73 protein-coding genes (2 of these 73 running past the window's edge) are annotated in these 115343 nt (G+C 54.6%); 37 read left to right on the top strand and 36 right to left on the bottom strand.

What is annotated here, in order from left to right:
- From SH573x_RS03335 to SH573x_RS03320, 4 genes are all read right to left on the bottom strand, one after another.
- Positions 1-7260 carry the 5' portion of a putative Ig domain-containing protein gene (locus SH573x_RS03335; RefSeq protein WP_479352911.1) on the bottom strand. It extends 7242 nt beyond the left edge of the window, so only the first 7260 of its 14502 coding nucleotides appear in the window; its start codon is at positions 7258-7260; the stop codon falls past the left edge of the window.
- A 492-nt stretch (positions 7261-7752) separates the two neighbouring features.
- Positions 7753-8787 carry a transposase gene (locus SH573x_RS03330; RefSeq protein WP_479352910.1) on the bottom strand — a complete coding sequence of 345 codons (1035 nt, stop codon included), beginning with the start codon at positions 8785-8787 and terminating at the stop codon, positions 7753-7755.
- Between the two features lie 390 nt (positions 8788-9177).
- Positions 9178-10422, bottom strand: coding sequence for an MFS transporter (locus SH573x_RS03325; RefSeq protein WP_479352909.1), 1245 nt, complete (start codon positions 10420-10422; stop codon positions 9178-9180).
- A gap of 105 nt (positions 10423-10527) precedes the next feature.
- Positions 10528-11694 carry a mandelate racemase/muconate lactonizing enzyme family protein gene (locus SH573x_RS03320; RefSeq protein WP_479352908.1) on the bottom strand — a complete coding sequence of 389 codons (1167 nt, stop codon included), beginning with the start codon at positions 11692-11694 and terminating at the stop codon, positions 10528-10530.
- A gap of 166 nt (positions 11695-11860) precedes the next feature.
- Here SH573x_RS03320 and SH573x_RS03315 point away from each other — a divergent pair, with 166 nt between their 5' ends.
- The 5 genes from SH573x_RS03315 to SH573x_RS03295 all read left to right on the top strand — a co-directional run bounded on the left by SH573x_RS03315 (position 11861) and on the right by SH573x_RS03295 (position 19316).
- Positions 11861-15034 carry a PSD1 and planctomycete cytochrome C domain-containing protein gene (locus SH573x_RS03315; RefSeq protein ID WP_479352907.1) on the top strand — a complete coding sequence of 1058 codons (3174 nt, stop codon included), beginning with the start codon at positions 11861-11863 and terminating at the stop codon, positions 15032-15034.
- 13 nt (positions 15035-15047) lie between these two features.
- On the top strand, positions 15048-16433 hold the full coding sequence (locus SH573x_RS03310) for a DUF1501 domain-containing protein (protein WP_479352906.1): 1386 nt from the start codon (positions 15048-15050) through the stop codon (positions 16431-16433).
- Positions 16434-17085: 652 nt separating this feature from the next.
- Positions 17086-18132 (top strand): DUF1559 family PulG-like putative transporter, encoded by a 1047-nt coding sequence (locus SH573x_RS03305; protein WP_479352905.1) that lies wholly within the window; start codon positions 17086-17088, stop codon positions 18130-18132.
- A gap of 133 nt (positions 18133-18265) precedes the next feature.
- The gene (locus SH573x_RS03300) at positions 18266-18718 is read left to right on the top strand and encodes a DUF6795 domain-containing protein (protein ID WP_479352904.1); all 453 of its coding nucleotides are present in this window, start codon (positions 18266-18268) and stop codon (positions 18716-18718) included.
- A gap of 7 nt (positions 18719-18725) precedes the next feature.
- Positions 18726-19316, top strand: a complete 591-nt coding sequence (locus SH573x_RS03295) for an ankyrin repeat domain-containing protein (protein ID WP_479352902.1) — start codon at positions 18726-18728, stop codon at positions 19314-19316.
- Between the two features lie 31 nt (positions 19317-19347).
- On the opposite strand, the gene SH573x_RS03290 is transcribed toward SH573x_RS03295, so the two are convergent.
- Positions 19348-20226, bottom strand: coding sequence for an Fpg/Nei family DNA glycosylase (locus SH573x_RS03290; RefSeq protein ID WP_479352900.1), 879 nt, complete (start codon positions 20224-20226; stop codon positions 19348-19350).
- An 86-nt stretch (positions 20227-20312) separates the two neighbouring features.
- Here SH573x_RS03290 and SH573x_RS03285 point away from each other — a divergent pair, with 86 nt between their 5' ends.
- Both SH573x_RS03285 and SH573x_RS03280 read left to right on the top strand, forming a co-directional pair.
- Complete coding sequence (locus tag SH573x_RS03285; protein WP_479352899.1) at positions 20313-20594, top strand: hypothetical protein; 282 nt, start codon at positions 20313-20315, stop codon at positions 20592-20594.
- A 104-nt stretch (positions 20595-20698) separates the two neighbouring features.
- On the top strand, positions 20699-21232 hold the full coding sequence (locus SH573x_RS03280; RefSeq protein WP_479352897.1) for a hypothetical protein: 534 nt from the start codon (positions 20699-20701) through the stop codon (positions 21230-21232).
- A gap of 17 nt (positions 21233-21249) precedes the next feature.
- Here SH573x_RS03280 and SH573x_RS03275 read toward each other — a convergent pair whose 3' ends face one another.
- Positions 21250-25884, bottom strand: coding sequence for a protein kinase domain-containing protein (locus tag SH573x_RS03275; protein WP_479352895.1), 4635 nt, complete (start codon positions 25882-25884; stop codon positions 21250-21252).
- A gap of 464 nt (positions 25885-26348) precedes the next feature.
- Here SH573x_RS03275 and SH573x_RS03270 point away from each other — a divergent pair, with 464 nt between their 5' ends.
- The 6 genes from SH573x_RS03270 (at position 26349) to SH573x_RS03245 (ending at position 35873) form a co-directional block, all read left to right on the top strand.
- On the top strand, positions 26349-27632 hold the full coding sequence (locus SH573x_RS03270) for a PHP domain-containing protein (protein ID WP_479352894.1): 1284 nt from the start codon (positions 26349-26351) through the stop codon (positions 27630-27632).
- 80 nt (positions 27633-27712) lie between these two features.
- Positions 27713-30031 carry a PSD1 and planctomycete cytochrome C domain-containing protein gene (locus tag SH573x_RS03265; protein WP_479352892.1) on the top strand — a complete coding sequence of 773 codons (2319 nt, stop codon included), beginning with the start codon at positions 27713-27715 and terminating at the stop codon, positions 30029-30031.
- 23 nt (positions 30032-30054) lie between these two features.
- Positions 30055-31491, top strand: a complete 1437-nt coding sequence (locus tag SH573x_RS03260) for a DUF1501 domain-containing protein (protein WP_479352891.1) — start codon at positions 30055-30057, stop codon at positions 31489-31491.
- A 16-nt stretch (positions 31492-31507) separates the two neighbouring features.
- Positions 31508-32110: an RNA polymerase sigma factor gene (locus tag SH573x_RS03255; RefSeq protein ID WP_479352890.1), complete on the top strand. Its 603-nt coding sequence runs from the start codon at positions 31508-31510 to the stop codon at positions 32108-32110.
- 177 nt (positions 32111-32287) lie between these two features.
- Positions 32288-34135, top strand: coding sequence for a protein kinase domain-containing protein (locus SH573x_RS03250; RefSeq protein WP_479352888.1), 1848 nt, complete (start codon positions 32288-32290; stop codon positions 34133-34135).
- Between the two features lie 88 nt (positions 34136-34223).
- Entirely contained in the window at positions 34224-35873 is a 1650-nt protein-coding gene (locus tag SH573x_RS03245) for a hypothetical protein (protein ID WP_479352887.1), read from the top strand.
- A gap of 970 nt (positions 35874-36843) precedes the next feature.
- Here the strand turns inward: SH573x_RS03245 and SH573x_RS03240 are convergent.
- Together SH573x_RS03240 and SH573x_RS03235 are read right to left on the bottom strand one after the other, a co-directional pair.
- Positions 36844-39315: a hypothetical protein gene (locus tag SH573x_RS03240; RefSeq protein WP_479352885.1), complete on the bottom strand. Its 2472-nt coding sequence runs from the start codon at positions 39313-39315 to the stop codon at positions 36844-36846.
- A 149-nt stretch (positions 39316-39464) separates the two neighbouring features.
- A complete protein-coding gene (locus SH573x_RS03235) occupies positions 39465-40106 on the bottom strand; it encodes a 3-keto-disaccharide hydrolase (RefSeq protein WP_479352884.1) in 642 nt (213 codons plus the stop codon).
- 492 nt (positions 40107-40598) lie between these two features.
- On the opposite strand from SH573x_RS03235, the gene SH573x_RS03230 reads away from it, so the two are divergent.
- From SH573x_RS03230 to SH573x_RS03220, 3 genes are all read left to right on the top strand, one after another.
- Positions 40599-41747, top strand: coding sequence for a right-handed parallel beta-helix repeat-containing protein (locus SH573x_RS03230; RefSeq protein WP_479352882.1), 1149 nt, complete (start codon positions 40599-40601; stop codon positions 41745-41747).
- A 279-nt stretch (positions 41748-42026) separates the two neighbouring features.
- On the top strand, positions 42027-42584 hold the full coding sequence (locus SH573x_RS03225) for an RNA polymerase sigma factor (protein WP_479352880.1): 558 nt from the start codon (positions 42027-42029) through the stop codon (positions 42582-42584).
- 2 nt (positions 42585-42586) lie between these two features.
- Positions 42587-44929 (top strand): serine/threonine protein kinase, encoded by a 2343-nt coding sequence (locus tag SH573x_RS03220; protein ID WP_479352878.1) that lies wholly within the window; start codon positions 42587-42589, stop codon positions 44927-44929.
- A 33-nt stretch (positions 44930-44962) separates the two neighbouring features.
- Here SH573x_RS03220 and SH573x_RS03215 read toward each other — a convergent pair whose 3' ends face one another.
- The 7 genes from SH573x_RS03215 to hisF form a co-directional block, all read right to left on the bottom strand.
- Positions 44963-45586, bottom strand: coding sequence for a hypothetical protein (locus SH573x_RS03215; protein WP_479352877.1), 624 nt, complete (start codon positions 45584-45586; stop codon positions 44963-44965).
- Positions 45587-45661: 75 nt separating this feature from the next.
- The gene (locus tag SH573x_RS03210) at positions 45662-48130 is read right to left on the bottom strand and encodes a hypothetical protein (RefSeq protein ID WP_479352875.1); all 2469 of its coding nucleotides are present in this window, start codon (positions 48128-48130) and stop codon (positions 45662-45664) included.
- A 140-nt stretch (positions 48131-48270) separates the two neighbouring features.
- A complete protein-coding gene (gene folK, locus SH573x_RS03205) occupies positions 48271-49218 on the bottom strand; it encodes a 2-amino-4-hydroxy-6-hydroxymethyldihydropteridine diphosphokinase (RefSeq protein WP_479352874.1) in 948 nt (315 codons plus the stop codon).
- A gap of 25 nt (positions 49219-49243) precedes the next feature.
- Complete coding sequence (locus tag SH573x_RS03200; protein ID WP_479352873.1) at positions 49244-49951, bottom strand: hypothetical protein; 708 nt, start codon at positions 49949-49951, stop codon at positions 49244-49246.
- Positions 49952-50033: 82 nt separating this feature from the next.
- Positions 50034-51380, bottom strand: a complete 1347-nt coding sequence (locus SH573x_RS03195; protein WP_479352871.1) for an ATPase, T2SS/T4P/T4SS family — start codon at positions 51378-51380, stop codon at positions 50034-50036.
- 79 nt (positions 51381-51459) lie between these two features.
- On the bottom strand, positions 51460-52638 hold the full coding sequence (locus SH573x_RS03190) for a type IV pilus twitching motility protein PilT (protein ID WP_479352870.1): 1179 nt from the start codon (positions 52636-52638) through the stop codon (positions 51460-51462).
- Between the two features lie 175 nt (positions 52639-52813).
- Entirely contained in the window at positions 52814-53608 is a 795-nt protein-coding gene (gene hisF, locus SH573x_RS03185) for an imidazole glycerol phosphate synthase subunit HisF (protein WP_479352869.1), read from the bottom strand.
- Positions 53609-53889: 281 nt separating this feature from the next.
- Between hisF and SH573x_RS03180 the strand changes: the two genes are divergently transcribed.
- The 3 genes from SH573x_RS03180 to SH573x_RS03170 all read left to right on the top strand — a co-directional run bounded on the left by SH573x_RS03180 (position 53890) and on the right by SH573x_RS03170 (position 57723).
- Positions 53890-55005 (top strand): mandelate racemase/muconate lactonizing enzyme family protein, encoded by a 1116-nt coding sequence (locus SH573x_RS03180; protein WP_479352868.1) that lies wholly within the window; start codon positions 53890-53892, stop codon positions 55003-55005.
- A gap of 95 nt (positions 55006-55100) precedes the next feature.
- Positions 55101-56387, top strand: a complete 1287-nt coding sequence (locus SH573x_RS03175; RefSeq protein WP_479352867.1) for an MFS transporter — start codon at positions 55101-55103, stop codon at positions 56385-56387.
- Positions 56388-56520: 133 nt separating this feature from the next.
- On the top strand, positions 56521-57723 hold the full coding sequence (locus SH573x_RS03170) for a class I SAM-dependent rRNA methyltransferase (RefSeq protein ID WP_479352866.1): 1203 nt from the start codon (positions 56521-56523) through the stop codon (positions 57721-57723).
- Positions 57724-58036: 313 nt separating this feature from the next.
- Here the strand turns inward: SH573x_RS03170 and SH573x_RS03165 are convergent, their stop codons facing one another.
- From SH573x_RS03165 to SH573x_RS03155, 3 genes are all read right to left on the bottom strand, one after another.
- Positions 58037-59059: a hypothetical protein gene (locus tag SH573x_RS03165; RefSeq protein WP_479352865.1), complete on the bottom strand. Its 1023-nt coding sequence runs from the start codon at positions 59057-59059 to the stop codon at positions 58037-58039.
- Between the two features lie 303 nt (positions 59060-59362).
- Complete coding sequence (gene glnD / locus SH573x_RS03160; protein WP_479352864.1) at positions 59363-62002, bottom strand: [protein-PII] uridylyltransferase; 2640 nt, start codon at positions 62000-62002, stop codon at positions 59363-59365.
- Between the two features lie 64 nt (positions 62003-62066).
- Positions 62067-62405 (bottom strand): P-II family nitrogen regulator, encoded by a 339-nt coding sequence (locus SH573x_RS03155; protein ID WP_479352863.1) that lies wholly within the window; start codon positions 62403-62405, stop codon positions 62067-62069.
- A gap of 592 nt (positions 62406-62997) precedes the next feature.
- Here SH573x_RS03155 and SH573x_RS03150 point away from each other — a divergent pair.
- Entirely contained in the window at positions 62998-64047 is a 1050-nt protein-coding gene (locus tag SH573x_RS03150; RefSeq protein WP_479352862.1) for a hypothetical protein, read from the top strand.
- Between the two features lie 314 nt (positions 64048-64361).
- Positions 64362-65759, top strand: a complete 1398-nt coding sequence (locus SH573x_RS03145) for a phospholipase D-like domain-containing protein (protein WP_479352861.1) — start codon at positions 64362-64364, stop codon at positions 65757-65759.
- A 38-nt stretch (positions 65760-65797) separates the two neighbouring features.
- Here SH573x_RS03145 and SH573x_RS03140 read toward each other — a convergent pair whose 3' ends face one another.
- The 4 genes from SH573x_RS03140 to SH573x_RS03125 all read right to left on the bottom strand — a co-directional run bounded on the left by SH573x_RS03140 (position 65798) and on the right by SH573x_RS03125 (position 69486).
- Complete coding sequence (locus SH573x_RS03140; protein WP_479352860.1) at positions 65798-66301, bottom strand: hypothetical protein; 504 nt, start codon at positions 66299-66301, stop codon at positions 65798-65800.
- 9 nt (positions 66302-66310) lie between these two features.
- On the bottom strand, positions 66311-67231 hold the full coding sequence (locus SH573x_RS03135; RefSeq protein ID WP_479352859.1) for a DUF481 domain-containing protein: 921 nt from the start codon (positions 67229-67231) through the stop codon (positions 66311-66313).
- Positions 67232-67380: 149 nt separating this feature from the next.
- The gene (locus tag SH573x_RS03130; RefSeq protein ID WP_479352858.1) at positions 67381-68196 is read right to left on the bottom strand and encodes a cohesin domain-containing protein; all 816 of its coding nucleotides are present in this window, start codon (positions 68194-68196) and stop codon (positions 67381-67383) included.
- A gap of 171 nt (positions 68197-68367) precedes the next feature.
- A complete protein-coding gene (locus SH573x_RS03125; RefSeq protein WP_479352857.1) occupies positions 68368-69486 on the bottom strand; it encodes an SdrD B-like domain-containing protein in 1119 nt (372 codons plus the stop codon).
- A 457-nt stretch (positions 69487-69943) separates the two neighbouring features.
- Here SH573x_RS03125 and SH573x_RS03120 point away from each other — a divergent pair, with 457 nt between their 5' ends.
- Positions 69944-78349: a beta strand repeat-containing protein gene (locus tag SH573x_RS03120; protein WP_479352856.1), complete on the top strand. Its 8406-nt coding sequence runs from the start codon at positions 69944-69946 to the stop codon at positions 78347-78349.
- Between the two features lie 42 nt (positions 78350-78391).
- Here SH573x_RS03120 and SH573x_RS03115 read toward each other — a convergent pair whose 3' ends face one another.
- The 5 genes from SH573x_RS03115 to rpmE all read right to left on the bottom strand — a co-directional run bounded on the left by SH573x_RS03115 (position 78392) and on the right by rpmE (position 84248).
- Entirely contained in the window at positions 78392-79492 is a 1101-nt protein-coding gene (locus SH573x_RS03115) for a BBP7 family outer membrane beta-barrel protein (RefSeq protein WP_479352855.1), read from the bottom strand.
- 371 nt (positions 79493-79863) lie between these two features.
- Entirely contained in the window at positions 79864-81507 is a 1644-nt protein-coding gene (locus SH573x_RS03110; RefSeq protein ID WP_479356638.1) for a glycine--tRNA ligase, read from the bottom strand.
- 154 nt (positions 81508-81661) lie between these two features.
- On the bottom strand, positions 81662-82681 hold the full coding sequence (locus tag SH573x_RS03105; protein WP_479352854.1) for a N5-glutamine methyltransferase family protein: 1020 nt from the start codon (positions 82679-82681) through the stop codon (positions 81662-81664).
- Complete coding sequence (gene prfA, locus SH573x_RS03100) at positions 82678-83757, bottom strand: peptide chain release factor 1 (protein ID WP_479352853.1); 1080 nt, start codon at positions 83755-83757, stop codon at positions 82678-82680. The genes SH573x_RS03105 and prfA overlap by 4 nt, the downstream gene beginning before the upstream one ends.
- A 251-nt stretch (positions 83758-84008) precedes the next feature.
- Positions 84009-84248 (bottom strand): 50S ribosomal protein L31, encoded by a 240-nt coding sequence (rpmE, locus tag SH573x_RS03095; protein ID WP_479352852.1) that lies wholly within the window; start codon positions 84246-84248, stop codon positions 84009-84011.
- A 1074-nt stretch (positions 84249-85322) separates the two neighbouring features.
- Between rpmE and flgM the strand changes: the two genes are divergently transcribed.
- A complete protein-coding gene (gene flgM / locus SH573x_RS03090) occupies positions 85323-85628 on the top strand; it encodes a flagellar biosynthesis anti-sigma factor FlgM (RefSeq protein ID WP_479352851.1) in 306 nt (101 codons plus the stop codon).
- Positions 85629-85817: 189 nt separating this feature from the next.
- Positions 85818-86327, top strand: coding sequence for a Fur family transcriptional regulator (locus SH573x_RS03085; RefSeq protein WP_479352850.1), 510 nt, complete (start codon positions 85818-85820; stop codon positions 86325-86327).
- Between the two features lie 86 nt (positions 86328-86413).
- On the opposite strand, the gene SH573x_RS03080 is transcribed toward SH573x_RS03085, so the two are convergent.
- Positions 86414-87328 carry a hypothetical protein gene (locus SH573x_RS03080; protein WP_479352849.1) on the bottom strand — a complete coding sequence of 305 codons (915 nt, stop codon included), beginning with the start codon at positions 87326-87328 and terminating at the stop codon, positions 86414-86416.
- Positions 87329-87628: 300 nt separating this feature from the next.
- Between SH573x_RS03080 and SH573x_RS03075 the strand changes: the two genes are divergently transcribed.
- The 5 genes from SH573x_RS03075 to SH573x_RS03055 all read left to right on the top strand — a co-directional run bounded on the left by SH573x_RS03075 (position 87629) and on the right by SH573x_RS03055 (position 93053).
- Positions 87629-88147, top strand: coding sequence for a hypothetical protein (locus SH573x_RS03075; RefSeq protein WP_479352848.1), 519 nt, complete (start codon positions 87629-87631; stop codon positions 88145-88147).
- Between the two features lie 453 nt (positions 88148-88600).
- Complete coding sequence (locus tag SH573x_RS03070; RefSeq protein WP_479352847.1) at positions 88601-90166, top strand: secretin GspD/PilQ domain-containing protein; 1566 nt, start codon at positions 88601-88603, stop codon at positions 90164-90166.
- Between the two features lie 65 nt (positions 90167-90231).
- The gene (locus tag SH573x_RS03065) at positions 90232-91845 is read left to right on the top strand and encodes a fimbrial biogenesis chaperone (RefSeq protein ID WP_479352846.1); all 1614 of its coding nucleotides are present in this window, start codon (positions 90232-90234) and stop codon (positions 91843-91845) included.
- Positions 91846-91875: 30 nt separating this feature from the next.
- A complete protein-coding gene (locus tag SH573x_RS03060) occupies positions 91876-92691 on the top strand; it encodes a class I SAM-dependent methyltransferase (RefSeq protein WP_479352845.1) in 816 nt (271 codons plus the stop codon).
- Entirely contained in the window at positions 92688-93053 is a 366-nt protein-coding gene (locus SH573x_RS03055) for a hypothetical protein (protein ID WP_479352844.1), read from the top strand. The genes SH573x_RS03060 and SH573x_RS03055 overlap by 4 nt, the downstream gene beginning before the upstream one ends.
- Before the next feature lie 157 nt (positions 93054-93210).
- Here SH573x_RS03055 and SH573x_RS03050 read toward each other — a convergent pair whose 3' ends face one another.
- From SH573x_RS03050 to SH573x_RS03025, 6 genes are all read right to left on the bottom strand, one after another.
- Positions 93211-93867 (bottom strand): hypothetical protein, encoded by a 657-nt coding sequence (locus SH573x_RS03050; RefSeq protein ID WP_479352843.1) that lies wholly within the window; start codon positions 93865-93867, stop codon positions 93211-93213.
- 761 nt (positions 93868-94628) lie between these two features.
- Positions 94629-97871 (bottom strand): family 78 glycoside hydrolase catalytic domain, encoded by a 3243-nt coding sequence (locus SH573x_RS03045; protein ID WP_479352842.1) that lies wholly within the window; start codon positions 97869-97871, stop codon positions 94629-94631.
- 48 nt (positions 97872-97919) lie between these two features.
- Positions 97920-98756, bottom strand: a complete 837-nt coding sequence (locus SH573x_RS03040; RefSeq protein ID WP_479352841.1) for a sugar phosphate isomerase/epimerase family protein — start codon at positions 98754-98756, stop codon at positions 97920-97922.
- On the bottom strand, positions 98753-99562 hold the full coding sequence (locus SH573x_RS03035) for an SDR family NAD(P)-dependent oxidoreductase (RefSeq protein ID WP_479352840.1): 810 nt from the start codon (positions 99560-99562) through the stop codon (positions 98753-98755). Before SH573x_RS03035 ends, SH573x_RS03040 begins: the two co-directional genes overlap by 4 nt.
- Positions 99559-100623 carry an NAD(P)-dependent oxidoreductase gene (locus SH573x_RS03030; protein WP_479352839.1) on the bottom strand — a complete coding sequence of 355 codons (1065 nt, stop codon included), beginning with the start codon at positions 100621-100623 and terminating at the stop codon, positions 99559-99561. The genes SH573x_RS03035 and SH573x_RS03030 overlap by 4 nt, the downstream gene beginning before the upstream one ends.
- Complete coding sequence (locus SH573x_RS03025; RefSeq protein ID WP_479352838.1) at positions 100614-102269, bottom strand: aldolase/citrate lyase family protein; 1656 nt, start codon at positions 102267-102269, stop codon at positions 100614-100616. The genes SH573x_RS03030 and SH573x_RS03025 overlap by 10 nt, the downstream gene beginning before the upstream one ends.
- 105 nt (positions 102270-102374) lie before the next feature.
- On the opposite strand from SH573x_RS03025, the gene SH573x_RS03020 reads away from it, so the two are divergent.
- The 8 genes from SH573x_RS03020 to SH573x_RS02985 all read left to right on the top strand — a co-directional run bounded on the left by SH573x_RS03020 (position 102375) and on the right by SH573x_RS02985 (position 111374).
- Complete coding sequence (locus SH573x_RS03020; protein WP_479352837.1) at positions 102375-103064, top strand: FadR/GntR family transcriptional regulator; 690 nt, start codon at positions 102375-102377, stop codon at positions 103062-103064.
- A 127-nt stretch (positions 103065-103191) separates the two neighbouring features.
- Positions 103192-105306 carry a metallophosphoesterase family protein gene (locus SH573x_RS03015; protein WP_479352836.1) on the top strand — a complete coding sequence of 705 codons (2115 nt, stop codon included), beginning with the start codon at positions 103192-103194 and terminating at the stop codon, positions 105304-105306.
- 452 nt (positions 105307-105758) lie between these two features.
- The gene (locus SH573x_RS03010; protein ID WP_479352835.1) at positions 105759-106628 is read left to right on the top strand and encodes an STAS domain-containing protein; all 870 of its coding nucleotides are present in this window, start codon (positions 105759-105761) and stop codon (positions 106626-106628) included.
- Complete coding sequence (locus SH573x_RS03005) at positions 106625-107059, top strand: STAS domain-containing protein (protein ID WP_479352834.1); 435 nt, start codon at positions 106625-106627, stop codon at positions 107057-107059. The genes SH573x_RS03010 and SH573x_RS03005 overlap by 4 nt, the downstream gene beginning before the upstream one ends.
- Entirely contained in the window at positions 107043-107453 is a 411-nt protein-coding gene (locus SH573x_RS03000) for an anti-sigma regulatory factor (RefSeq protein WP_479352833.1), read from the top strand. Before SH573x_RS03005 ends, SH573x_RS03000 begins: the two co-directional genes overlap by 17 nt.
- Positions 107454-107456: 3 nt before the next feature.
- Positions 107457-108452: a SpoIIE family protein phosphatase gene (locus SH573x_RS02995; protein ID WP_479352832.1), complete on the top strand. Its 996-nt coding sequence runs from the start codon at positions 107457-107459 to the stop codon at positions 108450-108452.
- A 73-nt stretch (positions 108453-108525) separates the two neighbouring features.
- A complete protein-coding gene (locus SH573x_RS02990) occupies positions 108526-109470 on the top strand; it encodes a sensor histidine kinase (RefSeq protein ID WP_479352831.1) in 945 nt (314 codons plus the stop codon).
- Complete coding sequence (locus SH573x_RS02985) at positions 109467-111374, top strand: hybrid sensor histidine kinase/response regulator (RefSeq protein ID WP_479352830.1); 1908 nt, start codon at positions 109467-109469, stop codon at positions 111372-111374. The genes SH573x_RS02990 and SH573x_RS02985 overlap by 4 nt, the downstream gene beginning before the upstream one ends.
- An 86-nt stretch (positions 111375-111460) precedes the next feature.
- Here SH573x_RS02985 and SH573x_RS02980 read toward each other — a convergent pair whose 3' ends face one another.
- Both SH573x_RS02980 and SH573x_RS02975 read right to left on the bottom strand, forming a co-directional pair.
- Positions 111461-112837, bottom strand: a complete 1377-nt coding sequence (locus SH573x_RS02980) for a DUF1501 domain-containing protein (protein WP_479352829.1) — start codon at positions 112835-112837, stop codon at positions 111461-111463.
- 6 nt (positions 112838-112843) lie between these two features.
- Positions 112844-115343 carry the 3' portion of a PSD1 and planctomycete cytochrome C domain-containing protein gene (locus tag SH573x_RS02975; RefSeq protein WP_479352828.1) on the bottom strand. It continues 449 nt past the right edge of the window, so only the last 2500 of its 2949 coding nucleotides appear in the window; its start codon lies beyond the right edge, outside the window — the gene reads right to left on this strand; the stop codon is at positions 112844-112846.

Below are 115343 nucleotides of genomic sequence, written 5' to 3'. Positions count from 1 at the left end.
CAGGTCAAATGGCTGATGGCTTTCAAGTTGTCCGACGAGAGTAATAGAGCGTGAGGCTTGAGTGCCCAGGCTATTGGTCGCTCGCAAAGAGAAGCTCTGCTGACCATCGACGATTTCAACTGCTGCAAAGAAGTAGCCAGCAGCGTCGATCGAGTTCACTCGCAAACCATTGATGGTTAGCTCTGCGATCGTGGCCCCGGTCGGTCCAGGCAAGACGCGTCCGTTGATGATGTGCTTGCCCAGTGGCAAGGTTGAACCGCTAGTCGGGGCGATGATATTGATCGACGGTGCGGATGCTTGCCAGGTTGCAGTTGCTGTCTGAGTTAAGTTACCGATACTGGCAGTGATCGTATACGAGCCCGTCGTAGCGCGAGAAACCGTCAGGCTGGTTCGGCCGCTCGCGTCGGTGGTACTCGAACTTCGCGAAATCACGGATCCACCAGATTCAGAGACGGCGAAATCGACTCGTACTCCGCCCAGAGGTTGACCCGTTGAATCGCTGGCCGTAGCCGTTAGGACATGTTGAGCATTCAAAGGCAGCGAGACTGTCGGAGGCGTTAGAGTGAGCACTGTTGCCCTGGCGATAGGTCCCACTTGCATGCCACCGAAATAGCCGTACGCATCAAAGTCCGCATAGCCATAGATCGATACACCCAGTGGCGCATTGGATCGAAAGCGATGAGAACCCACGCTAATCGGAACTTGCGCCACGGAATACCCACTGGTGCCAACCGGCGCAAAGACCGATGCTGGAATGCTAGTGCCGTTGCGACTGACCGATCCCGCGGCGGTCGTTGGTACAACGATGTTGGCAAAGTTAATGGAAAAGCCGTTGGCTGGCGTACTGAGTGTGTAATCGGTGAGGTATTGCTCAACGGGCGCGACCAACATCATGAACGGGTCGGCGGTTGTGTTGTCAAAGCTCGAACCGTTGGAATACTGCGAGACCAGCAGCGGCGCTGAACTTTCTATCAGCGAGGCCGTCGTCAGGATCCGCTCGATAACCTGACCTGCACTGAGGGTGGCGATCAGCGTGCCATCGATACGCAACTGAGTATTGTTCTGCTGAGCTAGAAAGCGAAATGTGTCACCACCGGAACGAGTTGCCAGCGGCACCGAGAGAAAGCGTTTGCCCCACGCATCAGTGGGAGGCAACTGCTCGACCAAATGATTCGCGGCATCTCTACCGGCGGGTACGAGCGCTGCCGTATTGCCACCTAGCACTGCAACTGGAGCAGAGGAAGTAATGCGAGTGCCAGTGAGATCAGCGCCTGCAGGTCCAAAAGCATGCAGCGTATAAGCCTGACCGGCCCCGAGCGTTATGGTGAAAGGAGTGCTCGCTGCCCGCGATCCGACCGCTACTTTCGGTGTGATGGTAATTTGCGCGGTCGTCGATGCGGCAAGCGTTAAACTGGAACCGCCATCGGTGACGATGTTGGCTGTATTGGGATAAGCCATGACAAAGTAGTCATTGCCTAACGCATCGATCGGTAGTGCGGTAAAGCCTTCGGTGAGAAGTGCCAGTTGATTCAGGCCATAGACGGCAACTTCGTTGAGCGCGGTGACGACGATGGCTCTGTCGGCGATTTGGTCAGAGGCGCTCAGTTCGACCTGGCTAGGCAGTGGTACGGTGGTGGTTATGCCAGCTCGTACAGTATAAGAAGTTGAGAAGTTGAGGCCGGGTACTTGCACCGTACCGGAGGTATCAACAGCAGAAGCGATGGTCAGAGAGAAGGCAGGGTTGTTAGGTGCAAAAGGTTCTCGAAGGTTGGGCGGAAAGGCGAGTACGAAGCGCGTGCCCAGACTATCGCGCTCTCCAGCTGTGGGCGAACGCGCATTCTGAATTCGGAAACGAAATGGCCCCGCGCCATCGATGAACACGTCACTGCTAGAACCAACAATCGCGCGATATGTGCCGGTCTGTGTAAAGGTCAATAGTTGGTTGGTGGTCGCCCTTTCGACCAAAATCTGCCCATCGGGTTGAATCAGAGTGACACCGACCCTACCGGCTGCTGATTCGATGATATCCAACAAGACTGGCGTACCTGCATCACCTTGAAATTCGAACGGTACACTCTGGCCAGGCACCGTGGCACCCGACAAGGTTGTGTTGATAGCCGTTTGTTCGACGACTTCCGGTGGTATATCCCAAACTTGAAATTGATATGTGTTTAGATTGGCCGAGCCTGCACCATCCAAGATGAGGGTGTAAGTGCCGGTCTGAGCAAGGATGAACTCTTGGTCCAAGCCTGCAGCCAACGAAAAGGTACGGCTGCTGAGCAGCGATCCGTCAGGCTGCAAGATCTGCAATTGCAAATCGCCGCCTGTCAGCTCTTGCATATCGACGAAGATGTTCTGACCAGCAATCGCATTCAATCGCCACTGATCTCGGGCTCCCGGAACTTCGATGGCCCCACTGGCAACTTGGCGAAAACTCAGATTGCGAATGTCGTCAGCTGGGACTTGCCACATCTGAAAGGAATAGCTGGGCAAGTGTGAACCATCAAACACGGCTCGCAAAACGAGTCGATGCTGGCCCGATTCCGACAGGGAGAACGACTGGTCGAGACTGTTGGGCAGTATCGAGGTGCGCGTACTGACGACTTGTCCGCTGGGGGCAATGATCTCCGCGATTAGATCACCACCGACAACCGTTTCAAGCGACAGAAAGTCCAAGGTAATGCGTTGTCCGGCTGTACCGGAGAAGAGCCAATGATCTTGGCGGCCAGGCGAATCCAGCGCACCGGCTTGCACTTGCCCAAAGACGATCGAGTTGGTGTCGGGCGCGGGGATGTCGAAGATTTGGAACTGATAATCGACGATCGTTTCGGCTGTCAATCGCAGGCGATATACTCCGGAACTGGTCAGAAGCAGACTGCCTGAATCGAGCCCACTGGCGCGGAATGATGATTTGCTGTAGAGCGTTTCTCCGCTGGGTGAGATGAGCTCTGCAGTCAGAGTGTCGCTGACGGATTGAAAATTGACATAGATACTCTGACCATTGATCGCGCTAAAGCTCCATTCATCGACAGCTCCGGGGGCGGCGATGTTACTGGTCACCACGGCACCAATGGTTGTTTGTCCTCCTGGGTCCACCAGGCCAGTGGGATTGGAATTGGGGCGAGCCAGTGCGAAGGAACCAGAAGCAGGTTGACGAACTGTGCTGGCGGTCCTGCGCTGCGAATAAGTGTAAACACGTTTATCGACGGCATCCAAAACGTAGATGCCGTCACTAGCGAGTGGGTTAATCGCGATCCCCGACGGATCTGTATTCCTGGAATCGAGCAGCCACTGATTCTGTAACGCACCTTGACGATTGTAGACAAACACACGATCAACAGCTGAGTCGACGACCCATATCAGCTGACCGTCGGTAACGATATCTGTGGGTGAACTGTTGTTGCGTGCTAACATGAAACTGTCTGTTGCAGAAGCTTGGCCAGAGCGTCGTGCAGCGGCGTCCGCAAAACGATAGACGCGGTTGTTACGATCATCGACAACCCATATATCTTTGCCATCGGTCGCGATGCCTTCCACCGACAGATTCACATTGGATATCTTCCACGAGCCCAGCGACGTTTCGGTAGTCGAGTCAATCACAGCGACGCGATCGTAGGTACCCTGTTCGCCCACGATGTACAGTGGATTGGCGGTAACCCACGTCGTGATCCCGCGCGCGTTTAAGCTGGAATCAAAAGCGAATTCTCCCAAGTCGGCACCGGGCACTGAGTAGCGATACGTCCTGTCGTTTTTATCGACCACAAAATACCGCGTTTCGGGTCGCGTGATCGTGGGATTTTCACGGCGCGAGACGACAGCCGCCACTGCGCCACCACAGTTGAGCACGATATCCATTCGCGCAACATTCGAAGCGTTTAGCGTGACGATCTGAAAGCTATTGCTGCCGCGGTTGGCAATAGCGAACTCGCCCAGCAAGTGTCCGCTACTGTTGAAAAGCCGAATAAGTGAACCACTGCGATTGATATCTAGCAGATGAACTTCATCCAGTTGGACGGGATTAGTGAATCTGAATCGTAATGTGCCGCCGCCTTCGTTATCTTCGGGAGTACTCGAACTGCTGTAGCGAGGAATGACCAGGGCATTGCCTAAAGCGATTTTGTTTTCGCCTGGCTTGCCGGGGCCTCCGCCGCTTCCGTATCCCGGACCGCCGAAGGCTGAGTTGGGAGTACCGAGATCTTTCGCACCGTGCGCAGGGTGCGCAGTGTCAACAATGACCGCGGGTTGAGCTGTCGTCGGCTTGCTGGCCAGGTAGGCCGAGATCGATAGACCAAGCAGCGAGAATTGATTGGTCACTCGGTCACCGGATCGCAACTTGGTTCCGGCAGCATCGCGTTCGAAGTCTATTGTCGGCAAGGAACGACTTGTGTCTGGCTGAACAACCACGGAGAGAGGGGTGGCATTGTAGGGTGCACCGGTGGGATTGTCTTCGTCGCGCGCGGTGACTGAGATAGTGAAGGTAGCATTGGTGGAGGACAGATTTCGATAGACGTGAGAGATCGTAGTTTGAGAACTGGTCGAGGTTGATTGAGTACCGTCACCCCAATCGATCGTCCACTTGGTGATGCGGTCATTGCCAGGATCGGTTGCCGTCAGCGAAAGGTTATATGTGTCGCCAGAGCCGACCTGGTTTGCGCCGGTAACGATCAGCGTTGGTGACACGTTAACGATAGTGAGAGCCAGAGCATTCGCGATGTAAACATTGCCGCGTGTATCTTTGGCGGTAGCATAAATTGCTTTGGTAGCAGGCCCGTCGGCATAGCGGTGTTTAAGCGTAGTAGTGTCGGAGCTGGTTCGCTCAATCTGCCCATCGCCCCAATTGACCAACCATTGGGTAACGGTGACTTGAGGAGAATGGAGTTGGAAGTCGAGCAGTGCGCCTTCGGTTGGATTGGTTGGCGCGAGGACGTTAACATCGGCTCCCGGCACCAAGAGTCGGCAGAAGGTCAGATCGGCCAGCGCCCCGCCACTTGGCAAATCGATGGAGAGCCTGGCGACGTTGTTGGCATCCAACTGGATAGATTGTTTTGAGCTATTGTGGTTACCGCTGACAGTTAGCTGTCGAAGTATGGTTCCGGCTGAATCGTACAGGCGAATTGTGGCTGACTTGCCCGTACGAATTCCCAGGAGGGCCATGTCATCGAGCTGTGTGGCTGATTGAAAATTCAGTGTGAGCGTGCCAGCTTCGGCGGTCCACGTATCTGGATGGTGATTGGGGTCGACATCGTCGCTGGAGGTTGAATTGGCAGTATCCTGCTTATTTTCGTTGCCGCCAACTGTATCGTGATTGTGATGTCTGGCTTTCGAAAGAAAGAGAACGTTTCCAACGGTGCTGGCGTCAGGAGACTGGGGCGAGACCTTGGACCAGGCTGCGATGATTGGCTGTGGTGCGGAACTCGAGTTGGCAGTGATCTCGATGCCCCAGTCGCTATAGTGACTTAACTGGCGTGAACCCGAGCTGATGCGATTGCCCAAGGCGTCCAGTTCGAAGTCAATCCAGGGCAGGCAGCGACCAATAGCGCCGATCGGTGTTAGCAGGCGGGCTGGTGAGGTGACCGTATAGGCGATGTCGAGCACGGAGTCACCATTTAGATCGGACAGGGTTAGACCGAGCGGGCCTGTCCCCAACGAACCTGGAGCCAACTCCGAACGTTGCCACGTGGTAGGGTCGATGCCATTGAAGACTAGAAGCTTGTTGGCTTGTTCGTCCACCATAATTATGTCGGTGCGTTGATCGGAGTTGACATCGCCGATGCGCACGCGTCCCGGATTGTCGAAGAGGCCAGCTAGCGGAATTTCCGTGAACGAGTAACTGGCGAGCGTTGAAGGTGTGATCGTCACGTTATCGAGGTTGACGGTCGAACTGGTGCCTGGCGGATTGCCGACTAAATCGAAGATCAGGCTGGCCTCGGTGCCGGCTGGAATAGTAGAGATATCGATCGTCAGCGTTTGACCATCGAAAGTCGCGGCGGAACCAACGCGCGTGACAATGTTACCGTTAGCGGATCGCGTAGCATTGAAGACGGAAGTAGCGTTATCGATGTGAGATGGGACCAACGGACGATTGTCGGCGCCGAGTAGTGACACTTCAAATGCGTCTGGTATGGAAGCGATCGGTGACTCGAGGCCAAGTGCTAGCAAGCTGACCGAGATCGTTTGCGGATTAGGCGGCACGGTAAAGACTTGAGAGAGCGACGTAAGCAGAGAGCCATGTTCGGTCAGTTGTGCCGCGCCACCGACGCTCGCGACCTGGCCCGCTACGCTACGAACTGAGGTCTGTCCCGCATCCGATGTTTGGCCACCAGTCGTGACCAACCATCCGCTTAGCCCCTGGTCAAAACCTCCATTGACGATTGGTGATGATGAGAGGATTGCTGAATCCTGGAGCAAGGCGACTGCTTCGTCGGCTGCACTGACCGCGAGATCCTGATCCCCGTCACCGTCAAGATCACCGCTGGCTATCGACCGAATGGCACTCGCGAGTTGGACGGTCGCCGCTTCGTTCACACTCCAAAAGTTATTGGCCTGTCCTTCAACGAACTTGATGTTGCCATTATTAGTACCAACCACGATGTCGGTATTGGCATCGCCCACCACATTGCCTACTGCAAGTGCAGTGGGCGTCGCGGAAGTATTTAGGGCTACGGTGAATCCCGAGTTGCCTGCGGGAATTGCATTGCTAGTATCAAACGTTCCGTCAGCTCTGCCAAACCAGACAACGAGCCGACGTTGCGGGGCATCTAGTAGGGCTAAATCCAGAAATGCATCGCTATTGATTCGCTGCAGCGCGATCGCACTGCTATTAACAGTCCAATTACTTCCTAGTGGCGCCTGAATGGTCTGTCCTTTTACAAACCCACCCGCGCGATCGTTCAATAGGACATGCGCCGCGTTGCTTCCTACCACAATAATATCAATAACACCGTCTGCATTGATCAGCCCAGCCGCCATTCCTCCAACGTTGCCAAGCTCTAGATCAATCGTCCGCACATTCTGCCAGCTGTTATTACCCGAATTGAGTGCAATCGTTAATGCGCCTGTCCTATTAAGTGCTACCAGGTCGGTTGTCAAATTCCCGTCCACCAAACCACTTTCCACCGCCACCGGGTCGTCAGCAATCGGGACAGGCACGTTAGGTATAGAAGTAACAGCCATCATCCGTCGCTCTTCCAGGGCTTCAATGAACCCCAAGCGTCGACGCAACTGTGCAGAAGACGCGCGCGCAAGAAACTTTCCGGCCATGGTGTAGCACCTCGGGTGTTGCCAAATTCGCCAAAAGTGCCGTCAATTTACGATTTGCTATCACATATTCAATTCTGAACAAATGATCACTTGCCGCTTGGGCGGTTTAGTCACCCCCCAAGTTTCGCCCCAGTTTTGGGACAGACCTAAAAGACTTCCTACTTATAGGACAGGCGCCATAAGACTCACAAATCGCGATTTTAGGATAGACCTGCAAGACTTGGCGGAGCCGGGACGGTTTGGCGCAGGCCGGCAGGACAGACCCATGAGGGTTGGCTGATGGTTTCGGTCTGGCTGAAGCCGCGATTGAGGGTGCTAGCCAGGCATGGTGACGACTTGCTAGAAGCATCAGCGCAGCGTGAAGAGGCATGGTTGGCGTTCCGCAAAATTCGCGGCCATGCTATCGACCCATTGGCGGTCTTCAATTGAGGAGCGATCGATGTAGCGACTCAAACTCTGAGGGAAGCTTCAGCCGTTTCGGCTCTAGATGTCCTAGGCGGCCGCGTAGCCGTTTAGGTTGTAGCAACGTTTGCGACCGAAGTGGGCAGCTGCTTCCTGCAGCTTCTCTTGGCTGGTCGCAAAGAACGTTCCGCGCCAGCGATCCTGCGAAAGCAGCACCTGCTGCATCAGCCACAGCTCCGGAGTCATCTTGAGTCGCTCAAAGATCGACGCGGTCTCAGGCGACAAACTCTGCTTGCCCTCGCGTTGCATGCGAGCGGTCTCATCGACCAACCAACAATATTGACCAAGCGTAAAACCTTCGATCAATCCCGCACGCTTGGCCCCAAAGCGGCGACGGTCCTCGATCGGCATGAGCCACAGATCGTCTTCCAAACCCTCGCTGGCCCGGCTGGCTGCGATGCTACCCGACTTGGCAGCCTGCAGGTCGTCCATCCGTCCCAACGACTCGACATGCAACAACCGCTCGTAGAGCGACGTGTAACGCCCCAACTCCGGCAACCTCGATAATCCCGCCGCATACCGGTTATTGTCGATGTACACCAACACCATCAACGCCGCTATTTCATCCAGCACCGCCACCGACTTGTAACGTCCTTCAAAGAACGCGCCATGGCATCCATCCTCAGCGTTGGCCAGGCGCGAGAGCGGCTGCTTCAAGTCCTTCATGAACCAACCCAAGTCCATCAGACGCAGGCGCAGTTTCTCCACCAGTTCTAAATCCAGAGCCTTCTTGGCCAACCACTCCGGGTCCAGTTCGACCATCTTCTTGCCTTTGACGTAGGGCGGATGCAGCGTATACCAGCGGCGTAGCACTTCTTCGGCCGACCAGCCGCGAGCCGTCTCGGGATCGATCCGCAACATGAAATGCAAATGATTTCCCAGAATTGCAAAGGAGATGGGCACGATAGCGTAGTACATCGCCAGTTCAACCAGGCGATCGCACACCCACTGCCGACGATCGGTCGTACCGATGTTGAGCAGCTTGAGCTTGCGTACGCAGCGCGTAACGCAGTGATAGATCTGGCAGTAATCGAGATCGACAATTTGATTACGAGGTCTGGTCATGATGGTTTCGATGCCTCCATGGGTAAATGAGAAACAGACCGCTGCCCCAACCGCAGCCAAAAACCTATGCACCATGGGCGTATGCATGCATCATGGGCCACACAAGTCACCGCTGCCGCCGAGACCGTCACGTGAGCGAGTTCACATTTACTAGGATAGGGACGCGTCAAGGGCAAAAACGCTTTTTCAGACTCGCAATGTGCGTAAATCCCTGGAGAAAACGCGTAAAAAAATTTGCGATTTTTTTAATACTGTTGAATCTACGATCGATGACTGATCGCTTTGCCCGACCCTTAATGCTAGCTAACCACGCGCGGCGGCGCATTCAAAGTTCTCTGCGGGGACTGTCCTCTATGGATCAAGCTAACCAGGTCTGTCCCAAATCGATTCTCACGTAGCATCTGGTCTGTCCCCAGTCGACTCCTCGTTGGGATGGATGCGAAGCCAGAGAAGGCCGCCCAGAGCAATGACGACACATGCGATTGCAATGGAAGTGGGCCAACCGAATGATTTGGCCATCATCGGAGCAATGACAGGAGAGATCAGTCCACCCAGATTCCCACCGGTGTTCATGAATGCCGCCGACTTCCCACGGTCCGCGCGACCGACGTCCGTGATGGCTGTCCAAAACACACCTTCACAGATGCCTTGCGCAGCCATGGCGAGCGACAAGCATGTGACCACTGTTTGCAAACCGGAAACGTTTACTCCAATCACACCGAATAAGGCCCCCAGACCCATACCAGCGATGACAATGCTCCGCCGGCCCCAACTGATGCCCATTCGCGGGCACAACAAGCCTGTCCCATAACCGCCAACGGCCATGCCGGCACCTTGCGAGAGCATCACGACAGCGGTCAGCAGTCGCGCCTGCGGCACCTCTACATGCAGTTCTTGGCTGAAGTAATATTCCATCCAATAAAAGAATAAATATTGAAAGTAACCGTAGGCCGCATAGCTAAGCGTGATCAGCCAAATATTCTGGTTGCCCAGCCACGCATAACTGGTCGAAGCCTTGCGGCCAATCGTACCCGCCTCCGCCACTGGCACCGCGCCTCCGACCACCCTACCCATCATCCACTGCCAACCTAGGCCAACCATCAACAGCAGTCCGCCACCCACGGCAAAGCTGGCCGGCCAACCCCAATGATCATTCATCCATCCATAGAGCGGATAACAAAGTGCGATACCTACCAGTGCACCAGCCGTTACAAAACCATTGGCAGCCGCTCGCAACGATACGGGTACAAATTCAGAAATGGCATGGGCCGCTCCGGGATGTAGCGGCACACTACAGACTCCAGTAATGCTGCGGGCAACCATCAGCGATAACCACAGCCCGGAAACCGATAGCCCCAACAGGCCCAAACCACCTGTGCAGACCATGCATATTCCCATGCACACGCCATATAGCGTCATCGCCCTGACCGATCCCAAGCGATCAATCAACCAACCGCCCGGCAGCATCGCAAGCGTGTAGCTAAGTAGAAAGGCGGTATAGATCCAGCCCATGCTAACTTCGCTTAGACCATAACGCGCGATAAATATCTCGCTCCCGGCAACCGAAATTCCAACGCGATTGAAGTGCCCCAGGGCCGCAAACATTACCAACGTCATGACGACTCTCTGATGCATCGCAGGCTGCCCCTTACAATTGGTGCTCTCTCACTCCAAAATCACTCACTCCAACTCTTCACAGTCCTAACCAACCGACCGCACATCAAGCCATATCCGCGTAACTCATGAACTCAAACGATAGTGCTTCAGAACATCATCGGGCAATCGATATCCAATGCCAGGCTGAGTTGGAAATGCGATTTGACCGTCCGTGACCGGCAGGCCCACTCGCTGCAATTCCAATCGCAGCGGCGATTCGTAAACTTCAGCCGGTGCATATTCAATTAAAGGAGTAATCGCTGAATAAGCTGCCAAATGTACGGTGGCAGTACCCAAGATCTGCGTGGACCAATTACCCGGACAAACCAAACCGCCACGCGAAGCCGTCAAATCAACAATGCGTTTGGCCTCAGTCAGTCCACCACAAGTCGTCATGTAAGGCTGAACGACGCTGACGCCGCCGCGATCAAGCATATCCAAAAACTCCCAGCGAGTCACACCATGCTCACCCATGGCCAATGGAACCGAAGTTTTGTTAGACAGTTTGCAGTACGGCTCAGGACTATCAACCGGAAAGGGCGTCTCAAAGAAGAAGATGTCTAGTTCCTCTAATTCGCGACATATGCCTATGGCAGTGGGCACATCGTTCAAGAGATACCCTACGTCAACCATCAAAGGCACTGAATTACCCAGCAGCTTTCGCGCTCGTCGTGCCAACTCGACCACGTCGGCTGGCCGCGACATCATCGGTTCAACTTTGAAGGCACGATACCCAAGCCCGGCCAGCTTCTCGATCCGCTGCAGTTGTTGATGGAACATCGGCTCACCACCCCAACTGTCAGACACAATCGTGCAATACGGCACGACGCCCTCAAGAGCCGATTCACAGTGAGTTTGAAATGGCCCACGCTGTATGCCACCTAGCAATTGCCACACTGGCTGCTCCAAAAGCTGACCATAGATATCCCACAGCGCCACATCAAGGGCTCCGAGAATAATAACCTGCCAACCGCGACGATTGGTGTGCATGATCGCATCCCACATGCGCTGCCACAAACGCTCGGGATGCGACAACTCTTGGCCAATCAGCAGACGCCCGAAATGAGATTCGACGCCTCCCACGGTCGCTTGGACAACGCCCGGAGGAACGCGAAATACTTCACTTAGGCCACTTACGCCCGCATCCGTATGCACGCGCAAACAAGCCAGTGGTTCTACACCGCCCTTGTCCGGGTCGACGTTACTACCGTCGCCGATAACAAAAGTCTCAAGTCCAGTAATCTTGGTCATGAATGCTTGTCAGCCAATTGATTGATAAAGCGGCCAAAAGTGATTTCACTCGCATCCCAACGTGGCCGCGCATTATAATAGGCTAATCGTGCTGCAAGCCTTCGGTAGCCTATATTCCCCGCCTTTGCTTCCCACCTAATTTTTTCATCTCGTACGCAAGTCTGCCATGGTCAACCGTACTCCCCTGCCCTACTGCGTAGTGAGCCTGTTATTCAGCCTGGCGACTTTATGCGCACTTCCATTGCAGGCCGTCGAACGCATGGAGTTACCGCGCGATGTCCATCAACTCCTGAAACGCCATTGCATAAAATGCCATGGTGTCGCCAAACGCGAAGCCGATCTTCAACTCCATACCCCACTGCGAATTTGGAAGGGCGGTGAAACGGGCCAGGTCGTCGTCGCTGGATCCGTCCAGCAGAGCCTTCTGTGGCAACGTATCGAACAAGACGAGATGCCACCCGATGCGCCGCTAAACGAAAGCGAGAAGAAAATCATCCACAACTGGATCGAGCATGGAGCAGTGGGATTGCCAGTCGATCAACAGGATGCTGACGCCCACGAAAAAGACGAGCACTGGGCTTTCACAAAATTACAGCCGCACCAACTGCCCGAGGTCAAACAAGCCGAACTGTGCAGAACACCGATCGATGTGCTCATCGAGAGTGAACTGGAACGAATTGGCTTAACGCTCGGCGCCGACACAGATCGCCCTCGTTTACTGCGCCGTACACGATTGACGCTGACTGGCCTTCCGCCCACGATCGAAGAAGTTGATCGCTTCACGACCGACTCAACTCCCGATTCGTACGAACGCTTGATTGATGAGTACTTGGCTTCGCCCCAGTACGGTGTACGCTGGGGTAAACATTGGTTGGATGCCGCCGGCTATGCAGACTCCAATGGCTACTTCAATGCTGATTCCGATCGACCGCTGGCCTATCGCTATCGCGACTATGTAGTGAATTCCCTTAACGTTGACAAACCTTTTGACAAATTCGTTCTAGAGCAGTTGGCCGGCGACGAGCTAACGGATTTCAATCCCGAAATGCATCGCTCGGCAGCTACCGCTGAGATGATCGACCGTCTGACGGCCACGCATTACTTGCGCAACGGGCAAGATGGATCCGGCGAGAGCGATGGAAACGATGATGAAGTGCGCATCGATCGTTACACGGCCTTGGAGTCAAGCCAGCAAATCATCGCCTCCTCGCTACTTGGGTTGACCATTCAGTGCGCGAAATGCCATGACCATAAGTTTGAACCAATATCTCAGCGTGACTTCTATAACTTTCAAGCCGTACTCTTTCCTGCATACAATCCAGATCGCTGGATCAAACCGAATGAACGTGTAATCGAAGCCAGCTTGCCAGAAGAGTTTCAACGTTGGCAAGCGGAATTGACAGTTGCACAAGATCATTTGAAACATGTGCAGGCTGAGTACAAGCAATGGATAAACGAGAACCGGCGGCCCGAACTCGTTGTATTTGAAGATACGTTCGACGATCCCGCGCAATTAGTTAACCACTGGACCTCGACAATTCCCGGTGACGATGCGCCGGCAGGGACGACGGCGGTAACTCTGCTCCAGCATGCCGAAGCCAGCGAATCAATCGTTCGGCCTTCGGCCGTCATTGCCAATGGACAATTGCAGATCATTGAAGGCGGAACTGCCGGAGATAAATGGTTGTCGACGAAACAAGTTTTCGATTGGACTCCGTCAGAGCCAGGGCAGTGGATTCAGATCACCTTCGACTTGATCGCCAACAGAGTCTTCGAAGGAGAAACTTCTGCCGAGCGAATTGCCTTTGGAATTGCGCTGCATGACTTCGATAACAGTAGCGAAACTAAAGGTGGAAACCTCTTGATCGATGGCAATCCCGGCGGCGGCGCCGTGGTGCATTTGGATTATCCAGGCGAAGCTGCGAAGCACTTGGGTAGTATCGGATCAGTCGGTTATCTCCCGGAGCATTCCTACGGAGTGCGCTTAACACGCCTTAAGAATTCGAACGTGCAGCTCGAGCAATTGGTGGATTTCTTACCCGATGGCCAGCCACTGGAAGTAAGCGCAAGCGATCTGCCCGATGGTAGTCTGGGTTTCGAATACTGCTGCGGCCGAAGTTTCATTGTGGACAATGTGACGGTCGAAACTTCTGCAATTCCAGCCAAATCAAATGCCGACAGCGATCAGCCAGCGAATACTGCGGCGGATGAGACTTACTCAGCGATGTTAAAGAAATGGCAGAGCGATTTGGAACATGCTAGGCAACAGGTTGCTCAGCTCAGCGGTAGAAAACCGGGACGCATCGCTTGGGTCACCGATTCTACGCCCGAGCCTCCCGATGTGTTTTTGTTGACGCGCGGCAATTACTCGCAACCAGCCGGCAAAGTCGAGCCACAACCACTCTCTGCGCTGGATGATTTGGATAATCCACTGTTGATACGACCGCCCGAAGCAATACCCTCCAGCGGACGACGCTTGGCGTGGGCGCATTGGGTCACGCGTCCCAATTCGCGGGCCAGTCATCTGATGGCGCGTGTCCAAGTAAACCGGCTTTGGCAACATTATTTCGGCACGGGACTGGTCAGCACGTCGGAGAATCTTGGCATGAGTGGTGCTGAACCAGCCAATCGCGAACTGCTAGATTGGCTGGCCGCGGAGTTGATTGATCATGAATGGAATTTCAAACCTCTACATCGCTTGATTTTAACCTCGACAGTTTTTCGCCAATCGAGCTTGAGTAACGAACTTGGCCTGCGCCTTGATCCGCAGAATCAGTTGATGTGGCGATATCCCATGCGACGCTTGGACGCCGAAGCGATTCGCGATTCGCACCTAGCAGTTAGTGGAGAGATTGAGTTATCGATGGAGGGACCCTATGTGCCAACTCAGCGTACGGGCACAGCCGAAGTGATGGTGCCCGAAGGCGAATTGGGATCAGCTCGCAGGTCGATTTACTTGCAGCACCGTCGCTCGCAAGGCTTGAGCATGCTGAGCGTGTTTGATGCGCCGACGATCGTGGTTAACTGTACACGACGACCGGTAACAACCATGCCACTACAATCACTTAGCCTGTTGAATTCAGAATTTGCGGTCCGGCGTGGCCGGCAATTGGCACAGCGATGCAGACGAGCAGTGGGAACCGATTCGCAAGCCGCAGTTGACGTGGCATTTCGCATCGCGACGGGTCGCCAGGGTAGCCAAGCGGAAATAACCGATGCCGTCGAGTTCATCGGGCAGCAGCAAACTCTGTACGGTCAGACAGAGGAAGCGGAACTATTAGGATTAGCCGACTTTTGTCAATTGCTTTTGGCAAGCAATAACTTTCTCTATCTAGAGTAGGCGGTCAGCGCACATGGATCGACGAACGTTCTTGGGACATCACTCAGGCTATGTAGGCCTATTGGCACTCGCATGGTTGACGAAGCGCGACCAGCAGTGTCGAGCTGCCGAGCGGGCTATGGAACTGGCCGATCAAGCTCGGGCCAAGTCAGTCATATGCCTATTTCAAAATGGTGGCCCCAGTCAAATGGACCTGTTTGATCCCAAACCGGAATTGAACAAGTGGCATGGCCAAGCATATCCGGCTGGTGAATTGGAAACGCATTTCGATAAACAGAAAGGTAATGTACTCGGATCGCCCTACGCATTTCGCAAGTGTGGCCAGTCGGGTCTGGAGCTTTGTGAGCTGTTGCCTCACACGGCTTCGATTGCCGACGACTTACTGCTTATCCGATCGATGACAACCGGTTCGGTGGATCACGAAGCGGCGCTCCGAATGATGCATTCGGGGCGATTGTTCGCGGGCATGCCTTCGTTGGGGTCATGGGTAACGTATGCATTGGGAACGGAGAACCAGGATTTGCCAGCGTTTGTCGTGCTATCCGATCCCGGCGGATTGCCGATCGACGGCGAGAAGAATTGGAGTTCTGGTTGGCTGCCAGCGGTTTATCAAGGGACAGTCTTTCGTTCAGGTGATTCACCGGTATTAAATCTGCAGAGTCCTGCGGGCGTCACGGTGGAGCATCGACGCAATCAGCTGCGATACTTAGAGAAGCTGAATCGCTTGCAGGCCGAGCGTTACCCTGAGAACAGCGAGCTGACGGCGCGAATTGCCAACTTTGAAACGGCAGCACGCATGCAGACGGCTGTGCCCAGCTTGATGGACTTATCGAATGAAACTGCGGAGACCCAAGCGTTATACGGCTTGGACAATCCCGCGATCGGCGAATACGGGGCCAGATGTTTGACCGCTAGAAAGTTAATTGAACATGGAGTTCGATTTGTGGGCGTTTACCTGAACGGCCAGCCCTGGGACACGCACAGCAAGAACGCCGAGAGCCTAAAAGGCTTGTGTGCTCGCACGGACCAACCGAGCGCGGCGCTGGTGAAGGATTTGAAGCGGCGTGGTTTATTGGAATCGACCATTGTCATTTGGACGGGCGAATTTGGGCGCCTGCCTATTTCCCAAGGCACCGACGGACGAGACCACAACCGTCATGCCTTCTCGTTGTGGATCGCCGGTGGCGGCTTTAAGGCGGGCGCAGTCCACGGCGCAACGGATCCCTTTGGATACAAGGCGACCGACGACGTAGTCAGTGTTGGAGACCTGCATGCCACGCTTTTGCATGCATTAGGTCTCGATCACCACCGCCTGACCGCCCCCTTCGACGGCCGCGAGACGAGCCTCACCGACGCCGAGGTCACCCAAGCACACATCATCAAAGAATTGCTAGCATAGCCGCAATTAACTTCACCGCTTCGCGCTAGTATTGCAAAACTGCCTCGCCAATTCCTATGGGGTCTGTCCCATAAGCGGATTGGGGACAGACCTCGGCGATTAGGCGTGCCCCAAGCCCGCCCCGAAGCACTCACCATGCTAGCATTGGCGCAATTGATATCACGCTTCTCGATAGCATTGCCTGCCTGCCCCGCCAATTTTTATGGGGCCTGTCCGGCCTGTCCCATAAGCGGATTTGGGACAGACCTCAGCGATTAGGCGTGCGCCTAGCCCGTCCGGAAGCACTCACCATGCTAGCATTGGCGAATTATGGGACAGGCTAGATGTATTTGGGGGCAAGTTAGCTAGCAATCGTTGGGTGATCGCAGGGATTGACCTTTGTGGGGTCTGTCCCATAAGCGGATTTGGGGACGGACGCAGCTACCAAAGGGCGGATATAGATGACCGCATTGGGCAAGAGGGCGCAGCAGCAATCGGAAATGCAGGCAGGAGTGCCCCGGGCGGTCGGACGATTTGCGTAATCCGCGCAGGTTAATCGTTCATTAGATTGACGAACTGCAATCATCGAGACTACGATGACGCCAGTTCTTATCCTTCAATTCAGGCATTCGCCCTGAGCCCGACAAACCTATTTCGTTATTGGAGACGTTTTATGGCCAGCAGGAGATCCCGGCACGGCTTTACATTGGTGGAGCTACTAGTGGTTATTGCCATCATTGGCATTCTGGTAGGCTTACTCCTGCCCGCCGTCCAGGCAGCCCGTGAGGCAGCTCGCCGCATGCAGTGCAGCAACAATCTCAAGCAACTCGGCCTAGCCCTCCACAATTACGAAAGTGCCAACAAGCGCTTCCCACCGGCCAACGGCGGATCGGGCTGCCGTAGCAGTAGCATTTGCCCAACTGGCTCGACCGGCCGATATCGGATTAGCGGTTTGGTCTCGCTGCTGCCTTATATCGAACAAGATCCTCTGTATCAACAATTCGCCTCTGCCAACTCGGCGGCCTGGAGCGGAGCGGCGTATTGGTCGAACCAAATACCGACCCTATTGTGTCCCTCTGACATCCAGACTCGTCCACTGACCAATATGGCCATCACCAATTACAACTTTTGTGGTGGTGATGCGGCTACTTTGATGTGCTCGATCGATGAACTGGGCGATGGACGCAATTGCAAAAACCCACGCGGTATCTTCGGTGAATACTCCTATACTCGTATGGGCAGCATTACCGACGGCACCAGCAATACAATTGCGATTTCTGAACACGCAACACCTCAAGGTCCGCTGTCCTTGGGCCGAGCCGCCACGGTCGGCGGCGGTCGGCTGGACACGCCTGCCAGTTGCCGTACCCGCTTTGTCAATGGTCAATACATCGTAGCGGTCAATGGTGACGTCGGCACGCGCGGCGGTCGCTGGTCAGACGGTGCCGCTCTCTTCACACGTTTCAATACCATGCTGCCTCCTAACAGCCCTAGCTGTATGGAAGCCGACAATCACTGGTTGGGTGGCATGTACTCAGCCGGCAGCCGCCACACCGGAGGCGTCAATGCCGCCTTCGCCGATGGCTCGGTGCACTTTATTTCCGAAAGTATCGATGCAGGCAATCAAGGCCTCCCAGAAAACCTCGGCGGACTCAGTCCTTATGGCGTCTGGGGAGCTTTGGGTACCAAAGGCAGTGGCGAAGTTGCATCGATTGACTAGCCACATATTGGCTTGATCGAATGTTGGCTATTTGAGACCAGCGACTTACCACCATGGTAACCGCTGGTCTTTGCTCTTATATTCTCCTCACCGAATGCACAACGAGTATCTACGTCTGTTACAGGAAGTTGCTATGAAGTGGTCCACGGGTTCGGCTGTTCTTGCGTTAGTATGCCTGGTCGGTTGCGGCGGTGAAGACGAATGGGCTGCCAAGCGACCCAAAGTCTATCGCACCAGCGGCACTGTTCTGTTGGATGGCAAACCTCTGGACGAAGCCACCGTCGTCTTTCATTCAACGGCCCACAACGTGTCGGCCACAGGTACGAGCGATAAGGCTGGCCGATTTTCATTGACGACCTTTAAAGAGGGCGACGGCGCAGCCGAAGGTGCCCAAAAGGTCGTCGTCACCAAACGTATCTACATCGAGAAGAAGACACGATACGATTCGCCCGATGAACCATCGATCGCCAAAATCCCCCAAGACTTGCTGCCCCTGAAATATGCTCATCCCAGCACGACCGATCTTCAGGCCAGCATTTCTACCAGTGGCAGTAACGACGTAAAGCTAGAACTAAAGTCAAAGTGAGTCTGTCATGAAGCCGCTATCGCGCCGCAACTTTGCATGGCTGACCGGTGCAACGCTCGCCGGCGCTTCGGCCAGCGCCGCACATGCGCAGTCCGATGCCCAAGCTCCTGCCGGTCCTGTCGAAGCTCCTTTTGAGCGTGATTACGAGGCACCCGACTTCAAACCCTCGTGGAAGAAACCACAAGTCAATCGCACCCTGGCCCAAGACTTTGTGATCTATGCACACTCAGACTTGGACAAAGTCAAGATGCTGCTGGAACGTCAGCGAGGTCTGCTCAATGCCAGCATCGATTGGGGCGATGGCGACTGGGAAACCGCACTCGGTGGCGCATCGCATATGGGGCGGCGCGATATTGTTGAATATCTTCTCAGCCAAGGCGCCCGCTTGGATATCTTCTGCGCCACGATGCTGGGATTAACGGAAGTCGTCAAGACGTTCCTCACCTTGCAGCCAAGCCTGATCGACGCCAAAGGCCCGCACGGTTTCAGCTTGCACTTCCATGCCCAAGTTGGACAAGAGGCAGCCAAAGCTACGCTCGACTATCTGCAATCGATCAAAGAGATCGAACTAAGACCTGTTCCATTTCTGAAGAAGTAACTACGCCTAACCGTCGACCTCCATCAGGCAATTATTCTTCGAGAGCTTTAGGCCAGTCGTCTTTCAGTAGCCGGCTAAGCGAACGATCGGCCAACAGCTTGCCCTGAGTTTGACAGCGAGCGCAGTAGTTGCACTCATTGTCCGCATAGCGAATGCGTTGGACGGGCGAACTACAGACCGGACAAGGCAAACCGAATCGACCATGCACGGCCATCTCGGGGCGAAAGGCGGTCACCTTCTCCGGAAACTTATCGCCTGCTTGAACTCTAAGGCGTGCGATCCACTCTCTAAGTATCGTTTGCGTTGATCGATGGAGCGCGGCGCACTGAACCTCGGTTAATCGACCGGTCAGTTGCAAAGGAGAAAGCCGCGCACCGTGCAGTATCTCATCGCTATAGGCGTTGCCGATTCCATCCAAGCGAGTCGGATCCGTAAGTGCGCGTTTCAATGTATTATTGCTCTTAAGTAGCGCGCCGGTAAATTCGACCAAACTGCACTCCAATGGATTTAGCCCTGGGGTGTGCAGGCTAGCCAACTCCGCCTGCCCGCGCACTATCCACAAACCAGCTCGCTTATGACTGCTGGCCTCGGTGAGCATAAGCGTGCCATGTTCGAACTGCATGGCCGCCAGGTCGATCTTGCCCTTAGGCAACGCCCCCGCCTTCTTCCAGTGGAATCGACCAGCAATCATCAGATGTACAACCACCATCAGCTGCTCATCGAATTCAAAGACCAGGCGTTTACCCAAGCGAGAAACTGCCTGAACGGTACGACCGGCTAACGCCTCGCAGGAAATGTCGAACGTGCGTAATAGAAACGGACTCCGTACGATCAACTGCCGCAGAGCCTTGTGGCCGACAAAACGCTCTAGCGCGTCTCGATACAGCAGTACATCCGGCAGTTCTGGCATCTAGTTTTCTTGCGACCTACCGTGTCTGGGGTGGGCTGTCTATTTGACAAGTAACAACCATTCAATTCTACAAAGGAGTCCACAGGATGACTACGAATCGATTCGACGCGTTGACCCAGCGATTTATTCGCGAAGCCGAACACGACCTCAGTCAGCATTTGGAATCCGCACAGGATCCCTATCAAGCCTACATCGATCTGATCGAGGAACTGATCCACGCTGAACGTGCGCCTGATGACAACACCTCATTGAACATCGAGCCTGAACCACCGAGTGACCAAGGACCTGGTGACCAAGGACCTGGTGCCCCGGTACCAAGCGAAGTTCTACTGCCTTGGAGAAAAACACCCAGGTTTAATTCCACCTAGTCTTCTAAGTGAAAAAGAGTGGAAGTTGAGCCTCGGCATAACTAAAATTCAGGCTTTCTGTACCTGCAGAACTGAGTTTCACGTTCATGCCCCGGAGTGACAACATGTATCGCTGCCTTTACGCCCTCTTGTTTGCTTCCTTCGTCTTAACACCCCTTAAACCATTGTGCGCCGACATTTGCGCAGTTATCTGGGCCTATAACGCTCTGAATCAACCTAAGGAATTCTGCTGTTCGGCTGGAAACTACAACGATGCATTGGCCTGTGCAGAAGCCAAGGCAAATCAAGAAGGCTACTATAAAATCAAGCAAGAGATGTGTGACGAGTTCTGTATGGAGCCCGCCTGTCAAATTATTCCAACCCCACTGATGTTCTCCACCCGTCCCACTCCACCCATCAACTGGATCGTGGAAGTTACGATTCAGTGTCCCGATGGTATTCCACTGCGCGTGCAACGACCTGGTGTCACCTATCGCGAAGCATTATGCGAAGCTGTCAAACAAGCTTGCAAACGTTCCTGCGAGCAAGGCTGTTCGCATTGCTACAGTGTGCGCATCGTCAAGAAACCTTGTCCACCAGCGTGTCCGCCATGCCCACAGCCATGTCCACCTAGAAAGTGCTTTCGCATTTTCCGTTAGGACGCAACTGACGAGCGTCATTCCTCCATTGGTTTACGATTCAGTAGTTTCCTGGATTGCTCCGCAGTTAGTTGCTGGGGAGCAATTTTGAGGGCGTGCTCGAATGGCTTGACCGGTATCTTAGTGAAACGATTGTTACTGAACGTCAGATACCAGTCGCTAGCAGGGTGCGAAGCCAGCCTGTTGCCAATGCGTTGGCGGGCTTCATACTCCGATAACTCTAACGGAATCTCTAGAGTTTGTTGACCATCCATGGCAGACCAGCCTGCAATTTGTCCGACGCTGGCGGTGTAAATGGTCGAGCTATCTGGACCTGCGTGCAGTAAGCGGAGAATTCGTGGCGTACCAGAGATTTCGCTCAATTGTTTAAAGGTTTGTGAATCAAAAACGTGTACGCTACTGTTATCGGCCAGTATGGCAACGCGTCGATCTGAATCTATAAATTCGCCAACGACACCCTGCCCAGCGAAAGCCATGGACTGACGTTTCGCAGTCGAGAGGTTCTCGATGAAGGCATGTTCTCCGACAGCGTGACTGTTGGCCCTCATGCTCTGCGGAGCAGCCTCCCCTTTGCCAGTGACCACCAGTAGGTGTTGGCCGTCTTTCGAGAGCCTGGCAGACCGAACGCCTGCATCAGTCTGCGAATCTCGCGGAACACCTGAACGCAGGTCCCAAATTCTTACAACGCTCTCGCCCATGATTCCCAGAGCCAGGGTATCGCTATGACTGATTTGTAGTTGGCGAACGGGATGATCATTGACCAGCTCACGATTCATTTGTTTGGTCACCAAATCCCACTGCCTTACGACGCCCGAGACGTCTGAAGTTAACAGAAGTTTCTTATCGCGAGTCAGGGCAGCTTCGAGCACCGGATAGTCGTGTCTGCCTATTGTGGATACGGTTTCGTTCGCAATTGAATGAAGGCTCACGCAGCCATCACTAGAAACAGTCAGTAAATCTTCTGGAGTGATGAACTCAGCGAGCAGCAGCGGATGTGCTTGAGAGGGTATCCGCATTAATCGGCGAGGATTTTTCAGGTCGACCAAGTCCACTCCAAAGTACGAAGTGGTGACACATATGTTGCCATCAGGCAACGCTAACAACTGATTGCCACTGAAGTCGAGGGGATGTACTTCATCCACCTGCTGGGTAACCGCATTCCAGCAAGCGACCGTTGACACTCGCACCTGGCGAGGGGATTGGCCCACGGCAGGAGCTGGATAGATCGTCGAAGCTGTTACAAAAACAATCTTATCCTCTACCTTCATTACATCGCGGGCTGCGTGCTCGTCAATGAACTTCAATTCGTTTGTGTCAAAGTTCCAAATTAGCGTCCCTTTATCGGAGGCTATCAAGGCCTGATCCAATTCGTCAGTCAAATGAAGATTTCGAATCCCGCGCACCTCTTGTTGACTAACCAGAGAGCCGTCATTTGCATTCCATAAAGAGATACGACTCTGACCATAGCCCCCGTGCGTTAGCACCTTATCGATACCAACATACTGAGCATGCGTTATGTGCGAGTCGGGACTAACCAATTCCTTACGTATCTGCGAAGCCTGGTAGTCCCACATGAGCACTCGACTATCGGCGGTTACCAGCAGCAGTTCTTGGCCATCGCTACGAACTTGTAGTTCGCTGATCGACTGGGCAAAGTTCTTGATGAGTTTTCTAGCCAGCAACTCCAACTGCACAGAGATCACCCTGCCGTCGCTGCAGGCGTAGACAATGGCCGAATTATCCGGCATAAATTTGGCCGAACTGACTGACTGGCCAAAGTCACTCAACTGCAGCAACCGATTGGATTCGGGGTACCACAGCCATAACTCACTGCGACGCGTTAGAAACGCTAAGGAGGAATGATCTGGAGAGGCGATTGCATGATCGATTGCCTGGTTGCGTATGGTGCAGTCAGCAATTCGACGTTGGCTGGCAACTTCCCAAATCGTAGCGGTGCTGTCTTCTGTAGTCAGTAGTCTTCCATGGGGCAGTGAAACTCTGGCGATTCCTGGCACCTGCGTTCGACTTTTTCCGAGTGAACTCAGTTGGCGAACCAATGTCTGACTGCCGTAGACATTTCCCAGAACAGCTCGCTGACCGTCGGGACTAAAGGTCATCAACGGTCGTCCAGCAGGTGTCGCCACCGTCTCAAATGTTCGTCTTTCACGATCGGAATGAATATCCCAGGTGCGTAACGTCTTATCTGCTCCCAGCGTGACCACTCGCAAGTCTCGGATGGCCATGCTAGCGATTTCGTCGTCGTGTCCACGCAGTGTGGCCATTCGAACACCATCGCTCGAATCGTATAGTTCGACAGTTTGATCCAAGCGAACTGCGACTGTTTGATCGTCGTTGAGCAGTTCGAAGCTGTGAGCGCTGCTGTGCAGTTCACAAATGGCTGAAACCGTGAAGCTATCGGTGTTCAATACCGAAATGGACTTGCCGGCAGGGCCTCTCAGAAAAATCTGTTGGCGATTGTCGGCGATTCTAAGCTCTACCTCAGGACGGTGGAACTGCAAGCCGAAGTCTGAGGCTGCAAAAACATCTGTCCCTCGGTCACCCCACACTACCAGTTGATTCGACTGTGCCACGAATCCGAGTTGCGTTCGCAGGGGATCCTGGCATTCATATGACATCTTGCCCAAAACCTCGCCTGTGGCAGCATCCCAGACGATTGCAGTTTTATCCGCCGACCAAGTCGCGATACGAGTCCCATCTCGACTAAATACGGCTTGAATCACCGGCGCGTTGTGAACGATTGGCAAATTCAAAACAACCGACCAGTTGTTTATGTCGTAAATGGTGGCAGAGTTCCCCTCGGTGGGTAACACTACTTGGCGACGGTGATTTGAATAAGATGTCGCTGTCAATCGCAGCGGCCGGGCATTGGAAAGGGACTTAACAATCTCTCCAGTCGCGGTATTGCGAGCTGTAAACAATCCAAACTTTAGCTGGTCATAGGTTTGCGATGGGCCATGGTCGCGATGCGAACAAGACGCCAGCAACACAAGTTTGTCGTCTTGAACGAAAGCAGCATCTGTGATCGGTGTAGCACTTGTCAATTCTGCCACTGGTTTGGCTGTTTCAAGCTCGAACAAGCTGCGAGGTTGTGGTGGAACAGTGAAATCAGCATCTACATCAACCACGATGCCGTAGCCACCAGTCTCGCCGAGTCTCAAATCTCCAGCCCAGTATTCACTTAGCTGAGCTGTTCGTAGCTCGTAGCAATGATCAGCAATGGAGGACAACGTGCGTTCGCCCTCAAATCCCGGGGCGAGTTTGGCACCTTCAATTGCTTGACATAAAGCTAATCCTGGATTGCTTTCTCGCCACAGCGATGCCCAAATTTGTCGCCGCAGGCCTTCGCTAACGTTCAGCATTTGTTGTTGATTGACAACATTCTGCTTTTCCAGAATCAGCGAATTATTGAGCGCCCAGGAAGTGAGGCCGGTGGCGATGGCGACAGTGACAATTGTCGCGGCAAACGTACCTGAAACCAGAGGCCGCGCGTACATCCAATCGCGTATGCGCTTGATGCGGCCTGGTCGGCGAGCCTGGAGTGTCTCGTTGTTGATAAACCGCTGGAGGTCGGCGGCCATTTCCGCGGCGGTTTGGTAACGCTCCGAGGGATTACGTTCCATTGCCTTGCAAATGATCGTCTCAAAATCTTTAGGCAAGCGTGCATTGATTCTCCGCACCGGCGTAGGCCGTTCGAAGGTGATCGCTCGCAGCACTTCCTGTTGACTATCGCCAGGATGGGCGCGAACGAGTGTGGCTAGCTCATAGAGCGTGGCCCCCAACGAGTACACATCGGTACGATGATCGATAAACGCACGGCGCCCTGACGCTTGTTCGGGACTCATATAGCGCAGCGTGCCCACAATATCGCCAGTTTGTGTTAACTGCGGTGCATCTTGCAACTGTGCTAGTCCGAAGTCCGTCACCCATACCTTGTGGTTGTGGTCGAGCATCAAGTTCGATGGCTTGATGTCGCGATGGACAATGCCATGTTCATGAGCATGGTGCAGGGCCTCGGCCACCGCCTGTCCAATTAAGGCGACGGACACGGCCAGGCGGTGAGCCGAACGGGTACCGTGCGACTGCATGCTGTTGGCAAACGAATTGCCCGACAGGTCGATGCGAGTGTCAGCCGATCTTTGCGCATCAGGCTTGGTGCCGTTGTCTACCGCTTTTTCGGATGCTTTCGTCACCGATGACCGGGCGAGTGCCGAGTCTTTAACGAAGCCACGCACTTCGCGAATCAGATTGTCTAGATCTTGACCCTCGATATAGCGCATCGTGAAATAGTGAATGCCTTCGTGTTCTCCAATGTGATACACGGGCACAATGTGATCGTGACTGAGTTGTGCTGCCGCCCGCGCTTCAACCAAGAAACGCTTGACCTGCATGTCACCAGCACGGTGCATGGCAGGCAAGACCTTCAGCGCGACTTTGCGACCCAGCCCTTTTTCGGTGGCCAGATAGACTACGCCCATACCGCCGTGGCCAAGTTCTGGGCCGAGTTCAAAGTCTCCAAGCGTTCGATGCACCGGCAGGGTTAGCGACGATGGCACGTCGGTTTCAGAGAAACCGACCGTACTATCACTGCCCTCACCACGATTATCCAAGTAGCTGAATTCGTCTGAGTTCATAGCGTATACCGACCCCTCAACTTAGCGTTCCTAAAGAGGCGAGTGTCCCCCTCTATGGCAGCATAACAAACTTGCCCTGCTCGCTGTCTAAATATATTTCTATAGACAATAGACGAATTTCGCAGGCAGTTGCGTAAAGCTGCGAGATTCTCCCATTGATTTTGACACCGGCTGCAGATTGGCAGCCACACTGCTCATGCCTTCTTTTTGCCTGTGCGGCCCCTGACTGGTCACGTTTTCTCAGATCGTACAATCTTGCTGTAAACAAGACGATTTTTTCGGTGGTGCTGCACCCGAAGATCCCTGACCGGGCCGCAACGGGTTGAATTGAGGCTGGTATTGAACGAAAATAACGGTCCCGCCCTCTGCCTTCCCCCCGCCGCCGCCCTTGTTGCAAGGTTTCAATTCGCATGAGCCGTCCACTCCGACTACGAAATGGCCGTTTTTCCGGGGTCCGAACTAGCGTGCCGCAACGAGCTCAGCAGCTGACGCTGGTCACGAGTTTTTTGTTGGCGGTATTTTTTGGCTCCATCCATGTGCGGTCGGAGGAGCCCAAAGAGCGACCGCTGCGATGGTGGAAGGGCAATTTGCATACGCACACGCTGTGGAGTGATGGCAACGACTTTCCAGAAATGGTCGCCGCCTGGTATGTCGAGCACGATTACAATTTTCTAGCTCTCTCGGATCACAATGTATTGAGTCGTGGTCAACGCTGGATGCCTTTGCCTACGATCATCGCTCGCAGCACCGAAGACGTGTTACCTCGTTATCAACAAAAATTTGGAAACGACTGGGTAGAGCTCCAAGGCTCGCCGCTGGAGGCCGATTGCCAAGTGCGTCTGAAGCCGCTCGATGAGTTCCGGCATCTAGTCGAGCAGTCGGACAAGTTCATCATGATCGAAGGAGAAGAGATCAGTGACAAATCCGAAGGCAAACCGGTGCACATGAATGCCACGAACTTGAGCGAGGTGATTCATCCTGTGGGTGGTCCCACCGTCCAAGAGACCATGCAGAATAATTTGAGACTTGTTCTGGAACACGAGAAGGCCAGCGGCCGACAAGTCTTACCGCATCTGAATCATCCGAATTTTGGCTACGGTGTAACCGCGGCCGATCTGGCAAAGACGATCGAAGAACGCTTTTTCGAGGTTTACAACGGACATCCCGGTGTAAATCAGCTGGGCGACGAACAGAATCCGTCGATCGAGGCCATGTGGGACATGATCAATGCCATGCGACTTGTCCAACTGGAGGCCGATCCGATCTACGGCATTAGCACCGATGACAGTCACAACTATCATCAGCCTGGCGGCGCTCGGCCGGGTCGCGGCTGGGTCATGGTGCGCAGTCGCTATCTGACTCCCGAGCATCTGATCAGGGCAATGAAGGCCGGTGACTTTTATGCATCCAGCGGGGTGGTCTTGGATGATTTCCAATTCGATTCGCAAGCGAGGGTGCTGAAGTTGACGATCGTTCCACAACCCGATGCCACCTACGAAACACAGTTCGTCGTGCTGCCAAAGACTCAAATCGGCACAGATTCCGGCTCCGCTGCCCCACCCACCTTACCTCAGGCAATGGTCGCAGCGACCGTCGGTGGCTTGCAACCATCCTTTGCATTGCCCAGTGATATCTACTACGTCCGTGCTATTGTGACCAGCAGTCTAGATCATCTCGACCCATCGCTTGAAAAACAAAAACAACAAGCGTGGACCCAACCAGTGGGTTGGCGAGCCTCGCCGTTGTAAAATATCACTATTGGCATAGCCCCCGCGCCTTGTAAGCCAATCGTGGCCCTGCCAGCCTGCGCATGGACCGAATAAGAACAATGCATCACTTAATCCGACCTCTGCCTTTCATCTTGTTACTAGCCCTCAACAGTCGCATGTCGGCGGCTGAACCGCTAAGTTTCAATCGCGATATTCGACCGATTTTGTCGGAGAATTGTTTTGCCTGTCATGGCTTTGACCCCAAGCATCGCGAAGCAGGTTTGAGGCTCGACACGTTTGACGGAGCGACAGAAGATCGCGATGGCTCGCGCGGGATTGTACCAGGTGACGCACAAGCTTCTGAAGTTTGGAACCGAGTGATCAGTCATGATACTGATTCGGTTATGCCACCACCAAGTTCGCAAAAGGAGTTAACCGATCAACAGCGGGAGCTGATTAAGAGATGGATTGAAGAAGGTGCACGGTACGAACGTCATTGGTCGTTTGAACCACCCCAGCGCGTAGAAGAAGTAAGCGGTCATCCCATTGATTACTTCGTTCAACAACAATTGGCTGCGCACAACCTGCAGCCATCCCCGCTGGCTGACGCGGCTACGTTGATTCGCCGCGTGTCGCTCGACCTGGTCGGCCTGCCACCTACGCCGTCGGAAGTTGATGCTTTCGTGGCGGTAGCCAATGTGGATAGCGATTCGGCCTACCGAGAACTGGTGGAGCGTTTGCTTTCCAGTCCGCATTACGGCGAACGCTGGGGACGATGGTGGCTGGATCAGGCTCGATACGCTGACAGCAATGGCTATTCCATCGATGCTCCTCGACAGATCTGGAAGTTTCGCGACTGGGTCATCGAATCACTGAACGCCGACATGCCGTTCGATCAGTTTACCGTCGAGCAGTTAGCGGGCGATTTGCTGCCGGATGCCAAAGAGAGTCAGATTATCGCGACGGGCTTTCATCGCAACACGCAGATCAATCAAGAGGGCGGAATTGACAAGGAGCAGTTTCGCATCGACAGCGTGTTTGATCGCGTAGCCACTACGGGCACCGTGTGGCTGGGATTATCTATCGGCTGTGCCCAGTGTCACGACCATAAATTCGATCCCATCGAGCAAGTGGAATACTATCGACTGTTCGCGTTCTTGAACAGTCAAGATGAACCGACTCTAAAAGTTTACGACCCCGGTGTCGACGCAGCCAAGTTGAAAGCTGAGTTTGAAGAGGTTGAATCCAAGCTGAAGACGACGATCAAAGATCGCTACAGTGAAATCACAACTTGGGATAAATCGTTGACGAGTGATTTTCGTCAGAAGCTCAGTCCCGAAGTCAAAAAGGCTTTGGAAAAAGTAGAAGACAAGCGTAACCTCTCCGACAATGTAGCCATGTTCACGGTGCTGGTTAATCCCAGCGATCCGATTCGCGTTATGGCCGACCGGCACAAAGAACTGGAGAATCAACTCAGTCAAGGTACGACGACCTTGGTTATGCAAGAGTTGCCCGAGCCTCGCAAAACAGCCGTGTTTATTAAAGGTGACTTTACGCGACCGGCTGAGGAGGTGACGCCGGGGACTCCTGGCGTGCTGCATCCCTTGGAAGCGACTAGTGACAAACTCACGCGTTTGGATCTGGCGCGGTGGATCGTATCGCCCCAGAATCCTCTGACTGCTCGTGTGATTGTCAATCGAGTATGGCAGCAGTACTTTGGCCGCGGCATCGTGGAAACGGAGAATGACTTTGGCACACAGGGCACATCGCCCACGCACCCTGAGCTCCTGGATTGGCTGGCGATTGAACTGCAGGCCAAGCAGTGGAGTCTCAAGGAGTTACACCGGCTGATCGTTACCTCGCATACGTATCGGCAGAGTTCTGCAGCGCGCGGCGACTTGCATGAGATCGATCCGAACAACTATCTATTGGCTCGGCAGACTCGCTTGCGTCTGGACGCAGAGATCGTGCGCGATGTTGGACTGACGGTCAGCGGTTTATTGTGTCGCAAGTTAGGCGGTCCGCCGGTCTATCCGCCCATTCCTGATGGCGTGATGGGACAAGGGCAAGTCAAACGCGACTGGACGATCAGTGCTGGCGAAGACAAGTTTCGTCGCGGTCTATACACATTTATCTACCGCGCTTCACCGCCGCCGGCCTTGAACGTGTTTGATGCCCCAGATGGATTCAGCACTTGCACTCGGCGAATTCGCAGTAACACTCCGTTGCAGGCCCTGACGCTTTTGAACGATGCAGCTTTCTATGAGTTTGCCAAGGCACTGGAGAAAGTGATCATTAACGAGGGAGTAGAGTCAGCCTTTGTACGTTGCACTAGTCGTCGGCCGACTCCAGATGAATTGGTGGTATTCTCAAAACTCGATAGCTTAAGCGCCGCTCGCGTGATGCTGAATCTCGATGAAACGCTCACCCGCGAATAATCGCAAAGCCAAAAACATAAATTATGAATCAACTACTCCATGAAACTCGTCGCCACTTCTTTGCTCGTTGCGGCATTGGCTTGGGCTCGATCGCCTTGACCGAGTTGCTGAGTCGGGATCTGATTGCCAGCGATATTGGTAGCAAACCGCTGAGCGTTACCAAACAACCTCACTTCAAAGCTAAAGCCAAGAGCGTCATCTTCCTATTCATGGCTGGTGGCCCCACGCAACTGGAGTTGTTCGAGAATAAACCGCAGCTCAACGCGCTCAATGGCCAGCCGATACCGGAGAGTTTTACCAAGGGCAAACGCTTTGCGTTTATGGATAGCAGCCATCGCAGCGACTTGCTGGGCACCAAGAGCCAGTTCAAGCAACACGGGCAATCGGGGGCTTGGGTGAGTCATTTGTTGCCGCACACTGCCGGCATAGTTGATGATCTGACGATCGTGAAGACATGCAAGACCGATCTGTTTAATCACGCGCCGGCCAAGTTCTTTATGAACACGGGCAGCGGACTCTTTGGCCGACCAAGCATGGGTTCTTGGGTGACCTATGGGCTGGGCAGCGAGTGCCAGGACCTGCCAGGCTTTGTTGTCTTACAAAGCGGACCACGTGGCCCGCGCGGGGGAGCGGTCCTATGGAGCAGTGGTGTGCTGCCGACAACCTATCAAGGTGTGCCGCTGCGCAATCAAGGCGATCCAATTGTTAATCTCTCCACTCCTGCGGAGATTGACTCGTTGAAACAACGACGCGTGGTCGATGCCGTGCGTGAATTGAATCTCAAGCGATTGGTGGAGACCGGTGATCAAGAGATCAGTACCCGCATCAATGCGTATGAGATGGCGTATCGAATGCAAACCAGCGCACCCGAACTGATGGATACTGCGGGCGAAGACCAGGCAACGCTGGACATGTATGGGATCAAAGATCCCAAAGAGACCAGCTTTGCGCGAAACTGTCTGCTAGCCCGTCGTTTGGTCGAACGCGGGGTGCGATTTGTGCAGCTCTACGATACAAATTGGGATCACCACGGCGGACCGACAGAGAACCTCGAAAAGCACTTGCCGGAAAAATGCGCCGATATCGACCAACCATGTGCGGCTCTGGTGCGAGATCTGAAGCAACGAGGATTACTGGAAAGTACGGTCGTCATTTGGGGCGGAGAGTTTGGCCGCACACCGATGGGCGAAGTCCGTGAATCCACCGGTCGCAACCACCACATCGATGCCTTTACCATGTGGTTCGCCGGTGGTGGATTCAAACCGGGCATGGTCTATGGCCAAACAGACGAATTCGGATTTGGCGCGATCGAAAACCCAGTGCATGTTCATGACATCCATGCCACCATCCTGCATCAGTTGGGATTGGATCATCAACGCCTGAGCGTTCGCTCTCAGGGACTGGACTTTCGTCTAACTGGAGTCGACCCGGTGCGGGTGATCGACGAGATTCTCACGTAGCCAAAGGCCCGCGCAATTGTCCCAGCCCACGTCGCTCAGTTTGCTACAACGCCTGCGTCAGGCTGACGAGCCAGATGACTCGCAGGCAGATTGGCGACGCTTTCTGGAAATCTATGAACCGCTGCTGCGCAGTTGGACCAGACGCAAAGGCATGGATCCTACGGACGCAGATGACCTGGTGCAGAGTGTCATGACGGTTGTCGTGCGACGCTTGACCGAATTTCAGCACAATGGTCGAGTCGGCGCGTTTCGAACCTGGTTGCGGACCATTACGTTCAATTGTCTGAAGGAGTTCTGGCGCGCTCGAGCAGCCAGCCCTCCTGGGGTCGGCGGTAGCGACGTGCAGATGCTGCTGGCCGAGCTGGAGGATCCGGACAGCCAAGCTTCCCGCATGTGGAATGAAGAACATGATCGTCATGTGATGCACATGTTGTTGCAGCAATTGCGCAGTCAATTTGACGAGCGAACGTGGCAAGCCTTTGAACAGTTCGCTTTGGCCAACCGTCCTGCGGCCGAAGTGGCCCAAGAACTAAGCATGACAACCAACGCCGTCTTCATCGCCAAAAGCCGTGTGCTAACTCGCCTGAAGAAAGAGTCTGCTGAACTGCTTGACGACTAATGCGATGCTAGATGATTGTTGCTAGAGGGTCTTTGCTAGAGGGTTTGCCAGCCGCTGGGGACAGCCGCTCTACGACAATTCAGAAAATTTCTATCCGTCTCTGAAAGGTGGGGCTTAATCGCGTCATTCAATAGTGTCTATGTCCACTTTGTTCAGAGTCCATCGGCCGGAGTTGTTATGAAAGTCGCTCAGCACCTAACCGATAGCCAACTGCGAGCCTTCGCGCAGGGCGACATGGATCTCGATGAATTTGGGGCGGCGGAGGAACACCTGGCCAATTGCGATTTGTGCTGTCAGCGATTGGCTACCGAGCCTGAAAATACACTGCTGTCTTTGGCGCGAGCCGCCATGACCCTAGGTGGTTCGAATCACTCGCGTACTGCCGCCGCAGCCTGCGTACCGAGCGATTTGGTGGACCATCCGCGCTATTGCATTCTGGAATCGATCGGCGTCGGCGGGATGGGGGCGGTTTTCAAAGCCGAACATCGCCTGATGCAACGCGTGGTGGCCCTGAAACTGGTACATCCTTGGCTCTTGTCGAATCCGCAGGCTGTCGAACGGTTCGAGCGCGAAGTGCGCTTGGCTGCCAGGCTTTCGCATCCGAACATCGTGGTGGCTTACGATGCCGATCAAACCGCTCAGCGTCACTTCTTAGTTATGGAGTATGTAGAAGGCGAAACACTGCAAGAGAGAATCAATCGCGAAGGTCCAGTCAGTGTGCCTCAAGCCTGCGATTGGGTCCTGCAAGCCGCCAAGGGGCTGCAGCATGCACATGAGCAAGGCATGACTCATCGCGATATCAAGCCACAGAACTTGATGATCACTCCAGACGGTCGCGTGCGAATACTCGACTTTGGACTCTCACGCCTGGCTTCCGAACCACCCATAACCCAAAACAACAGGGCAACCCAGGGCGAGCCTCAAACCCCATCCGTCAAACTTGCGCTCAACTCCGGTCTTGATACTCGTAGCTGCCTGATCGCTCGCACAGACGCCAGTACGATCTTGGGTACGCCCGACTACATTGCCCCCGAACAGATTGACTCCTCGGCCACCGTCGATACTCGCGCCGATATCTATAGCTTGGGCTGTACCTTGTACTACTTGTTAGCCGGCTCGGCACCCTTTCATTCATCCAACATTGCGGAGACACTCGACGGCCATCGCCGACTTGCCTTTCCTGACATCCGCGCGCTGCGACCGGATGTACCACCAACGTTGATTAGCATTCTTCAGCGCATGACTTCCAAAGCGATCGATTCACGCTATGACTGCCCTGCGGACCTTGTGAACGCATTGGAATCTTTAATTGATGGACGTGCTACTTCCAATCCACACGCCGAGATTCAGCGGCCTTTCCTTCAAGCTGCGTCCAGCTCTGGCAGATCGAACTGGTCGCGTCGCCGGTCGATGACGATGGCGGCGATCGCCGTCGGAATTCTCTTGATGGCAAGTCTCGCGCCGTTGGTTATGCGCTCCCAGCCAACACGCTTGCTGGTCATGCTACCTAGCGAAGGCCTCTGGTTTCCAGATTATGAAGAATTGGTTAGCGCAGCCAACAAGCAGATCGGGAAAGTTCAACTGATCTTTGCCAGCGCGGCCGAACGACCCTCTCAAGTGTTTTCAACTTCCAAGCCTGGCATCGCAGTTCCAGATGTCAAACTCTCCGACCAACTTAAGGCCAGTGACTACGATGGCTTAGTATTCATCGGCTACTTGACTCAAGAGTTCTCACCCAATAGCGGTCCAAGCGGTGAGCAAACAGCCAGATTGATCAATGAGTTTCAGATGCAAAAGAAAGTTATCGGCGGTTTGTGTGCCGGTCAACGCATTCTGGCTCAGCACGGAGCACTGCGCGGCAAACGCGTGGCTGTCAGCGAGTCAATTCGCGATGAAGAGATCGTGTACGAGGGTGGTACGCGTACTGCTCAACCGGTGGTGGCTGATGGTCTGGTAGTTACGGCTGCTTCAGCAGCGCACGCAGACGAATTCATAAAAAACTTGATCGGGGGCACAGATCGCTGAAAGGTGCAGGGCCTACACGTCATTCCTTCTAGTCGACATTCATGTCGGATTCAGTTACTCCTCTTCCCACTAGAAGGAAATGCTCATCATGCGGTGGTTCTCTTCACGTAACCGGTCTCGTACATCTAATCGTCTGCATGGCAGTGGCCATCCAAGCCGCCAGGTTCTGCGTCGCACTCTCGGCAGCTATGGATTAGAAAAACTTCAATCGCGGCAAACGATGACGGCAGATCCATTGCCTGTGCTGATGGTACTCGCCGATCAACAAGACTTTTACTACCGAGAATATAGCGATACGCGCAGTTCGCTCGAGTCGCGAGGTCTAAGTGTGGTGGTAGCAGCCACAACCACCAATACAACCTTCGCGCATCCTGGAACTGGTCAGACCGATGGCATCGGCGCGGTGGATCCTGATATTGCACTGGAGAACGTTGATGCGGGCGACTACTCCGCCATCGTCTTCGTAGGTGGGTGGGGCGCGTCGCAATATCAATATGCCTTTAACGATCCGAACTTCGATGGCACCATTGATAACTACTACAGCCATGGGCCCTACAACGGCGATGACAACCTCTACGATGGGCAGATTTCAACTTCGAAGGTTGTGGTCAATGAGCTGATCGGGCAGTTTTTGGCTGACGACAAACAGGTTGCCGCCATTTGTCACGGAGTCACTGTGTTGGCTTGGGCACGCGTGGGCGGAGTCAGTCCTTTGGCAGGTAGAACGGTAGCGGTCCCGACCACGGTTAGCGCTCCTGAGCAGTACTATAACGGCGAGTTACAAGGCAATGGTTACTACTCAGGGCAATACGATCAGGTCATTGATAACGGAGCCTTGGCAAGCCCCGTCAGTGGCTCGATCGGTAATCCCCATACGGTAGCGGATGATGTGTGGGTCGATGGCAATTTCATCACCGCCGAAAACTACGATAGTGCCAGCTACTTTGGACTAGTCATTGCCCAGGAAGTCCTAGCAGATTTTGCTGCCTCTAGTGGCCCGGCGGTGATGGTCGGCAACGATCTGCATATTTCAGGTACGGATCTGGATGACACGATCTACATTTGGAGCGGACAGGGCAATACCGTACGAGGTTGGATTAACGGCGCGCCGACTGGCCAGTTCGACATCGGTCCTGGTGGCCGCGTGATTATCTACAGTGGTAATGGCAATGATCAAGTGTTCGCTACCGACTTGGCCGTGCCAGCGACGATCTATGGCGAGGGTGGCAATGATCTGATCACCGGCGGCAGTGCTGATGATATCCTCGACGGTGGCGAGGGAGTCGATCGCTTGTCAGGTGGCGCGGGAAACGATCTGATTCGGGGTGGCTCAGGCAACGACTACCTCTTTGGTGAAGGCGATGCCAATATCTTGGTTGGAGGCGGTGGCGACGATTACTTGGAAGGCGGCGCCGCTCGGGACATGCTCATCGGTGGACTGGGTTCGGATCGCATGCGTGGAGTCGGCGGCGAAGACGTGCTCATTGGAGGCCTGACTACCTACGATCATAATGATGCAGCCCTCTTGTCGCTACTGGCTACCTGGAATGGTCCGGCCCGGTTTGCTCCGCGCGTGTCGGCTCTTAGTGATCCTGCAGCATTGATTCGTTTCGAAAGCGGTATGACCGTTCACGATGATCTTGCTTCAGACGTTGTCGCTGGCGGATCTGGCCAGGATTGGTACTTCAGCGGTTGGAACGACCGACTCTATCCAGAGGCAGGAGACCAGGTCACCTAAAAGTCCCTGGCTTCGATCGCTAGCATTGAGGCTCCCCAAGTTTTGGGTCTGTCCCAAAACTAGGTCAGGCTCAATTGCTAGCATTCATGGTTAGCTCGGCATCACTGCGATGCCGACTAGACCATTTCGAAGTCTGTCCCAAAAGCAAAACTCGGAGTTGATTGCTAGCGTTTCTGTTTAACGCCGGGTCAGCACGGCGGCTGGACGCCTCTACAGGTCTGTCCCAAAACGAAGCATCGTCTCAGTGCTAGCATGGCTGGCTAACTTCAGCCACCCAGCAGTTAGTGGTCTGTCCCAAAACTCAATCGGGTTCGATTGCTAGCATTCTTGGCTTGACAGGGAGTTCGACCGGGATCCGAGCGACCCGTTAGTGGTCTGTCCCAGAAGCGAACCTCGGGGCAATAAGCACACCTTGGGCGAGATTGCTAGCATGCTGGGCTAGACCGGGCTAGGCCTAGGACAGAGCCGAAGTTTTGGGTCTGTCCCAAAACTAGGTTAGGCTCAATTGCTAGCATTTTCGGTTAGCTCGGCATCCCTGCGATGCCGACTAGACCATTTCGAAGTCTGTCCCAAAAAGCAAAATTCAGGGTCCCGAAGTTTTGGGTCTGTCTCAAAACTAGGTTAGGCTCGATTGCTAGCATTCTTGGTTAGCTCGGCATCCTTCCGATGCCGACTAGACCATTTCGAGGTCTGTCCCAAAAGCAAAATTCAGAGTCGATTGCTAGCGTTTCTGTTTAACGTCGGTCAGCACGGCGGCTGGACGCCTCTACAGGTCTGTCCCAAAACGAAGCATCGTCTCATTGCTAGCATGGCTGGCTAACTTCAGCCACCTAGCAGTTAGTGGTCTGTCCCAAAAGCAAACCGTCCCAAAAGCAAACCTCGGGGCGACAAGCACACCTCGTGCGATTGCTAGCATGCTGGGCTCGACCAGGCTAGACCTGGGACGGAGCAGCGGCGGCTGCTCGACCAATTATGGACCACGGCGTAGGAGGGCGATCAGGTCGAGTATCTCATCCTTGCTTAAGACATCGACTAGGCCCTCGGGCATGGGCGATGTCTTGGCAGGTGAGGAGGCCTCAATTTTGGTTCGTTCGATGGTTTCGGTTCGTCCGGTGATGGAGTCAACTTCAATAACCAGCTGTTGACTGCTTACTCCAACGGTGCGGCCTGAGACAATAGATCCATCTTCAAGCAGATAGGTCGTATTGAGGTACTTGGGATCGATCTGCTTGGATGGTTCGACGATCGATTCTATCAAGCCGCGCTGATCGAAGCGTTTGCCGACACCCGTCAGATCTGGACCGAGCTGCGTTCCCACGCTCCCGAAGCGGTGGCATTTCAAGCATGACGCCGCCCGCATCGCCGACCAACCCGCTTCGGTGCTTCGGTCTTTGAGGAACGTTGGCGAGACATCGTTCTCCAGCTCGGACATGTTCCACTTTTGTACGATCGGCCGCGGCGAACTGAGTGCTTCTGCGTTACTGTCCAGCGGTCGATTCAGTTGTACTAGTTTGTCAGCAAACTTCTCCCTTTGCAGATCGCTGAGTCGAGTCTGGTATTGCTCAATCAGCTGCTGACGAAACGTGTCCAGCAGTTTACCGCCTTGATAGCTGCGACTACGTTGAAGCCAGTGGAGCAAACGCGCCACCTCGGCGTCTTGCCAACTCCCCTGAAAATTCAAGAGCGTCTTGGCGTACTGAAATTGCTCCTCTTGAGTAACAGCCTCATCAATGGCATCCAGACTCTGCTGGACCACACCCGGAATTTCGTAACGCACCAACAGCTCTTGCAGAAGCCAGTTCATACCAAAGTCGTGACTGGGAAAATGCGACTTGAGACCCTCTACTACCTGTTTAGCTGATGGTGTTATCTGCGAGTGCCGAATAGTTGACAATTGCAATGCTCTCAGCCCGATCCGCTTTTGCTCCAAGGCCAACTTTGACCAATCCGCTTGGGCAAGTATCGAAATCAAGACGGATTGATCTTCAGCTGTACCGACCCTTGCCGCCGCGATCAAAGCATTATAAGTAGCCAGGCTGGCCGGTTCCTCCAGTAATCTTGCCTTCCAAAGTTCGATTGGCAATCGCTCCAGCGCCCCTCGCGCAGTGGACGCCAGCCATACATCCTCGCTCTTCAAGCTGGCCCAAATGAAACTCAATTGAGCCGCATTGGGCTTTTGGATTAAGCGCTCCAACGCTCTGCGCGCTTCGATCTTCGACAAATCGTGCGGTTCAACCGGTTGAGAGGGCAACGTCAACTTTAGCACCTCTCTTTCTTCATCAACGCGTCGTTCAGTAGGTTGCGGCTCACTTCGCTTTTCTGACTTATAGCGAATGCGATAAAGTCCGCTTTGCGAGCCCCGTCCGCCGGTGATGCAATACAAATGGCCATCAGGGCCGAATGCCATATCGCAGACGTTGAATGGACCACCTTCGGCAAACAGTTCGGATGTAGCATCAAAGCTCGCCCCGCGTGGCGTCAGCTTGGCCATAAAGATTCGTCCCAACTGCCAATCGGCCATCAACAGAAGCTGACGATACTCGGCTGGCCAATTACTCTTGTCGCAGAAGATAAGGCCAGTTGGCGACGAATAACCAGTGTCGAGTGTTGAAGGCAATGAATCTGGAAACCAAGCTGGCCATTTTCCCGTGCCCCAACGCCAGCCATATTCGCCACCCAACACCACGTGATTCAGACGCGTGGGGCGGTACCAAGGCAACCCAACATCCCACTCCATGTCGGCATCCCAGGTAAACATCTCGCCATCAGGACTAAATGCCATGTCAAACGGATTACGCAACCCGCCAGCCAGAATGGTCCAGGTCTGCCCTGCCGCATCCGTTTTGACAATGTAACCAACTCGATCATCCTGCCCCAAGTCATTAGCGTTCGGAAGTAGCCAATCGTTCTGAGGAGCGCGATAGGTTGATGTACTCTCAGCGCTGGCAGGAAACACGACATCGTTTCCAATTACCACGTATAACATTTGGTCTGGCCCTAAAACGATCTGGTTCATGCCATGACCATATCGACTGTTATAAGCCAGTCGTTGGAGCAGTTGACGTTCTTCGTACTGACCATCGCCATCATGGTCTTTCAGTCGATAAATCTCCTGGCTATCGGTAGCTACAACATATAGCGAATCGTGAGCATAGAGGATGCCACGCACATGGCGAAACGCTTCAGTGCCCTCCAAACGTGTAAAGGGGATGTCTCTAGATTCGGTGTTTAGATCGAGCCTGGCCACTCCTCGGTCATCCAAGCCAACCAACAAATTGCCCTGAGGATCAAATGTCATGCTGATCCATGAGCTTTCACCCTCTTGGGCTGATCGCAGTAGTTCAACCTCAAAGCCTTGGGCGACTCGAATCGATGAAGGCGGCGTCGCTTGACGTTGGTCAACTGTGATGACCAGTGCCAGAATCAACATCAGAGTTGACATAAGACTATCCGATTGGGCTAATGAGTTGATTCATTCGCGTTCACCCATAAGTTGGAAGCCTGTGCAAAGGTTCTCACAGGCGGGATCCTCCTGACAGACCACAGGCTGGAAGCCTATGCCACATCGTTCACAGACCTATGCCACAAGTGTTACTTGTTGTCGGGGAGTGGCGAGACTTCGACTTTGCGGATGCTGACTTTGCTGCCTGGGTCGTGCTGTTGGAAAGCGAAGTGGCCGGCTGGGTAGCTTTTGGCGAAGTCGAGATATTCGTACAGTTCGTCACCATTGACAGTGATCTTGATGCGGGTCATATCGCGACCGCGCCAGACATCGTCGCGAACTTCTAATTCATATGTGAACCAGGTATCGGGCTTGACCAGTTGTTTGTAAACATGGTTGAAGCCGTAGAGCGAACCGGTGCGAATTGGATCGGTGTGGGTGCTATCGATTTGAGCTTCGTAGCCATCGGTGAAACCTGGTTTACGAGTAGTACGGAAGTAGAGTCCCGAGTTGCCCTTGTCGTTGATCTTGACTTCAGCCCGGTACTTAAAATTCTTGTATGGGCCGCTGGTGTTGACGAGCATCGATGCATCGCCCGAGCCGCGGATCTCGCCGTCGACGACTTCCCAAGTACTTGTATCCTTGCCGACCTTCTCCCAACCTTCCAGCGACTTGCCGTCGAACAGCGCAGTCCACTTCAGTTCGGGTTTATCTTGAGCGAAACAGCCAGCGGCAAGCAGGCAGACGCAAACTAGGGCTTGAGTTACACAGCGCAATGAGTTCCAACGCATGATGGTTCCACTTGTAGGAGGTAGGTTGAGGTAGTGACTGCCGACATCACCAGCAGCTCGCGAGGAACTTTAGAGTATAACTGACAGTCGCTTTCATTTCTCGGATGTCGAATTTGAAATTTCGGGTTTCGGCTCCTGCTGGCGCTGTTCGTGTCGTTGCTCGTACTCTTCATACAACACGGCCGGACAGACCTCCTCCTGCTGGCACTGCCGACACACAAATCGAATTAGATCCGTGCTGGAGACGTGAACTTGCGATTCTCGACAAAGTTGAAACAGTTGATTCAGATGGTTACAAGTCATATTGGAGTCACCTTTCAAATTTTGCTACTCAGGAACAAGTGTCACACTATCATAGGAGATCGGATACACCAAAGGCAAACTTGCCTGCGGACCAGAGACTTGCAGCCTCAGATTCATTTACTGGCAGAATTTACACATCGCCGATTGTGGCAAATGACATCCAAGTCCCGGCGGTAAGGAACCGTAACCATGAATCAAAGCCTTAAACAAGCAAGCCTGCTGGGCAGTTGGATCTTGGCGTTTGCTCTTATCCAGGCTCTGGGACCGCGCCAGCGGTGCACGATGTGTTGCGCGACCAACCCGCAACCAAAGTTGGTTACGGTGCGCAGCGACGATGAACTTCGAGCGGCATTGGCCGAACTCGAACCGGGTACGACACTCAAGCTGGCCGCTGGTGTTTATAAAAGCGGTTATTCGATCAAGGGTATCGATGGCATTACTTTGGAAGCACTCGATAGCCACCTGCCACCCGAGTTTCGAGGTGGCAACGTAGCTTGGCACTTTTCCAAATGTTCGCAATTGACGTTGCGAAACTTGCGATGCACCGGCCAGCGTGACAACGGCATCAATATCGATGACGGCGGCCAACTCGAGCAGCCCGTGACGGATTTGTTAATCGAAGGCTTGCATATTTCCGACATTGGCCCCCGAGGCAATCATGACGGCATCAAATTGTCAGGCATCGATCGCTTCCAAGTACGAGCCTGCACGATCCATGGCTGGGCTGGTCAAGGCATCGACATGGTAGGCTGTCACGATGGCACCGTCGAAGAATGTCGTTTCGAAGGCAAAGACGGATTTGCAGCCAGCGCGGGCGTACAGACCAAGGGTGGATCTGCCAACGTCAAAATCTCGCGATGTACATTTATCAACGCGGGTGAGCGCCCCGTAAACATTGGAGGTTCAACGGGACTGGCCTTTTTCCGACCAAGCAATGCCAACTACGAAGCCGCCCGGATAACTGTGACAGAGAACCGGTTCGAAGGCAGTCCCTGCGCGGCGGCCTTCGTCGGTGTCGATGGTGCTCGGTTTACCAAAAACGAAATCTTGTATCCAACCAAATGGATCTTCCGCGTATTGCAAGAGTCGACTGATCAGCGATTTGTGCCCTGTCGCCAAGTGGTTATTGAAGACAATTGCATCGTTTTCCGACGTGAACAGGTGGCAGTTGAATGCAATATCGGTGGCGGAACCCAGGCCGAATCGATGGTCTTCAATGGCAATCATTGGTTGGCGGAAGACCGCCCCGAGGCGTCCAAACCTCGTTTGCCCGTCGCGGAACAGGATGCACACTATGGCCGCGACTGCCGCGGCGCGAACCAGGTTGGGCCGAAGTAGTTTTGGGTATTCCATACCGGAAGTTGTCGCTCTAACCAAAAATCTTTGAAAGGTCGGAACCAAAACCGACTACCTGATGTACGCCCTTCTTGGCGGCGACTATTTCGAGTACGACGTTCACTTGTCACTGGCGAGGTGAGCGCGAATTGAATCGCTGAGTCCGCAAGGCTACACTGGAGTCTCTGGCATGTGAACAACTGTGCATCTAAATCTTAGGTTGATAGGGGGAGCCAGCTGCTGTTGGCTCGAGCGATGAACGTCCTCGATACCCGGGCAACCTTGCTTTTACGAATACGTGACCTGAAGGATCGGGCTGCCTGGACCGAGTTCGTCACGCTCTACACTCCCCTGCTCTACTCGTACGCACTCAAGGCTGGACTGCAGGATGCCGATGCGGCTGATCTTGCGCAGGAAGCGATGTGCGATGTGGTTCGCTCCATTCGCAAGTTTCAATACGAAGCCAGCAAGGGTTCATTCCGTGGGTGGCTGCTGACGGTCACACGCAACAAACTCCGTAAACGTTTTAATGCCTCCAAGAAACAGACCAGCGGATCGGGTGATTCCGCCGTCCTGAACCTGCTCAATCAACAGCCCGGTCCCGACGACCAACAGCAGTGGGAACACGAGTACCAGATGCGATTGTTTCATTGGGCAGCCGAAAAAGTTCGCAGTGATTTTCGCCCAGCAACCTGGCAAGTATTCTGGCAAACAACCGTGGAAAACATGTCCATCGAAGCCGCTGCCAAAGCCAACGAGATGAGCCTGGGCGCAGCCTACATCGCACGCTCGCGCGTACTGGCCAAAATCCGCGCAGCCATCGCCGAGTTGGAGCAGTAGAGGTGCCCCCAGAAATCAGCGATCAACAACTGCGCCAACTACTCAGCGGCGATCTACCAGCGGCCGACGAACAACGACTGGAAAATCTCCTCTCGCTTGATGCCGGGCTGCGTCTGCGTTTGGAAAGGCTAAGCGGCAGCGATCTATGGTCGATCGGCAGCGCGCCGGTCCCCACCTCACATGTTTCGGCACGTTTGTCGATAGCCATGCAATCGGTTGAGCGGTTTATCGAATCGGATCAATCGAGTAATAACTACTCCGACCCGTTCGACTCGAGCCATCCTTCGTGCGACAGCTTGCCCGCGGTCGCCGGTATCCAGTTGATTCGATTGATCGGTCAAGGCGGCATGGGCGTCGTCTACGAAGGATTGGATGAGGCCTTAGGTCGACGTGTAGCCGTCAAACTGATTCAGCCTATGAAGGCAGCCAGCCCCGAAGCCAAAGAGCGCCTGCTGCGTGAAGCCAAGGCCAATGCGAGCTTGCATCACGATAACATTGTCACGATTCACTCGATTCAATCCCTGGACAGCACTCCAGCATTGATTCAGCAGTATATCGAAGGCTACAGTTTGCAAGAATTGCTGGATCGCGAAGGACAACTGCCGATCGAACGCTGTATCGACTTGCTCAGGCAGTTGGCGAGCGGTTTAGCGGCAGCTCACGCGCAAGGCATCATTCATCGCGACCTTAAACCGGGCAACGTCTTGATCGAGCATCAAACCGGTAGAGCTCGACTGGCCGACTTCGGCATGGCCAAGCACCTGGCAGATCTAAATCTGACCGCACCTGACGTTATTTCAGGCACGCCAGCTTTTATGTCACCCGAGCAAACCCGAGGTGAGGCCACTGATGAACGTTCGGACCTCTTTAGTTTGGGCGGCATCATCTACAACTGCTTGACCGGACACTGGCCATTTCGGGGCGACGATCCCTTTGTGGTAATGGATCGCGTACGCACAGAAACATTACCAAGCGCTGGCCAACTGCGCGCGGATACACCGCCGTGGCTAGCAGAATTGCTGACCCGTTTGATGGCCAAGTCATCCGCAGATCGCCCGCGGTCAGCCACAGAAGTTTTACAAATCCTTGATGCATCAGGTATTTTGCGAACAAGTCCTTCAGGCATTGGAAATTTCGGCGGTAGCGTTGCTAACCCGAAATCATGGACACGCAGATTGTTGGTTGCCACATTGCTGCTGATGGGCTGCGGAACGACGTGGGTGGCCGTGCAGTCAATATCTTCAGCGGTCAGAAAGCAACGACGGGACGATAGTAGTTCATCCCTGGGTGCCACAATACCTACGCTAACCATGGCGATCAGTAATGAGGCCAGCGGTGAACTGTACATGGACCTGGCCAGCGCAGTAAAAGCCGCCAAATCGGGCGATACTTTGATTGTCAGCCAAGACATTGAAAGCAACCAGATTGATATTGCCGCTAAGGCACTAACCATCAAAGCCGCCAACGGCACCAGGCCTACGATTCATGCCAGCCAGTGGGCCATCAAGCACTGCCCGTTTCTATTGCGAACCGATTCCGATCTTAAGCTCGAAGGGCTGAACATCAACTGGCAAGTCGATTCGCCACCTCCCATGGAGTCAATCGGCTCGATCTCCGGTGTAATTGGATCTACGAACTTTGCGCGCAAACTGGAGTTGGTCGATTGCCGAATCTTTCGCAGCAATGTGGGTATTTGCGTCGTAGGCACCGGCCAGCTAAAGATGCAGCGATGCTGGTTGTCCGGTGGTTTGGTCGGGGTCGTGTGGTTGGCCAAAGACAATGGACTATTGCTCGAGCAATGCATCCTGAATTGTACTTCGCAAGTCACCTTTCTCTTTCCAGCGATCAACGATAGCCCGATTCGGCCGACCAAGCTCGAATTGGATCGTTGTTCAGTTATCGGCGAGAGCCTGGTCGGTTTCATACTCACGCGACGCCCATCCCAAGGTGTGCAGGTGGTCGCTCGAGAATGCGTACTGGATGTGAAACGCGGTATTCATATCAACGCCTGGCCACAGTTCACCGGCAATCTGGTATGGGAACGAGTGGCGCAAAACACATTGAACGATTGCCTTGACTGGCAAGAGACCGCTTGTACCCACGCGCCCGATATCGACTACCTCGTATCGCGTCGTCAGAAATCCAACCGAGGTTGGATCAACGGCGGAATCAAAGGACTGGAGCAGTGGCAAGACTTCTGGAACACCGGGAAGGATTCGCCAGCCAACATCCAGTCAGCTCAGCAAAAACGTATCACGAGCAACTTGCCCGCCCCGGATGCACAACTCCAGTGGGCTGGCGATTTGGGTATCCATGCTTTCGATACCCCAGCCGCTGTTGAGTAAACACGTCGACACGTCGAATTTGGGATTTGCGTCTTAGTTGTCCAAGGATACTACTGAGGCGACAGCTAGAGTCAGACCTGCTTGCAAACAGACGCTATAGACCATCGGTCCCCAGTGATACTCGGGCAATTCCATGCCAGTCTGGACAAAGTACATAATGGCCAACCCCGCCAGCATCGAGCCAGCAATTAGATAGAAATACGCGATGCTGCGGGCGACAGCCCCGCTCTTGCGCAAGACTACTCCGATGAAAGTCACTGCAAAAATGAGCGGGACGAACTTGAGCACCAAAGCCCAACGCGGCATATCATTATTTATCAGTGCCAGGGCACAGATCAGAGTCAAAAGCGACGTAACTGCGTACACCCCGATCAGATAATTTCGATCCAATTGAAACATCTCTAGTGGCGAAGCTACCAATTGGTCATTGATGATCAAGCCACCGCAACAGATGTCCATAATGACAAACACGTTACTGGCGAGCGCAAATAGGATCAGACCGAATGCGGCCAGCACGGTATAGCTCTGATCGAGCCACGAGACATGCGGGGTCTGTTTGTTGGCCAGAGCGACAGCCAGAGGCATCGGCGCGGGTGCATCCACCTGACTTTCCCAGGGTTGTGGAAAAGCCGGTTGCACTGAGGGCAACTGGGACATGATTTTTTGGGGCCTACAGGGGGTTGAGGGGCAAACCAAAAAAACCTAGGCCACACTTGCACAAGCGTCCAGCCATTATCGACGTTTGTGTTTAGTTTTTCGGTAGTTCTTGACCACCTCGTCAAAATCCCCATTCAACCCCGCCTGCTCCAAGGCGGCATCGAATTTGTCAGCCGCATGTTCACGCATCTTGTTCAGATGTTCCTGAGCCTCTTCATGCAGCCAGTCATTTTCCTCCAGGTCCAACTTACTGGCTCGATCGATCAGACGTTGGTAGGCGTAGACATGTAGCGCGACCGCCTGGTCGATTTGCCCCTTGGACGCCATCAGTTCTGTCAAGCAAAACATCACTTCACTGTTGACGTCTTTCTCCCGATATAGATGCCGTTCCAGAAGTTCTTGAGCTTGATCGTTCTTGCCCGCCCGCATGGCCAGGCGTGCTAAACTCTCAGCGTGAAATGGGGTGGTGTGCGGTGCCCACGCTTCAAATCGCGCTTCAGCCACACTCGGCTCCAGCTTGGGAGAGCGCGCATATTCTTCGATCACGGAGTTCAGTGGACTAAGGTCGTATTCGTAAGTAGGATCATCTTTGGCCAGCTGCTCTTGAGCGCTGAAAAGTTGGTCGACCGTTCGCAGCAGTACATCCTCGCGATCGAGCTGCTGGGTGGCCACCACCGCTTCGATATACTCAACCAAATGTTCGCACAGGTCCGAATCATACTCCAAGAGTTGTCTGCGGCGTTCCACTGAACCGGTCTGCAATTCAGCCAACCAGGCTTCGCATTGCTGGACAATTTTCTCTGGGGCGATCGCGATCCCCTTCTCTTGATATTCTGGCCGCTGAACTGCGACCGGCAGCCGACGAGCGGCGCGACCGCAATGCAGATTACGAATATCGAACATCGTTGTATCAGGATGGAAGTGGTTAGCCGGGTAAAACTGACTTCGCAATCCATCGAGCACCATGAACCCTGTGATATCGCCCAGCTTGGCGTGCGTGAACACGATCAGCTCTTGCGGATAATCCGCATCTTCATCGAACTGGCATTGCATGGCGCCTTCTTCGGCGGTCCAATCTGCACCAGTCCACTGCGTACGCAACTCCGCTAATTGCGCTGCCGAAATATAGTCAAGGGATCCAGTCAGACTGGGATACTGTGTTACAAAATACACACTGGCCAAATCTTCCGACGATAGAAACGTTTCGAACTGATTTACATAACAAGTCGTTTCATCGGCACTGAGAATGGCAACTCCTGGGAGGCTGGGACTGAGCGGATCGGAACCAACCAAATTGAATCGGACAACCGTGCCCTTGATCGGCTCATCTCCTGGAGTACCTGGTAACTTGAGCTCTTCCACTACCTCTATGTCAGTGACGCGACTCTCCTCTTCGGAGAGATAATCATCATACTGATAAGCGTTATCACCAGAGATAGTTTGATTGTAGATGGCTGCTTCGATTGCAAACGGACGGCGTCGCGCTGCGGCTGGAATCTGATTCTCTTTCTCGAGCTCGATTAGCACGTTTTGAGCTTGAACAGAAACCTTGGGATCCAGGCATAGCTCGACTAATTGCTCAATGCCTAACTTCTCATCGTCATGTGCCTTAGTGCTGGCGCTGGCCAAACGAACTCTGTTATCCGCATGAGCATCCACGATCTTGTACAGCTCGCTCTGCCGAGCTTGCTTGAGGTGAGGTATGGTTTCGATGATGCTGAATTCTTGATCGGTGTCGGGATCATTCAGCCACCTCTTTAACAATTCAAAGCCCTGATCGCTATCAAAAATATGGTCAAAGGTGTTCTCTGCACTGGCGCGCATATTGACGGCCCATAATACTGAGTAACCAAGCTCGCCGTCGGGAAGGTGATTGGCGAGATACTCATACAGCCGCTTGGATTCAGGATGTTCGAAGTTGTAGTTGGCGAGAATGTTGTGCCAACTAAAGCTAGCCGGCGCCAGATTCTGCTTGATTGCTTCGATAACGCGGTCAGTGCCCTCGGCCGATTGGTACTCCGCGCACAGCTCCAACCACTTCAGCAATGAATGATGAGCGAAATAGTCCTGGCGATCCGGACGGACAAGTTTATGATCAACCAGCATTGCATCATAGATCCTCACGATCTCCGGTAGACCGTGCTTCTTTATATGTGCATAGGCCGGAGAGTACGGTTCGACATTAGCCAAGAGTGTTTTGACGGATGTGCTGTAAGCGGAATCAAAGGTGCGATCATCGATCTTGGAAGGTGCCAGCGGGCGGTTATCTTGAGCGGACCTGGCCGGCAGCGGTAAGGCTTTGAGCAGTTGAATGATTGCTTTGGCCTGACGCAGAGTGCTTACCGACTCGTAGCGCAAATTCCCGAGCTCTTCTTCCAGATCGCCCTCCGGTCCGAGCCCACGTTCGATGGCTCGTGGTATCGACGGTGGGAAGAGTTCACCCAGCACGGAACTCTGCGCAGCGACTGGGTCAATCAGAAGGAAACCCAACAAGCAGCTCAGTACCAGAACATCCAATAACTTCCGGCGGAAGGCGTCAAGCATTTCGATCTTTCCTGTGCAAGCTAAGGCCAAGATCGTTCCCGTGCCTGAAAGCAAGCGAGTTCATAACGTTAAACTGTGCGGAGGTGTCTGAGGGGAGAAAACTAGGCGAGGACCGAAGACGGACCTGAATCCTTGTTAGTTTACATGGCTTCGACTGGGCAATCCATCGCTTCGAGAGCCGCGACCAGTTCATGGATGGCCCAGTTGCGGTCGTCGGTCGCTAACAAGTAGCGCGGGCCGACCAATGGCCAACTCGGCGCGTCGACGGCTGATTCAGCCCCTGAATCGACTGTTGGGCATAAGTGCATCCAACGTGCAAGCGAGCGATGAACGTCCTCCCAAGCGGCACCGGGTCTCACCATGCTGGGCGCTAGCACGATTACCAATTGCGGGTCAGGCTGCAGGGCCAACCCAGGCTCTGAGCCACCTTGCGATTTCAATAGGCTTTCAGGTACTAGGCCTAGCCAGCGGTAAGTCGCCGGTTGAACAACCTTGAGCCTTTGGCGCGCGAGCACTTGCGGCACCAGCCACTGGCTCTGCGAATCTTCGGCCGCTCGCTCGAGCAGTTGTTGGTCCGCGCTGGGATCAAAGCTACACAGAGCGATGCTGGCTGGGCTGGCTCTGAGGGCTTGGGCAAGTTGCCCCAGTGTGTACCCGCAAACCGGCTCGACCCACTGTTCAGCCACATCCAAGGCCGGTTCGAGAATGAAGCGGCGCATGATCATCCGGGGATGCGGCAGTTTGAAGTGTTGGGTCCAGATCCGCTGGTCATCGACCAGTAGCACATCCAAATCGATGCGTCGTGCTTCCCAGCGTTCCTGGCGCACTCGACCAAGTTGTTGTTCAATCTCACGGACGACGTGCCACACTTCCCAAGCCGAGATCGTCTCCAGTTCGAGGGCAGCTACGGCATTGACAAAGGGCGGTTGCCCCGAGGGACCGCCCACCGCTGGCGTGCGGAACAAGCGACTGAGCGTCAACGACCGTAACTTGGCTGACAGGTGCTGCTGAAGCAGCTGCACCGCCTGTTCAATGGTAACAGCCGGTACACCTAGATTGGCACCAAAGCTGATGAGGCAGCGTGTCATTAAAAAGCGCGAGCAGAAATCGATCTCATGGCTTCGTAACGCTGGCAACATGCCAGGCTCCGATGCCTGTGAAGAAGGAACGGTTCATGGCGACATCAATCTCATCTCCGGTTGCTTTATTAGCCAAGCGAACAACAACTTGGAGAGCTGTTCCTTCTAATCGCCGAACGCGCACGCCACCTTCGTAGGTCCATTGGGCGTCTTTACCCAGGTCGACCACCCTTTGAACTGCGGGCTGTCGTCTAAAGCCGTCGATGGACTCGCGACTGAGTTCGGGCATTAGCTTGTAGGCTTCTTCGAGAGAAGTACCTGCCACGCTGCGCTCGCCTTCGGGACGCGTTAATTCATAGGCTTCCAGAAGTTTGTTCTGAGCTACGATATCGATAAAACTGACGGCCATATCTTTGGCTGTAGAGTAGAGATACTCATTGCGCATCCGCGTACTAGTATAGCTACCGATGCCTGAGAGCAACCCCAGGCCTAAGCCCACCAGGGCCAGCGATTGACCGCTGACCGATGGGTTGCGGCTGATGAACAGGTAAGAAAAGAACGCCAGCGTCACGGCCAGCACAGAGATGGCCACCAAATCAAAGTTGAACAGGGCGATCAAACTGACCAACCCGAACAGCAGGCAAACGATCGCCAAACGACTGATCGGTGGTCGATCCGGTGTTAAGTATTCGTTCTCTTCGCTGGCAAAAATGGGGCGCTCAGTTAGCGATGACGCGGACATGAACTACCTCGATGGTTCAGCACAGTGGATGCTCGTGTGGGCAAAACGGGGGTTGAGCAATTGCGATTAGTTAGCAGTACGACTATTTCTTGGGTGGTGGTGGTGAAAACACGCGTTGCAATTCTTGCAAGCTGGTCAGCCCCAACGCCACATACAGGATGGCTTCTTCTTGCAGACCTCGATGGCCCTGTTTCTTGGCGACTGCGCTAACATGCGCGGGCGTCGGTTGGCTCAGGACGGCACTGCGTATGGCATCATCCACGGTTAAAAACTCGAATACTCCGATACGGCCAAAATACCCGCGACCATCACACTGTTTGCAGATCTCGATTTCGATCTTGTTGCCTTTGGCATCGACTTGCTGTTCAGGCGGTGGTGGGATAAACGGTTGGTATAAGACCGTAACTCGTCCAGGCGGTATGCCCAGTTTTTGCAACAACTGCGGCGGTGGCTGGAAGGGCTGTTTGCACTTGTCGCACAAGCGCCGCAGCAAGCGTTGATTGGTCACACCACAGGCAAGCTTCATCAACATCTTGGCGTGGTTTTTATACGTAACCGCCAACTTGATGAGGGCCTCGACAGCGGTGGGAGCCACAATGCGCGTGATCGCGTGCCGGTGCTCTTCACTGACCTCTTCCACTACGGTCTTGACCGTTTCTTCGTTCACAAAATCTGGAAAAACCAGCACATCAGGCTGCTTGAGGAGCAGACTGGGCAACAAGGTCATTGGTGATTCGCCGGCCGTAGAATCATAAAAATGCTGAGTAATATTGATGATCTCAGGATCGGCAATGTTCTTGTCTTCAAATATATGGAAGTCGCGTACGAACTTGTCGGCTGCCTCCAAGGCCACGCGCCATGTCATGGGCAGACCATGACCGGGAGGACCACTGATGATCGCCAGTCCGTCATCGCCATTCAGCATGCCCTTGACCTGCTCCTGCATTTTGTCGCGCATACCCAGGTCGGTCAGCGTTTTGAGGATTGGCTTCTTGGGCTCAATGCGCATCTGCACACGCTCACCAGTAGGCGTGCCGCCAGAGGTAAAATCGATCGTCCAATCTCCGTTGAGCGTGAACGGAAGTTTGCCAGTTTGACGCGAGCGGCGATCGGCCGGATTAAGTAGGCACAATCGTTTGAGGACCGCCAGCATGCCGTCGCCGGTGGGCCGGTCCATCGGAGGCATCGCTTCCCACAATCCGTTCACGCGAAAACGCACAGCCACACCCTGGGCCGCGTAGTCGAGCATGATCTGGTCAGCGCGGTTCTTGACCGCTTGGGCCAACATGATGATCGCCGCCGGGTATTGCTCAACCTGCCGGCACGAGAGCAGCAAGCCTTGTTGCTGCTGCTTGTCCTTGACCGCAGGTTTGAACTCCAGGGGAGGTAGTACGATTTCGGTGGTGCTTGCCGCGTTTTTCTTGGCCATACTACTGTTCGAATTTAGAGACTTAAATGATTAACACTGCGATTAACAGTGGGCACACAACTGGTCCATTGCCCAGTGGCTATATGATACCTGGCTGACTGACTTCGATACCCTTGAGCGCCATCTTCAGTGCATCTTTGTTCGGAGCTACCGCAAACGCAGTTGGTCGATCGATCAGTTCCTTGTCGATCAAATCTTTGAGGCTCATCGTAAAGTCCTGCATGCCTTCGGCCGCACCGATACGAATGGCATCCGGCAATTTGTTGTCTTTGCCTTCCAGCACCAACTTCTGCACCATCGGCGTAAAGGTCATGATCTCGACCGTCGGCACACGACCCACCCCAGGCTTGATCGAACGCAATAGCTTCTGAGCTACAATGCCTTTCATGTTGAAGGCCATCGCGCTGCGGATAGCGCCGTGCATCTCTTCCGGGAACAAGTCCAGAATACGACCGATTGTCGTAGGCGCACTCGAGGCGTGAATCGTTCCGAACACCAAGTGACCGGTTTCGGCCGCGTGAATGGCAGTCAAGAACGTCTCTTGGTCACGCATCTCACCAACTAGAATAATATCTGGATCTTCGCGCACTGCATGCTTCATGCCGATTTCGAAATTCTTGACGTCCATACCGATCTCGCGCTGATTGATCAGACATTTGTCTTGTGTAAAGACGAATTCGATCGGATCCTCGAGAGTCAGAATGTGCTTGCGATAAATCGAGTTGATATAGTTCAACATCGATCCGATCGTGGTACTCTTGCCCGAACCGGTAACCCCAGCCAATAGCACCATCCCTTGATCAAAGTGACAGAGCGTCTCCATCGATGGCGGCAAGAACAGACCTTCGAACTTGGGAATAAAGTTGTTCACGCGGCGGGCCACCAGGCCGATCTTGCCCAGTTGCTTGAGCATATTCACGCGGAAGCGCCAGCTCACGCCATCGACTTCCACCACGTATGCAAAGTCGGCGCCGCCATCTTCTTCGAAGATGCGACGCGCCCGCTCGTCGAGCATGGGGACCAACAAACGGACCATTTCTTCGTTCTCAATCGGTGGTCGATTGAGCTGCTTGAGATCGCCGTGGACACGAACAATCGGCGGCTGGCCCACTTTCATGTGCAAGTCGCTGCCTTGAAGCTTGACCAAGGCGCGGAAGATCTTGTCGACTTCCAGCTCTTGGCGCTCTTTGAGCAGATTTCCGACCAGACGGTCATAGGTCGGATCGGATGCTGCTGGGTTCGCTTCTGCCGTTGCCATAGGCTCAATCGACTCCGAAGTGACGAGGTGTGTTATTAACTAGTTTGGCCGCCCACGTAGCCGAGTCTCTCTGAGACTCGGACCAGCTTTTGTATCACGTAGCCGAGTCTCTCCGAGACGCGGATTAGACAGCGTCTCGGAGAGACGCTGCTACGTGCTCCGAGACTCGAACTATTCAGCATCTCGGAGAGACGCTGCTACCTGTCAGGCGCACCGGAATTCCCCTGTCTGCCATAATGCGCTTAGCTTGTTCAATTGTATACTGTCCGAAGTGAAAAATACTGGCCGCCAGCACCGCATCTGCCATTCCGATCTGAATAGCATCGGCCAGATGTTCTGGGCAGCCTGCGCCGCCCGAGGCGACCACTGGAATGCCGACCGCCCGGCTGACCGCCGAAGTGATCGGTAGGTCGTAGCCATCGCAAGTGCCATCGCGATCCATGCTGGTCAGTACAATTTCCCCAGCCCCTAGCTCTTCCACTTGGCGAGCCCATTGGACCGCCTCCAGGCCCGTGGGCTTGCGGCCGCCATTGATAAAGACTTCCCAAAACTCTTGGCCATCCTTCTGGACGCGTTTGGGATCAATGTTGACCACAATGCATTGACTGCCAAATCGCTCGGCAGCCTGGCGTACAAATTCCGGGTTTTGGCACGCTGCACTATTGATAGACACCTTGTCACAACCGGCCGACAGCAGGGCGCGGATATCTTCCAGCGTGCGGATGCCACCCCCCACCGTCAGTGGCATGAACACCTGCTCGGCGGTCCGGCGCACGACATCCAGCATGATGCCCCGCTGCTGGTGACTGGCAGTGATATCAAGAAAGACCAGTTCGTCGGCTCCCTCTCGTTCGTAACGCGAGGCTACCTCGACCGGGTCGCCTGCGTCCCGCAGGTTGAGAAAATTCGTGCCTTTTACCACTCTACCGCAATCGACATCCAGGCAGGGGATTACGCGTTTGGATAACATTGAAGCTCAATAAATGGACGTATCGTTATCAGCCACCAGTGGGGCACCGGCGGCGAGCCTGCGTCCCACTGTAATTAAACCTCACCCGACAAAACACAAAAGGTCCCCCAGCTAAGGAATTGCATAGTTTGTCCTCAGGCCACAGCTTTGATGTAGTAACCGACCTCACCGCGGCCAGACCGGCTGCGAATCTGGAGGTTGGATAGCGAGTCAGGCTGCGGAACAGTTGGGTAAGTACATCAAAGCGGTGCCGACGGCGCCGTACTCCAAAGAGCAACTTCATGAAAATCACTCGTATAGAAGCTATTCCCGTCTGCGTGCCTTTAAAGAAGGGCATGACCGCCAAGACGGCGCACGGAGAACACGTAACTTCGCCTTATGTGATCGTGCGCGTGCACACCGATGTCGGTCTGATCGGCCTGGGCGAAGCCACGATTTCGGGACTGTGGTCCGGTGAGTCTCAAGCGGGATCGATTTCCGCTATACGCGACTACATGGAACCGGTGCTCCTAGGAAAGGATCCACGTGACATCAATGCCCTGCGCCGGGCAATGGACTTTGTCATCAAACTCAATCCGTTCACCAAAGCGGCCATCGAAATGGCGCTGTGGGATATTGCGGGTAAGTCGGCCGGGGTTCCCGTTTATCAGCTTCTCGGCGGTAAAGTGCGCGATCAAGTGCGCATCAAGCTGGTCGTATGGGCTCGCGATCTGGAAGGCTCGCGGCAAATGGCTCAGCAACACCTGGCGCTGGGTGTCTCGTGCATCAAAGTAAAGACGGGGTTGGAACCGCAGGCGGATATTGCTCGCGTGCGTGCGGTACGTGAAACGATTGGCGATGATATTCCACTGACCATTGATTCCAATTGTGGTTGGACAATCCAGCAAGCCAAACATTGTTTGCAACAGCTTGAATCCAGCCATTTGTTATTGGCCGAGCAACCCATTCAGGCTGGCGATCCCGCAGCCCTAGCCGAAGTGCGCCGTTCAACCTCGATCCCCATCATGGCTGATGAAAGTGTTTTCACGCTGCAAGATGCCTGGCACCTGACGCAACATCGAGCGGCCGATATCCTCAGCGTCTATCCCGGCAAACACTCGGGCATTGCCGGCACCGCAGAGATTGTGGCGGTGGCCAAAGCGGCTGGCTTGCGCTGCACGATCGGTAGTAACTTGGAACTCGGCATCGGCACCGCGGCCATGCTGCACGTGGCGGCAGCGTTTCCAGAGATCGATACCGATTCCTTTCCCGCTGACACCATCGGTCCGTTCTATCATGAATGCGATTTGATTACCGAGCCACTGCAGCTAGGACCGCCCTACGCGCAGGTTCCGGGCGGTGTGGGCTTGGGTGTGCAATTGGATGAAGAGCAATTGAAACACTTCCGCATTGATTGATACAGAGTAAAGAATGTGCCGCTGCTTTGGGAAAAGCTGTCGATCCAACAAGTGGTTGTGCAGCGGTGGTCTTGATTGGCTGAGGAGCTCGCAACTTGGACAATGAAACTCCGACTCGCACGCGTTTCATTGTGGCCAGCTGGTTGTGTTCGATGGCCGCCATCTTGTATCTGGATCGCATTTGCTGGGCGCAAGCTGCACCGCTGATCCAAGCGGACTTTCAGCTGAGCAATCAACACATGTCTTACCTGGCCATGGCCTTTCAGTTGGCCTACGGACTATTCGAGATCCCGACTGGCCAGTGGGGAGAAGTTCGCGGCGCGCGACGCGTGCTCACCCGAATCACGCTCTGGTGGTCAGCCTTCACCGCTCTCAGTGGCGCGGCGACCAATTTTACTTCGTTGCTCATCATTCGCTTTCTGTTTGGGGCTGGCGAAGCGGGTGCCTATCCCAATGCCGCCCGCATTCTCACGCGCTGGTTTCCCAGTCACGAGCGCGGACGCATTCAAGGCATCATGCTGTCGGTTTCGCTGTTTGGCGGTGCGATTGCGCCGACGCTGGCCGCCTACATCATCGGGATAGTCGGATGGCAATGGAATTTTGTCATCTTCGGCAGTTTCGGAGTGGCCTGGGCGGCCGGGTTCTACTGGTGGTTTCGCGACTCACCAGCTCAGCATGGGCAGACCAATCAAGCAGAACGTGAGCTGATTGAAGCCGGTGGCGGCAGCCCCATCCAGCACGATCATGGTCCCATTCCTTGGCGCAGCGTGTTGAGCGATCGCGGCGTCATCGTGCTGTCGCTCATCATCATGTGTACCTCGTTCAATTCGTATTTTTATTTCACGTGGTTTCCCACGTATCTAAAGAGTGCTCATGGCGTTGACAATCTGACCTCTGGCAAGCTGACGTCGGTGGCTCTGCTGGGTGCTGCTCTGGGAGTGTTATTGGGCGGCATCATCGCGGATAGAATCATCAAACGCACGGACTCGGCGGCTACTTGGCGAAGAGTGTTTTGTTCGCTGGCCTGCCTGCTGGCTGCGGGCACTTTGGCCGTGGCCGTGCGTTGCCAGTCGGTGACCTGGCTGGCCACGTTAGCGGGGTTGTCGTGTTTCTTTGTTCAGTTAACCTTGCCCAGTTGGTGGTCGGCAGCCATCGAACGCTGCGGCCAGCATGTCGGACCCGTGTTTGGCATGATGAATATGGTCGGTACCTTTGGCGCCATGACCAGCCAATGGTTTGTGGGATTTTTTGCAGACCGACAACAGTCCTTCCACCTGAGCGGCCGCGAGCAATGGGACCCGCTGTTTTACTATTACTTTGGCGTATTGGTCGTTGGCGCCCTCTGCTGGGCTAGCACGCGGCCACGTCCAATTCGGGATTAGGGCACTCTTCGTGGCAGGGCGCCCGGTCTTCGATCGAAAATGCAATTACTTTATACATAAAGTAATTTGATCGCGGCCATTTGTTTTTTTGAGGTTTCTGAATCAATCACCGAACAACTGCAGAACGATATCTATGCTTCAACGCTGTCCCCAGATCTATATTCGAGCCGAAAAGTCTGGTGCCATCACTTCGCGGCATCCATGGATATGGGATCGATCGATTATCGAACCCACAATCCAGCCACCAGCCGGTTCGGTGGTGGACCTGGTGCAAATTGACGGTACCTGGCTGGGCCGCGGAATCTACAACCCGGTCAGCCATGTTCGCGTGCGCATTTACCAATGGGATTCCTCGCAACCGCTGGATGACAAGTGGCTCTTAGCCAAAATCGAATTAGCCTGCTCATTGCGAGACCAGTGGCAACGGCAACACGGCGCGCTGGATGCCGTGCGACTGGTCAACAGCGAAGGCGATGGGCTGAGCGGGTTGGTGATCGAGCGATTTGGCAAGTACGCTGTGATTCAGGTCAACGCGGCGGGTATCCAGAATTGGCTACCGACGATTGCCCAGTGGCTCATGGAGCGGTATCAACTCGAAGGCGTCATGCAGCGGATCGATGAAAAGATCGCCGCAGCTGAAGGCATGTTGCCCGAGCGCAGCGTATTGGCTGGTCAGCCCCCCTCTGCACCGCTATCCATCGTTGAACATGGCGTCACGATTCAGTTCGACCTAGAAGCTGGTCAGAAGACTGGTTACTATCTTGACCAGCGAGCCAATCGTTTTGAAGCGGCTCGATACATGCATGGGCAGATGCTCGACGTGTGTACCTACCTGGGCGGCTTTGCCTTGGCGGCTTGCAAACATGGCGATGTTAAGGCGGTGCGCGCCATTGATATGAGCGCGAAAGCCTTAGCCCAAGCAGCCGAGAATGCCAAACTGAACGCATTCTCCGAGCGCATGGAATTCGTGCAGGCAGACTGTTTCGAGGAACTGCAGCGGCTACACGTCGCCAGTCGTCGCTTTGATTCGATTGTGCTCGATCCTCCGCGATTGGCTGGTAGTCGCGAGCATAAGTCGGCAGCGCTGCGAGCCTATCACCATTTGAATTCTCTGGCTATTCAACTGCTCAATCCTGGTGGCGTGCTGGTGACCTGCAGTTGTTCCGGGCGCGTTACCAGCGAAGATTTCCTGGGCACGATCGGGGCAGCGGCCCGCAGAGCCAAGCGCAGTATTCAAATTATTGAACAGCGTGGCGCAGACTTTGATCACCCCTGGGAAGTCAACTGCCCAGAGAGCGAGTATCTTAAGTGCGTAATCTGCCGCAGCATCGGTTGATGAGCCGCGGAGGCGTCCACGTGAATAGAAAAAAAAATGGTCATGATATGCCGCTCCATCGTCACATCATGACCATTGCAAGTCGCAGGAAACGCGTGCACCGTGCGTTTCGTGCTCCCAATCCGTGGTACTAGAGGTATCGGAAAAGGGCTGGCAGGAAGTCAAATTTGTTTTGATGGTCGATGGTCGGATAGCCGTCGCCAGCCATGCAGAGCGACGATGAGTAACTGGCTAAGCGCCAATGAGTTGCGGCGTTTGACAGGGTGTCAAACGCCGCAGATAGGATTTCTAGCAGGAGGTCCGATCGGACTGATTAGCGAAAAGATACCGACGGGCGGCTGGCTACAACCGGCGTGGCATTAGGCAGAGGCAGGGATGGCAGAACGCCAGCTGGGCTGGGTTGGAAGCCAGACGATTGAGGAGTGACGTTGGCAGGAACGGTTGGGACGTCAGCTGGCAACTGCAATACAGGCTGGCCCGATGGCAGCACCGGCATGATCGGTGCTGGGAATTGCGAACCGTAAGCAGTCATTTGAACTTGGCTGGGTGGCAACTGAGGAATGTCGACCACAGGCAAGCCGGCTTGCAGTTCACCGACAAAGGGTGACGAAGGTGTGTAGGTCGTAGCAGCCAGGCCATTGATGGTCGCGGCAGCTTGATTGGCACCAGTCTGGGCGCAGTCAGAGGAAGCTGGTCCGCGATGTCCGGTGGCACAATGTCCAGTGGCACAGCCGCCCGCGATCGATGCCGGTGCACAGCCGCCAGTGGCACAGCCGCCAGTGGCACAGCTGGAGCAGCTGCCGGTGTAGCGATTGTAACCATGGATGTGCTGCTGAATGGCAGCGCACTGCTTGGCTCGCTGACAGGGATAGGTATCCCACAGGCCGTTGGTGCACCAGCTTCGGACCATGTAATCGGCTACAGGATTGGGAGTCTGGCAACCCGAGGTGTTTTGCCAACAGACGGGTACCATGCCAACTTCAGGAGTCAGTGCCAGGACTTCTAGCGGGGCTTTGGTAGTAACCGGTTTGGTTTTGTTAGGGGCAGTTGCATGGTCGGCAATTGGCGTTTCCAAGACGGATCGTGGACCTAGGCTGGAATCCGACCGATCATCAATCTCGGCTTGAGGCCCGGCCTCGGAATAATAGTCAGAATGATCGCCACTTGCAGGTTCATCAGCGCTGGACTGAGGCGAACCGAAGAAGTCTTGATTTTGAGAAACGAGTCTGGTTTGCGAATTGCGTGCTGGAAAGCTGCCCTCAATTTGAATTTGAGCAAAGCACTGACCAGTGATGCCGGCAACCGCCGCACCGAGCGCGAGGATAGAAAACTTCATGTCTTAGGTACCCTAAAGGTGCGAGGGAAAAAGCCGGGCCATCCATTGACCCGGCATAGGAGATCGCATCAAAAAGGGCACCACGAAACTAACCCAAATCCATGGTAACTTGAACCACATAAACTGCGAGGCTGGTGTCGCAGTGGGTATCGTGGATGCTCTCATCGAAAGTGTGCGCGTCAGTTGCCTGGATGCAAGCAGAATCCGGCGAATTTCCTCGCCGCACGACTCGTTAGCGTGTGAGCAGCGTCATCTAAGTAAAGTTTACCGGCTAGTGAAGAGAATCCTGCGACCGGCCGAGGCTCAGGTCTCTTGAACGGCCCGCAACAATCGTTGGCGGATCATGTACAGGCGCGTGCTTTCGCCGATCTTGTCGCCATTGAGTTCCGAGACGTAGAAGACGTCGACGACTTGATCCAGGTGGGTACCGATTTTGGCAAAGTGCAAAACCAGCTTCATATCGAATAGCACTTTAGACACATCGTACAGCAAGCCCATGCGGTCATAAGCGAAAAGCGTAATGATGGTGTGCTTGTCGGAAGTCGTATTATCGAAACGTACTTGGGTCGGTTGCGTTTTGAGATGCTCGGCCGCTTTGTGTTTGCTGTTGCGCCAGATACGCGGAAAAATTGGCGGCGTGCGTTCGCTGGGATCTAGCGCCTTGACGATCTTCTGGCAGACTTGATCGATGCGCGTCGCCGGCGGTGAATCTTCGAACTCGGAATCCTCGACCAGAAATCTATCCCACGCGATTTCGCCGGGTTGCGTGTGAATTTCAGCGGCCAAGATCTGCATACCTTGACTGGATAGCGAACCGGTGATGCGATGGAAGGCGCCGATCGGTTCACCCATTTGCTTGAGCGCGACAGTGTATTCGACCGCGCGCTGCGACGGCAAGTAACGGCCCCAAGCCAAAGCGCGATCGCCGTCAAGTGTTTGCAAGCGCGCGATCTCTTGTACGATCTGACTGGGCTGCGTTCTCAACAAGTAACCGATGGGTAGCGAGTTAATCTGTTCACGCCACCAATCCTGATCGGCTTTATCGGGCACTAGTGCGATCACCTGACTGCGACGCGATTCGATCTCGCTGCGAAAGCGCTCGCCTGGTTTGTCATCGCGGAAATGCGAATCTGTCTGGTGATACAGTTGCAGCAGCAGATCGATCTTCCACTGATTGACGACTTCGGGAGCGACGCTGGCCAGGTCGGAAAAAGTTAGCAGTAGCAGTAAACGCAAACGTTCACTCGAACCGACGACGCGGGCAAACGGCACAATAGATTCGTCGCTATTGAGGTCCAATCGAAAGGCTGTATTGGCCATCAGCAAGTGCTTGTGAACCAGAAACATCAAGGTCTCTTTGTCTTGTTGATCTAGTCGCAAGCGATCGGCGGTCTCCTCCGCAATACGTTGCCCCACTTCGCTGTGGTCTTCGATAAAGCCTTTGCCCAAGTCATGGATCAACAGTGCTAAGTGCAAAACGCGTTTATCGGGCAGGCCGCGATAGAGGATACCCAACAGCGAATCATCGTCTTGCAGTTCCGTGACGCACTCAACGGCTCGAATTGAATGCGCATCGACGGTGTACTTGTGGTATTGATTGAACTGCAAGAGGCATCTGGCGTGCTTCATGGCCGGAATGATTTGTTCGAGCACGCGCAGCTCATGCAGTCGCCTGAGCATATCGGCCAGGCGTTTGGGTTGGGCCAGCAAGCGCAAGAAGCGGGCTATCGCTTCAGGGTCAATCTCTTCCGATTGACGATTGAGCATCGCGCTGCGGATGGCTCGCCAGGTGTGATGATCGATCGGTTTGTCGAATTGATTCGCGATCGACATCAACTGTAGTACGGCAGCCGGATCGCGTTTGACGCGTTCCAGGCCTACCGGTGTGACCCACACGTCGCGCCAACCAACTTGAAAATCCCGATCGACTCGGCGACTGAATGCGCGGGCGAGTATACCGCGGGCCGGCGAACGATCTTCGGCTGCCTCGACAAAGTGCGCGCTGGAGTAACGAATCTCGCTGGTATGTTCGAAGTACTCCTGCATGAACTGTTCAACGGGCAGAATACCATCAGAGCCCTTGAAGCCCGCCCAATTGGCCAATTGAAGTTGCAAGGGACGCTCCAGCAAGTCTTGACTCTTGCCAGCTTCGAAGTGCATTTGGTTGCGCAAGCGCAACAGGTATTGGTAACCTTTCTTCAGCGCGCGATGATCTTCGATGGCCAGATGTTGCAACTGGACAAGCTGATCAAGATCGCATTCGCCATAAGCTGCAAAGCCGATCCAGCGGACAAGCTGAATATCGCGCAGGCCACCCCGCGAGCGTTTGATGTTGGGCTCGAGCAGATAAACGATATCACCATACTTGCGACGCTCTTCTAAGCGAGCCGCGACCACGCCGCGAATCAAGCGTCGCGTGCGTCGCTTGGCACCGATGCGCAAGCCACGGAGAAACTGCGCGAACAGATCGTTGCTGCCGACCAGCAAGCGAGATTCGGCCAGCGAAGTGAAACTGGCTACGTCGGACCAGGCTTGTTTGTGGGCTTGCACGGGCGTGCGAACAGAGAAACCAAGTTGGCAACCGGCATCGACAATCCACTGACCCAAGCGACGAGCCAGCGGGACGACGGCGTTGGTAACGCGTGGGTCATGCAGCAGCATTAGATCGACGTCGGAGTAAGGCGCGACATCGCGGCGACCATAGCCGCCATGGGCGACTAAGGCGACAGATTGGGCAAGTTCTTCATTACCGAGATCGGCCAATGAGGCTTCGTAGAGTTCCAGTAGAACGGAATCGACCAAATCGGCTAGACGCACACACACTTGCAAACCCGGCGAGCCGGAATCGTGCTGAGCGCGGAGTTTTTGTCGGCCTTCGAGCAAGCGACGACGCGCTTGCAATACCGCCGCAGGCAGTCCGCCTGTTCCTGCCTTCGACGTCACGACAAACTCCTAGTCAAGCCAATCCGCCATTGGCCAATCCGCCATTGCATTGAGAGCCAACCAATTAGATGGCATCCTCACCGGTTTCACCGGTTCGAATGCGAACCGCGTTGGAAAGGTCACTGACGAAGATTTTTCCATCGCCAATCTGACCAGTCTGCGCAGTCTGCATCATGGTGTCGATAACGGTTTGTACGTTGGCGTCGGTGCAGACCACTTCGATCTTGACCTTGGGGACGAAATCAACTGCGTACTCGGTACCGCGATAGATTTCTGTATGTCCTTTTTGACGCCCGTAACCGCGAACTTCCGTCACAGTCATGCCATGGATGCCGGCTTCCGTTAGGGCGTTTTTAACGTCCTCCAGCTTGAAATGTCTCACAATGGCTTCGATCTTCTTCATTCGATACTCCTCAGGTGCATCAGCAATCTTCCAGGCTCGCTAGCAGGTAACCCGCCCTCACCTTCACCATGTTCGACTAGAACAAGCCTCGCGAGAGAAACCTCTAGTCTAGCTTGCCCTGGGCGCAATTGAAGACCGGATAGCCACCCGGAAATTTTTTACCGCGGTGCTCTATTAGTGTTGCTAATAATGAAAACGTCGGGCTTATGCATGTTCGGTCGAGCTGATCGCCGCGTGAGGGCAACGGCGCGTGGCTAAATTCGCTGGGAATGCAAGCCTTGCCTTTGGGGCTAGGAGCGCTAAGATGGGTTTAGCTCAAGCACATTTGTGCTGTTTGATTTTCAAGAAGAAGCAATCGAACCCGGGGCAAGTCGCCTGTGGTGGATCGTCACTTTTGACAAAGTGTCAGTTCCTCCGCAGCCAATAGGAGTCTTTGATTACGCGACACATCTGATGCCCAGTGGAACGATTGGCAGCATGGACAGCCAGAGTCTGCGATTTGCAGACGTTAACTTTGTTTGGCACTTAGCCGCGTTTGGCGTGGCGAGAATTGCCAAACAAGATCAGGTTAATGGTGACACGGGGTCCAGCCATGCTATTCATTCGAAGTGCCAATGTGGTTTTCGCCATTGGAGGACTGTTGGGTCTGGCTACGGTCAGCGACAGTGTGCAGGCTGGATCGCCTGATGTAGTCAACTTTGATGCGCCGGCGATTGCGATCGCTGAACCGCTTGATGCCAGCTTTACGACTGGTCCTACGGCCGGCGGTCAATTGATGCGACTGAAAATAACCGTGTCGACTCTGGTCGATGCTAGTTATCGCGGCGGAATCGATGAATTCACCGTCGCGATCGACAGCCCCAGCCGCGCGATGCGCGTGCTGGATTACTGGCCCAAGACCGAGTTGTATTCGCAGGTCGAGGGTAGGATCGCGGTACAAAACCAATCGCAAAAGAATCAGAATTTTTCCTTTGCGATCGCAGGTGGATACGAGCCGTTTGTCCGCGGCAACGCCAATGGCGATTATCACGGCCAGCAGCAAGTGGAAGAGAATTACCAACGTCGACCACCCATGCAGTTGCTTACCAGTAGCGGCACCGTTAATCGTGGTGCGGGCGTCTTCTTCAAATTTCGGCCCGGTCCCACTCCGCTGCTGGAAGGCGATCGCGAAGTTGCCCTGCTGGTCGAAGTGCCCTTTGGTTGGAGAGCCGATTTGCTGCATATCACCATGCAGGCTGCCGGCACAAAAGCCGATGGCTTTGGCGGGCAGCAAACCATCACGCTGGGCGCCACCGAATTGTGGACCGCCGTTCATCGGTTGGGTGACCAACAGGCCGCCGAGAACGCTCGCCGATACGTGGTTACCGAACAGTCGGTGCGGCAACTAGCTGCGAGCAATCGCGAGCATATCCAACAACGCGCGTTGCCCACGGTCTTGCACAAACTCGGCGCCGCCCTGGACGTCGTCGAGCCGAAGATCCCCGGCAACTTTTTGCACGAGATCCTGTTCAATTTAAACGTCCAGCAATTTAGCGCCGCGACGTCTAAGCTACCGGTCGACCTCCGCGTAGCCACGCTCGACTATTGGGAACAGCGCACAGAAATTCTGCGCCTCGCCCAAAGTTCGGCCACTCTTCATTAGCCCGCCGAAGCACACATCCTTTGCTAGCATCAGCTCTAACTTAGGGGACAGACCTTTGTGGTGTGCGGTGACCTTGGGCACCGCTTTGATGTCCTAACCAAACTTCAACCGCAGCCCCGATTTGGGGACGCGGCCCGGGATTATCACAGCAAAGTTGTGCCAGGTGGTACAACACTTCCCAGTCCCCGACCTCTGACCAATGAGAACTCCATTTCCAATTTTCTTTCATAGATAGCTGGCGAGCTCACGTTCGATAAACAGTCTACCTGTAACATCGATTCGTTCGCCATCGCAGGACAGTGGACCTCCCTCGCGTGAACACCGATCAGTCGCACTATTCCCGACGGCGATTTGTAGCCAATGCGACATCTTTTCTCGCAGGCTCGACCGTACTCTCTTGTGTAGAGATCAGTCGGGCTAATCAGCCGCCAGCGAACGTACAACTGGGCAACCGCGCAAGATTGCTGAGCGATGATTTGAGCGCTTTGCATCACCGACTGCAGCTGATCGACTCGGCACAGCTGGAAGTCTTCATTTCAGCTTACGAAGTCGGTGACGATCCAACGGCGCTACGCATATTTGCGGGACTTCGAGAGGCGGCTCGACGCGGCGTTGTGGTCAAACTCTTGGTTGACGGTCACGGGATCAACAATCTCATACCCAAACCGCTGATGGAACATTTGATCGCAGAGTCGGTGATGGTTAGAGAGCATTTGCCCGATGCGCGATATAAGGCCGAGATCGGCCGGCAGCGCATGCATGACAAATTGATGATTGTCGACGGCCAGCACTTGATAATAGGCGGGCGCAACATGCGTGCCGACTACTACGGGACGAGTTGTCCTTCTGAGGAGAAGATTCGCTGGGATCGTGACGCTCTGGTAACAGGACCCATTGTCACCGCGGTGCGTTGCTACTTTATGGATCGCTGGTTAGCCAGTACCAGTGGCCAGCCAACGCTTGACCGCAAAGAGAAACGCAGAACGCGAGAAGCCCAAGAGTTGGCTTATCTTAACGAAATGCCGCGAAGTAAAGCGTTGGAGCACGCTTCGCGATTACTTGACAGATCACGAGAAAATCTCCCGACGTGCTCCGCCTGCCAACCCGTCTTTGAGCTCGACTGTGTGCGTTTTCTGCATGACATTCCCGAACATCCCAAGGACTGTCCGTCAGCAATCGCGCAGCAACTAAACTCCGCGATAAGCAATGCTCGCCAATCGTTGTTTATTTCGACGCCTTACTTAGTGATGTCGCGTCGACTGCGAGACATTCTGACGGCCCTACGTCAGCGTGGCGTCGAACTTTGTTTACTGACCAATTCGCTCGCATCCAACGATCGTACGATCACGCATGCGCAGTACGTCAACGAGAGGCGATGGATGTTACAGGCCGGTATCGAACTGTGGGAGATGAATGGCCCACGAATGTTGCACACAAAGTCGATGGTGATCGATGGCAGGCGTACGATGATCGGCAGCTACAACTTCGACATGCTCTCTGAGACGCGGAACTCGGAGACAGCGTTATTGATCGATGATGTTCCTTTCGCCAAAGCGGTCGGCGTTCAGCTGACGCAAGATCTGATGCGAGCCATGCCTGTAGAAGAACCGCTGCTGGGATTCGATGCCCGGTCCAACGAGGTGGATAATCGAACACTCCAGAAACTTCGACGGCAGCGATTGATCAGTCCTTGGATCAAAAAGTATCTTTAGCCGTAGACTGCCCAGCGATTCCCAGTTACAGGGTATCGTCAATCACTGTCTGACCAACAGTGGCCAAACAGCAGCTGCCATTCGAGCCACTGAATGTGCAGAGCTTCTGGCAGCCCAGGGCCACCGGCGGCCACGGCGCTCTGGACCTGCTGAATGAAGGCAACTGGACTGCCGTAGTCGGATTGCCTGGCCATCAGTTCGCTAGTCACCCAGTGGTCGCGGCCAACTTTGCGCATCCAGTACTGCGCATTGGAATAATCCCCTTCGCGACGATGCATGATGCCATGCCAATACGATCCGTCGGGGGTGTCGATTGCTTGGCTAATCTGATGCGAACGGTCCAGATCGCCTGCCAGTAGCCACAAGCCGGCCAAACAGGCCGGCGTCACCTTGGGATTCGTTTTGAGCCATGCCCGAAGCCGATCGACCGTGGGTAGATCGAGCGTGCCGGTATCCAGCGGCATCATGGGGGCCGCATTAATCAACTCGCGCAGCTGATCACCCAGCGGCAGAGATTCGTCAATCACATCTAACTTGGGCATACGCCTGACTTAGAACTTGTACAGCAACAACATTGAATAGGTGAGATCGTTAGGGTTCAAACCGTTGGGCGTGCTGTCGTAGCGGTCAATGGCGCCCAGTTTCAGCGACAGGTTGCCAGCTTCATCCCAGAGCATCTCCCAAGATGCGTCGGACACGATACGGTAGTTGGTAAAGTCACCCCACTCGGGAAAATAATCTATGCGAGCGATCCACTTGTGCCGCTTGCTCCACTGATGTTCATAGTCAGTACCAAACAATGCTTCAGGCACCCATCGATCATCTGGTCCACCAAACTCGCGCGACGCACCAGAACCAAAGCGACCTTTCAAATTGATCGCATCACTCTTCAGCAAGCTATAGCTCAAACCCGCGCTGATATTGTAACGCACATCAAAGTTGCGAAAGCGATCGTACTCTAAACCATTCTTGACAAATCCACTCCACTTCGACTGGCCAAAGTATCGATCGTAATCCGCATACATGAGCGCATTGTTTTGCCTTTCAACGCCATTGGACTGAGTCCGATTGTGGGTCAAGCGCAAATCAAACAGGTTGATGTCGGTCTTGCGTTTAAAACGTGTACCGGCTTGTATGCTGAAAGAGTTAGCATTGCCACTGCTGCCGTTAATACCTAGCTCCGCGCTATTGGTCCAACCATCCAGCGGAATCCAGGTCCAAGGATAATACCAAGTCGGGCCAGCATCCAACGGAGCATTCAAATTGGGCGGCTCGCCCACGGGCCCTTGAGCGCCAACTCCTGCCGGCGCTGCCAGAGCTTGCGTGACCGCATCGGTCATGGGAGCCAACGATATCGGATCATTGGCATTGCCCAACGCTGGAGGCGCAGGTAGACCTTCTTGTGCATAGGTGATCGTATGTTCAGTCGCTAACCAACCGCTCAGCATGCACACTGTCAGTAGGCACTTCACGACTCTTTGGGGCGTTCGAAGATCCACAGCGACTCTCATCAGCAGGTAGGGGAAGCTGAATCAGTTAACGAACCGACGCAACTAAACGTAATTACCTGCTGATCGAGAGTAAATCAAGATCAACTCACTACCCTATCACCGACTGTAGCCTACTGGCCGTCGACCATCCACACCGATCGCATGTCAACTGGAGGTGCTGCCTGCTCTGCAGCGGATGCATCCAGGTCAAACGCAAGTGTTGCGTCCGCTGCGGCGGGTTCGCTCGGCCCAACCATCCGCCCAACCATCGGCTCAGCTACTGGCTCTAAGTAATCGTCACTTACCAACAACTCCGAGGACATTGGGCCGTCCCAGCCCGAGCAAGCCTTGGTATCCCCCACCGACTCCGGCAAGTCTGCAACAGCAACAGCCTCTGATGACTCAACCATCACCGCCACGGGCACAATCGCTAATGGTTCGACAATCTCTGGAACTAGCTCAGAAACTCGATCGACCGGCAATGCTATTTCAAAGGTGGTTTCGGTAGTCTCCAGGCTGCTCGAGGTGGTTTGAGGCGTAACGATGGCACTGGATTCAATTGCACCTTCATTCAATTGAAATTTGGCAAGTGTAGCCATAGCTACATCGGCTACCAACTCGTCGACAACTTGAAATTTGACATCCACCAGCGGCCCGCCATCGGCCGCAATGGGCTCGGCGGAAAATAGAAAGATGTTCACCGAACCGGCTGCTTCGTCAACTTTCGTCACCAGGCCCGCCGTACCATCCCAAGCTTTACCAACCCGGATATCGTGTTCCTGCAAGCTCAACGCTCGCGGATCATAATTCAAGCGAATCTCGGCCGCGCGCAGTCCCGCAATGCCTTCCGATCCCACAGAAACATTCAGCCCATCCGCTACGTCAATCGCAGTCAGACGTCGAGCTTCCAATATCTCGCATCGCAATCGATGAGTAATCGCAGCCATCCTTGGCTCCAATAGTGTTTGAGTAACTGAGACGAGTTACTCATACTATTAGGCTTTTCAACAGCCGACTGGCAATGGCAGTTTACGCCATGATACTCTCTGCCGGTAACTGCATTCACTGCGTCTATATCGATTGAGCCTGCGAAGCTAAGCACGCGGCCACGTGCTTAATTACAAGTCTAAAACGGCTTGTTCAATAGCCGCTAAACGCTGCTTTTCACGAGCTTCAACATCCGCCAACGGCGCCGCCGTGCCGTTAACAATCAGCGGCGCAGCGTACTCGCCTTCCGCTACCAGCGCGTTTGTGCTGGCATTCGAACTGCCAGCCCCATTGGTGGCTTGCGTCGAAAAAGTCGTCGTGCTCAACGCATTAATATTAGCCGTCGAAGCGCTAGAGGCAGCTACAAACTGGACGGCACTGGCAATAGCGTTTTGCCAAGCCGCGGAACCGACTGGCATGGCCAGCGTCGTGCGGAGTCGAGTGAATATCGCACCAGGCTGCAAACCGCCTTCGACAAAGTTCTGATTCGCCAGACCAGCATTGGATGTCAGCTGAACGGTCAGCGAGTTAACGCCACCTTCGAAGTACGCGGCGGGTTGCGATTCCTGAAGCTGATAACTGGCAGCCGCTAGATTAGCGAACCTGTAACTGCCGTCACTGCCGGTTGTCGTTTGTTGCGAAGCACCAGTGGACGTATTGGTTAACGTCACCGTAACGCCCGGTATCGCTTCACCAGTATCCACAGTGCCATTTCGGTTAGCGTCGGCAAACACAAAACCGCTGATCGTGCCAACACCCGTGGAAGTAGTGACTGTGATCAAACCATCAATGCTATCGGCTCCACTGGTCGGTGCTGGCGAAACCGTCACCGCGCCCTCATTGAGCGTCACGGATGTCAAGTTCAGCGTGGCGGTATCGGCCAGGGTTGCGCCGCTGGCCAGGGTGAAATTCAGAATCGCCAGGCTGCCAGCGATGTCCCCCAGCGCGTTGGCGGAGGTCACAAATAGCACAATTGTCCCGGCGGCTTCGTCGACATTGGCTGTGACTTGAGTATCCGAATTGCCCGACCAGACACTTCCGGCTTGAATTGCATCACTGGTGATATTTAAGATATCAGTATCGTAGCTGAGCCGGATTTCAGCGGCTCGCACACCATTGGCAGTATCGATCTGAATGGGGGCGGCCACGACCGCTCCGGCGCCGCCATTCAAATTTGTGGGAATACTGACGGCCGCTAGCAATCGTCGGGATTCCAGCGCTTCCACCAAGAGTCTAGTTGGTCGTCGCATTATTAGTTTTTGCCTGCGAAATCAGTTGTATATCGATGGATTTCCAGATGGCCAGCTGTGCCGATCGCACAGCGAGCCTTCTGACTTTAAGGCCGGAACATGGAACTATTCGTCTCGTTTACCTTCAAAACTTTCATCTCAAGTTACTATTGTCGCGAGGCTTTGTCTCAAAAAAGGTCCGCCCATTCCCGCCATCGGCGGCGGGACAGACCCTTTTGAAGGCAAAACCTATGTTCTCCGGATCGAATTTAAGGCTCGAATTCTGAGCGTGACTAACCGATACAGAAAACGGCCACCTACTAAAGTCCACTACAGAGTGATGGGACGCGAATGCTGCGGTAAAGTTCCTAAACCGGTGTACACCAGTTAAGAGTGGATTTGGACTGGTTTCTTTTCAAGGGATTGATGGTATATGGTCGGGCCGACATCACCCCCCTGACGAACTGAGCGAAACCCTATGAATCGTCCTGCACGCAACCGTTTCCTGCAATTATTACTGAATTTTTGCCAGGGAAGGACTGAGCACGCCTCTGGCGAGCATCCCGAAGCTCGCGCCAGCCGCAATCAATATTTCCGCACGCCACGGGTCGAGTCGCTCGAGGGCCGGCGGGTCATGGCTGCCAATGTTACGCAGTTCACCCCAACCGACAGCGGCTTTGTGGTGCAGTTTAGCGAAGCAGTGGACGTTTCTAAAATAAATCTTTACACCACCTCCGGCGGAGCGATGGGTGTAGCCGACGTAACCGTGCAAGGTTCCACAACCGGAGCAGTCCGCGGCTCGGCCGTATTCTCGGGTTCGACCATGACCTTCGTGGCAGCCGGAGGCGTGTTGCCAGCGGACACCTACACCGTCACGCTGCGCAGCGCTGCCGATGGATTCACCGACGCCGCCGATGGCGAATTGCTCGATGGCGAAAGCAACGCATCACTCCCTTCTGGCAACGGCACCGCTGGTGGAAACTTTGTCACTACCTTCACTGTTAGCGCTGGCACCAGTGTCTCAGTAGGCTTTGCAGATATCGCGCGTGGACCAGGCCAAGCGTTGCAAGGCCCAGTCACTAGCAGCGGTGCGACCTTACCAGAAGGTATGGCCATCCAGTTGACAGGCGCTGCCGGCGTGACCTCGGTCACGTTGACCTTCAATTACGATCCAACCCTGATGAGCATCTCCGAAGTGCAACTCGGACCCGATGCACCCACGGGCAGCCAGATTCAATCCAACTTGACCACGCCGGGCGTGGCCACGATTTCGTTCTTCGCCCTGACAGCACTCACGGCCGATCAGACCGACATCATCGAAGTCATTGCCACAGTGCCCGAATCGGCCACCTATGGCAAAGCACAAATCCTCGATATCACCTCAGTTGAAATCAATGCCGGCGCGCTTACCGCCAAAGCGAATGATGCCGTGCACGTGGCCGCCTACCCTGGCGATGTCAATGCGAATCGTCGGTATGATGCCGAAGACGCTCGACTGATCGCTCGCGTTGGCGTTGGTTCTGATACAGGCTTTGTATCAGCCACGCCCACCAGCTCGACTATCACCACGCCGCTCTTTCCGCTGATCAATCCATTGCTGTTGGGCGATGTGACGGGCGTCGATGGAATCAGTCCGTTGGATGCCAGCGATGTGCTCCGCAAAGTCATCAACCTGTCGGTCCCCAATATTCCTAACTTGCCTTCGCAAGCTCCAACCGATGTCGCGCTATCCTCGACCACAGTGGCCACCGGTTCGGCCATTGGCACTACCGTCGGTACTTTTACCAGCACCGATCCTGACACTGGCGATACGTTTACCTATTCGCTAGTCACGGGCACCGGTTCTACTGACAACAGCAGTTTCACAATCAGCGGCAACCAATTGCGAACGGCGGTGGCCGTCAATTCAGCGACGAAGTCCAGCTACTCGATTCGCGTGCGCACTACGGATGCCAGCGGCAGGTCATTCGAAAAGAACTTTACAATCACCGTAGGTGCCGCCAACCAGGCTCCCACCGATATCGCGCTGAGCACCTCAACGGTCAGCGAGTCGCAAACTACCGGGGCGATCGTTGGGACCTTTACGACGACCGATCCCAACAGCGGCAATACCTTTACTTATTCGCTCGTCACCGGCACAGGCAGCACGGACAACGCTTCGTTCACCATCAACAACAACCAACTTGTTCTCAACACAGCGCTTAACTTCGAGAACAAATCGTCTTACGCCATTCGAGTTCGAACGACCGATAACGGTGGTTTAACGTTTGAAAAGACGTTCACCATCACCGTGACGAACGTCAACGAAGCGCCGACGCTGGTATCATCGACCGGCACAACCGTTCCCGCTAACGCAACCATTGGAACCACAGTCGGTACGCTCTCGGCTACCGATCCCGATGCCAGCGATACGCATACCTTTACGCTTGTGACTGGCACCGGCGATGCGGATAACGCCAAGTTCTCAATCTCAGGCAACCAACTCCGAACGGCTGTCACCTTTACGACCCAGACTACGTTCAGCATCCGCGTGCGGGCAACTGATGCCGCAGGCTTGTCGGTTGAACAAGTGATTACCGGTACGATCGCCTCGGGCAATATCGCACCCACCGATATCACGCTCAGCAGTACCAGCGTGGCTGAGAACACGGCCAGCGGAACAACCGTAGGTAACCTAACCACTAGCGATCCGAATTCCAGCGATACGCACACTTACTCCTTGGTCACCGGTACGGGCTCGACCGACAACAGTTCGTTCACCATCAGCGGCAATCAATTGCGACTGGCCACCACGCCAGATTTTGAAACCAAACCGAGCTACTCGATTCGTCTGCAGACAAGCGACAACAACGGCCTGACCTTCGCCAAGGTCTTCACGATCACCGTTACCAACGTCAACGAAGCACCGACACTGGTGTCGGCGTCGAGTACGACGGTGCCAGCCGGCGCAGTTGTGGGCACTACCATCGGCACGTTATCGACCACCGATCCGGATGCCAGCGATACACACACTTACACGCTAGTGACCGGCACAGGCGCCACAGACAATGCCAAGTTCTCTATCACGGGAAATGAACTGAAAACCGCGGCTACGTTCTCGGGACAGTCGACCTACAGCATTCGCGTGCGTTCGACCGATGCGGCTGGATTGACCGTTGAACAGATCATCACCGGTACGATCACTGCAGCCACCAACGTAGCCCCGACGGACATTGCCCTCAGTAGCAGTAGTGTCGCCGAGAATACGGCCAGCGGCACAACTGTCGGTAATCTCACCAGCGTCGATTCGAATTCGGGCGATACGCACACGTATGCCCTTGTGGCTGGTGAAGGTTCAACTGATAACGCGTCCTTTACGATTAATGGTAATCAGTTGGTGCTGGCGACTACGCCCAACTTCGAGACGAAGAGTAGTTACTCAGTTCGCGTCCAGACGACTGACAATGGTGGGTTGACGTTTGCCAAGATCCTCACCATCAGCGTGACCAACGTCAATGAAGCTCCGACGCAAGTCGCTTCCTCGGGCACAACTGTACCGGATGACGCAGCGATTGGTACGACGATCGGATCGCTTTCGACAACCGATCCCGATGCCAGCGACACGCATACTTATACGCTAGTCACTGGAACTGGTGACACCGACAATGCCAAGTTCTCCATAACCGGCAGCCAACTGCGAACTGCGGCAACCTTTAGTGGCCAGACAACGTTTAGTATTCGAGTTCGAACCACCGATGCCGGGGGATTGAATGTAGAACAAGTCATCACTGGCACGATCGTCTCGGGCAACGTTGCCCCCACCGATATTGCGCTCAGCAGTAGCACTGTGGCGGAGAACACGGCCAGCGGAACTACTGTTGGCAACCTGACCACCAGCGATCCGAACTCGAGCGACACGCACACTTATGCGTTGGTTAGCGGTACCGGCTCGACCGACAATGGTTCGTTCACCATCAGTGGTAGCCAGCTGGTCTTGGCGACGACACCTAACTTTGAAACCCAGCCCAGTTACTCCATTCGTTTGCAGACAACCGACAATAATGGATTGACCTTTGCCAAGGTCTTTACCATCACAGTAACCAATGTCAACGAAGCTCCGACTCTGATCGCAGCTTCCAGCACTACCGTACCGGCAGCTGCCGCTGTAGGTACGACTGTTGGCACGCTGTCCTCTACCGATCCGGATGCGGGTGACACTCACACCTACACGCTTGTGACCGGTACCGGAGACACGGACAATGCTAAATTCAGCATTAGCGGCAGTGAGTTAAGAACGGCGGCGACCTTCAGTGGCCAAACAACTTACAGCATTCGCCTTCGCTCGACCGATGCCGCTGGATTGAATGTTGAACAGGTAATCACCGGTTCGATTGCTGATGCCAACAATGTAGCCCCAACGAATGTTGCGCTCAGCAACAGCAGCGTGGCGGAAAACACGGCCAGTGGCACAACCGTTGGCACACTTTCGAGCACCGATGCGAACGCTGGCGATACCCACACTTATTCGTTGGTCAGTGGTCTCGGGGACAACGACAACGCCTCGTTCACGATTACTGGTAATGAACTGAAGCTAGCCACGACACCTAACTTCGAAACCAAGAGTAGCTACTCGGTTCGCATACAAACAAGCGATAGCAGCGGGGCAACCTTTGCCAAGCAGCTCACCATCTCCGTAACCAATGTCAACGAAGGCCCCACGGCCTTAGAACTGAGCGATTCCAGCATCGTCGATGGTGATGTGGCTGCGACATTAGTAGGTACCTTCAGCACTACCGACCCCGATGCATCGGACGCGTTCACTTACTCGCTAGTTACAGGCGCTGGAGACGCGGATAATTCGTCCTTCACCGTCAGCGGCAATCAACTGATTACGACGTTCGTGGCCGATCGCGATACCAAGTCCAGCTATGCTATTCGCGTGCGTGCCCAAGACGCGGGCGGCCTGAACTTTGAACGCACCTTTACCATTGCGGTAGATGTCAACAATCAACCTCCGACCTCTATTCTACTGTCGTCCAATTCACTGCCTGAAAACCAAGCTGTAGGCACAGTAGTCGGCACGCTCTCGTCGGTTGACCCCAACGCCGGTGATACGCACACCTATAGTCTGGTTACCGGTCAAGGCGACACCGATAACGCGCTCTTCCAGATCGTGGGCAATGAACTGCGACTAGCATCCACGCTAAACTTCGAAACGAAATCCAACTATGAAATTCGCGTCCGCAGCCAAGATGCCTCGGGTCTGAGTTTCGAAACTATGCTCGGTGTCTCGGTCACCAATGTGAACGAAACTCCTTCCGATATTGCGATCAGCTCCTCCACGGTTGCCGAGAACATCGCCGCTGGATCGGATGTCGGACAGTTCTCCAGTGTCGATCCCGATAGTGGTGACTCTCACACATATTCTTTCGTCGCGGGTGATGGCGATACGGACAACGCAGCCTTTACCATCGATGGCAACACGCTGAAACTCGTTGCTTCACCTGACTTCGAAACCAAGAGCAGCTACAGCGTTCGTGTACGCAGCACCGATGCGGCTGGATTGAATACGGAGAAGAGCTTTACCGTCTCCGTGACCAACGTAAACGAAGCTGCTAGCCAGATCCAGTTGAGTTCCAACACCGTTGTTGACGGCACTGCCAGCGGTCAAACAGTAGCCACCATTTCGGCCAATGATCCAGACGTCGGTGACACACTGACATACAGCCTGGTGGCTGGTACCGGCGACACGGACAACGCTGAGTTCACGATCAGCAGCAACGCATTGGTGCTAGTCAACGCCGTCGATCTGGCCACCAAGTCGTCCTACGCGATTCGCTTGAGAGTCACTGACGCAGCCGGATTGAATACCGAAGATTCGTTTGTGATTACGGTCACCGAAATTCAGAATGCACCGACCGCTATTGCTCTCAGCAACAGTCAGATCGCTGAAGATGCAACCACTGGAACCGTTGTGGGTCAGTTGAGTACCACCGACGCCGATGTGGGTGATACGCACACCTACACCCTGGTCACTGGTACGGGCGATACTGACAACGCGGCCTTCGAAATCGTCGGCAATGAACTGCGAACCGCTGCCGGGTTCGACTTCGAAACGAAGTCCGGCTACAGCATTCGTGTACGCACCACTGACTCCAGCAGCCTGACGTTTGAACAAGTGCTGCTGCTGACAGTGACCGACGTTAACGAGGCACCAAGCCAGTTGCAACTAAGCAGTAACACGGTGGTCGATGGCACTGCCAGCGGACAAACCGTGGCCACCATTTCGGCCAATGATCCAGACGCCGGTGACACACTGACGTACAGCCTGGTGGCTGGTACCGGCGACATGGACAACGCTGAGTTCACGATCAGCAGCAACGCATTGGTCCTAGTCAACGCTGTCGACCTGGCCACCAAGTCGTCCTACGCGATTCGCTTGAGAGTCACTGACGCAGCCGGATTGAATACCGAAGATTCGTTTGTGATTACGGTCACCGAAATTCAGAATGCACCCACGGCAATTGCACTAAGCAACAGTCAGATCGCTGAAGATGCCGGAATCGCCACGTTAGTTGGCCAACTGACCACAACCGATGCCGATGTGGGTGATACGCACACCTACACCCTGGTCACTGGTACGGGCGATACTGACAACGCGGCCTTCGAAATCGTCGGCAATGATTTGCGAACCGCTGCCGGGTTCGACTTCGAAACGAAGTCCAACTACAGCGTTCGTGTACGCACCACCGACTCCAGCAGCCTGACGTTTGAACAAGTGCTGCTGCTGACGGTCACCGACGTTAACGAAGCACCAAGCCAGTTGCAACTAAGCAGTAACACGGTGGTCGATGGCACTGCCAGCGGACAAACCGTGGCCACGATCTCGGCTACTGATCCAGACGCAGGTGACACGCTGACGTACAGCCTGGTGGCTGGTACCGGCGATACGGACAACGCTGAGTTCACGATCAGCAGCAATGCATTGGTGCTAGTCAACGCTGTCGATCTGGCCACCAAGGCCTCGTATTCGATTCGCTTGCGAGTGGCTGATACGGCTGGACTGAACACTGAAGAATCGTTTGTGATTACGGTCACCCCGATTCAGAATGCACCCACAGCGATCGCCCTGAGCAATAGTCAGCTAGCCGAAGATGCGGCAATCGGAACGGTAGTTGGTCAACTAAGTTCAACCGATGCCGATGTGGGTGATACGCACACCTACACGTTGGTGGCCGGCACGGGCGACACAGACAATGCCGCTTTCGAAATCGTGGGCAATGAATTGCGAACGCTGGCTGGACTGGACTACGAGACGCAATCCAACTACAGCATTCGCGTCCGCACGACTGATTCCAGCAGTCTGACTTTTGAACAGGTTCTGCTGCTGACGGTCACCGATGTCAACGAAGCACCTGGCCAGCTGCAACTGAGCAGCAATACTGTGGTCGATGGCACTGCCAGCGGACAAACCGTGGCCACCATCTCGGCTACCGATCCAGACGCCGGTGACACACTGACTTACAGCCTGGTGGCTGGTACTGGCGACACGGATAACGCTGAGTTCACCATCAGCAGCAACGCATTGGTCCTAGTCAACGCTGTCGACCTGGCCACCAAGTCGTCGTACTCGATTCGCTTGCGAGTGGCTGACACGGCTGGACTGAGCACGGAAGAAACCTTTGTCATCACCGTGACCGAAATTCCTGCGGCCCCCACGGCGATTGCTCTGACCAATGATCAAATTGCTGAAGATGCAGCCATCGGAACCGTGGTGGGCGAACTGAGTTCGACGGATGCCAACGGTAGTGACACGCATGCTTACACTTTGGTAGCTGGTACGGGCGATACAGATAACGCCGCTTTCGAAATCGTCGGCAATGAATTACGAACCGTTGCCGGGTTCGACTTTGAAACGAAGTCCAGTTACAGCATTCGTGTTCGCACGACCGACTCCAGCAGCCTGTCGTTCGAACAAGTTCTGCTGCTAACAGTGACCGACGTTAACGAAGCACCTGCCCAGTTGCAATTGAGCGGTAACACGGTGGTCGATGGCACTGCCAGCGGACAAACGGTGGCCACCATCTCGGCGACTGATCCTGACGCTGGTGATTCACTGACTTATAGCCTAGTAGCTGGTGATGGCGATACCGACAACGCCCAGTTCACCATTAGCGGCGACTTGCTGGTGCTGGCCAGCAACGTAGATATGGCCACTCAATCCTCGTACACGATTCGCTTGCGAGTCACGGATGTGGCTGGTCTGAGTACGGAAGAGTCGTTTGTCATCACCGTGACCGAAGCTCCGGTGGCACCCACCGAGCTGAATCTGAACAACAGCCAGATCGCCGAAAATCAGGGAGCTGGGACCACCGTAGGTTTGCTGAGTTCAACTGATGCCAATAGCGGTGACACGCATACCTACTCGCTGGTGGCCGGCACTGGCGACACCGACAATGCGGCTTTTGAAATCGTCGGTAACGAACTGCGCACGACTCAAGCCTTCGACTTCGAAACCCAGAGCACCTACAGCGTGCGGATTCGGACAACCGATTCAGCCGGTTTGATATTCGAGCAAGCCTTTAGCATCACCGTGACCGATCTGAACGAAGCACCAACGCTGGTGTCGATTTCCGATAACACGATCGATGACCTTCAGCCCAGTGGAACGGTGGTAGGGGTATTAGGCACAACCGATCCCGATATCGGGGACACATTTACCTACACGCTGGTAACGGGTTCTGGTGACACGGACAACGATGTGTTCGAAATCGTCAACGGTGAGTTGGTGATTCAAGAGAATGTCGATGCTGCAATTCAGTCGCTGTACAGCGTTCGCGTTCGCAGCGTCGACGCGGGCGGCTTGGAGATTGAACAGATTCTGCAGATCATTGTGGGCGCCTAAGCCAACGTGCACGGCCTTACGCACGCAGTCGCGTCCATGTGCTTAGAAGTTGTAGTCCACACCTAGTTGCAAACCATGCATGAAGAGCCCGCTGTCGTTCCAACGAAAAGCGGGCTCTCTTGTTCCTGTAACCGCTTCGGGTGGAAATTGCGATACGCGGCGACTGAGCACATCATCGACGCGCGTGACTGCGGTCCAGTACATCAAGTTATAAGCGGCATGCAACTGAATCTGAGGTGACATCCGCCGTTCCAGGCGAAAAGTGAATTCTGGAATCGCCATAAATTGATCGCGTTCAAACCGACCGATGTTGCTCGCTTGAGCTAGCAGATTGCCGTTGATGGTGGAACTGCCTACAGCTGGCACCGTAGTATTGGTTCGACCACTGATCGTGGTGCGTGAACGAGTGGATCCCAAGGCTACTTTGCCGGTGTACACGAACTTCCAACAATTGATCGTATGCCAGCGATCCAGGCCCACCACAAAACCATTGAAGCGATTTGAGGTCTCAAAGCGATCCAGTGCAGTGGACGAAGTGCCTGCCACAATGGGACCGACGGCGGTCAGGTAAGTCGAAGATTGGTTGATGCTCAGTTCATCTTCCAACAGGCCATACTTGTAACCCAGCAGCAGATCATACTGATACCAGGGAGTGCGGCAAAAGCAGTGACGTCGCAAGACCTCGAACGTCTGTAGCTGCGTATCGGTGTCGACGGCAATCGAGCCCGAGAGAACTCCCGACTGCGCGACAAGCTGCGCGGCTTCGGCATTGGTGCCGGTATCGAATACTGGACGGGCTAGATTGCGGAAGCTGCTGCTACTAGTCGCATACCCATCACCGGTTTGTTCTAAGCCGAGATAACTGAACTCCCAGGCAGTGCGCAGCTCTGGATCGGTCCACAGGCTGACTGCAATTCGTCCGCCCGAGCGTGCGTCATCGTTGATCGTATTGTTACCGAAGAGTGTTTGGGTGTTTGCTCCCAACACTCCGATTCTGGTTGGATCGGTACCCACGGGGCTAGTAGTTACCAGGGAGGGCAGACTCATGCCATCAATGGAGTACAGCAAATAGTCAGCAGACACACGCACATCGTAGAGCAGGATGCAGCGCCCGGCAGGTCCCACGGCAATGGGCCGACGCATCCCCTGCCCTCTCCGCCCGCGCATTGCCTGGCAATCGGGACAATCGCAGGCCGCTTGGTCGCCGTAGAAGCCTTCATTGAATTCTGATTCAGACAGCGAAGAATACTCTTCCCCTGGCTGTGGCAGAATATTGAAGGCTTCGCCGGAAACTTCGGACTGTGTCTGGTTCTCGGACTGCGCATGCGCAAGACCAGAACCGATTACCGATAGCGTTACGAGGGCGCACAGAGCCCTGCGTACGAGGCTGAAGGTACGTTCAACGGCCCTGCTCGGAGTGGGGGGTTGCAGTCCAGTCACAAATCGGTGCTCACTTGCTGGAATAGGAACGCATCGGGGCGCCCCCGATTAAGTAGCAAGAAAGCCCCGACGGTTCAAGAGCAAATGCGTTCTTCGATCACTGCGGCCACTTCACTGATAGCAATTCGGTCTTGTTTGAGCGAATCGCGATCGCGTAGCGTAACGGTCTGATCCTGTAACGATTGACCATCGACGGTAATGCAGTACGGCGTACCGGCTTCGTCTTGTCGACGATAGCGTCGGCCCACAGCCCCCTTCTCGTCGTAGAAGACGTTGTATTTTTTCTTCAGTTGACGATAGATCGATTGGGCAACTTCGGGCATGCCATCTTTTTTCACCAGCGGCAGAATCGCAGCTTTCATCGGAGCGATGCGAGGGTGCAGCTTTAGAACGACGCGAGTTTGCATCTCGCCTTTCTCATCGGGCGCTTGGTCTTCGCAGTACGCTTCACACAGGAAAGCTAAGGTGGCCCTATCTGCCCCGGCCGAGGGCTCGATCACATGAGGCGTAAATCGCTCGTTGGTGATCTCATCGCGGTAGGTCAAATCTTTACCGCTACCACGCCACTTCGGTTTGCCATCTTCGCCCAACTGAACTTGCAGTGGATTGGTTTTCTCGTCCAGCTTGCCTTCCATGTGGCTGCGCAGATCGAAATCACCGCGATGCGCAATGCCTTCCAGCTCACCGAATTCACCGGGTGCCAAAAACGGAAACGCATATTCGATATCGGCGGTGCCGGTTGAATAGTGGCTCAGTTCATCTTGAGCATGTTCGCGCAAGCGCAAACGCTCGCCGGCCAGGCCGAGGTCGGTGTACCACTGCATGCGTCGATCGCGCCAGTAACGATACCAGGCTGGCGAAGAATCGGGATGACAGAAGAACTCGATCTCCATCTGTTCGAATTCGCGTGAGCGGAACGTGAAGTTACGGGGAGTGATCTCGTTTCGAAAACTCTTGCCGACTTGCGCGATTCCAAAGGGTACTTTGACGCGCGTGCTATCGCATACATTCTTAAAGTTCATAAAAATGCCTTGCGCCGTTTCGGGCCGCAAGAACGCGCGATCGGCTTCGCCACCCAGAGCACCGATCGTGGTTGGGAACATCAAATTAAAATCGCGAGGCGGCGTGAGCGTGCCCAAGTGTTTGGCATCAGGACCCACTACTTGTTCAAAATCTTCGAGCGCCGACAATGTCTGCAGTTTGCTTTCGAAGCTCAGTTGGTCAAGGTCTTTGGCACGCAGCCCGAAGAACTTCAGCGCCTTGGCTTCGATCTCTGGTTGGGGATCGTTGTCGGTGATAACGGAGATGAAGACTCGCTGCGGTTCGGTCGGTGCCGCACCAGCTTCGCCGCCGTGCTGAGCAACTCGTCCGGTTACCCATAGGCCAACCACGTGATCCCACCGATAACGCTTTTGCGATTCACGACAGTCGACCATCTTGTCGCAGAACAGGTCGTAGTGACCACTGACGCGCCAGACTTGCGGATGCATGATGATGGAGCAATCCAAGCCCACCATCTCATACGCTTCTGGTGCACCTTGGGGAGCCGCCAGATCATCGTGGCCGCTGACCATATCGCGCCACCACGCATCTTTAATGTTGCGTTTCAGTTCAACACCCAAGGGACCATAATCCCAGAACCCGTTCAGACCACCATAAATCTCGCTGGATTGAAATACATAGCCGCGACGTTTGCACAGCGAAACGAGCTTTTCCATTTGCATAGTGAATCTCTGGGTGTGGATTTAGCTTTTTGGGGAGTGAGATGTAACTAAGCCGACGGCGTTAGCCGCGGTTAACTGGCCGACGGCATTAGCCGCGGTTAACTAAACCGACGGCGTTAGCCGCGGTTAGCCGACTGGCGGATCATATTTAAAGTCGGCGTGTGGCTACGATGCGAGCCAGGCCGGCCAGGTCTTTGTGAATGGTCGGTTGGCTCCACGCGGTGCGATCGATTAACTGGACGACGCGCTCGGCAATCATAGGCGAGATTTCCATCAGCAGCCAACCACCGCTGCGCACGCGGAGCACGCTTTGCTCGAGCAAGCGAACAATCACCTCGGTTCCTTCGGGTCCGCTGACCAAGGCGGACTTGGGTTCAAAATTCTTGACGTTTACGGGCAAGGCATCGTACTCAGCTTCGCTGATGTATGGCGGATTGCTAACGACGATGTCGAACGTTTTATCGGCCACGGCAGAGAGTAGATCGCTTTCCAGCAGCGTGATTTGTTTGGACAGGCCGTGGGTTTCGACATTACGTGCTGCCAAGGCCAGCGCGCTCTTTGACGTATCCAGGGCAAAGATCGTCGCACCGGACAGGGACTTGGCAAGCGAAACGGCAATGCTGCCGCTGCCAGTACCGACATCGGCGATTGTGAGCCCGGCGTAAGACTTAACTGGCTTGGGTCGCCACTGCTCGGGCTGTCGCTCAGCGTCGGTTTGTTCTGCGGCTGCGTCGGTAGCTGGTGCTGCAGAAGCAGAGGCAGGCGATGCAGATTGAGAATTGGCGGCCTCGGGAGCTAGCTGCGGCGCTTGGCCGGTCAGCTGTTTGGCACGATCGATGGCTTCGACCACCAGGTGCTCGGTTTCCGGTCGAGGGATCAGCACATCTGGATTGACTTCGAAGGCGAGTGAATAGAACTCTTTGCGGCCGACCAGGTAGGCAACTGGAGTACCTTCAGCCCGACGGCGCACCATTTCTTTGAACGAAGCTCGCACCTCTTCGGGCGGTTCTTCGGCGAAGGCTGTGTAGAGATCGATGCGGCTACAACCACGTGCTTCGGCCAACAAGACTTCGGCATCTAGTCTCGGCGAAGTCGAGCCATACTTCTTTAAATAGTCGGCAGTCCACGTCAGCAGCCGTCCTACGGTCCACGCTTCTGCGGTACTCATGATTCCTCCGTGTCATCACCACGTATCTGATCGCGTTCGTATTCCAGCAGTGCCGTCGTGACGGGCTGTAAATTGCCGGCGATAATGCTGTCCAGTTTATATAGAGTCAGACCGATGCGATGGTCGGTCACACGATTCTCGCGGAAATTATAGGTGCGAATCCGTTCACTGCGATCACCTGAACCGGTGAGCGTCTTGCGAGTATCTGAGCGTCTCTTGGCTTCTTCTTGACGTTTGTGATCATAGAGGCGGCTTTTGAGAACGCGGATGGCTTTGTTGAGGTTCTTGTGCTGGCTCTTTTCATCCTGACACTGGACCACGATACCTGATTCGTAGTGCGTCAAGCGGATGGCGGATTCAGTCTTGTTGACGTGCTGACCACCGGGACCTGAGGCACAGAATTTATCGATGCGATAGTCTTCGGGTTTGAGATCGATTTCGACGTCTTCAGGCTCGGCCAGCACGGCAACTGTAGCGGCCGAGGTGTGGATACGACCTTGTGTTTCAGTTTCCGGCACGCGTTGGACGCGGTGACCGCCGCTTTCGAATTGCAATTCGCGGAAGACGCCTTCGCCATCGAAGCCGAGGATGATTTCTTTGAAGCCCCCACGCTCTGAAGGGCTGGCATCCATGATTTCAACTTTCCAGCCTTTGACTTCGGCATTGTGTTTGTACATTTCGTACAAGTCACGAGCAAACAACGCGGCCTCTTCACCACCGGTACCAGCTCGAATTTCCATAACGCAACGGGCGCGGGTGGCGTCTTCGCCGCCGATGGTCATTTCCAAAAGTTCGTTCCACAGATTTTCACGTTCGGCCCGCAGATTTGGCAGCTCTTCCTGCGCCATGGCTCGTTCGTCAGCATCCGGACTTTCGGCCATGGCAGCCAAATCGCGAATATCGTCGCTCAGCTTTTTGTAATGGCGATATTTGTGGGCCATCTTAGCCAAAGTACCGTGTTCGCGAGCACAGGCGGCCATCTTATGAGATTGATCCATGATCTCTGGCTGCGACATGAGCTGCTCGAGCTCTTCGTAGCGCTTGAGTTTGCTCTCTAACTCTTCTCGGACATTCATGATTGGACCCCGATTCAGCAACGTTCAGGAGCGTCGCTGCTAACATTCGATTGGGAATTGGTCAAAGAGTACCCCAACGCAGCTACGCCAGCTATCGTTAGCTACATTGAAGAAAATGCGTACTCAGGGCTTGGGAAAAAGTGCCGAGTCGCATAGCCTGCGTGAACAAATGAAACAGAAGGTACGCATAAGGGACGCCCTGTGGCGAGCCCGATTATGCGTACCGCGTGATGGGTTGCAGGCGAGCTAAGCTACTTCTTTTTCCCTTTGCTGCTTTGCAAGCTGGCGTAGCTACCGGCCGCAAACTTCGACTGGAACTTCTCAATCCGGCCGGCAGTGTCGACGTATTTCAGCTTGCCCGTATAGAAAGGATGGCAAGCCGAGCAAATGTCGACCTTCAATTCCTTGCGGGTGCTGCCAGTGACGAACGAGTTGCCGCAGCCGCAGGTGACCTTGGTTTGATGGTAATTTGGGTGGGTGCCGTCTTTCATGGCGTTTTGTCTTTGCTTTGCACGAACTGGTTGTCTGGCGGTAGTGCCGCGATGCTCTCTTGGCAGAATCCCTCAATGTACCTACGGCCGCCCAGGTCCTCAAGGCCAAATCGGTGCCCTACGCTTCCCGTTTTCACACAGCCCGTCTGTCCCCCAAACATCCGCATTTGCTAGCAATTACTCCAAGACTGGGGACAGACCCCGCGCTGTAGAGCGGCTGTCCCCAGCCGCTCGGCACCCGGGAAGCATGCATCTTCCGACCCCAGGTCTGTCCCCGCAGGCATCCACATTGCTAGCAATCACTCCAAGACTGGGGACAGACCCCGCGCCGTAGAGCGGCTGTCCCCAGCCGCTCAGCACCCGGGAAGCATGCCTCTTCGGACCCTAGGTCTGTCCCCGCATGCATTCGAATTGCTAGCAATCACTCCAAGACTGGGGACAGACCCCGCGCTGTAGAGCGGCTGTCCCCAGCCGCTCGGCACCCGGGAAGCATGCATCTTCCGACCGCAGATTTGTCCCCCATCTCGAACCCGCGTCTGCTTCACCTCATTAGCGAGCACCGACAATCTCGCGGGGAAGGACCTCCGCTTCGGTCCATCTTCAAACCACGGGTCTGTCCGGACAGACCCCGGGATTTGAAGACGCACGTTCAATAGATTGCTGATTGCGACAGCAAATTGCCCTGGCCTCGCAGGCTGGACGCGGCGTATAATATGGCGTCAGTTGGAATCGACAGGAGTCTGAAACGACGAACGGATTCAGCGAGGTTGGCGAGCTAAACGCTCAAGTTTGTGCGCCTGGCAGCCTCGGTGTGTTGCATACAATCGGAAATCGGCGAGATGGACAGGACTGGTGGCCAGCGTGGCGACGATAACCACGTTTGCTTCTAGAAGCGTTCGCGAAGTCAACCCTCTGCGGTCATGGACAGCGCTCTTTCCCGACATGGAATGCGACGTACTTCTGAATTTTGCCCAATGGGTGCGGAGCCGGTCTGCTGGTTACCCGCCCTTAGCGTTCCATAGCTGTCCACAACTTGGTTTCCGCATTTAATGCATTCGCAGGGGAGTTAGTTCCATGCAAATTAATGGTTTGAGCAGTGCGCAAGCTGCGCAGAGTCTTTCAGGTACCAACCGCGGCTCCGCTAGCGGTCGTGCCAACCAGACAGCCGAGCCACAATCGACCCTGCCGGCCGATCAACTTGATTTGTCCGCCGAAGCCCAGGCACTCAGCCAAACTCAAGCCGCCAGCCAGCCCGATTCGGCCGAAAGCATCCGTTGGGATAAAGTCAATGCGTTGCGGCAAGCCATTGCCGAAGGCAACTATGACAGCCCCGAGCGCGTTTCCGGAGCCGTCGATAGTTTCTTGGACGCTTTTGCCTAAGAGCGGCGTAGACTCCGTCGCCCCAAGCGTAAAGCCCTCGGATTTCGTCATCACAGCCTGAGACAGCCAATGCATCCCTCGCTAACGCGACGGCTTGTGGTAATAATAAAGGAGGTCGCAACCCCTGGCGGGTTCGGCCGCGGAGCATGTTGCCCAAACTCCTTGATGCCTTTGCAGGTTTGATAACGGGTGAGCCAAAACAACGCCCTTCAGTTTGATGCTGTCAGCGTCTCGCAATCACCGCTGGATCGCTTTGAAGAGTATCTTCAGAGCCGCGGTCTGCGCAATACAGACCAACGTCGTTTCTTAGTCGAGCAAGTCTTCAGTCGCCATGAACACTTTGATGCCGATCAGTTGATCGAGCAATTGCCGCGCAAGGGCCAAACCAATCACGTCAGCCGACCGACTGTCTATCGCACTTTGAAAGAATTCGTCGATGCCGGACTACTGCGAAGTTTTGAACTGAACGGGCGCAGCGTTTACGAACATGATTACGGCTATCCGCAGCACGATCACTTGTACTGCGTCAAATGCCATAACTTGATCGAGTTTCAAAGTGATCAGCTGTTGCAACTGCGCGAAGAAGTTGCCAAAGAGTACCGTTTTCGCGTTCGTTCGCATCGCTTAATCATCCAAGGCATCTGCGAAGCCTGTAACCGTAGCGCCTCCAGAACTCGCCGCAAGCAAGACTTGGTCTAGCGCCTCCTTTCGCGCCGCGAAAGGCTCTAACGATAGCTGCCCCAAACCCACCACGGAAGCCAACTGCCAGGGGCATCCCAAGTGACTTAACCGATCACCAGACGGGTACGCTGTCTCTTACGCCCACGCAGCCAGCGCCGGGCAGCCAACCCTCCAGCCACCAGGCACCAACTGAGCGACATTGGTTCGGGAACCGCTGAAAACGAGATCGTGCTGACGTTGTAGCTCAGGAAGTTTCCGCCTCCGTCGGTGACTGGCCGAAACAACAACGCACTATTGGGCTGCCAAGGCAAGATGGCCGAAGCCAGGCTATCATCGATCAGCTGTGCATCAGCTAATGCTAAACGGCTATAGACACCGGACGACAGATTCAAACCCGTCTCCGCTTCCAAAACTGAAGAATACGTGCCGGTCGAACCCGTCTGGCTGATGTAACCAAACGCGATGTCATTGGGCTGAAACTGAAACCCCCGAACCGTGGTTTGAGCAGCGAACATGACGATTTGCGTCGACATTAAGCTATAAGGGAACATGGCCGGTGGCGTCGTTTCCAAATGCAACCGGACGTTATGCCAGGTTACGGAATAATAGTCGCTAGTAACTTTCTCGTAGATTTGATTGAGCGGCTGACCGGGCGCCAGCGCCGGATCAACAAACAAATAATCATCCCACAAGGGTGCAATGCGCAGCGTGGCATGCCCTTGGGCAAACGACTCAGTAAAGAACGTGTCGGCCCCAACTAGGTTAGTCAAATTGCCATTAGCACTGATGGACAACGAACCTAGATCGGTTCCAAAGTACTTGAACCCGCCGGGCAACGAACCAAAACTCGAACTGAAAATTTGGTCGTCGACTAATTGACTGTTGGCAACATACAGCGGCTGATTCAGCAAGGCGGTTGAGCCCGTCAGGGGATCAATTACCAGATCCGCATGCGTTAGTCTAGGCAAGATAGCCAAACAGACAAAAACGACGCAGACCGTTCGGGACGGCGAGTGCATACGAATCCCTTCGTGGCGACAGTTGACAGCTAAGGGGGCTGGGGAACTAAGGTAATATTGAAACCTCTTTGAAGGCCGGGTGCAAGAGCACAAAATTTCGTCCTCAAAGTCAACCTAACAGGAACCCAGAGTTGCCAAACGGGATTTTTTGAGGCGATCAAAATCGAAATATTTATTGTTGGGTATGAGCACACCCGAGTTTTTCGACCTAGGTTTGTGTTGGAAGCGGTTCCCTGACGGCTTCCACCATGCCCCAATCTGTGCCCCTTTCTCAAGATCTCTGTTTGGAGCCCCTCCCAAATGAAGATTCGTGGACTCTTCGTTGCTATTGCCCTGAGCGTAGTCTCGGCTAGCTGTGCGCAAGCACAAACTGCAACTCAAGGTTTCCGAGTTGTCGTCCCTTCCAGTCTTGCGATTGTGGCCCCAGGCAGTCAAATCCTGACCCACGATCAAACAGACAACAACCAGACGTTCAGCAAACAACGCTGGACAGTCAAGGGTAATGTGACCAACGGGGTTGCAGTTACCTTCGGCACGAACAGCCCGTTTGTTCACGACACTAACAACAGCATGCGTCGCGATGCGCAGCTAAATCTCGAACTGGCCGGTTCCCAAGGTCCAGCTCTCTGGACCGTGACCACGGCCACTGACGCCACCAACATCGGCTCGGCCGACAATGCCGCAGTCGTGGCGGCCTCGAGCAACGGTGTCGGTCGCGCCAACTTCGACTTGACGGTCACCTTTGTGACTGGTGAGTACGGAACGTTTGCCGCCGGCAATTACAACTTGACCGTCGTCGGTACCGTCTCAGCCAACTAACTTCACGCTGGCTGCACCATCCGCCGCCCCTGCTGTAAGCGGTGCAGCCTCATGCAACATCGATCGGAGTCGCTCCCCCTCAGCGACTCCGATCGTTGTGCATTTACCTGCGGCTTAGTCACCTCCCCCGCGCCGCGGGGGAGGTCGCAGACGAGGCGTTCAGCCGAAGTCTGCGGGAGGAGGCACAGCGCTACACGAGACCGTTGCGGTGTTAACCACCTGCACACAGGCTAAGACCCCTCCCGAATCTCGCAAAGCCTCGATTCGACCTCCCCAAGGCGAAGCCTTGGAGAGGTGACGCAACCGAGGCTAACTAACGCCCTCGGCTTAGTTGCAGAATTCATGTTGCGGTGCGTTGACGATGCTCCTATAAGATTGGCGTATTTTCGCCAACAGCACTCTATCTGGACTGCGTTGGATTGTGATGTTCGTTGCCCCTCAAGAACGTCTGCCTTGCATACACGATTTCTACTCAGCCGGATGACCTGCTTGGTGGCTCTTTGGAGCTGCCTGGGCGGCTGCGCGGACTCTTCACGCATAGCTCGCAAAGACGTGGCTGACCTGTATGCCGAAGCCTTGGCGTCGACCAATACTCAAGTCCAAGTCGCAGCAGCTCCCGCAGTAGATATGGGTACTAAGGGCATGATCATGCCCGCCTCCGATGAGCAATTGGTGACCAACGAGGCCGAACCGGTCAAGGTCGCGAACGTGCCTCCGGCTCCTCAACCTCTCGCCATGAGCTACCCAGCGCCCATGTTGGGACGCGTCAATGCAGACCCCGTTGTGTATCAGCCTGGCATGCGTCCCTATCAAGATGCTCCGCGGATCAATGAAGTCTTCGAAGAAACCGATATCCGAGAAGCCATTCAGATCTTGGCGACCGCCACCGGACTGCGAATCATCGTCGATGACCAAATCGGTGGCGTGACATCCGCGCAGTTGAACAACGTCACCATCGAAGAAGCTCTCACTCAGATCCTGCTACCACAAGGCTACATATGGGTCTATCGCGAAGGCGCCTATATGGTGGCTCCTCCCGATCCCCGTTCACCTTTGTATAGCTACATCTCGCGGCGCTTCCAATATATTCCCGTCAATCATCCGGCCACCAAGCTGGTTGAACTTTTACCCAGCCGCTACAAAGAATTTTATCAAGTCTCCAATGAACGCAACTTGATCATCATCGATGCGCCTGAATTGATCGGCCAAGATCTGGCGGCCCGCTTGCAAGAGCTCGATCAACCTATCCATCAAGTCGTGCTGGAAGCGATCGTATGCGTCACTTCACCCGAAAGCAATTTCCGCTTCGGCATGGATTGGAACCATGTCGTCAACATCGGCGGAGTCGATCAACTGAAACTCGGCATGAGCGGTCTGGCCTTCTCTGGCAACGCTAGTTCCGCCGGCACCAACAATGCCTTTGCCGACTTCGCTGTCACCTCAGCCTTCGTTCGACTACTGAGCCAACAAGGTTATGTAACCATTCGTGCGGCCCCACGCGTGACAGCCAAAGACGGCGAGAAAGCCACCATCTCGATTGCACGCGAATCCTTCTTTACCGTTCAACCCAACAACAACCAACTGTTCTTCAATAATAACTTCCAAAAAGTGGAAGCCGGTATCACCTTGATTATTACGCCTCATGTACGCGGCGATCTGGTAGCCATGGAAATCGAGAAAGCCGAAGTCAGCGAAGACATTCGCACCAACGAGCTTGCCTCGACGGAAACGACCAGTACGACATTCCCGGTCATCAATCGTCGCCAGGTCTCCACCAAAGTCGATGTGCACGACGGTCAAACCATCGTCATCGGCGGCCTGGTTCAACGTCAAACCGTCGACAAGGTTAACCGCGTGCCCTACTTGGGCAGTATTCCTGTGGCCGGCGCGCTGTTTCGCTCTGTCGAGAAACAAGAAAGAGATGTAGAAGTCGCTATCTTCATTTCACCACGCATCGTGCCTCTAGCCTCACCGACTCCGAGCGTCCTGCAATTGCCAGCCCCACCGGCGATGCCCTGATCCAATGCCGCGATGCTCCGATTGAAGGCTCGAAACAACTTCAAACTACATGGACGTTCTTCCATATGCGAGCCATCAACTTCGCTGCACAATTTGCCCTCGGTCTGGTGATAGTCCTGACATTCGGCTCTCTTGCTCGCGCTCAGCAACCCAAAGGCTTTACGATTCGGGAGTCGTTTGAGCCCACCTTTCAAATTGAACCTCTCGTCCAACGCGTCAATGGTCGCCGCGGCGATGTCCTGCGTTTTGAATTCAAAGTCGAAGCCACCAACAAAGACACCGAAGTCGATGTCGCCTTAGTCGATCTGCGCCAAGAAATTACGGGCCAGGTCGTGCATGATCAGGCTACGCAGATCAATGGCAATATCCAGTTGCTCAATCCTGGACGCTCGAAACTACAACGCAACATACCTTTGAGCATTCAAGGTATTGTCCGCGTACCGCAAGGCGATGCTAGTTTTTACTCATTCGGTGTGTTGGTGCGAGATATCGGCAACGCTCCAGCTCCACCTCCGAAGGTTGATTCCAACGGCAAACCACTAACAAATGCCGGCATCCAGTTCATTACCCAGTACGTTCTGCGCGTAGACTTAGAAGTCGAAGGCGCACGTGGTGACAACGTGGCCGACTTGTCGATCGAAGATGGTAAATTGACGACCTCGCGGGGATTGCCCAAGTTGAGCGTCATCATTCGCAATCCCAGCGATACGGCCTTCGAATACGAAATTAAGTCGCGTTTGAAAAGCAATCGCGGCCTGTTGCTCAAACCGGTGCGGATGACGATGCCGGTCCGCGCGTCGATGGAAACTGAAGATCGCTATCTTGGGCGCGTGTTGCCCAAGAGCGCCGTGCGCATGGAAGAGATCGTCAACGAGCCGATCCTCACCGGCCAGTATCAGATGGAAGTCGACTTGCTGATGCATGGCCGCGTCGTCAAGCAGCGGAGCTTCACGGTCACTGCGGACTCAGAAGATTTTCCGGCTCAGCAGGCACTGCTCAGCCGCACGGGCGAAGACCTTTACACAGCCCCGGTTTACTTGGAGATGTCGCAACTGCGAGGCGGCCAGCGTCGCATCACGATGGAGTTCTCGAACGTCAGCGACCATCCTCGCGAGATTCAGTTGCAGGCCGAAACCACGCGCGGTACCACCATGCCGGGTGTTATCATCCAGCCCGATACCTTTACACTGGCTCCGCACAGCAAACGCAAGATATCGATTCAAATGCGCGGCAAAGTAAACGCCACTGAACCAATTGAATACGGACACATAATCGTCAAAAACAAATCCGGCAATCGCGACTTCAGCGAGACCGGCCGCATGCCCATCGCCCTGCACTTCTCCGCCACACCGGCGCCCAATCTCGATCTGCAATCGCTGCGCTGGGTCTCGAATGATCGCTACGATTGCTTTCGCGCCAAAGTGGTCAATAATGGTCCGTACCATGCTGTGCTGGATGCACAGTTGACGATTGAATCCGAGACGGGTCAACGCATGCGCATCCCAGCTGGCTTTAATCGCTGGATTATGCCTGGCCAAGAACTCGATTTGGAATTCCGCCCCGATAACCCGTTACCACCTGGCAACTATCGACTGATCTCCGAGCTGCAAAATGGCCAGAACCCAATTATTAAAATGCAGCAGTTCGTCGTTAGCGATGTGGCGCAGCCGCGTCGCTGAGTTCAACCTGAGGCGATCGAGGCGCGGACCTTGAATCTCAGTGTGGAACAAATCTGGCAAAGGTACGATGCCGACGAAGCGCGGCTTAGTGCGCCGCTAACTACTCGCATGCTGCAATTGGCTCAACTGCAGCCCGGCATGAATGTCCTGGACCTGGCCACCGGTCGTGGGGAGCCGGCCATACCAGCTTGCCATCTGGTTGCTCCCAGTGGACGAGTCGTGGGTATCGATATCGCTCCCACCATGCTCGACATGGCTAGTCAGCGAGCGGCCGCCGAAGGTGTAGTCAATCTCGAACTGCTGGCCGCCAACGCCGAATCCCTTGCCGGCCTTCCCTCGATAACCTTTGATGCTGTCTTGGCTCGATGGGGACTGATGTACATGGACGACCCAGTGGCAGCGCTGCGCGCAGCTCGGCACGTGTGCCGACCCAATGCGCGCTTGATCGCGGCTCTGTGGGCGGAACCGCATCGTGTCGACTATTTCACTCTGCCGCGAGGTCTACTCGACAAGCATGTGTCGATGGCAGCGCCATCTGTGACCGATCCCGGTACCTTTCGCTTTGCTAACGTGGCGCAAATCGAACAAGATTTCCAGTCCGCTGGTTGGAAGATCGAGCTGATGGAAGAGCAGTATGTCGAAGTTATGGAGGCCAAGAACGATCAAGAGCTGATCGACTGGTGTCGTTGCTTTGGCCTGAATCGACTGCTAAAGGATCTATCTCCAGTCATTCAACAGTCGTGGGAGCAAGACCTAGTGGAAGCTTGCCGGAGGCGACGCGACGTTCAGGGCGTGGTACGATTAGGAGGAGTTTCGCGTCTGGTTGTGTGCAGGAATGACTCATGAGCAAACAATTGGAATTCATGGATTGCCCCAATTGTGGCAAACGTATATTGACTACGGCGACTGAGTGTCACCATTGTCATTGCGTTCGACGTACCCCGCTATCATCGAACCAGTCCAAGCAGATTTCCAGCAGCCGACCGCCGCGGCGGGATGACGACTTAACCGAACACATGTCGCTGGAACATGGTGGCTACGATAATTCCGACGACTTCGATTACGATAATTACCTGGCCGAAGAATTTGCTGATCAAGTCGATCAACGTCCACGGCCACGCATCAAGCTATGGGTATGGGTCACGGCTTGGCTGCTGATCATCGCGATGCTCTTTCCGCTGGTTCTGCAATTCATGTCGACGCAGTAGAATCCACCTCTCAATGCGATGACATCGTCCCGCACTTAAGCCTTGGAAAACTAGGGCGTCAAGAATGTTGAGTGGCGTTGTCTATGCGCAGCATCTCCAGCGCCACCCTAAAGTCTCGGCAATTCAATTGTTAACAGCTGACCATTGCGTAACTGCCTTACTTGGTATTACTGATGATCGCTTGCAATTGCTTAGGCAACTTGGCGATTTGATCTTCGGATAAGGTCTTACCAAATTCGCGTTTGGCTTTGTTCAGCGAGGCTTGAGTGGCCTTGAAGACTTTAATCTGATCGTCGGTGAAGCCAGCGATCGCAAACGCCTCAGCGCCTTGCTCGTTGACACTTTTGCCCATTGCCCGAGCCTCTTTCAGTCCTGCAGACCGTTTCTTTTCCAGCTCTTGATCGATCTCCGCTTTGTTGCGTTTGACGATGAATTCTTTAGCCGCTTTTCCCAGCACGTCATCGGCTTGCAGCTGCTGTTCGCTGGTCAGCTCGGCCTTAGCAAAGCTCTTGATCATTTGCTTGGTCAGCGACTTGATCTTCTTGTCTTGCTCGGGCGAAAGCGAGCTGCGGTTGGTAGTCTTCACTACCTTGGCAACTGGCTCAGTACTTGAATCTGCGGTAGATTTTTCCTCGTCTGCGACCGCAGTCTTTGCTTTCTCTTCTACCTGAGCAGAAGTTTTTTCAGACTTACTCTCGTCCTTGGCTGCTTTGTTTTTCGAACTGCTGGCCGAACTTGAACCGCTCTTTTGAGCGCAGGCTGGTGAACAGATCGCGACCAAAGCCAGTGCACAAACCAATGTGATGCGACTCATTTTGACATTCCTTTTTTCGAAGCATTGAAACGTACATACCATCAACTGGGTGGTAGTCCCACACTTCGCTTGAAGACTTAGCCGCGCGCTGCTTGGTCCTGAGGCGAGATGCAAAATCCCACACCTTTATGATAGGGACGTGTCAAGGGTCAACCGCCATTTTTTTTGCACGTGCGAGTATCAGGGAGGGCGAATGCTCCTGCTGAGCCCAACACCGTTATGAACAACGGACATAGGCTCGGGGGAGAAGTGGTGATGGAAGCATACGCGTTGGATGCTGCAAGCCGCGAGAGTCCCCGAGACTTTGTCCATTGTTCGGAGCGATGTTGGGCTCAGGAGGACCTTCGCCCTCCCGGTCACTCGTGACGGGCATGCGACTTGCCGGGTGCTGAGCGGCTGGGGACAGCCGCTCTACATCCTCCCCCGAGACTTTGTCCGTGCTTCACGGCGGTGTTGGGCTCAGGAGGACCTTCGCCCTCCCGGGCACTCGTGACAGGCATGCGACTTGCCAGGTGCTGAGCGGCTGGGGACAGCCGCTCTACGTCCTCCCCCGAGACTTTGTCCGTGCTTCACGGCGGTGTTGGCTCAGGAGGACCTTCGCCCTCCCGGGCACGCGTGACAGGCATGCGACTTGCCAGGTGCTGAGCGGCTGGGGACAGCCGCTCTACGTCCTCCGCCCGAGACTTTGTCCGTACTTCAAAGCGGTGTTGGGCTCAGGAGGACCTTCGCCCTCCCGGGCACGCGGTCGGTCGAGAAATTGGCTAGCGGGTGCGAAGCAGCTGGGCCTTCAACTCGTATTGGCCAGAGCCAAGCTCTTGAGGTGCGGTGCCAGGGACGTGGACCGTGGCGGTGGTGTTGGGAGGAATCGATATGCTCCAAGTGAATTGGCCATCGACGAGCTTCCAGTCGCTCTTGATCGCGCCATAGGGGCTCTCGTGTGTGGCCCGCGCCCACTTGAGGTCACCCACCACTTGAGGTCGCAAGACAATGTGTTTGAATCCCGGTTGCTGAGGATCGTAGTTGATACCCGCCAAAGCTTGGTAACACCAAGCTTCGAAGTTGCCCGAGAGAATCTTCTGGCTTTCACCGTTCATGCCGCCGTCCTGCGAATCGCTATCCCAACGCTCCCAGCTCGTGGTCGCACCTCGGCTAATCATGTATCCCCAACTCGGTCGCTCTGTGCGGGTCGCAATTTGGTAAGCGACGTCCGCGTGACCTATCTCAGTCAGCGTCTGCATCAACCACTGCATGCCAATCAAGCCAACCGACGTATGCCCTTGGTGCTTGTTCTTAATATCGTCAATCAGATTGTCGATGACCTGCGCACGTTGTTCGTCGGGCACCAGACCAAACGCCAATGGCAGAACGTACGAGCATTGCGTGCCGCTTTCGTAACGGGCGGTCTTAGCATCAAAGAAACGCTGATTGAACGCCTGCTTGACTCGATCAGCTAGCGCTCCGTACGTGCTTGCATCTTCTGACTTGCCCAGCAGTCGAGCCGTCCGCTCAACGATGCGACAGTTGTGATAGAAGTACGCTGTCCCCATCAGCGGACGCGACGTCGCCCCAAAGTTGCGATCGTTACCGCCGATAGACGCCGTATCCACCCAATCACCATAAGTGCAATGATCGAGCGTACCATCGGCTTTCAGATTCGTCTGCCGATGATAATCGACAAACTTCTTCATCATCTCATAGTTGTCGCGCAGCGGTTGATCATCGCCATAGAAGTTGTAATACCAATCGGGAATGATCGTGGCCACACTTGGCCAAATGATATCGCGACTATTGAATTGCCAGTATGGAGGCAAGATCTCTTGCAAGCTGCCATCTGCGGCCTGGTGCACGCGATAATTGTGCAGAAAGTGCGCATAAAAGCGGGCCACATTGAAGACCCAGCCTTCGCTTTCGCTCGTCTTGGCCGGATGGCCGGACCACGGCATGCGTTCATCACGATCCGGTTCCATCGGCACGCTACGATTCTGCATCCGCGTGCCCCACACACCATTGCGATACACGTGATTGACCAGTTCATTAGAACATTCGAACTGTCCGACTTCGGCATGATCGGTGTGAGTTACCAGGCCTGTAAAACTCTCGAGCGTAGGTTGGCCCGGAAAACCCTCGACTTGAACCCAGCGCGTTGCATTGCCACGAAATCGCGGATGCCATACCTCTTCGGCCTCGCGTCCAGCCAGCGTATAGATATCGGTATTCAGCGCGCTGCGGTCGTTGATCGAGTTCAGCAGCCCATCGGCCTTAACATTGAAACTGGTGCGCATCGACACACGCGTGCCCGCAACTCCTCGCACGCGAAGTTGCACCACTCCATAAAAGGCTTGACCAAAATCGGCCATCCATATTCCAGGCTTCGCTTCAACTAATTTGATCGGCTTGAGCTGCTTGATCACGCGAATGGGTTCGACTAGTTGCGATTCCAGTCGCCCGCCGGGCGCGGAAACTACACGGGCCGGCTGCCACTGGCTTTGATCAGCTTGGGCACCTTGAAAGTTCGCGGTATCCCAGCCAGGCATCTCGCGGCGTGCATCGTATTCCTCGCCATCGAACTCACTGCTGGCGCGAACAGGACCTTCTGTCGTCAGTTTCCAAGCGTCATCGCTGATAACCGTTTGCACTGACCCATCTTTGTATTGCACGTGCAGTTGCATCAACAGCTTGGGGTAACCGTAGCTGACCATCGGCATCGGCACTTGCGAGCGTGGTGCAAAGAACCGCGCGTTACTGAGCACCACACCCAACGTATTGGCCCCAGATTTTAATTTCTCGGTTACATCCATGGTAACCACCATCGCTCGTTGATCGTAGCCGGTTAGCGCCGGTGCCATCAACTGATCGCCAATGCGCTGACCATTGACATGCAGATCGAAGAATCCCAACCCACACACATGGGCTGTGGCAAATTCGATTGCATCTGGCTTGAGCTGAAACTCTCGACGCAGATATCGAGCCGGAAGTCGGCGATGTTCGCTGTGCCACTGCTCGCGCCACGGCATACCCCAGGGGGCGATACCCGCTTGGCCAAGTTCTTGAGCCGCGACCCAAGCCGATTTATCTAACGTGGCTGTTTCCCAGCCATTAAATCGTTCCTTACTGCATAGCCAATTCTTGTCTGAGTAGAGCACGATCGGTTCGCCACTATCCAGCTCAATGCGCACCGCACTGATCCAACCGCCAGGATTATTAGGCACATCCGCCCGCGCGTTAGTCGCCGCCGCTGCCAACTCATTATCTCCTGTCTGCAGATGCGGTGCGATGTCGACGCCCACCAAGCCGGGATGGCCGTGGCCTACACCAACTTGGGCTCCATTGACATAAAACACGCACATGTCGTCGCCCGCGAAGAAGGCGATGGCGCGCTTGACCTGGCGATCCGCTGGCAGAGTGACTGTGCGGCGAAAGTATCGCGTGGCCACCGGTGCATCATGGGTCGCGTTGCCTTCCGGGTACCACAACCAATTGGCCGACTTGATGTCCGCAGTCGAGATGCCATCGTCGCCCGCTTCGTCCAAACCGATCCACTGGGCACCTTGCCAATCCTCGGCTTTCAATACACCCATCGTCCAGAGCGCAGGCTGGCTCCAAGCAGATGCTTGTTGTTGGCCATCCCAAACTTGAACCGACCACCAACATCGCGCATACGAGTTCAAGGCTTTGCCCGCATACTTGACCAAGATCGACTGATCGCCAGCCACTTTACCTGAGTCCCATAGATCACCACGTTGCTCGCTCAGCAGTTCTGGTCGGCTGGCTACCAGGATGCGATAAGCTGTTTGTTTGAGGTCGCGCAGCTCCGGACTAGTAGCGATCAGCTTCCAACTCAAACGCGGCTGCCGGACATCAATACCCAGCGGCTCGTGCAAGTGCTCGCACGTCAGGCCCCCGACCTTCAGTTGGCCAGACTTGTTGGACTGTGAATATGCAATCGACTGACTGCCACAGGTAATCGTCAACACCACCATCATTCCAACGACACGCATCAACATGAGAGGCTCTTTTCCGGTAGGGGTTTCGTTTGGAATTGGAAAGGGAGACTAAACGGTTGCAAACAGATCGCGAAACTGAACGGTTTCAGAAACATTATCGCATTCATTGCACTGTTCCCAATCGATCCAGATGTATTCGATACCCACCCAACCGACATAGTGTTGTTCTTGCAGCAAGCGCGCAATGCGGGAGTAATCGATCGTGTTGCGGGCGAAAGAAACTTGCAATCGTCCTGGGGCTGCGCCACGCACATGAAAATGACTGGCATAAGGTAACAGAGGTTCAACGACGGAATCGAGTAGTCCCGCGCGAATGAAGTGCGTGTAATCGAGTGTCAAGGTCAGGCCGGGCGTGGCCTGCACCAATCGCTCGGCCGCTGCTGGATTGTCAGCGATTGAACCGACGTGCGGTTCAGTACCAAAGACGATGCCCTGCGACCTGGCAGCTTCTACACGCCACGCCAGTTCATCCGTGCTCCGCCGGAACGAGTCCTCGTAGGTCTCTGTTTCGAAATGCACGCCAGGCAGCGCAGTGACATGCTGACATCCACACGCCAGCGCATAATCAAGCGTGCATTGAAACCACTGGCGGGCCTGGGCACGCGGTTTACTTTCAGGATGATTGATGGCCAGAGGTCTAAAATCAGGCGCCATCTGCAGAAAGACATCGGCAATCTTCAGACCTAGATCTTCTGCCTGCTGACGCAGTCGACGCGCTGATGCCTGGATATCAGCAAACTCCTGCGAGGGCCACCGGTGCGAACGACCTTCGAACAGGCCAATGTCGACGCCCTTGAATCCAAGCAAGGCAATCAGCTTCAGCGATTGCTCATGCGTCAGAAGTGGAAAGGTAAAATCTGCGCAAGCTAGTTTGAAAGTGCTCATCGCTGATCATCTCCAGGCAGGATAACGTCACTCCGATTCCATTCGGCCGCAGCCAGGTAACCACCATCGATCACCAACGAAGTCCCGGTGATACCGGCTGAGTCTTCGCAAGCGAAATACAACGCAGCCCGAGCCACTTCGCTCGATGCCAGGGCTCTGCCCATCGGTACGCGATGCAAGCGATCGGACAAGTTTTGTTGAAAGTTAGGACTCATGTGGTGCCGCAACATGGGCGTATCCGTAATGCCGGGACAGATGCAGTTGCAACGTAGGCCATCGACTGCATGATCCAGCGCGATCGAACGACTAAGTCCTAACACAGCATATTTGGAAGCAGTGTACGCAGGCGTTGATGCCTGGCCGACAAAACTGCTGATCGACCCGAGGTTCACGACATAACTACGACCAGCGCGGCGCAAATGCGGCAGGGCGAACCGAACGGATAAGTAGATACTCCGCAAGTTCACAGCCATCAACTGATCCCAATCGGTCACCGCATAGTCGTCAAGTGTGCCGATATGCACGATCCCCGCGCAGTTAACGAGCGTGTGCAAACCACCAAACCGATCGACCGCTTGCTGAATCGAATTCTCGATGTCGCTTTCTCGACTAACATCGCAGTGGCTGAAGCTGGCCTGGCCGCCGGTGGCCTGTATTTCAGCTGTGATTGCCTGGCCGCGTTCCAGTTGGATATCGGCCAAGAGCACGTTGGCCCCTTCGCTGGCGAACAGCCTGGCTACCGCTTCGCCGATGCCAGAGGCAGCTCCACTGATCCAAGCTGTTCGACCAGACAGGCGGCCCGTCATGATTGAGCTCCAGCAGTCAAGCGTTGCCATTTCGACTGAAAGCCAGGGCGATGCAAGACATCGGGATTGACCAATCCACGCGGTCCGCGGCGATAGGATAGATCGATCATCGCCTGGCAAGCACAGCGACCAATATCGCGAAAGAGTTCATCGGTCCACGCTATTGAGTGCGGAGCCAACATCACATTATCCAGCTCCGACCAACGACTGGGCGCGGTCAGCGGTTCGCCGACGAAACAATCCAGAGCGGCACCCGCAATGCGTCGTTGGACAAGCACCTCGTGCAAGGCATTTTCCTCGATGATACCTCCACGAGCCGTGTTGATTAGAAACGCGGTTGGTTTCATCAATGCTAACTGCGGGGCAGCGATCAAGTTGCGAGTCTGGTCATTCAAGGGACAGTGCAGCGATACAAAATCCGATTGACTCAGCAGCTCATCCAGCGAGGCAGATCGACAGCCAGCCTGTGCAATCGCTTCGGCTGACAGAAATGGATCAAATACGAGTGGTGTTTGCATGCCGAAGCCCGACAGGACTTTCACAACTGCTTTACCAATGCCTCCAAAGCCTACCAAACCTAACGTGCGATCGCGCAGCTCGCTGCCCATGTATCGACTCCGCGCATCCCAATCGCCGCTACGCACAAGCGCATCTTTGGTACGCATCTGATGCGTCAAGGCCAGCATCCAACCCACGGTGGCTTCCGCCACTGAGTGATCGACCGCGCCGGCCGTGATGTATAGAGCGACATTCGCCGCCGTGCAGGCAGCCACATCGACACTATCAAAACCAACTCCAAAACGCACGATGGTCAACAGATCTTGGCTGGCGGCTAAACTGGCTGCGGTCACGCGCGGCGACAGCACAATCGCACCTTGATAACCATCCAGTTGTTCCGCGGCAATCTCCGCTTGATGAGTCTTGAAACGTTCGAACTGAATGTGCGCATGTGATTGAAACAAATCGAGTCCGATGTCGCGATACTTCAGCTGCCCAGTCGCATCGAAGAAGTCGGCAGTGAGAGCCACGCGGAACTGTGGCAGCATGTTATTCATTTCCATGGGTTCCCTTCCACCGTGGCACACCGCTCGTCGACGATGATCCGTTCAGGCATTGGCCCCGCATAAACCCACAGCATTTCCATGGTGCTCTGGGTATTATTGATGAAGTAATGCACGCGACCGCGGGGCTGTAAGGCTGTTTGGCAATCTTGCATTTGATACCGGCGACCTTCGACGACGCAGGTGGCTTGGCCAGAGATGATACAGATTGATTCATCGAAATCATGCACATGTGCCGGCAAACGTCCGGTAGGATGAAACAGTCCGTACCCGCCGCTCATCTCTATACCGGGCATCAAGTTCGAATTAAAGAAGTCGATAAACTCGGTATTGGGACCCGCCGCAAAACGCTTGGCAGTGACGAAGCGATTGACACGTTCTGCTCCAGGCACGCCAGTCGACTCATTGGGCATCGTGCGCCGCGGGAAGAATTTGCTCGACAGCGTGCGCAGCGGATCGTCGCTGGCCAAAGCGATATGAAAGACAGCTGGCAGAATTGTCGATGTATTGCGCGCCGCATGAACCAGCCCGGCTGGGACCACGACGTTATCAAGCCGATTGAGTGTATAGCTGCGGCCTTCGACTTCGATCTTGGCCGAACCACTCAGCAGCGTAATCGACTCACTAAAGGTGTGACTGTGGGCAGGTAAAACTGCGCCGGGCTGAAAGGTGACCTGGCCCGTAGTCAATTGTCGAGCCTGATTCTGTTTGCCCACCAGGCAATCAAAGGCGACACCGGGTGCAAGTTCGATAGCCGGTCGTGCTATAGGCGCGGCCATCACTTCAGGTCGATCAGGCCGCATCGATTCCGCAGGCCGAGAAAGCGGCGCGGCAACAGTGCCAGTGGTACCAGCCGACAAAGAAGCGTTCAGCGAACGATCGCGACCAACTACTTCCAAGGCCCCGCGCAGCGAACGAATGAGCAAGCCCGCATCGATGCCCAGGCCAATCATACGAAAGCCCTGCGCCTGCCGCTCGCGCAAGTTATCATGACTGGTGGCAATCAAGCCACAGTGTTTACCAGCGGCTCGGAGCGTATCTTTCATGCTGAGAATTTGCTGGGCCACGCCCGGCCCTTCCCATTGGCCGCGCGAACCAGCGGTCGACGAAAAATCGGCTGGTCCAAAGAAGAACAGTTCGCTGCCTTCGACATGCGTCATCAGCGGCACTTGCTTGACCGCTTGAATCGTTTCCAAGATGGGCACCACCAACACATGTTCGTTGGCTTCCGCGGTGTGCTCTACAAAACACTGTCCCCAACACGTGGCACGCTCGGCCCCAATTCCACGCAGGCCCTCCAGTGGATACCGAGAATAAGCGATCGCTTGTTTGAGCTGCTGGGCCGTCTCAATCCATGGAACCACCACTCCATCAGCACCGATATCCAGCGCGCGCTTGATCAGACCACCATTGAGTTCCGCGATGCGCACCAGGGCGACCGTATCACTCCGCACGGTGGCCCGCAAGTGTTCAACGATTTCTTTCCAGTCCAGATGGCCATGTTCGGCATCGATGACGACCCAGTCGAGTCCCAGAGCGACGGCCATTTCGGTGATGCTGGCCGACTCGAGCGTGACCCACAGCCCGAATACGGGCTGGTCGGTCGCAAGTTTAGTGCGCAACTTTTGAATAGCGCTGACCTTCACGTTTGCCCGACCTCCGCCTAGAATCGACCGCCCGTAAACTGATTATCAGTTATACTCTATCTGATTATCAGCATTTGTGATTGGGCGCATGGTAATAGGTAGAGTATGAAGCGTCAAGCAAGCGTAGAGCGGCTAATGGAGTTGATCGGCCAAATGGAATTGGAAGTTGGCGATCGCCTGCCCAATATTCGCGAATTGGCCAAACGGCTCGGGGTCAAACCTACCGAAGCCCGCGATGGGCTGCTGCAAGCTCAGGTGATGGGGCTGGTGAAAATCCTGCCGCGGTCGGGGGCCTACGTTCAATCGCTGACCTATGCCACTTTGGTTGATGCCGTGTCGACCACGCTGGGCCCTGCCCTGCTGCAACAAGACCATAACTTGTTACAACTGTTAGATGCACGTCGCTTCATTGAAGTCGAACTGGCGGGTCGCGCGGCCAAACGTCGACGTTTGGAAGACCTACTGCCGGTGCGTGAAGCGCTCCAGGCGATGGCGAGGATTCCACAAACACGTCGGCGCTTGGATTATGTGCAAGCCGACATTACGTTTCATACCGAGATTGCCAAACTGGCCGACAATGGTCTGCTGCTGACCTTTCAACAAGCCACCCTCCAACTACTGCAACCCCATCTGGTCCAGTTGTCATGGACCAGTTCACGGCGTCAACGCACCGATCGCTCGCACACCGCGATCTACAAAGCCCTCGTCGACGGCAGCACCCGCGCCGCCCGCGCGGCCATGCATGAACATCTAACCTTGGCCTACGAGAGTTTGTTAAGTCAGTTGAAAATCTGAAACCGGCGATGCTTTGGAAGGCAGATCTCACTGCAGTGCAGAGCCAAGCCCAATTCGGTACACTGGGGCCGCATGCCCAAGTGCGCAAAGTGGGTGTGCGTGCCTATTTCATTCGAGGAGTATCATCGTGTTTCGTTGCGTTATCTTCAGTTTGATTCTGTTGTGGTGCGCTGATTGGACTAACGCTGACCAACTGCATTTTGCGGCCACCGGCTGTGGGCCATATCAGGATGACGAAGAGCCGATGCTGGCTCACTATGTCCAGTTGGTCAATAGCGATCCGCAAAGTGAATTTCTGGTACACCTGGGCGATGTGGTGACAGGTTCCAAGAAGCAATGGCCGGAGGCGCAATACGCCAAAGTCGCCAGCATCCTGAAGAAATCCAAGAAGCCCGTGTATGTCGTGTTAGGCGACAACGAATGGAATGACCTGGACAACCCCGCCGAAGGACTTGAATTTTGGAATCGACAATTTCGCGATTTCGACCAGCACTTTCCCAAAACGCATCAGCTGGAAAAACAAGCCGCCCGCACAGAGAACTTTGCCTTTGTTTCCAAAGGTGTGCTGGTGATCGGTTTGAACATTGTCGGTGGTCGCGTGCACGACGCGGCGGAATGGGAGCTACGCTTGCAGCAGGATGCCGACTGGGTCAAGCAGCAACTCGCTAAACATGGGAACGACGTGCGCGCGGCCGTCTTACTGGCTCAGGCCAGGCCAGCTCCGGCCCATGAAACATTCTTCAAGCAGTTGGCCGAACAGTGCAAGGCATTCAAGAAACCCGTGCTGTATCTACATGCCGATGGTCACGTCTGGCAACTCGAGAAAAGTTGGCGTGCCGACAATTTGTGGCGTGTGCAAACCGACCAGGTCCGGTCGAATCCACCTGTCATTGTCAGCGTGACGGAAGATCCCAACGAGCCTTTTCATTTTGATCGCGGTCTGGATATCGGCTCGCGACGAGAATTATTCATCGATGATTTGTTGATTGATAAACTAAATGGAGCCACGCTCAAACAACATCGTCCGCAAGCCCGTGAGCTATCGATCACTTGCGACCAACCCTGGGAAGGCAACACGTCAGCTTACTTCACGCTCTTCAGAGACGGCGACCGTTTTCGCATGTACTACCGCGGCGGTCATTTTGACGAAGCCACTCAAAAGATGGCTCACGCCGAAGTCACTTGCTATGCCGAAAGCCAAGACGGTATTCACTGGACCAGGCCCAAACTAGGTCTGTTCGACTACCAGGGCTCCAAGGACAACAACATCATCCTGACCGGCGAGGGGACACATAACTTCACGCCCTTCCGCGATGCCAATCCGAACTGCGCTGCAGAAGCCCGCTACAAAGGGCTGGCCGGTGATCAGCATGGACTAAAAGCCTATCAGTCTCCTGATGGGATTCGCTGGTCATTGATGAAACCTGAGGTGGTCATCACCCAGGGCGACTTTGATTCCCAGAACCTGGCTTTCTGGCATCCGGGACAACGCCGCTATGTGGCTTACCATCGCAAAGGTCGTGACGGCGTGCGCGATATCATGTACTCCGTATCGTCGGACTTTTTGAAGTGGAATGATCCTCGATTCCTGAGCTACGGAGACGCACCGAGCGAACACTTGTATACCAATGCGATTCAGCCGTACCTGCGTGCTCCGCACTTGTTGATCGGCTTTCCGACACGCTATCAACCCAAGACGCAGCAAGTCGAACCGATCTTGATGACCAGCCGAGATGGCTTGAACTTCAAGCGCTGGAACGAAGAACTAATTCCTATTACCGCTCCAGAAAATCGTGATGGCAATCGCAGCAATTACATGACGTACGGTTTGCTGCAGTTGCCCGGTGATGACCAGCAGCTTTCGCTGTATGCGACCGAAGCTTACTACGCTGGCCCCGGCAGTCGCGTCCGTCGCTTTACAATTCGCGTCGATGGCTTTGTGTCAGTCCACGCTGATGGTACTGCTGGTGAACTGCTAACGAAAGCCTTCACCTTTGCCGGACAGAAGCTGCATCTGAACTATGCATGTTCTCCCGGTGGCTCGCTGCGTATCGAGGTTCAAGACAAAGCGGGACAACCACTAGAAGGCTTTCGCCTGGCTGATTGCCAACGCCTGAGAGGCGATAGCGTCGATCAAGAAGTCATCTGGTCTAAGCCACTAGCAACCTTGGAGAATATGCCCATCCGCTTGCGCGTAGAGCTACAACAGGCAGACCTTTACTCAATTCAGTTTCAGCCGTGAGAGTATCACTGGTTAGGCGTCTAAGCCGTAGGCGTTAGCCTCGGTTATCTACACCGTCACGGTCGGTGAAGGCAACCGGGGCTAACACCGGCTAACGCCCTCGGTTTAGTTGATATCTAAGACATAGCATTGCAATTTGAACGAGCGGATCTACCACTCCACAAGCGGCGACATAGGGTCACTCTCTCACCGCAAATACACTTTGATAACATTCTACGTTTTGGCGCATCACATGCTGCAGCTGATTTGATTTATGGTCTAATGTGCGAGGTGGCCGATGTTTTGTTTGGATGCTTGGCAAACAACTCTATGATGCATTCTATATGCGTTGTGGGTTTGTTATTGCCAACTATACTGCGAGCTCGACTGTGACTTATTTTGGCCGTGAGCTCTTTTAAGTTAACAGCTTTGCACGATTCCAACTTTTTGATTACACAACATCGGGCGCGGTTATGCACAACGAGCTTACCTCTCCACGTATTATTACGAGTATTCTGGTTACTGATCAGGAACAAATACTGTCCGACTGGCTAGAGCAGCTGAAGGAACAAGGGTTTGCCAATTCAACTACTGCGGAAGCCAAAGAGCTGAGGCAGCAAGCTGTCACCTTTGTGAATTTGCTGAGCGCTGCGCTGGAGCAGGATCCCGCAGGTCGCACGCATACGAGTACTTGGGCACCGGTGCTTGAGTACTTGGAAAACCTGTCGCACACTCGAGCCCTTCAAGGCTCGTCGGCGGCTGATACGGCCACGTTTGTATTCTCGATCAAGCGTCCGCTGTTCGCCGCGATCCGTCGCCAAGGAACGATGGATGCGAATTTGATGACCGACGAAACTTGGAATGCGAGCGAATTGATCGACAAGCTCGGTGTCCATACATTCAATGCCTATCTGTCTGGGCGCGAACAGGTCATTCGCCGGCAACAAGAAGAACTGCTGGAACTCTCGACACCGGTGGTCAAGATTTGGGACGGCGTGTTGGCCCTGCCGATGATCGGCACGCTGGACAGCTCGCGGACGCAGGTGGTTATGGAAGCTTTGCTGCAACGGATTGTCGATACCGGTTCAGAGCTAGCCATCATCGATATCACCGGAGTACCCACGGTTGACACCTTGGTAGCTCAACACTTACTGAAGACCATCACGGCCATTCGTTTGATGGGAGCAGAGTGCATTATCAGCGGTATTCGGCCACAAATTGCACAGACCATTGTGCACTTGGGCGTTGATCTTCAAGGTGTCACTACCAAAGCGACTCTGGCAGATGCGCTGGCGCTGGCGTTCAAGAAAGCTGGTCTGACCGTTACAAGGAATCGGGCATGAATCACTCCAGCAGTGAGCGCATTGCGATCCTCAAGCTGGAACAGTTCTTGATTGTAACGATCCAGGTGGACATGCAAGACAAGTTGGCCATGATGTTGCAAGATGATTTGACGGCGCGTATCTCGCAAACTGGGGCCAAAGGTGTACTGATCGACATTTCCGCGCTCGATATCGTCGACTCATTCGTGGGGCGCATGATCGCCAACATCTCAACGATGTCGCGAGTGATGGATGCGCATACGGTGTTGGTAGGTATGCAACCAGCAGTGGCCATCACGCTGGTGGAATTGGGCATGACGTTGGAAGGCGTACAAACTGCTTTGAACGTTGAACGCGGACTGGCCATGTTACGAAAGACGGCGCAGTTGGCGGATAGCATTTTCAATGATCCTTCCGAGTCTGACGAGGCGGGCTGTGAAAGCACAGGCTGATACTGGCGAAATGGCGGTCCAAACAGAAGCGGACATAGTGCAAGTACGACAAATGGTACGCACCTTGGCCCTGTCGGCTGGCTTTGGATTGGTCGATCAAACCAAGATGGTCACCGCCGCTAGTGAACTGGCTCGCAATATCGTCAAGTACGCAGGTGTAGGAACCATGCAGTGGCAGATCGTCAAACAGTTGAATAAATCAGGTTTGCGACTCACCTTTGCGGATGAAGGTCCAGGAATTGCGGATATTGGCTTGGCGATGACCGATGGTTGGACCAGCGGTGGCGGCTTGGGTTTGGGTTTGTCGGGATCCAAGCGTTTGGTAAACGAATTTGAAATTGAATCGGCGCCGGGGTTGGGCACCAAGGTAACGATCGCCCGCTGGAAAACCTAAGCTATGGAGCATCATACGCAACTGACGATCGACGAAGTGTCTCAAGTTGGTGGTGCTCGCCGTCAAGCAATGCGAATGGCCGAAGCTGCTCAGTTGGACAGCGTCACTGCGGGCAACGTCGCGATTATCGTTACCGAACTAGCCACGAATCTGGTGCGCTACGCTCAGCGCGGCAGATTGTTTCTGCGCTGCTCTCCAGCGGAAGGCTTTGAAGCTATCTCTGTCGACCACGGTCCGGGGATGGATGTGCAACGCTGCTTGCAAGATGGTTTCTCGACCGGAGGCTCGCCGGGCACCGGACTTGGCGCCGTACGTCGATTGGCGCAAGAGTTTGATGCTTATTCCATCGCAGATAAAGGCAGTGTGATCGTCGCTCGCGCCCACCCTCGCCCAGCGGCGAATGCACAGTCCGCTGCACGTATTCAGTGCGCAGCGATATCACTACCAGCTCCTGGTGAAAGTGAATGCGGCGATGCTTGGGCCATGATGACCAGCGATGATCACTTTCGCGTCGTAGTCTCCGACGGTCTGGGCCATGGTCACGAAGCAGCTGTGGTCAGTCTGCAAGTCCTGAAACAGTTTCGTCAGCCGACAATCAACTGGCACCCCAAATCCTTCCTTGAACAGACTCACCAAGCGCTCAGTGGTACTCGTGGTGCAGCCGTAGCGGCGGGCGTGATCCATCACGAATCCGGTCAGTTCACCTTCGCCGGAGTCGGTAATGTGGCGGCCACCATCATCTCCCATCAGTCCAGCAAAGGCTTAATGTCACACAACGGCACTCTGGGTTGCCGCATCCGTACCGTTCAACCGCTGGCCTATGACTGGCCGCCCGAAAGTTTATTGGTCATGCATTCAGATGGGCTGATGTCGCGCTGGAGTGAAACAGAGTATCCCGGCATTTTGACGCGACACTGCGCGATATTGGCGGCTACGCTGATCCGAGATTTTTGCCGTGGCCGCGATGATGTCACCGTAGCAGTCGTTCGCCGTAAATAATTCGAAATGAGTCGTTTATTCATTACTATTCCACTGAACAATGTCGATCCAGTTCCAACCCATTGAGCACACCATGGATGACAGTCGGATTGCCGGTGCTGCCACTGCAGACTGGAAAAGTCGTTGCGAGACTTTGACGGCTGAACTTGCAATTCGGCAGCGTGAAGTTGTCATGCTGGAAGAAGAACTAAGTGAGACCAATCGTGGAGTCGTGGCGCTGTATGCAGAGCTGGACGCTTACAGCGAACAACTGAAAGAGGTCAGCGAGCTGAAGAGCCGCTTTCTGACTTACATGAGCCACGAATTTCGAACGCCTTTAGGTGCCATCCAGAGCATGGCACGAATTCTGATCGATCGCATGGATGGTGAGTTGACCAGCGAACAAGAGAAGCAAGTTCGCTTTATCGAAAAGGCCTCGGTGGACTTGAGCGATATGGTCAACGATCTACTGGATCTGGCTAAGATCGAAGCTGGCCGCGTGACGATTGCGCCCGCCTGGTTCGATATGGTCGACCTGTTTTCTGCGATTCGTGGTCTCTTCAAACCGATTATCGTCCACTCGGGTGTGTCGCTGGTTTTCGTCGACCCCCACGATGTACCTTCGCTCTTTACGGACGACTCCAAGCTGTCGATCATTTTGCGCAATCTTATATCGAACGCTTTGAAGTTTACCCATCAAGGACAAGTGTGCGTGACGGCCAACGCGGTCGAAACTGACAAGATTGCCTTCGCCGTTAGCGACACAGGCATCGGTATCTCCAAAGAATATCTCCCAGCCCTCTTCGATGATTGGATGCAGATCAATTCCAGCGTGCAAAAGCGACTGCGAGGCTCGGGGCTGGGGCTGTCCCTGTGCAAGCGCTATGCGGAATTGTTGGGAGGAGTCATCAAGGCCGAAAGTGAACTGGGAAAGGGATCGACGTTCACGCTGATTATTCCCAGGGAATATCACACGCAAGAAAAGCCACCTGGCCCGATTTCCACCAACGCAACTCAAACGCCAGGACCATCGCCATGAACAGGCAAACATCTGCGATGATACTGATCGTTGACGACAACGAAGTCAATCGCTACAGCACTGCTCGCATCCTTAAAGCAGCCGGCTACAGGACGATGGAAGCGGCTACAGGCCAAGACGCTTTGCTCAAGAGTCAGGAACATCCTGATTTAGTGCTGTTGGATGTCAACTTGCCCGATATCGATGGATTCCATGTGTGCAAACTGCTGCGCGGCAATCCACGAACTGCCGATATCCCAATCGTGCATACTTCAGCCACCTTCGTCAGCGATGATGATCGTATTCTAGGCCTGGACGTGGGCGCCGATGGTTACTTGACGCGACCGATTGAACCCCGCGTGTTGATCGCCACCATCGGTGCCTGCCTGCGAGCTCGACATGCAGAGGTGGAACGTCAGAAATTTGTGACGTTGGTCGAGCAAAGCCGCGACTTGATCGCCATCTACAATGCCACCGGTTCACCGATTTACATGAATCACGCAGGCATGAAGCTGGTGGGGATTGAATCGCTAGCTGACGCCTCAATTTCTCACCTGCGCGAACTGTTCTATCCCGAAGACCTCCAATGGCTCGAGCGAGACTTCTTGCCTAAAGTTGTACGGCAGGGCCACGCTGAATGCGAAGTGCGTCTGCGCAACCGGAACTCGCAAACAAGCGTGTGGGTCAACTGCAGCCTGGTCATGCAGCAAGGTCAAAACGGCGAAGTAGCTGGCTACTCGGCCGTGTGTCGCGAAGTCTCGGAACAAAAAGCTCTGGAAGAAAAGTTGCGCACAGCTGTCACCGATCTAGCCGAATCCAATCGCAAGATGAATGAATTCTTGGCTACCCTAGCGCATGAACTACGCAATCCGATGAGCCCCATTCGCACAGGCCTGGAGGTGATTCGGGTCTCTGGCAGCGATATAGATACGATTCAAAACACGCGGGCCATGATGGAGCGACAAGCGTTGCAACTGATCCGCTTGATCGATGACCTGTTGGATCTATCGCGCATTACCCAAGGCAAATTGAATCTGCGCCAAGCTCAGTTTGATTTGGCTGATGTCCTGGGCAGCGCTGTCGATGCGATCCGCCCGGCTATTAGCGAAGCCGGCCATCGTCTGCACACAGTCCTTCCTGACAAGCCAATATTTTTGACGGGAGATCCCAATCGCCTGGCACAAGTCTTTGCCAACATTCTCAACAACGCCGTCAAGTATACGCAACAGAATGGAGAGATCGTGATCCGAGCACGATGTGAAGAGAATTTCGCTATCGTCTCGATCAAAGATAACGGCCTGGGCATTCCGGAGTCGATGAAGCACGAGATCTTCGAGATGTTCACGCAGATCGATCGCTCCATCGAACAGGGCTACACGGGCCTGGGTATCGGATTGACGCTCGTCAAACGCCTGGTCGAGTTGCATCACGGTTCTGTGTCGGTAACCAGCGCCGGACCCAATGAGGGCAGTGAGTTCGTCGTCAAACTGCCTTGTGAAACAGCCAACTGTCGCGATGCCAGTCAGAAGCGCGAATTGACGCCTATGCCACATGTGCGTCATCGGGTGCTGGTGGTCGATGACAATCGTGACTCAGCTGTGTTGCTGGGCCTGGTTCTAAAAGTCTTAGGCAACGATATTCAATTGGCCCACGATGGACTGGAAGCGGTGGCCGCCGCCGAGATGTATCGACCCAGTGTGATCCTGATGGACTTGGGCATGCCCAAGATGAATGGCTACGACGCTGCCCGCGAGATTCGTCAGCATCAGTGGGGTCAAAATATCGTGCTGGTCGCGCTGACCGGCTGGGGACAAGACGAAGATAAACTTCGCACTCAAAACGCTGGCTTCGATTTCCACTTGACCAAACCGGCCGAACCTTCGGCCATTCAAGAATTGCTAAACACCATCGATACGGTGGTATAGCGTCTCCTTTTGCTCCGCAAAAGGAAACTTGCCTGTTGCGGATTGGGAGTTGGCTAACGCACCTTTCGCGGAGCGAAAGGAGACGATTAGGCCAACAGCGGTTTGATGATTTTGCCGTGGACATCGGTTAGGCGGAAATCGCGTCCGGCATAGCGATAGGTCAAGCGGGTATGATCGATGCCCAGTAGATGCAGAATAGTCGCGTGGAAATCATGCACGTGGACGGGGTCTTCGGCTACGGTGGCACCAATCTCATCGGTCGAACCATAGGTCAATCCACCGCGCGAACCACCGCCGGCCATCCATGACGAGAAACATGCGCTATGGTGACCGCGGCCTTTGGTGCCATCTACGCCCGGCGTGCGCCCAAATTCCGTGGTCCAGACGACTAGCGTTTCATTTAACATGCCGCGGCGTTTTAGGTCCGCGAGTAAACCGGCGATAGGTTGATCGATATGCTTGGCGTGCTGAGCATGTTCAGCCATGTCGCCATGTTGATCCCAGTTGTGACTGGAGCTGCCATCAACCAGTTCGACGAAACGCACACCACGTTCGACCAACCGACGAGCGACCAGGCACTGCCAACCGAAACCGTCAGTCTGTCCAGGTTTGAGACCATACAGCTCATGCGTTTGCGCGCTCTCCTGGCTGAGGTCGAAAACTTCGCGAGCTTCCGTCTGCATATTAAACGCGGTTTCAAAGGCTTGCATGCGCGCCGGCAAATCACTGTCGGTGGCGCGGGCTAGTTGATGTTGGTGGTTGAAGGCTTCGGCCAGGCCAAGTTCCAGTTGTTGCATCTCGCGCGAAGGCGTGCGTGGCTGCAGATTGGCAATCGGTTCCTTGCCAGGGACCACGCGCACACCTTGATGGTAGGCGGGCAAAAAGTCATTGTTGAAAATTTGTGTGCCGGCATACGGCATCTGCGGAGCCAGCACGATGAACGAGGGCAAATTCTGATTGACTGTGCCCAGTCCGTAACTGACCCAAGCCCCAATGCCGGGGCGCGAGAAGAAAAACGAGCCGGTGTGAATACCTAACGTGGCGTTGTAATGCTCGTTATCATTTCCGTTCATCGAGCGAATCAAACAGATGTCATCCATCTGCTCGCGCAGGTAAGGAAACAAATCGCTAACCAGCGCGCCACACTGTCCGCCAGGCTTGAATTCCCACAACGGTTTGAGCAAGACGCGTTGCTCATTGGACAAGCCGCCACCGGCACCCTTGGTCTTGCCGTCGGCTTTGAAGAGTTGAGGCTTGTAGTCAAACGTGTCCATGTGGGACACGCCACCATTGGAGAAAATAAAGATGACGTTCTTGGCCTTGGCTGGGAAATGCGGTGTTTTGGGAGCCAGGGGATGCTGGCCGCCGTCGGCCACTAATTCCGAGACGATCCCGGGCAAGATCAATGAAGCTCCCAGCAAGCTGCGAAGCATATGACGTCGAGCAATAGGTTCGTTGGACATAATCGATCAATCGATAGTTACAAATTCATTTAAGCGAAACATGACGCGCGCGAAGGCTTGCCAGGCAAGCAACTTCTGCTGACCTGCGTCTTCAGCACCAGCTGCGGACGATGCCGCCAGATTAGACTGTGCGCCCGTGAGGAACTGCACCGCCTGGCCAACTTCCCAATCCGATGGCGACCGAGCCAGGCAAAGTTGAAATGCCTGAGTAATCAACTCTTGATCCGATAGCTCCTGGGCCTGCCCCAGCGCATACAGTCGAGCGGCCAAACGTTCGGCTTGCTCATGCACCAGTTGATCATTCAAGAGATACAGAGACTGCAACGGTGTAGTCGTGGTCAGCCGACGTGGTGTGCTGACCGATGGATCGGCGCCATCGAAGATCGCCAAAAAAGAATGGCGCTGGATGCGCTGGGTCATCAGATATACGCTGCGATGACGCGAGTCATATTCGGCTTTGAAGGGATTGTGCTGAGTGAACTTCCAATCCTTTTGCGGTGGGAAAGGATGTGGCCCCGCTGGTGAAAGATCAAGCGATTGACCTAACGCCAACAACGTATCGCGCAGAGCTTCCGCGTCCAATCGATGACGTGGATAAGCAGACAGCCAATCATTGTTGGGATCTGCCGCCGCCTGGTCGAGCATGCGTTGCTCCATTTCAGTCGGCGCCGCATCGTTGGCAGTGGGTGGCAACCTCGAAGCTTGTGTTCGGCTGGCCAGGCGATAAGTATGGGACAGCATAATGCGGCGATGCATGGCCTTAACTGACCAGCCATCTTCAATGAACTGTGTGGCCAACCAATCGAGCAGTTCGGGGTGAGTCGGAGGCTTGCCTTGTTTGCCAAAGTCGTTGGGCGTAGGCACGATGCCCTTGCCGAAGTGATATTGCCAAATGCGATTGACCATCACGCGGGCAGGCAACGGATTGTTGGGATCTAACAACCACTTAGTCAGTTGCAATCGCCCACTGCCTGGCTGGTGTTCCGGTAGCACCTGGCCACCGAGAGTTGTCAAGAATTTGCGTGGTACGACGTCGCCCGGCTTGGTAGGATCGCCTTTCAATTGAACATGGGCGTTGCCAATCGTCTTGCCTTCGGCCACACCGTATATTAAATCGTACGGTGGTGTACGTTGTGAATTCTTACGGGCCGCGTCTTGAGCTTGCTTGAGCTCCTTCTCCAGGGCAGCTTTGTCGATGTCGCCACCTTGTTTCAGGGCAGCTTCGATGCGACCAGTTTCGGCATCAAGTTCTTTTTGTTTGGCACTCTTGTCTTGTTCAAAAGCGGCCACCTCGTCTGGCGTAACCAGAGGCACTAGATCGCGCTGGCGCTGTTCCAGCTCAATTCCTGGCCATGGATAACGCGTGCTATCGAAGATACCGTACAGCCCATAATAGTCGTCCATCGCAATGGGATCGAACTTGTGGTCGTGGCAGCGAGCACAGTTGATGGTCAACCCCAGAAACGCACGACCAAAATTATCGAGCGTATCTTCGATGGTCAGATGCTGGGGGTAGTCATCCACGCGTGATCCAAAGCGCCGCGAGTTGGCGATATAGCCAGTAGCGATATTCTGTTGCCTAGACTGCTCTGGTGAATCATAGGGCAACAGATCACCAGCCAACTGCGCCGTTACGAACTGGTCGTACGGCAAATCGCGATTGAAGCTATCGATCACCCAGTCGCGGTACAGATGCATTTGCGGAATCGGAAAATCAGAGTTGTCACCCGCGGTGTCGGCATAGCGCACGACATCCAGCCAGTAGCGTCCCCAGCGCTCGCCATAACGCGGCGATTGCAGTAAGCGATCGACCACGCGCTCATAGGCTTCGGGAGATTCGTCGGCTACAAAGGCCGTGACTTCGTCAGGCGTAGGTGGCAAGCCGATCAAATCAAAGGTCGCGCGGCGAATCCAAGTGCGCCGATCTGCATCGACTGTGGGTACCAACTGCTGCTGTTCCATCTTGGCCAGCACAAAACGGTCCAGCGTATTGGCTGGCCAGTTGGTGTTTTGGACTGATGGCACCGGCGGCCGCACCAGGGGCTGCAGCGACCAAAAATCTTTAGCAGCTGAGAAGTCAAACTGCTTGCGTTCAAACTTGGTTACTTCCGTGCGCGGGTCAGCGGCACCTCGCGCGATCCACTCGTCAAAGTCTTGAATCTGTTGATCGCTCAACTTGCCAGCAGGCGGCATCTGTAGATTGGAGTCGCGAAAGCGAATTGCTTTCATGATCAAACTAGCATCGGGATCGCCGGGTACCAGAGCCGGACCGTTGCTGCCGCCACGACGCGTGGCAATCATCGAGTCGAGCAGCAACTCGCCTTCGACTTGGCTCGAGTCGCTAGCATGACATTCATAACAGTGCTCGACCAGCACAGGACGAATTCGCTTTTCAAAGAACGCCAGGTCATCGGGATCAACTTCGACTTTCATCTGGCCATCATGCCTGCCCTGCCAAACTTCGACGCCTGAAAAGTTCGCTGCCCCGCCGCGACTCTCAATGACC

It is taken from the genome of Rania fehmarnensis, assembly GCF_056494185.1.
Note: the sequence above shows the minus strand (reverse complement) of the source record. Positions and strands in the feature narration are given on the sequence as shown.

Excerpts from the sequence above, each read along its gene's own strand:
- SH573x_RS03330 (WP_479352910.1), bottom strand. The coding sequence starts at position 8,787 with ATGACCAGACCTCGTAATCAAATTGTCGATCTCGATTACTGCCAGATC.
- SH573x_RS03325 (WP_479352909.1), bottom strand. The coding sequence starts at position 10,422 with ATGCATCAGAGAGTCGTCATGACGTTGGTAATGTTTGCGGCCCTGGGG.
- SH573x_RS03320 (WP_479352908.1), bottom strand. The coding sequence starts at position 11,694 with ATGACCAAGATTACTGGACTTGAGACTTTTGTTATCGGCGACGGTAGT.
- SH573x_RS03315 (WP_479352907.1), top strand. The coding sequence starts at position 11,861 with ATGGTCAACCGTACTCCCCTGCCCTACTGCGTAGTGAGCCTGTTATTC.
- SH573x_RS03310 (WP_479352906.1), top strand. The coding sequence starts at position 15,048 with ATGGATCGACGAACGTTCTTGGGACATCACTCAGGCTATGTAGGCCTA.
- SH573x_RS03305 (WP_479352905.1), top strand. The coding sequence starts at position 17,086 with ATGGCCAGCAGGAGATCCCGGCACGGCTTTACATTGGTGGAGCTACTA.
- SH573x_RS03300 (WP_479352904.1), top strand. The coding sequence starts at position 18,266 with ATGAAGTGGTCCACGGGTTCGGCTGTTCTTGCGTTAGTATGCCTGGTC.
- SH573x_RS03295 (WP_479352902.1), top strand. The coding sequence starts at position 18,726 with ATGAAGCCGCTATCGCGCCGCAACTTTGCATGGCTGACCGGTGCAACG.
- SH573x_RS03290 (WP_479352900.1), bottom strand. The coding sequence starts at position 20,226 with ATGCCAGAACTGCCGGATGTACTGCTGTATCGAGACGCGCTAGAGCGT.
- SH573x_RS03285 (WP_479352899.1), top strand. The coding sequence starts at position 20,313 with ATGACTACGAATCGATTCGACGCGTTGACCCAGCGATTTATTCGCGAA.
- SH573x_RS03280 (WP_479352897.1), top strand. The coding sequence starts at position 20,699 with ATGTATCGCTGCCTTTACGCCCTCTTGTTTGCTTCCTTCGTCTTAACA.
- SH573x_RS03275 (WP_479352895.1), bottom strand. The coding sequence starts at position 25,884 with ATGAACTCAGACGAATTCAGCTACTTGGATAATCGTGGTGAGGGCAGT.
- SH573x_RS03265 (WP_479352892.1), top strand. The coding sequence starts at position 27,713 with ATGCATCACTTAATCCGACCTCTGCCTTTCATCTTGTTACTAGCCCTC.
- SH573x_RS03260 (WP_479352891.1), top strand. The coding sequence starts at position 30,055 with ATGAATCAACTACTCCATGAAACTCGTCGCCACTTCTTTGCTCGTTGC.
- SH573x_RS03250 (WP_479352888.1), top strand. The coding sequence starts at position 32,288 with ATGAAAGTCGCTCAGCACCTAACCGATAGCCAACTGCGAGCCTTCGCG.
- SH573x_RS03245 (WP_479352887.1), top strand. The coding sequence starts at position 34,224 with ATGCGGTGGTTCTCTTCACGTAACCGGTCTCGTACATCTAATCGTCTG.
- SH573x_RS03240 (WP_479352885.1), bottom strand. The coding sequence starts at position 39,315 with ATGTCAACTCTGATGTTGATTCTGGCACTGGTCATCACAGTTGACCAA.
- SH573x_RS03235 (WP_479352884.1), bottom strand. The coding sequence starts at position 40,106 with ATGCGTTGGAACTCATTGCGCTGTGTAACTCAAGCCCTAGTTTGCGTC.
- SH573x_RS03230 (WP_479352882.1), top strand. The coding sequence starts at position 40,599 with ATGAATCAAAGCCTTAAACAAGCAAGCCTGCTGGGCAGTTGGATCTTG.
- SH573x_RS03215 (WP_479352877.1), bottom strand. The coding sequence starts at position 45,586 with ATGTCCCAGTTGCCCTCAGTGCAACCGGCTTTTCCACAACCCTGGGAA.
- SH573x_RS03210 (WP_479352875.1), bottom strand. The coding sequence starts at position 48,130 with ATGCTTGACGCCTTCCGCCGGAAGTTATTGGATGTTCTGGTACTGAGC.
- folK (WP_479352874.1), bottom strand. The coding sequence starts at position 49,218 with ATGACACGCTGCCTCATCAGCTTTGGTGCCAATCTAGGTGTACCGGCT.
- SH573x_RS03200 (WP_479352873.1), bottom strand. The coding sequence starts at position 49,951 with ATGTCCGCGTCATCGCTAACTGAGCGCCCCATTTTTGCCAGCGAAGAG.
- SH573x_RS03195 (WP_479352871.1), bottom strand. The coding sequence starts at position 51,380 with ATGGCCAAGAAAAACGCGGCAAGCACCACCGAAATCGTACTACCTCCC.
- SH573x_RS03190 (WP_479352870.1), bottom strand. The coding sequence starts at position 52,638 with ATGGCAACGGCAGAAGCGAACCCAGCAGCATCCGATCCGACCTATGAC.
- hisF (WP_479352869.1), bottom strand. The coding sequence starts at position 53,608 with ATGTTATCCAAACGCGTAATCCCCTGCCTGGATGTCGATTGCGGTAGA.
- SH573x_RS03180 (WP_479352868.1), top strand. The coding sequence starts at position 53,890 with ATGAAAATCACTCGTATAGAAGCTATTCCCGTCTGCGTGCCTTTAAAG.
- SH573x_RS03170 (WP_479352866.1), top strand. The coding sequence starts at position 56,521 with ATGCTTCAACGCTGTCCCCAGATCTATATTCGAGCCGAAAAGTCTGGT.
- SH573x_RS03165 (WP_479352865.1), bottom strand. The coding sequence starts at position 59,059 with ATGAAGTTTTCTATCCTCGCGCTCGGTGCGGCGGTTGCCGGCATCACT.
- SH573x_RS03155 (WP_479352863.1), bottom strand. The coding sequence starts at position 62,405 with ATGAAGAAGATCGAAGCCATTGTGAGACATTTCAAGCTGGAGGACGTT.
- SH573x_RS03150 (WP_479352862.1), top strand. The coding sequence starts at position 62,998 with ATGCTATTCATTCGAAGTGCCAATGTGGTTTTCGCCATTGGAGGACTG.
- SH573x_RS03140 (WP_479352860.1), bottom strand. The coding sequence starts at position 66,301 with ATGCCCAAGTTAGATGTGATTGACGAATCTCTGCCGCTGGGTGATCAG.
- SH573x_RS03130 (WP_479352858.1), bottom strand. The coding sequence starts at position 68,196 with ATGGCTGCGATTACTCATCGATTGCGATGCGAGATATTGGAAGCTCGA.
- SH573x_RS03125 (WP_479352857.1), bottom strand. The coding sequence starts at position 69,486 with ATGCGACGACCAACTAGACTCTTGGTGGAAGCGCTGGAATCCCGACGA.
- SH573x_RS03120 (WP_479352856.1), top strand. The coding sequence starts at position 69,944 with ATGAATCGTCCTGCACGCAACCGTTTCCTGCAATTATTACTGAATTTT.
- SH573x_RS03115 (WP_479352855.1), bottom strand. The coding sequence starts at position 79,492 with ATGCGTCGGCCCATTGCCGTGGGACCTGCCGGGCGCTGCATCCTGCTC.
- SH573x_RS03110 (WP_479356638.1), bottom strand. The coding sequence starts at position 81,507 with ATGGAAAAGCTCGTTTCGCTGTGCAAACGTCGCGGCTATGTATTTCAA.
- SH573x_RS03105 (WP_479352854.1), bottom strand. The coding sequence starts at position 82,681 with ATGAGTACCGCAGAAGCGTGGACCGTAGGACGGCTGCTGACGTGGACT.
- prfA (WP_479352853.1), bottom strand. The coding sequence starts at position 83,757 with ATGAATGTCCGAGAAGAGTTAGAGAGCAAACTCAAGCGCTACGAAGAG.
- rpmE (WP_479352852.1), bottom strand. The coding sequence starts at position 84,248 with ATGAAAGACGGCACCCACCCAAATTACCATCAAACCAAGGTCACCTGC.
- flgM (WP_479352851.1), top strand. The coding sequence starts at position 85,323 with ATGCAAATTAATGGTTTGAGCAGTGCGCAAGCTGCGCAGAGTCTTTCA.
- SH573x_RS03080 (WP_479352849.1), bottom strand. The coding sequence starts at position 87,328 with ATGCACTCGCCGTCCCGAACGGTCTGCGTCGTTTTTGTCTGTTTGGCT.
- SH573x_RS03075 (WP_479352848.1), top strand. The coding sequence starts at position 87,629 with ATGAAGATTCGTGGACTCTTCGTTGCTATTGCCCTGAGCGTAGTCTCG.
- SH573x_RS03065 (WP_479352846.1), top strand. The coding sequence starts at position 90,232 with ATGCGAGCCATCAACTTCGCTGCACAATTTGCCCTCGGTCTGGTGATA.
- SH573x_RS03055 (WP_479352844.1), top strand. The coding sequence starts at position 92,688 with ATGAGCAAACAATTGGAATTCATGGATTGCCCCAATTGTGGCAAACGT.
- SH573x_RS03050 (WP_479352843.1), bottom strand. The coding sequence starts at position 93,867 with ATGAGTCGCATCACATTGGTTTGTGCACTGGCTTTGGTCGCGATCTGT.
- SH573x_RS03045 (WP_479352842.1), bottom strand. The coding sequence starts at position 97,871 with ATGTTGATGCGTGTCGTTGGAATGATGGTGGTGTTGACGATTACCTGT.
- SH573x_RS03040 (WP_479352841.1), bottom strand. The coding sequence starts at position 98,756 with ATGAGCACTTTCAAACTAGCTTGCGCAGATTTTACCTTTCCACTTCTG.
- SH573x_RS03035 (WP_479352840.1), bottom strand. The coding sequence starts at position 99,562 with ATGACGGGCCGCCTGTCTGGTCGAACAGCTTGGATCAGTGGAGCTGCC.
- SH573x_RS03030 (WP_479352839.1), bottom strand. The coding sequence starts at position 100,623 with ATGGAAATGAATAACATGCTGCCACAGTTCCGCGTGGCTCTCACTGCC.
- SH573x_RS03020 (WP_479352837.1), top strand. The coding sequence starts at position 102,375 with ATGAAGCGTCAAGCAAGCGTAGAGCGGCTAATGGAGTTGATCGGCCAA.
- SH573x_RS03010 (WP_479352835.1), top strand. The coding sequence starts at position 105,759 with ATGCACAACGAGCTTACCTCTCCACGTATTATTACGAGTATTCTGGTT.
- SH573x_RS03005 (WP_479352834.1), top strand. The coding sequence starts at position 106,625 with ATGAATCACTCCAGCAGTGAGCGCATTGCGATCCTCAAGCTGGAACAG.
- SH573x_RS02995 (WP_479352832.1), top strand. The coding sequence starts at position 107,457 with ATGGAGCATCATACGCAACTGACGATCGACGAAGTGTCTCAAGTTGGT.
- SH573x_RS02990 (WP_479352831.1), top strand. The coding sequence starts at position 108,526 with ATGGATGACAGTCGGATTGCCGGTGCTGCCACTGCAGACTGGAAAAGT.
- SH573x_RS02985 (WP_479352830.1), top strand. The coding sequence starts at position 109,467 with ATGAACAGGCAAACATCTGCGATGATACTGATCGTTGACGACAACGAA.
- SH573x_RS02980 (WP_479352829.1), bottom strand. The coding sequence starts at position 112,837 with ATGTCCAACGAACCTATTGCTCGACGTCATATGCTTCGCAGCTTGCTG.